This window comes from Lysinibacillus sp. fkY74-1 (assembly GCF_053165895.1).
The window spans coordinates 3,861,839-3,977,181 of sequence record NZ_CP170173.1 but is presented as its reverse complement, the minus strand read 5'-3'; the positions used below and the strand labels follow the sequence as shown (position 1 = coordinate 3,977,181).

The window sequence follows — 115,343 nt, the reverse complement described above, 5'->3', positions numbered from 1 at the left end:
CTTGCTATTAGATAGCACTGGTGAGGTGATTGGAAAGTGGGGTCCACGTGCACCTGAATTACAAGAGCTTGTTGTAACGAAGCGTGCAAGCTTACCAGATAAAGAAGATCCCACATTTGAAGAAGCTCAAAAAGCTCTTTATGCGGAAATTCGCGAGGAAAATATAACGAACCCAACATATTGGACGTATGTTTATGACGACTTTAAAAAACAGGTGTCAAACGCGTTACAAAAATAACAAACGTAATGCAACATTTTAGCGAGTAAATCGTTGAATGAAATAGAATCTTATGAAGCAGGAAGGTATGTTATGAAACGAGCAAGAATCATTTATAATCCTACATCTGGACGCGAAGCGTTTAAGAAACATCTACCAGAGGTGTTGGAAAAATTAGAAGTAGCAGGCTATGAAACATCCTGTCACGCAACAACCGGTGAAGGCGATGCAACACTTGCAGCAAAAGATGCAGTCGACCGTGGCTTTGATATAATCATCGCAGTTGGTGGAGATGGCACTTTAAATGAAGTTGTTTCAGGTGTAAGTCCATTTGAAAACCGTCCAAAAGTTGGTCTAATTCCAATGGGCACTACAAATGATTTTGCCCGTGCTGTGCATATCCCACGAAATATTGATGAGGCGGTAGACATTATTATACAGGGCGATACATTGCCAGTGGATGTCGGTCTATTAAATGGCGAACGCTACTTCATCAATATTGCTGCTGGCGGACGCATTACGGAGCTAACATATGAAGTACCAAGTAAAATGAAAACAATGCTTGGGCAGTTAGCCTATTATTTAAAAGCAGTAGAGATGATTCCATCCATCAAAGCTTCCCATATGCGCATAGAATACGATGGAGAAGTGTTTGACGGTGATGCCATGATGTTCTTATGTGGTTTAACCAACTCTGTAGGCGGCTTTGAAAAACTTGCACCAGATGCAAGTATTAATGATGGATACTTTACATTATTAGTGTTAAAGAAAGTAAGTCTACCTGAGTTTATTCAATTGGCGGCTATGGCATTAAGAGGCGAACATTTAAATGATGATCGGGTCATTTACAAAAAAGCGAGTGTTGTCAAAGTCACGACTGAAAACGAAGTCCATCTTAATCTAGATGGAGAATATGGTGGAGACGCTCCAGCTACCTTTGAAAATTTAAAGCGTCATATCGAAATTTTTGTCCCTCTTGCAGATATTCGCGAGGAAGACCGTATTTAAAATAGGAAATGCTCATCTTTGTTTTAGCAAGGGTGAGCTTTTTTGTGTATAGGAAACGAAGTTAAAAACTCCTTGATAGGCAACTAAAATTTCGTATGAAACGATTAAAAAGATAATAGACTAAATCAAATAACCAGCAGCGAAAAATTTAATATGTAGTAAGTCCAACCTTTAGAATTAGGGATTGTGAATGAAATAAGAAAAATGTTTGGCAAATGTGCGTATATTACTTGAACAAAATTTGAAACCTTAATAATAGGCTGAAATTCCGGTCCATTATAAAGGTTTTTTTCGTTGTAATAGTGGAAAATGGGGTATGGATAAGGGAAAGGAAGTGTTGCTTTTGTATAAGTCACAGGAGAAGAAGCTTATTTGGCTAAGCTTTGGTGTTGCAATCATTATGCTACTTTCCATTCTTGGAAGAATATTTGGAAGCTAGGGGGCAATGAGATGATAAACGAATCAGCAGTCTATTGGAGTCGCGCATTAACGGAATTAACATTATCGTTCCATATTATTTATGCAACGATAGGTGTCGGTGTCCCGTTAATGATCATGATTGCTCAATGGACTGGGTATAAAAAGAATGATGAGCATTATATTTTAATGGCAAGACGTTGGGCACGTGGTTTCGTCATAACGGTTGCAGTGGGTGTTGTGACTGGTACCGCAATTGGCTTACAATTATCATTATTATGGCCCAACTTTATGCAACTAGCTGGTCAAACCATTGCTTTACCGCTTTTTTTGGAAACGTTTGCATTTTTCTTTGAAGCTATATTTTTGGGTATTTATTTATATACTTGGGACCGCTTCGATAGTCAGAAAAAGCATATGCTATTGTTAATTCCAGTTGCAGTAGGCGCATCGATGTCAGCTGTATTTATTACAATCGTGAATGCTTTTATGAATGCTCCGAGAGGCTTCGATATTGTCGACGGGGAACTTGTTAATATTCAACCCTTCTTAGCGATGTTTAACCCTGCTATGCCGACAAAGGTGGCGCATGTACTGGTAACAGCATATATGACATCTGCATTTGTATTAGCAGCTATTGCAGGATACCGAATGCTGAAAGGATCGAAACATGTATACCATAAAAAATCATTATTATTGCTGATGAAAATTGGTTTAATTTTCTCTATTGCAGCAGCTGTGATTGGAGATTTCTCGGGAAAATACTTAGCGGAATATCAACCAGAAAAATTAGCCGCAGCAGAATGGCATTTTGAAACAGAAGGTAAGGCTTCTCTTGTCTTATTTGGCGTACTAGATGGAGAAGAAGTGAAATATGCCATTAAAATTCCGTATGCTTTGAGCGTTCTTGCACATTTTAATCCTAATGAAGAGGTAATTGGATTAGATCAATTCGAGGAAGAGGATTTACCACCTCTCTATATTCATTATCTCTTTGATATCATGGTTTCTATAGGTATGTTTATGGTGCTAGTTTCATTACTGTATGTTGTAGGGAAAGCACGGGGCTGGCAGTTTATACATTCACGGTGGTATCGATGGATCATTGTGGCGGGTGGCCCACTCTCTATCATTGCCATTGAAGCAGGCTGGTGGCTTGCAGAGGTTGGACGTCAACCATGGATTCTTTATGGTTTGATGCGAACACCAGAAGGAGCCACAACGAGTGATCATGTGGATTTAATGCTGTTGTTGTTTGCAGGTGTATATGCAGTATTAGCGGTAGGAAGTATTGTCGTCTTGGTGCGAATGTTTAAAAAGAATCCAATTGAGCGTGAGATTGAAGATCGCCACTCTGAAAAAGGTGGTGACATCCTATGACATTAGAGATTCTAGGTATTTCAGTATTGTGGATATTCCTATTTGGCTATGTCATTGTCGCATCGATTGATTTTGGTGCTGGTTTCTTTAACGCCTATAGCTTACTGATAGGGAAGAATCATATTTTAACGAATATTATTAAACGGTATTTATCGCCTGTTTGGGAAGTAACCAATGTCTTTTTGGTATTCTTCTTTGTAGGGATTGTAGGATTTTTCCCGCAAACTGCTTTTTACTACGGAACTATTTTACTGATACCAGTCAGCATTTCTCTTGTCCTATTGGCTATTCGGGGTTCCTATTATGCCTTTGAATCGTATGGTACGAGAGGACATATTGGTTACACGCTGACATATGGTGTCGCAGGTTTATTAATTCCCGCATCTTTGTCTGTTGTCTTTGCTATTGCTGGTGGAGGTTATGTGGACCTCGTTAATGGGCAGCCTGTTTTAAACTACTGGACTTTATATACGAGTCCATTTGCTTGGAGCATTGTGGTACTGAGTATTGCCGCTGTACTTTACATTTCGGCAGTATTCTTAACTTGGTATGCACATAAAGCGAATGACAAGGAAGCTACGAAGCTAATGAGAAAATATGCACTTTTATGGGCAGCCCCTTTGATGGTTAGCGCGTTAGGCATCATGTATGAGATGAAGTCCATTAACCCTGAAAGTTATGGGCACATGGTGAATCTATGGTGGATGTTTGCGATATCAGCCATATTATTTATGATTACAGTGCTCCTCATTGCGCTGCGTAAAAAATACGGGCTTGCAGTTGCGCTTCTTATTGCTCAATTTGCAGTAGCATTCTTCGCTTATGGTATTGCGCAATATCCGTATTTGCTGTATCCATATTTAACAATTTATGATGGCTTCACAAGTACACAAATGGCAATTGCTTTAATTATTGCCTTTATTTTAGGACTTTGTCTCCTGCTCCCTTCACTTTATTTATTGATGAAATTATTCTTGTTCAATAAAAACTATGTGACTGGAAAAGAAGACAATCACGCATAGGAGGAAATGAGTGTATGCAAAGTTTTTTAATTTTTTATGCGCCTTTTATTGTCGTCATTCTTGGAATCTTGTGTGCATTTTGGTGGGCACCAAGGGATTATCATATAACAAAAGAGCAAGGAAAGAGTCGCGAATAGCGGCTCTTTTTTCAAGTTAGTTAGGAGAACGACATAACAGGTAAGTCTTGTTCTTTTTTCATTCGCCAACACATGCTACAATAAGGAGATTGAAATGGAGGATGTACGAATGTCAGCACCCGTGAAAAAGAATGAACGACTTTCAGTTTATATAGAAGACTTAACACATGATGGCAATGGTGTTGCTAAGGTAGATGGCTATCCATTATTTATACAAGGCGCACTTCCGAACGAAACAGCCGAAATCCATGTGATGAAAACCTTAAAAAATTATGGCTTTGCAAAAGTTGTAGATATTATTAAGCCATCACCCGATCGAGTAGAAGCTCCATGCGATTACTTTAAGCAATGCGGAGGCTGTCAATTACAGCATTTATCGTATGAGGGGCAGCTCAAATGGAAAGAAAATATGGTACGCAATGTGATGCAACGCATTGGCAAAATAGATGCACCTGTTCTGCCTGTAAAAGGAATGAAAGAGCCTTGGCATTATCGGAATAAAGCGCAAATTCCTTTCTCTGAAAATGAAGCAGGACAAGCTATTGCTGGTTTTTATAAAACGAAGACGCATAGCATTGTGGATATGGAGCGTTGCTTGATTCAAACGGGAGAAGCAGATGCAATTTTAGCAGGCTTGAAAAAAGAATTAGTGGCGATAGGCATGCGCCCCTACAATGAACTTTCCCACGAAGGAATGTTGCGCCATGTTGTCATTCGTAAAGCACGGGCAACAGGTGAGGTCATGGTTGTTCTCGTGACGAAAAAGAAAAAATTTCCACAAAAAGAAGCAGCCATTGCAGTAATTCAAAAGCTTGTTCCGAACGTCACTTCAATTATGCAAAATGTTAATCATGAGAAAACGAATGTGATTTTTGGTGACGACACATTGAACCTTTGGGGCAAGGACGTTATTATTGACACAATTGGCGACGTACGCTTTGAAATTTCTGCTCGCTCCTTCTATCAAGTCAACCCAGAGCAAACTGAGGTCCTTTATAAACAAGCACTTGATTATGCTAACTTACAAGGAGATGAACGAGTGATTGATGCCTATTGTGGAATCGGAACGATCTCCTTGTTCCTGGCACAAAAGGCAAGGGCAGTTATGGGCGTAGAAATTGTCCCACAAGCGATTGAAGATGCCAAACGCAATGCTGTACTCAATGGTTTTACAAATACTTATTTTGAGGCAGGACCAGCTGAGGAAGTTATACCTAGATGGTATAAGGAAGGAAAGGAAGCAGACGTACTGGTGGTAGATCCACCACGTAAAGGCTGTGATGAGGCACTTTTAACTACTATTTTAGAGCAGCGTCCAAAACGAGTGGTCTATGTCTCCTGTAATCCAGCTACACTAGCACGCGATCTTCGTATTTTGGAGAATGGCGGCTATCAAACACAAGAAATTCAGCCAGTAGATATGTTCCCGCATTCCACTCATTGTGAAGCGGTTGCGTGGTTAGAGTTGGTATAATAGAAAAGCAGTTGATATAGAAAAAATCTATACCATCTGCTTTTTATAATTTTTCATCCACTTGTTTTTGAGTCAGAATTAGAGTTATACAGATAGTGAGAGGATTTGGAATGAACATGATAGATAATTTTTGGCGTGATTTGCCACGTCCATTTTTTGTACTGGCACCGATGGAGGATGTAACAGATGTTGTTTTTCGTCAAGTAGTCAGCGAAGCCGGAAGACCGGATGTATTTTTCACAGAGTTTACAAATTCAGATAGCTACTGTCATCCAGAGGGGCAGAAAAGTGTGCGTGGCCGTTTGATTTTTACAGAAGATGAACAGCCGATGGTGGCACATATTTGGGGGGATAATCCTGAGTATTTCCGTCAAATGAGTAGAGGCATGGCAGAGCTAGGCTTTAAAGGTATTGATATTAATATGGGCTGTCCTGTGCCAAATGTGGCATCGAGGGGAAAAGGGAGTGGCCTTATTTTACGTCCTGATGTGGCGGCAGAATTGATTCAGGCTGCCAAAGCGGGTGGACTGCCTGTTAGTGTAAAAACACGACTTGGCTATAAGGATGTAGAGGAATGGGAGGAATGGTTAACGCATATTTTCAAACAAGATATTGCGAACCTATCGATTCATTTGCGCACAAGAAAGGAAATGAGCCAAGTTGATGCACATTGGGAGCTCATTCCTGAAATCAAAAAATTACGCGATCGTATCGCACCTAATACGCTATTAACGATCAATGGAGACATCCCTGATCGACAAACCGGGCTAGAGCTCGCCGAAAAATATGGGATTGATGGCGTAATGATTGGACGAGGTATTTTTAAAAATCCCTTTGCTTTTGAAAAAGAACCAAAGGAGCATAGCAGTAAAGAGTATCTTGACCTTTTAAGACTGCAGCTCGATCTTCAAGATCAATATGAGGAAGTACTCCCACGCTCTATCACAGGACTTCATCGCTTTTTCAAAATATATGTCAAAGGATTCCGAGGTGCCAGTGAGTTAAGAAGCCAATTGATGAACACGAAATCAACAGATGAGGTGCGTGCATTGCTTGATCGCTTTGAAGCAAATCATGTTGAATAACCTTTATTAGGGTGAGGTAAGCAGTATTCTGTCACTAAACAGAAACTTGCCTTTTTGGAATGTGCATATTACAATAAAAAGTAAGTTAATAGCAGGTTTGAGTAACTGAGAGACCATTGAAAACATATGTGCCTAGCGTACATATGCTTTTGATGGTCTTTTTTTATCGTTAAAATGATGAAGGAGGAAATCAAGTATGAGCACAGCTTCTGCATTACAAAGACAACAAACAATAGAGGAACTTCAAGGCAGGGAGTACGATTTATTAGTAATTGGTGGCGGTATTACAGGGTGTGGTATTGCACTGGATGCTATTACTCGCGGTCTGTCTGTAGCATTAGTGGAAATGCAGGATTTTGCAGCAGGGACTTCTAGCCGTTCGACAAAATTAGTACATGGCGGTTTACGTTATTTAAAGCAATTTGAAATAAAAGAGGTGGCAGAGTTAGGGAAGGAACGTGCCATTGTTTATGAAAATGGTCCACATGTGACAACACCTGTTTGGATGTTATTACCTTTTCATAAGGGAGGGACATTTGGAAAATACTCTACAAATCTCGGCTTGCGTGTCTATGATTTTTTAGCAGGAGTTAAACGAGCAGAGCGCCGTTATATGTTAAGTACAGGTCAAACCATTGAGAAGGAGCCATTAGTGAAAACTGAGGGATTACTTGGCGGTGGAATGTATGTAGAGTATCGTACGGATGATGCTCGTTTAACCATTGAAGTAGCAAAGGCAGCCATTGAAAGAGGGGCAACATTATTGAATTATATAAAGGCCGAAAACTTTTTATATAATGAACAGCAAAAAATAAGTGGTATTGTTGCAACGGATTTATTAACAAATCATCCAATCGAAATTCGTGCAAAGGCTGTCGTTAATGCTGCTGGTCCATGGGTGGACGATGTGCGCACAATTGAAGGGAAGCAAGCAGGGAAGCATTTAATTTTATCGAAAGGTGTGCATATTGTTTTTGATGAATCCAAATTCCCATTAAAGCAAGCTGTTTATTTTGATACACCTGATGGCCGCATGGTATTTGCCATCCCTCGACAAGGAAAAACCTATGTAGGTACAACAGATACATTTTATGAGGGCGATGCTCGCAATATGGATATTTATCAAGAAGATCGCAATTATATAATGAAGGCGATTCATTATATGTTCCCAAATGTGAAGGTGGAAGATGCGGATATTGAATCAAGCTGGGCAGGTGTTCGTCCATTAATTCATGAGGACGGAAAAAATCCATCTGAAATTTCTCGTAAGGATGAAGTGTGGATTTCACCATCGGGCCTTGTAACAATTGCAGGTGGGAAATTAACAGGTTATCGTAAAATGGCCGAAACAGTTTTAAATACGATTGCACAAGAGCTAGATCAACAATTTGGCATTAAATCTTCACCGTGTACCACAAAAAATATTCCGATTTCTGGTGGCCATATGGGCGGCTCAAATAAATTTTATGCCTTCTTATATGACCATACAAGATTAGGTAAGAAAATAGGTTTATCGGAGGAGGAGGCGAAATTCTTATCGCAGCATTATGGTAGCAACGTAGAGATTGTTTTTAATTATGTAAAGGAAGGGCATTCCATCTTACCATCATGGCTATATGCACAATTAATGTATGGGATTCATCATGAAATGGTCGTTCATCCAAATGATTTTTTGGTTCGCCGGACAGGATATATGTTCTTTCAAATGGCCACTGTTCAACAGTATGAAGAGGCTATTTTAGATGAAATGGCTAAGCAACTCAACTGGACAACACAGCAACGGACACAATATGAAGAAGATGTAAAGAAAGAAATAAAACGAGCGACAACTGCGCTATAATGAGGTAGTTATTCTCAACATAATATAAGGGTGAGCATTCACACTGTATTATAAGGGAAGGAGAGAATGGAATGCATTTTGATAATCAACAGGTGATTCCTGCTGCGCGTACCGTCAAGCAGTTTGACGAGATAATAGCAAGTCCATTCGATTATATTGTGCTATTGGAGGTGCACATTAGCTTATTGATGTCTTTAAAGCGTGAGGCATATCGACATGGAAAAAAATTAATTATTCATGCGGATTTAATTCATGGTTTAAAAACAGATAATTTTGCAGCAGACTTTTTATGTAATGATATTCGTCCAGCTGGCATTATTTCAACTCGTTCCAATATGCTAATGAAAGCCAAAGCTCGTGGAATTATGGCTATTCAACGTGTGTTTTTGATTGATACGATTGCTCTTGAGAAAAGTTATTCGATGATTGAAACAGCGCAGCCTGATTATATTGAGCTATTACCAGGCATTATTCCATCGATGATTCAGGAAATCTATGAGCGTACACAAATCCCTGTTATTACAGGTGGCTTAGTGCGTACAGTGGACAATATTGAAGAAGCATTAGCTGGTGGTGCTATCGCCGTTACAACATCCAATAGACAATTATGGGAAAATTTCAAAAAATAGTTGACTCTGTATGTTTTTTTCTCTAAAATGGACATAAGTTCATACGCACGTGGTTAGGAAAAGGAACCCACATTTGTTCAACTACATGTAGTAATGTAGTTTGATTGGATGTGGGTTCCTTTTTGTTTTCTATGGGCTATTATCACAAAGGGGGATTAAACTATGTCTACGTTTACAGCTGAGCTTGTCGGCACAATGATTCTTATTTTATTTGGTGGCGGCGTAGTAGCAGGTGCCGTGTTAAACAAATCAAAGGGCTTTGGTGGTGGATGGATTGTTATTACCTTTGCATGGGGGCTTGGGGTTGCAATGGCAGCTTATGCAGTAGGTGGAATCAGTGGTGCTCACCTAAATCCGGCACTAACCATTGCCCTTGCCACGATTGGAAATTTTCCTTGGGCAGATGTGCCATCCTATATTGCCGCACAAATGATTGGTGCATTTTTAGGGGCTACGCTTGTTTACTTTATGTATTTACCACATTGGCAGGCAACAGCAGATGCTGATGTTAAATTAGCACCATTTTCCACAATGCCAGCTATTAAGCATCCTTTATCAAATCTATTATCAGAAATGATAGGAACATTTATTTTAGTTTTAGGGATTTTAGCGTTAGGTACAAATACTATTACAGATGGTTTAAATCCATTTTTAGTTGGTTTGTTAATTATTGTAATTGGGATGGCTTTAGGGGGCCCTACCGGCTATGCAATAAATCCAGCACGTGATTTAGGTCCGCGTATTGCGCATTTTATTTTACCGATTGCAGGCAAAGGTGATTCTGGTTGGAGTTATGCTTGGATACCAGTTGTAGGTCCCATTATTGGTGGTACATTTGGTGCATTGTTTTTCCAACAAATATTCGAAGGGAAAAATAGTTTAGCATTTTGGATTGTTGCAGTGATTGTGATTGCTATTTTCATAGGAGCACAATTAACGGTTAAAAATGTTCAAGTAGAAGACTAATTTATTTGGAGGGATTTCTATGTCAGAAAAAAAATATATTTTAGCGTTAGACCAAGGAACTACAAGCTCAAGGGCTATTCTTTTTGATGAAACGGGTAAAATCGTACACACAGCACAACAAGAATTCCAACAACATTTTCCACAAGCAGGCTGGGTAGAGCATCATGCAGAGGAAATTTGGTCATCTATTCTATCTTGTATTGCAACAGTGTTATCAGAAAAAGGTGTGAGTTCAAGTCAAATTGCAGGGATTGGGATTACCAATCAACGTGAAACAACAGTAGTTTGGGATAAACATACTGGCAAGCCTGTTTATAACGCAATTGTTTGGCAATCACGTCAAACGAATGATATTTGTGAGCGATTAAAGGAAAGCGGTTACAATGATTTATTCCGAGAAAAAACAGGTCTATTAATAGACGCTTACTTCTCTGGTACAAAAGTGAAGTGGATTTTAGATCATGTTGAGGGTGCTCGTGAAAAAGCGGAGGCCGGAGAATTGCTATTCGGTACAATTGATACTTGGCTAATTTGGAAGCTATCCGGTGGAAAAGTACATGTAACAGATTATTCAAATGCCTCTCGTACATTGATGTATAATATCCATGATTTAAAGTGGGATGAAGAACTATTAGAAATTTTAACTGTTCCAGCCTCAATGCTACCAGAAGTACGTCCTTCTTCTGAAGTTTACGGGTATACAGAGGAGGCATTATTCTTTGGCTCTGCTGTCCCAATTGCGGGTGCTGCAGGTGACCAACAAGCAGCACTATTTGGTCAGGCATGCTTTGAGGAAGGTATGGTCAAGAACACATATGGCACAGGTTGCTTTATGTTAATGAACACTGGAGAAAAGGCTGTGAAGTCAAATAATGGCCTATTGACTACATTAGCTTGGGGCTTAGATGGCAAAGTAACGTATGCTTTAGAGGGCAGTATTTTTGTAGCAGGTTCTGCGATTCAATGGTTACGTGATGGCTTGCGTATGTTCCGCAGTGCAAGTGAATCAGAGCAATATGCAACACGTGTAGAGTCAACAGATGGTGTGTATGTTGTCCCAGCATTTGTTGGCTTAGGAACACCATATTGGGATTCTGATGTGCGAGGAGCTATCTTTGGCTTAACACGAGGAACAGCGAAGGAGCATTTTGTACGTGCGACACTAGAATCATTAGCTTATCAAACAAAGGATGTATTAGCGGCAATGGAGGCTGATGCGAATATTCCATTAGCAAAATTACGTGTAGATGGCGGAGCTGTGGCCAATGATTTCTTAATGCAATTCCAAGCAGATTTATTGGATGTTCCTGTTGATCGCCCCATTATTAATGAAACAACAGCTTTAGGTGCAGCGTATTTAGCTGGCTTAGCAGTTGACTATTGGCATTCGACAGAGGAAATCAGCAAGTATTGGAATTTAGATCGTCAATTTACACCAAATATGAGTAATGACCATCGTGATAAAATTTATGGAGGATGGAAAAAGGCAGTTGCTGCAGCACAAGTATTTAAGTAAGTGAATCGTTTGAGAGACTGGGACATAACTATTCAATTAATGAGAAATCTGAATTCGAGGCATTCAAATTTGGATTTCTCTATTTTTATGTTGTCTCCAGATAGCTAGCTCTTAGCTAATGTCCAATGAGTCCTCAATTTTTCGATTATTTGAGCGAGGCCTTCCACTGTTCATTCCTTTTTATTTGATTCTGGCATGATTTCTTCTCAAACAGCTCACCGTATAGCTGGTTTGACTTTTCAATCAGTCTGTATGGCCATTTGCATTAGCTATTGGTGCTCTCAAGCTACAGATGCTGGTGCTGGGGTTCTTGTTTTTATGCATGGCTTTTTATTTATACAAAGCCCTACCATTAGTCATACTTGTGATATGTATCATATTTTTATTGGAGAAAGGTGAAGTAAACGTCTAATTCTTTATAGAGTTGAGCATTTTTGTTTGTTAGGAATAGAGGATTTAGAGAGATGTCAGAGAATTGTATATAAGTACCATTATATGTAATGACGTGCTTATAGGAGTTGTATGAAGATGGTTGTGACAATGAGACCGTTAAAAATTAAGTATAAAAAGTTAGCTAATCCTTTTCAGGAGTTTATGCAGATCAGTCCTAACAATAATGCCCTTACGAAGGAAGTAGTCTTTCTACGATATATTGGTATACCTGATTCTGTAGATCTTTATAAAGAAGATATTTTAAAAATGGATGAGTATTTCACAAAGCAAAGCGTATTTTATTTACGACTACATAGGCTTGAGGTCATCAATAATAAGAAAGATGCAGATAGACTGTCGGAGCTTTGGGGAGAATGGCAGGCTGCTGCTGATAGTATACAGTTACTGTATGAGACATCTTTATGCGGTAAATTAGCGAATAATCAAATCGAATGGACAAAAAAGCTTAGCTTTAAAAATATTCTCCATCTTTTTAAAGAACAACAGCCGCATGCGAATGACACTTTACTAAAAAACTTTGCAGTTAAATTTTTATATTGGATGGATTATTATTTACCACAAATTTTTTCTAAGGAAAATCAAGCATCCCCTAAAATTGTTTTTATAGGTGACATTACGCAGCATGAATCATTATTTTTATATTTCTTATCGACACTTGGTTGCGATATATGCTATATGAATCCTAAAGGGGATATCACTAATTTGTATCCTATCATAGCAGCCACATCTAATTTGCAGAGTTGTTCGGATTGCTATGAAAAAGAATTCATAATTCCTGAAATGCTCTCAATGAAAAGCATACCACCACAACAACCGACGATTCTCCCAACCCCTAGTTCTAGAATGGTTACAAGAGAAGAGTGTAGTTATGAACAGTTAGCTTCTTTAGCCACATCAGTTGTCATGATTAAAACCTTTGGAGTAGATCACAAAGTGATATGTTTTGGTTCTGGTGTTGTTCTTCATCAAGAGGGTTATATTTTAACGAACCTGCATGTTGTAAGTGGTGGGGAATATTATTCTGTGCTATATGAAAATGATTCAAACGAATATACTACGCATCAATTTGTGAAATATCATGATATACATGATTTGGCTATTTTGAAAGTGGACAGAACAAGCCAACCTTTACCTGTTAAAATGGATGGTCATTTAGTCAGAGGACAAAAGATTGTAGCGATTGGCAGTCCTCTAGGTTTATTTAATTCGATCTCTGATGGAATTGTTGCTGGATTTAGGGATATACGAAAAATGTCTATGGTTCAATTTACAGCTGCTATTTCAAACGGAAGTTCCGGTGGTGCTTTATTGGATATGCAAGGGAGGTTGGTCGGTTTAATTACAGCTGGATTTGATGATGGTCAGAATCTTAATTTGGCTGTACCAGCTCATGTTATCTATCAATTTGCTCAAAACTTTATTGAGTTACCTAGTTAGTTTCCACTATTCAACCATTGCTTTTTTATGCATAATCTTATAGAATGTAGAACGGTATAAATGAACGAAATAAATTACCTTTAATACGGTCCAGAGAGGCTGAAAAGGGCTACATGATATTCTTAGGCTTATAATATCTTTAATTTAGCATGCCCTTTTGTCTTCTCTGACTAAAGGGCTTTTATTTTTGTTCAAATACACCTCTTTTAAAGGAAGTCCTGTGAGGCTTCAAAAGAGAATGGACAAGACAGCTATAATCCATTCACCTGAACTCTAAAAGAGAAAGACAATAAACATCTGGAGGTTAGAAAGAATGGATTATCGTAAAAAAACCGTGGTCGCTTCAGTGGCCGGGTTAACGCTAGAAGGAATGGACATTATGTTTATTTCTTTTGCGATGACAATGATTATTGCAGAATTTAACATCGATCTTGCAACAGGTGGATTGATTTCATCCATCACAAATATAGGCATGCTCTTAGGTGGGATTATTTTCGGTGTGCTCGCAGATAAGTATGGTCGAGTAAAAGTGTTCACATATACGATCATTTTGTTTGCAATCGGTACAGCCCTGACAGGAGTAGCAACCAGTATTGAACAAGTTTATGTATATAGATTTATCGCTGGACTAGGTGCTGGTGGAGAATACGGTATTGGAATGGCGCTTGTTGCTGAGGCTTGGCCAAAAAATAAACAAGGAAGAGCATCTTCCTATGTGAGTGTAGGTGCACAGTATGGGGTAATATTAGCAGCTTTATTAAGCGCCGTTATTTTACCGACATTAGGATGGAGAGCACTATTCTTTATTGGTGTATTGCCAGTGATCTTTGCCTTTATTGTACGAAAAAATCTTCATGAATCACCAGAATGGCTGGCATCGCAAAAAAATGAAAGCAACATGCAAAAAAAGGGGAAGTTGGCACAGCTATTTGTAACACCTCGTGTCACTATGACAACCCTTTCCCTAATATTAATGGCTACTGTTCAAATTGCAGGCTATAATGGTCTGATGATCTGGCTACCATCAATGCTCCAAAAATCGCAAGGCTTATCTGTTTCAAGCTCTGCATTGTGGACAATTAGTACGGCAGTCGGTATGATTATTGGCATGCTCACTTTCGGAAGATTTATGGATCGTTTTGGTGCGAAACGTGCATTTGGTATCTTTTTATTGGCTTCTGCATGTGCAGTCTTTCTCTACTCCTTTGCGACAGGAGCTGTGGCTATATTAATGGGCGGTGCCATTGTAGGATTTTTCTCTAATGGTATGTTTGCTGGCTACGGTGCATTAATTAGTAGCTTCTATCCTGTGCAAATTCGTAGTACAGCAACAAATACAATTTTTAACTTTGGCCGAGCAATAGGAGGATTTTCACCAATCTTTGTCGGCTATATTTTACAAAGTTATGATATGACAGTCGTCATGATTTACTTAGCAGCACTATATGGCATTTCCTTTATGGTCATGCTAACGCTTAAAGGCTCAACTGAAGCCTTGCAAACAGCTTAATTCTATTAATTACAAAAGAACGAATTCCACTTCACTTCTTCAAAAGGAGAGGGATTCGTTCTTTTTTATTAGTTTTTAATTATAATAAACCCTTTGAACGCTTCTCAGCGATTTCTACGAGGCGTTTTGTAATTTCTCCTCCAACGGAACCATTAGCGCGAGAAGATGCTTCTGGCCCAAGCTGAACGCCAAACTCTTGTGCAATTTCATATTTCATTTGATTCACAGCTTCTTGTACACCAGGTACTAGAAGTTTATTTGAGCTACGATTATTATTAGCCATTATTCTCACCTCCTTGCATTTAGAATGGTTGCCTACAAACTTTTCATACATTTAAAAAGAAGGAAACGCACACGCTAATTGCTAACAGCAACAACTTGTGGAAATCAAGCTAAAATGAGCAAACTGTCTGTTATAATAAAGCCTGGCTCTTTGCTAAAGAAGGTTGATTAAAAGGAGGAATTTATTAATGACGAATAATGATATTCTAATTCGTTTACGCTATGCGTTAGATATAAAAAATGTAGATATGGTGGAAATATTTAAGCTTGGTGGCATGGATTATACGAAGGAAGAAATATTAAACATGCTTCTAAAGGTTAATGATGAGGAAGATGCACCAGAACAATACATCAAATGTAATAACAAAATGTTAGAAGCCTTTTTGAATGGATTGATTACATTTAAACGTGGTCCTCAAAAGACTAAAGAAGGACAGCCAGAAGGTCCATTACCTGTCTCGGGGAAAGAAAGCCCAAATAATATGCTATTAAAAAAAGTGAAAATTGCCTTAGCTTTAACAACTGAGGACATGCTTGAAATATTATATGATGGTGGGATAAAAGTTACTAAAGGTGAATTAGGTGCGATTTTAAGAAACCCAAGTCATCGTAATTATAAAGAATGTGGCGATTCATTTGTTCGTAATTTTTTAAGAGGTTTAACATATAAATATAGAGAATAATGCGCTAATGTAGCGAGAATAAATCATAAAGTACCATTTTTTTCTTTTAAATGAGTTGACATTTTGTGACGGAATTGTGTACAATCTAGTTATCACAAAATGTTCACAAAAAAGATGAAAAATGTTCACAAATAAAGGGGTGCTTGTATGATTTATTTTGACATCTTATTAGTAGCTATTGCATGTGTTACAATGCCTTTTATTGTTGCAGTTATGTTAGATATTTTTTATGCAGAACGAAAAAAAGTTCGTTTTTCTTTACGACGTACTTCATTATGGTATATGGCTATGTTTGCTCTATCATTTATACCATCTGTATTACTGATGACACAAAACGTATAAATTATTCAAACACTTAGGGGTAAGTGGAAAAATATGCAGCTACAATATGTATTCATGTTGTAGCTGTTTTTATTTTGCTCTATAAATGAATAACTAGTAATGAAGTAGTATAAGATTATACATTTTAAAATTGGTAGCATTGACTACTTTTTCCCATTGTGTTAATTTTGGGAGGGAAAAGATAGGCAAATTTACTAAAAAGTAAAGATGCAAAGCTACAGGTCTAAGGGAATATTTACTTAGATAGCTAGGTTGCAAAAGAGTGCTAGTTGTTCCGTTAAATTCTAGTTTAAGTTCTTTTATGCCTATTTCTTTCGGAATAGGCTTTTTATTTGCAAAAACGTATAAGGAGGAAGAAAGTCATGAAGTTATGGAAAAACATCTCATTAAAAAACAAACTTTTACTGACGGTTTCCATTGTTGTGTTATTGCTTATAGCCGTCATTACTACACAAAGTATTAAAGAATTAAACAATCGTATGACAGTTGATTTGGAACAAGAATTAACAAGTGTTGGTTTGTTAACAGCTATGAATTTAGATAGTGATGAAGTGAAAGATTTATTGTCTGAAAAAGGAGAAACAAACGCGAAATTTACGAAGGTACAAAAGCAACTCGATTTGATTCAAGAACAACAGGGTATTATGAGTTGGAGTTATATTTGGGATGTGCAGGATGAAGGTGGGGTCAATCCGATTGGCTATACATCTAATTTGAATGAGGTCTATGAAGCAGGTGAAATTTTTACCGATTTAGCGAATGAGCATGTAGAAACAGCAAAATTAGCTATTCAAAATAATAGTACAGAAGTAACAGATATATTCGAGGATCCCTTTGGTTCCTGGAGAACAGTTTTCAGCCCCATTCACGATGATAAGGGACAATTGATAGCGCTCTTAGGAATTGATTACTCTGCGGACTATATCAATACCATTATTAAAGCAAGTGTTATTAAGCAAATCGTCATTGCAATTATAGGAATTTTAATTTTATTAGTTTTAGTTTACATAATTATAGATCGTTTATTAAAGCCACTTCAGAAAGTGGTAAATGTAGCAAACCAAGTAGCAAATGGAGAGCTAATAAATGTGGATTTAGATATTACTAAAGATGAAATCGGCAATTTATCAGCATCTATTCAAACAATGGTTGCCAATTTACAACATATTATTTTAAACATTAGAAATACTTCGAATCACGTTTCTTCAGCAGCGACTCAATTAACTGTCAATGCTGGTGAGACCTATAACAGCTCTACCAATATTGCGAATGATGTAAAGCAAATTACTCAAAATGCAGAAGCTTCTATGACAATGACCGAGGAAACGGCAGCTGCTATGGAGGAGACTGCAACTGGTATCCAACAAATTGCTGACTCGGCTAATACAGCAGCGGAATCTTCTATTTCAGCATCACAAGCGTCTGAACGAGGCAATCAAGTTGTGCATCAGGTTATTGCACAAATGGAATTAATTAATGAATCAGTCGAGCAAATTGGCACAACAATTAACGGCTTACATGTCAATACTAAAAAAATTAGTGACATTGTTAGCTTAATTACAGCTATTGCGGACCAAACAAATCTTTTAGCACTGAACGCAGCCATTGAAGCGGCACGAGCAGGTGAACATGGTAAGGGCTTCGCTGTTGTCGCTGATGAGGTAAGACGATTGGCTGAGCAATCCTCGCAGTCAGCAACTGAAATTTATAATTTAATTAGTTCGATTCAGGCAGATTCCAATGCATCTCTTACTGTTATGGAAAAAGGAAAAGAGGATGTAAAAGTAGGGATGACATTTACTAATGAGGTGGGAGAAATCTTTAAGGAAATTCTTACTTCCTCAGAAGAAGTAGCAAATCAAATACGTGAAATTTCTGCAGCGTCTCAGCAAATATCTGCCTCCTCGGAGGAAGTGGCTGCATCCGTTAATAACATTAAACAATCTGCAGAATTATCGGCTGATTTCTCTTCTAATGTTTCCAAATCTACACAAGAGCAGTTAACGACAATGCAAGAAGTGAAAGATGCATCCTCAGCGCTTGGACAAACAGCAGAAGAGCTTCAAGCGCTTGTGACAAAATTTAAATTGGAGAATGATCAAGATGAACATTGATTTTACAGGGAAAAATGTTTTAATAACAGGCTCTAGTAAAGGGATCGGCAAAGCCATTGCATTAGGCTTTGCTCAGCATGGGGCTAATATATTAATCAATTATATTGGAGATAAGCCTGAAGCTGAGGCAGTGCGAATGGAGGCTGAAAAGTTTGGTATTAAAGCTTTGACGTTTCATGCAGATGTTTCTAAATCTGAGGAAGTGCAAGACATGTATCAATATATGGATAAGCATTTAGGCAAAATTGATATTCTTGTGAATAATGCTGGGTTTGCACAGGCATCCAGCATTACCGATTTAACAGATGAGCAATGGGACAGAATGATTAAGGTTCATTTATATGGATGCTTCTATAATTGCCGTGAAGCTGCTAAAAGAATGAAAGAACGAGACACAGGGAAAATCATTAATATTTCTTCTGATATTGGGAGCTTAGGATGTGAAGAATTTACACATTATTCCGCCGCCAAAGGTGCTATAAATGCCTTTACAAAAGCATTAGCTAGAGAATTAGCACCAACAATTCTTGTTAATGCAGTAGCGCCAAGTGGTACGTTTACAGACATTTTAAAAGAGTTTGGGGACAACTATGTTGAGGAAGAATCTGCAAAATACCCATTAAAACGTTTAGCGCAGCCAGAGGAAATTGCCAAAAGTGTATTATTTTTAGCCTCTCAGCATGCTGATTTCTATACAGGTCAAATATTAACACCTAATGGTGGCGTTGTAATGAATGGATAATGGAAACTAAGGAGTACGAGCATGTTAAATATAATCATCTTTAGCTTATACTTAGTATTTATTTATTATATTGGCTATAAAGGGTACAAGCGTGTCAATACCGCAGAGGATTTAATTGTTGCTGGTTGGAGTATGCCTCTTTCTGTGGTCACTGGAAGTTTAGTCGCGGCTTTATTAGCTGCTCCATTCTTTTTTGCAGCAGTAGGATCAGGCTATACGAGCGGAGGCTTTGAAGGTTCAGCAACAATGGGTGGCTTAGGTACTTGTATGATACTTGGCGCACTCATTTGGACAAAGCCACTACGTCGTTTAAAGGGCTGGACATTAGCAGATTACTATGGCTTACGCTATGGTAGTAAAAAGTTAGGAGCCTATACAGGTGTCGTAATGGCCATTGCCTTTGGTGTGTTTAATGCGGCGGCATTAACAGTCGGTGGTACATATATTATTCAGCAACTATTACAAATTGACTTCATTCCTGCAGCACTTCTATTTGTATCATTAACAGCTATCTATTCAGTTATAGGTGGTTTATGGGCAGTCGCTTATACAGAAATCGTACAAGGTGCGCTTGCCATAGCAGGGATTTTAGGAATTACTATCTTTATTTTATTTTATTATCCTGATGTGACTTTTAACCCTGAGTGGTGGAATATTCATACATTGTTTGACAAGGCAGGAGCCGAGTTTTGGACGCTATATCTTGTCTTAGCACTTGGGGACATTCCAGCAGTTGATCTTGGTCAAAGGGTCGCAGCGGCGAAAAGTCCAAAAGTAGCTCAGCGCAGTATGATCATTGCGGGGACTATAGTTATTGCGATCAGCTGGATTCCAGGAATGTTGGGTGAAGCTTTCAAATCTATTTACCCTAATAGTACTAACCCAGAAACATTGATGCTTACCTTTGCACAAGGTTATTTCCCTCCGCTTTTGGCAGCTATTTTTTTAACGGCCATGGCAGCTATGGGGATGTCAACGGTAGCCGCATGCTATGTAGCGACTTCGGGAATTGTCACAAAGAACATTTATTTAGATTTTATTAATCGAAATCCTGATCCTAAAAAGCTTCTAAGATTCTCACGCTCTGTCATACTTTCAAGTGCATTGCTAGGGTTAGTGTTAGCGATAAGCTTTCAAAAGGTTATTGATTTAGCGTATTTAGCTTGGGATGTCATTTTTGTAACGATATTCTGGCCAATCGTTTTAGGACCATTTTGGAAACGTGTGAGTACACCTGCTGTTTGGGCAAGTATATCAGTTGGCTTAATCTATTACATTGTTACTTCATTGACATTTGTCCCTAGTTTAACCATCCAATCAGAAGGATTTCTTGGTCTATTAAATGAATTGTGGCAGGCACCAGTATTTTCAGGTGTTGTAATAACAGGAATTACGATTGTAGTAGTAAGCCTACTAGTGCCACCATCACAGCATGTCCTTGAGATGCACAAAATAGAAAAAGATAAAACACTAGATGACGTAGGCAGTAAAGAAGAATTAGTCGGTCGTTAATAGAGAACATGAGATCATTGAACTTTTACTGATCTCATGTTTTTTTATGTGAGAGAAATAAGTATGAAAAGATAGATTCATGAATAGATTGCTAGTATATTCAACTATTTCTCTAGCGGATTATCTTCATAAAGGCGGGATATGAATGAACATTATTTTCTTCATTTTATTAGGGATCATCTATTTTTTTCTAGCAAATGCAATTGAAGTAGCCATTATTAAGCAGCTATTTTTTTTAATCGGGCTAACGTTAGTGAGTATAGGCATTATTCGGTATATAAAAGAGCGTTATATCGAATCACAAAATTATGCAGAAATGAAGGAAGCTAGTGAAGAGGAGATGAAGGCGATTCCTCATACGCAATGCCTATTATCACAGGATGCTTTAAAGGGGTTATTGTTAAATGAACATACAAATATGCTCATCTTCGCTCAAAGGGAAGAGTTAGAGGAAGAACTTAAAATTATAGAAATTCCGTTTAGTAAAATTTATGAAGTAGCTATGATGGAGGATGAAATGTTTGTCCTCAGAACTAAAAATTACTTAATGAGTGGCTCGTTGTTAGGGGAGGAGGAGAATGTAGCAGAAGAAGAAGAGGAAGTTGAAGAGGATGATACCGTTTCACAACTATCATTAAAGTTTGTAGTCGATCATTTATCAGAGCCTATTTTAGAATATATGTTTATGGATCAGGGTGAACATCCTATTGCGAGAGATGAGGAAGAATACGAAGAAGCCATGGAATTATGTGAGAAATGGTTTCAAAAGATAAGTGTCATTATAAAACGTCATGAGCTGGAAAGAGTGCCAATTAGACATTGGCAATAAAGAAAAGATAAAAAACTATCCCAAATCCGAAAAATTGAGATAGCTTTTAACATCGTTTTTAAATTTTAAACTGTTTTAATTGGCCATTTAATTCCTCGGCTAATCCAGCGAGCTGATTAGCACTTCGAGCTATTTCATCCATAGTAGCGGCTGTTTCCTCCACAGTCGCTGTCGTTTGTTCAACCCCTGCTGCAGATTCCTGTGAAATGGAAGCCATTTCATCAATAGAAGCATTGATCGTTTCGGAACCATCCGCAAGTTGATTTAAATTATTAGAGATAGTCGTAATATTATCTATCATATCCTCTACAGCACTAGATATTTGTTCAAATGTTTCACTTGTTTGATCAAGCTGTGCTGTCCCTCTTTTGACTTCCTCATAGCCTGTCTGTAAGGCAGTAGTGACAGTACCTGTCTCACCTTGAATCCGATTGACGATTGTTGAAATATCAGTAACTGAGAATTGCACTTGTTCGGCAAGTTTGCGTACCTCATCTGCGACAACAGCGAAGCCCTTACCATGTTCACCTGCTCTCGCCGCTTCAATAGCTGCATTTAAAGCTAGTAAATTAGTTTGGTTTGAAATATCGTCTATTACAGAAACTAATTTTGAGATTTCAGCAGACTGATCATTCAAATTTTCAACCTTTTTCACGGAATCTAACATGATTTCATTAATAGCGGCCATTTGTTGTGTAGATTGAATCATTAAATTTTTGCCACTAATCGTTAAATCTTGAACTTGGCTAGAATGATCTTTTAGCTCGGTACCTTCCTGTGTTGTTTCTTGAATACTACGTTTGAACGCTGTCATTGTTTCTGCTAAATCACCCGTTGTAGAGGCTTGCGTTTCTGTGCCTGAAGCAAGCTCCTGCATAGTCACTGTAATTTGTTCAGTACCAGCCTGTACTTCATTGGAAGATTGCGCTAGCTCCTCGCTACTTGCTGCAACAGTTTCAGAAACTGTATAGATGGATTGAATGGTTTGCTTTAATTGATCATTCATATCGTTTGCTGCAGACATTAACGTTCCAATTTCATCGCGCGTTTTTACAGTTAATGGGTCAAGCTGTAAATTACCATCTGCTAGTTCCTTCATACGATTTGCCACTACCTTAATGGGCTTCGAAATCGTACTAGCTGTAACAATAGCAATTAAAATACCAATAATTGTTAGGATAGAGCTGACAATAATACCAATCGTACGATTGTTAGAGCTCGTTGTTACAACATCATTACCAACAGCTGTAATAGCTTCTTCACGGTCATTAGCGAGCTGTTCATAGCCATTACGTACGCTTGACACGAGATTTTGTGTATCCATTAAATTTTCTAAGGCTAGTTCCTTATTGCCCTGTTGATAGACATCGAATACCTCTGTCTTCACAATTTGGCTCCAATCACGTGCAAGTTCTACAGTTTTAGTGCGTTCCTCGGATGTATCATATTTGTCCAGAAGCGCGTTATTATCCTCAGCTATTTGACGATACTCATTAAACGTTTCCTTATATTTTTCATCACCAGTTAACACATAGTTTAAGGCTGCTGACAATCGGACACTCATAGAGAGTGCTAAATTGTTACTTGCATTGAGTACTACTAAATCTTCCTTTACTAAAGCCTTTGCTTGTTTCTCCATAGCTGTATTGGAAGTGTAAGTGTAAGCTGTAAAGCTAACGACTAAAACTAACAAAAGTATAAATGCACTTAAAATTTTTGCTTTAAGTGTTTTAAACTGAAAAATGCCTTTCATTTCCCCATCCCTTTACCTAACTCCATATAGAGTATTTTGATCAATAACAACTTTTATTTTATAACTATTTTGATAGATTAATAAGCCATTTGGTAATAATAATTAAAAATAGTTTTTTAGTTCAACAGTATAATTATTTTTCTTTTACGAGTAGTAAAATATGTACAGCGGCCAGAGATATGAAAAAAATTTTTATGTGAAATTTACTAATGGCAAAGAAAAAACACCTGAAGCAAAATGCCTCAAGTGTCTTGAATCATATATTTATTGTTTTTTACTCTTTGCCTGTCGCTCCCACTGAAGTAAGGAAGGATAAGGATCAAATGCCCATTCAGTTCTACCATTAAATTTGTATATGCCATAATGAAGATGGGGTGGGAATTTTCCAGATGTACCTTCTTTTCCGTAGCCAGAGCTTCCAACATAGCCGAGCACCGTGCCGGGCTCCACAATTGTACCTACTTCAATGTCCTTATGATAGCTGCCGAGGTGGGCATAATAGTGATAGGAGTTATGATTATCACGAATACCAATACGCCAGCCGCCAAATTGGTTCCAGCCTTTGACCTCAACAACCCCATAGGAGGTAGATAATACAGGTGTTCCATAATTGGCAAAAATATCGGTTCCCTCATGGATACGACGTCCGCCCCAGCCTCTATTGGCGCCCCATGTTCCTTTATAGCTGTAAGTAGAGCTGATATTAAGTGGGAAGGTATGTGCATCAAGCTCGATGGTTTTATAATGTCTGTATAAAGTGGAAATGGTAAAAATTTGATTGACCGCTTCTTCGCTGCCGTAGTACTCCCATAAGGCTAATTTAAAATCCTCATCAGTTGTTCCATATTTGGCTAAGTAACTTGCCATTGAGAAGATGACATCCTCATCGTCCTTAGGGCTAGCAATTCCATCGTTATTTCCGTCTAAGCCCATTCCTCCAAAATAGCTAATTGTTTCGGGTTTGCTGTCTTCCTTTATAGGATTTAATGCACCAGACCAATATTCATCAGAAAATTGAATGGACAAATAGCCATCTCGCTTAGGGATATCTTTTCGAACGGATTGTAGATTTCTCTCATATTGATCTATAGCAGCCAAAAAGTGCCAAGGGATGAGCAATTCATCAAATTGTACATAATAAGACATACGCTGCTGCACAATTTCTTCTTCCGTTGCCTCCTCCTTTGCAAATGAGTCGGCTGGGCAGAGTGTAATTCCTAAAAGTATGAATGTTAAAAGAAATATAAAATGACGATGCAATGATGGACCTCCTTTCTAAAGATTAGAATAACCGAAATTTTTATCTTCATTCCAGAAAGCTTTTTCCTTACGATTTAGGCCATGTTTTCACGGTTTTTTTTGCCATAAAAAAAACCATAATAAGAAGAAACTTCACTAAAGAAAAAGTAATCGGTATCATCATGTCATTTACTTCATACTATGTTATAAATCAAGCCCTGAATGGAGGGAAGGCTATTAACATTTTAGATAAAGTGAAAAGCTATCGCGAAGAAGAAAATAGGCTGAAGTGGGAAGGCACATTTGCAGATTATTTAAACATCGTTAGGGAAAGACCTGAAGTTGCACAAACAGCCCATTCACGCGTCTACAATATGATAAAAAGTGCTGGTGTAGAGGAACGCGATGGGCAAAAAATGTACAAATTTTTCGGACATGAAATTTTTGGGCTTGAAACAGCAATTGAAAGGCTGGTGGAGGAATATTTCCATCCAGCAGCACGCAGGTTAGATGTTAGAAAGCGTATTTTATTATTAATGGGACCAGTTAGTGGTGGTAAATCAACAATTGTTACTTTATTGAAACGCGGGTTAGAGCAATATTCTCGAACAGATGAGGGTGCGGTCTACGCAATTAAGGGATGTCCAATGCATGAGGACCCATTGCACTTAATTCCACATCATTTACGTAATGATTTCTTTGAGGAGTATGGCATAAGAATTGAAGGAAGTTTATCGCCTTTAAATACGATGCGTCTTGAAAAAGAATACGATGGACGTATTGAAAACGTGATGATTGAACGAATTTCTTTTTCGGAAGATAAACGCGTAGGAATAGGAACATTTACACCTTCTGATCCGAAATCGCAGGATATTGCCGATTTAACGGGAAGTATTGATTTCTCCACAATCGGTGAATTTGGTTCTGAATCCGATCCCCGTGCCTATCGCTTTGATGGGGAGCTCAATAAAGCCAATCGAGGAATGATGGAGTTCCAAGAGATGCTGAAGTTGGATGAAAAATTCTTGTGGAATTTATTATCGTTAACGCAAGAGGGAAATTTCAAAGCAGGAAGATTTGCATTAATTAGTGCGGATGAGTTAATTGTAGCTCATACAAACGAAACCGAATATCGATCCTTTATTTCTAATAAAAAGAATGAGGCATTACATTCCCGTATTATTGTTATGCCGATTCCGTATAACCTAAAGGTGAGTCAGGAAGAGCATATTTATGAAAAAATGATTAAAGAGAGTGATATGTCCCATGTTCATATTGCGCCGCATGCTTTAAAGGCCGCAGCAATCTTTTCGGTTCTTACGAGATTGGAGGTTCCGAAAAAACAAGGTGTGGATCTGATTAAGAAAATGCGCTTGTACGACGGAGAAAATGTGGAGGGATTTAATTCCGTTGACTTAGAGGAACTGAAAAAGGAGTTTCCTAATGAAGGCATGAACGGTATTGATCCGCGCTATATTATTAATCGTATTTCATCAGCAATTATCCGCAAAGAGGTGCCATCTATTAATGCATTAGATGTTTTACGAGCTTTGAAGGATGGATTGGATCAGCATGCTTCCATTTCTCAGGAGGATCGTGAGAAATACATGAACTACATTGCGGTTGCCCGCAAAGAGTACGATGAAATTGCAAAGAATGAAGTACAGAAGGCTTTTGTATACTCCTATGAAGAATCAGCGAAAACATTGATGAACAATTACCTCGATAATGTAGAGGCGTTTTGTAATAAAAATAAATTATTTGATCCGCTCACTGGGGAAGAAATGAACCCAGACGAAAAATTAATGCGTTCGATTGAGGAGCAAATTGGCATTTCGGAAAATGCTAAAAAGGCATTTCGTGAGGAGATTCTCATTCGTATTTCTGCCTATGCACGAAAAGGCAAACGTTTTGACTATAATTCTCACGAAAGATTACGAGAGGCCATTCAAAAAAAATTATTTGCCGATTTGAAAGATGTAGTGAAAATTACAACTTCATCAAAAATGCCGGATGAATCGCAGCTCAAGAAAATTAATGAGGTAGTCGCGAGACTTGTGGATGAGCATGGTTATAATACAACATCTGCAAACGAGTTGCTGCAATATGTAGGAAGCCTGTTGAATCGATAAATAACTTTTATTGTTCCAAGTCAGATAGGAGTGTCCCAATTCAGGGCACTCCTTTTACTATCAAAATGAGGGATTTTTACGCAATGCACTATGGAATTTATAAAAAACGTGCAAGAAAGTGTTTCTCAAGCATAGTATAGAAAAAGCGAATTTGAGATAGATGGGTGAGGATAAAAATGACTGAACACGAAAATAAAGGATTTGTTATCTCTCAGGAAAATTGGTCCCTCCATCGTAAAGGACATCAGGACCAACAACGACATATGGAAAAAGTGAAAGATGCCATTAAGAACAATTTACCTGATTTAGTTAGTGAAGAAAGTATTGTCATGTCTAATGGTCGAGAGGTTATTAAAATACCTATACGCTCACTGGATGAATTTAAAATTCGATATAACTATGATAATTCTAAGCATGTAGGGCAAGGGCAAGGAGATAGTAATATTGGTGATGTAGTGGCACGAGATGGTAGTAAGGCCAATCAAGCTCAAGGAAAAGGAAAAGAGGCAGGTGACAAGCCTGGCCAAGATTATTATGAAGCGGAAGTCAGTATTGAAGAAATTCAAAATGTCTTATTCCGCGAGTTGGAGCTACCTAATTTGCAGCAGAAGGAAAAGGCAGAAATCGTCACTGAAAAAATAGATTTCAATGATATTCGCAAAAAAGGGCTAATGGGCAATGTGGATAAAAAGCGCACCATTTTAAATGCATTAAAACGCAATGCAATGCAAGGAAAAGCTGAAATTACACCTATTCATAATGATGATTTACGTTTCAAAACTTGGGATGAAGTGGTAAAACCAGAATCAAAAGCGGTAGTGCTTGCCATGATGGATACGAGTGGCTCGATGGGAGCATTTGAAAAGTATTGTGCTCGCAGTTTCTTCTTTTGGATGACAAAGTTTTTACGTTCCAAATATGGAACGGTTGAAATTGAATTCATTGCCCATCATACAGAAGCAAAGGTAGTGACAGAAGAGGAGTTTTTCACAAAGGGAGAAAGTGGAGGAACTATTTGTTCTTCGGCTTACAAAAAAGCACTGGAATTGATTGAGGAAAAATACTCTCCATCCCGTTACAATATTTATCCTGTTCATTTTTCAGATGGTGAAAATATTTCAATGGATAATGAAAAGTGCTTGAAGTTAGTGGCAGAATTGATGAACGTATCCAGTATGTTTGGATATGGAGAAGTCAATCAGCATAATCGTTTCTCGACACTTATGTATACCTATAAAAAAATTGATGATCCGAAATTTAGACATCATATTTTGAGAAAAAAAGGCGATGTCTATGATGCTTTAAAGAGCTTTTTTAAGAAAAATGAGGAGTAATATGGAAGTTTGATTAGTATCAACGTTCAAGGGAGGGGGCGTAAAATGGACACAAAAGAGCTTCATCGAGCAATAGATGAAATTACCGAAATTGCCTCAGGCTTTGGCTTAGATTTTTATCCGATGCGCTATGAAATTTGTCCAGCGGATATTATTTATACATTTGGCGCTTATGGAATGCCTACTCGTTTTTCCCATTGGAGCTTTGGAAAGCAATTTCATAAAATGAAGCTTCAATATGATTTAGGGCTTAGTCAAATTTATGAGCTCGTTATTAATTCTAATCCATGCTATGCATTTTTACTTGATACGAATACGTTAACACAAAATAAATTGATTATCGCCCATGTTTTAGCACACTGCGATTTCTTTAAAAATAATGTACGCTTTTCCAACACAAGAAGAGATATGGTAGAGAGCATGACAGCTACGGCTGAACGAATTGCCGGCTATGAAAGAGAATATGGTAAGGATGAGGTGGAACAGTTTTTGGATGCCGTTTTAGCGATTCAGGAACATATTGATCCATCTATATTGAGACCAAAGCTATCTTGGAGTGAGGAAGATGAGCTAGAGGAAGAAAAAGCCCCGATAAAATCACCGTACGATGATTTATGGAGCTTAGAGGAAAAAGATAAAGTGTATAAACCAATCAGACGGAGATTAAAGCAGTTCCCACCAAAACCCGAAAAAGATCTTTTATTATTTTTAGAAGAACATAGTCGAGAGTTGGAAGATTGGCAACGAGATATATTAACAATGATGCGTGAAGAAATGCTCTATTTTTGGCCGCAGTTAGAAACGAAAATAATGAATGAGGGCTGGGCATCTTTTTGGCATCAACGAATTATGCGGGAGTTGAATCTAACAACTCCAGAAACCATTGAATATGCCAAGTTAAATGCTGGAGTTGTGCAACCCTCTAAAACGTCGATTAATCCATATTACCTTGGCATTAAAATTTTTGAGGATATTGAAAATCGTTATAACAATCCGACTGAGGAGATGAAGCGGTTAGGTGTACAGCCGAACACGGGACGGGAAAAAATATTTGAAGTAAGAGAGGTTGAGTCAGATATTTCCTTTATCCGTAATTATTTATCAAAAGACTTAGCGAAACGTGAGGATTTATATTTATTTCAAAAGAAAGGTAATGAGTATCGGATTACCGACAAAGATTATGAGATGGTTCGAGATCAGCTTGTTTCCATGCGAGTAAATGGTGGATTCCCTTATATTTTAGTAAAAAACGGAGATTATTTACGGAACGGAGAACTCTATTTAATGCATGGCTATGAAGGAATGGAGCTAGATCCGCACTATTTAGAAAATGTTTTACCCTATATATATCAGCTGTGGGGCCGTCCTGTGCATTTAGAGACCTATGTGGATGGTAAACCAATGTTATATTCTTATGATGGTACTAAAAACTATAAACGTAATGTTTAATAAAAAACTTCTATCTGTTGAGTGTGACAATGAACAGATAGAAGTTTTTAATTCTATTCCTCTGTTTCTTCTGTTAAATCATTGTCCTCTTCATGGCTTTCACTATGATTAGAGGAGGAATGAATATCGCTATCAATGACTAAGCTATCCCTTACCTTAATACCTTGCTGTCCACCAGCTTCGTCGTTATTATTACCCGCTATACCGCTACGGCCATTACCATCTGCGAACTGAGAATTTACATTCCGTGTGTGACTGCCATCACTAGCATTTTGACCACCTTGATTGGCATTAGTCCCCACATCCTCATTGATTTGACCTCCGCCTTCAGCGCGTTGCTCAAAATGGAAGTCCGTATTTCCTATATTGAAAGTAAAATTGAATGTAATATGGTTTCTAGCATGTTTTTCAGTAGAATTGTTTTCAGGTTCCTCAGGGTCATTAAATTTTCTAGAATTGAAACTTTGCATCGTTTGACCTCCTTTCATCTATTAATACTAATACTAATAAGATATTACAGTTTTTAAAGTCCGTTTGTACGTGTAGCCATATCAACTAGAGAGAAGCACATGAATTTTGCTATCTATCCTATAAATTTGTTAAAATGAATGGGATTTGAATATCTAGGGAACTGGAACGGTGAAGGAAAGTTGAAAACATTTAAAAAGGTTTATATAGAAATAACGAGTGTTTGTAATTTAGCATGTAGTTTTTGTCCACCTACTGCACGAGCAAAGGGACTCATAAAAGTAGAGCAATTTAATAAAATATTAGACGAAATCCGACCCCACACTAAATATATTTATTTGCATGTAAAGGGAGAGCCTCTTTTACATCCACGAATAGATCAATTGTTGGATGCGGCTCATGCGAAAGGGTTTAAGGTTAATATTACAACGAATGGTACGCTAATTAAGAAAAACCGTGAAAAAATATTAGGAAAACCAGCATTACGTCAAATAAACTTTTCTCTACATAGCTTTGATGGGCATGAGGGTTCTGAAAACAGAGAAAAATATTTAGGCGATATTTTAGATTTTGTACGGGAGTCTAGAGAATACAAAACGATTATTTCCTACCGTTTATGGAATTTGCAAAAAGACCATGTTTCAGATGTTGCAGCACGTCGCAACCGTGAAACATTAGAAATACTAGAAAATGAGTATAATCTTGATTTTCGCATCGAAGAAAAAGTAGAGCCTGGTAAGGGTGTGAAAATTGGCCCCAATATTTATTTGAATCAGGATCATGAATTTAGATGGCCAAGCTTACTGGAGCCAGAAGATGAAGGTAAAGGCTTTTGTCACGCACTTCGGAGTCAGGCTGCAATTCTTGTAGATGGTACCGTGGTACCTTGCTGTTTAGATGGCGAAGGGGTCATTAATTTAGGTAATGTTCATGAAAAATCCTTCGCAGAAATAGTGGATGGGGAACGTGCAACTAATATAATCGATGGCTTTTCAAGAAGAGAGGCTGTTGAAGAGCTTTGTAGAAAATGTGGCTATCGTCAAAAGTTTGGTATGTAATTATGTATATGAAAAGAAACAGCTCCAATGTCATTGACCATTGGGGCTGTTTTTCTTTGACTGTGAATCAATCGTATCTAAAAAATCCTTTGTAATCCGAACGACATATTTAACCTCATCTAAATTGCGTTCTCTTAATAATGATCGATGAATGTCTAGCATAAGGTTCTTTTCCTCAATATCAGTAACGCCAGATAATTTTTGAAAATTAAAAAGCTCCTCAGGAGGGATGTCTAGTGCCTTCATAAGTGTTTCTAATGTACTCAAGGTTATATTAGATTGTCCGTGTTCAATATTGGAAACTCTCCCTTTACTGAACCCCAATTTCCCTGTTCTTTCGGCCACTTCTTCCTGGCTTAGCCCCTTAGATAATCTAATAATACGGAGTTGTTCACCTACTAGCTTTAAAAAATCTGACATATGATTCACCTCTATGTTAAAAGCTAGTGAAAAATAGTGGAATTGACTATACTATTATAGTGGTATAATAGAGAAAATGTTACATTAAAATGGTACAATTTTAGAGTATCAACTTTCCTTAACCAAATGGCCTAATGGAAGCTATAAGGATTATATTGAAAGTGAACTTTATAGGGCGGTTTACAAAGTAGGATGTAGGATTGGAGGATGAAAGCAAGGTGAAATATTTGTTAGAAGAGATAGCAAAAATAAAAATTGGGAAGGTGGTCACGAGTAAAAAACGTTTTGCTATGGATGGTATTCCTTATATAACAGAAGAAGCGCTAAGGAAATTATCGTTGGAAGATAATACTAGTCTTTTACCAAAGGTTGATAGTACTTTGAAAGAACCATTTTCTTTTTCACTGGTGCCCGCTCAAAGTATCCTTCTAAATAAAATGAATTTAAAGGAAGCGTATATATATCAATGTAAAACTGATGTATGTATTAGCCATGATATCATGGCAATCATACCGAAAGAATCGATACTAATCGGTGACTATTTATTTCATTTTATGAAATGGTATCAGAACAATAAAGAGAGATGTAATGTCTATAGTTTAATGATTGATTTACCTTCTATAGCCATTCAGCATAATGTCGTTCAATTAATAAATGCTGTTGAACAATTATTAAAAAATAAGGGTTCACTAGTCACTGCGGTGAATGAACTACCCAAATATTTTGATAATATTTCTAGACAAGTAAAACAGCATTCCGACAGCTTACACGAAGGATTTGAGCAATTGAATGATCAATATATCGCTATGCTAGACCATATTTTTAATGGTGATTTTTTGAATGATTTTCAAGAGTATCATGTTTTTCAGAGTATATGTAGCGAATAATATAAAGCAGTCGGTGCGTAATGGATTTGAAAGTCCATGCACCGACTGCTTAAATTTCAATAATAATGGGTAAAATCATAGGTTTCCGTTTTGTTTGTGTAAATAAATATTGACCTACAGCTTTTTTTATTTCTCGTCTTAAGACATGTATTTGCCTACTTTCTTGCTGCAATTCCATGATGATTTCTTTGGTCAGGACATTCACTTTATTTAATAGCTCCTCAAAATCTTTTGCATACACAAAGCCACGAGAAATAGTATCAGGCTCTGAAATGATAGCACCGTCTGCTTTGCTAAGGGTTAAGACAATAACCAACATCCCATCCTCAGAAAGTTGCTTGCGATCACGCAGGACAATGCCTTCTACTTCACCTATGCCGATTCCATCCACATACGTATCCCCTGATGGGACTTTGCGTGTTTGTCGCGCCACCGCATTTTCAATATCAACAACATCTCCATTTTTCATAATAAACGTATGGCCCTTTTGAACACCAACAGCCTCAGCTAATAAACGGTGCTGATGCAACATACGGAATTCGCCATGAATAGGAATAAAAAATTGTGGTTTCATAAACGTCAGCATAAGCTTTAAGTCTTCCTGATAGCCATGTCCTGAAACATGCATTCCCGTATGACTGGAAGAACCATATATGACTTTTGCGCCAAGCTGAAATAAATGATCCACGATGCGAGAAACTCCTTTTTCATTGCCTGGAATAGGAGACGCTGCAAGAATAACCATATCATCAGGTAAAACCTTTACTTCCCGATGATTACCATTTGCTAAACGAGCGAGTGCTGCTAACGGCTCTCCTTGACTGCCTGTGCATAGTACTACAACCTCTTCAGGGGGAAGGTATTTGACTTCACGCGCATCTATTAACAGATCATCTGGAACAAATAAATACCCTCGTTCAATAGCGACATCTACAACATTTACCATGCTACGACCTAATAAAGCTAGCTTTCGATTAGCGGCAATGGTTGCATGCACAATTTGTTGAATACGATTAACATTTGAGGCAAAGGTTGAGATGATAATTTTACGCTCAGCATGGAAAAAGGCCTCCTCAATATGATGCCCAACAAGTTGCTCAGAGGGGGTTAAGCCTGGACGTTCGGCATTTGTACTTTCTGATATTAGAACGAGCACTCCATTTGATCCGATTTTCGCCATTTTATGAATGTCTGCGAATTGGTTATTCACAGGTGTTAAGTCGAATTTGAAATCGCCAGTATGCACTACATTTCCTTCAGGAGTGGCAAGGACGATTCCTAAGCAATCGGGTATGCTATGGTTAGTTCTAAAGAAGCTTACATCAATTTCTCCTAAATGAAGTGCTGAATCAGCATGAATTTCAATTAAATCAGTCTCTCTGAGCAGCTTATGTTCTTTTAGCTTCAATTCGATCAGCCCTAAAGTAAAGCGAGTAGCATAAACAGGAACGTTTAATTTTTTTAATAGATATGGAATACCACCAATGTGATCTTCATGTCCATGTGTCACAATTAAAGCCTTAACTTTTTCTTTATTTTCAAGCAAGTAGGTAATATCAGGAATTATCAAATCAATACCGAGCAAGGTCTCATCTGGAAATTTCGCTCCGCAATCAATAAGAATCATATCATCTGCATATTGAACTACATACATATTCTTGCCAATTTCATTAATGCCACCTAAGGCAAAAATTGATAATAACTGTTTCTTTGTGGACAAAATACTCCCTCCTAAAGTTGTAACTCCATCTAATAATTACTTTAGCCATTGGTAGTATAGCTATTAGTGTTTCATCCTATACAACAAGGATTATGATGAATCCAAGACTACTATTTGTATTTCATGATGAATAGAATGGAGGAGACATAAACTGGGTGCGTTAGTGTCAAGCTTCTTCCAAAGTTCAGAAAAATAAAGGAGGTTTAACTTTGTCTGATTTTGTGCAACATGCAATTTTCGAGCATAGGTTTTGGCTAGAAATCATGCAAAATCATGCGCAATTTATTCATGATGCATTATATCCCTCTGAACAGGATGACATTCAAAGGGCAAATAGTTTTATCCAGCAATTCTCTCGGCTCCTCACCTATGTGTCGTCTATTGATGCTACCAATGCCGTCGCTTTCACGATAACTGTCGATGACAATGTCGAGCAGTTTAAACAATTTAAACTCCATCTACTGAGACATCAATTGTCAGGAGATATTGGTATTCATTTAACACCAACATTTGTCAATCATATGGTGAATGAGCTTGAGGAATATCAAAATGTACTTAGTTATTTGAGAAAAGGCGAGGTGCCACCCATATTTCATGAGCTTCATCACCATTTAATTTGGTTATTGGATGCCTCAGGACATGCAGGTATTATTCAGGATAATTTAGATGGGGTCGAAAAAAGATTGAAGCAAAAGAGTCATGAGTTTGCCAAACACTTTGAACAATTTTATTTAAAAGCAGTAGAATTAACAGGTTATTTACGAACTAATATGCATTCCTTTCCTGCTTTAAGCCGATTTAATAAAGATGTTGAGCTGGAAATGACATTATTCAAAACATTTTTAAAGGAGTTAGAAGAGATGGAATTGAGTGCAGAGGTTTTAGGTACATTTACTGCACCTATGGCGGATCATATGTGGCGTGAAGAGCAATACTATTTAATGAAGCTTGTACAGTCAAGAGGGGAAGGATAAATGAATCGAGAGGCTATCCCAATAGATAGCCTTATTTATTATGGATGAATCACTACTTCAGTCCCTATTGGAACAATACTGGCCAGTTCTTCAACATCTGGATTTTGCATTCGGATACATCCATGAGAAACAGCATGCCCAATGGAGCTAGGATCATTCGTGCCATGAATGCCATAGTGTTCCTTTGATAAACTCATCCACATAGTTCCAAATGGGCCGCCTGGATTTGGGTCTTTGTTAATAATAATAAAGCTGCCGACAGGTGTTTCGTGGAGCATACGTCCAACTGCTATTGGATATTGTTTTTGTAGGATACTATTTCTATAGAGACGTAGCCAACGATTTTCTGTAGAAATCTCAATACGGTAGGGGATCGTTTCGGGGTCCGGAAAGCCAGGTATTATTATTGGTTGACCAACGTAAAGAGTACCTGATTGAATGCCTGGATTGGCAGCAATAATGGAAGCCACTGGAGTACGATAATCACGGGAAATTTGAATTAACGTTTCCCCAGGTTTAACGGTATGAATCAACGTCAATCCCTCCTTTAATACAGGTGATGATTATACTATATGCTACAAATGAATGATGTTATGGATTGTTCAGGTCTTTGGATAGAATAAGCAGTAACATCGTATGGTTAAGGAGCATATAGCATGAAGGAATTTAAAATTACTTATTTTTTTGATGAAATACATTATGTCAGAAGATTTATCTTTATCGAGTCTCAGCAAGAAGCAGAAAAACTGGTAAAGAGTGAACGAGATCAATATATCTCCTTTACAGATAGCAGAGGTATTTATCATGAATTGCATACTAGGCATGTACGAGTCATTCAAATTTCTGAATACCATCGTATCGATAAAAGTGCTAAAAGGAATGACACATAATCTGTTCATCATTACACACATTAAAGAAGAAAGGAGTGTGGCATGATGGACAAAGAACAAATACCACATGAAAAGAAAATATTTATGAATTTAAATAGTAAAGACAAACCTGACATGGTTGAATCTGATACAATAAGTCTTTTCGATTTGCATGAGGATATGCAAACCGTGGATGCTATTCCTGTGGAGGAGCTTAATAAGAGAGTAGAAAGAGAAGGCGATGAATTGATTGAATTACAGCCGGATGAATTGTAGGGGGAGCGAGCAATGAATAGAGAAAATGGAGATGCCCAATTCTCAGTTTCGGGTACGAATATTGATGAAGTGAAGCAAAAAAATGCCGAATCAGGATTATCCTACAATGAGGTAAAAGCATTATTGGCTAAACAGGGAGGACATGGGACGGCTGTCTTTAGTGACACAAATGTTGATGAAGTAAAACAAGAAATACACAAGCATCAATAAGTGACTGAGGAGGAGTGAGGTGTTGAGTGCTCTTCCTTTTTTCCTTTACAATGATGAGATAAGAAAGGGAGGTCTTAGACTATGTTGGAAAATAGATGCTCACGTTGTGGGAGAGAAAATCATTGTGGAGTCGCCAAAGGTGAAAAAGAATGTTGGTGTATGACAGAGAATTTTCCAGAGCAATTGTTAAGTACTACAAAGACGAATACATGTATTTGTCAAGCATGCTTAAATACATATAAAGAAGAGTCAGTATAACTTATAACTATTTGATGTTGCAGTAAAAATTGCACAATTGGTACAATTGTCTATCGCACAACAACCTAGGGGGCATACATTACTCTGAAAGGAGTGTGTCTAATGGCTAGACCAATTGAACTTAGTAATGTCACACAGATATATTTAGAGGAATATCAACGCATCCTCAAAAAGATGATGCAGGGCATGACCTATGTAACCATTACTTGTAGTATTTCAGAAAACTTTATAAAGCAAATCATTCCTTATCAAATAGCAGCAATTCAAATGTCAGAAAATGTTTTACGCTTCACAACAAATATTCCTGTACAAAATCTTGCATTAGAAATCATCCGAACACATACAGAAATGCTTGAAAGTATTGAAGCGCTACAAAATAGATGTTGTGTTGTGCAAAATTCAGAGTATGAATTATACGAGTATATGTGTGCTTATAAAGAAATTACGGAAGCTATGTTTAATGCAATGTGTGCACCACCAGTTTCCAATAGCATTAACATCAACTATTTAAGGGAAATGATTGTCCATCATCAGGGAGGAATACGACTAGCGCAAAATGTGCTGAGATTTTGTATTTGCCAAGAATTAATCCCGATTCTGAAGTGCATGATTCAAACGCTTTGTGAGCAACTAGAGGCTATGGAAAAGTTACTGGATAGTTTACAAAATTGCGATTGCGAGTGCTAGTACTAACTAAAGGTTTATATAGGAAAAAGGCGCTAAGATCAATCATGGTTTTAGCGCTTTTTCTGCATGAGAATAGTTTATCAAAGAACAATGAGGAAATGTCAATAAAGGCTCGCCTAAAGATTCACGTCTTGGTGAGTGGTATTATGGCACTGGCAAAAAGCTATTAGGTCAGGAACGTGTCTATATAGAATTAGAACAGCCATTCATTCATTACATTAAATTGCTAAAAAAGCCGTGTGGGAATATTACACAGGTCGTAAAAATGAGGCGGAAAAATACTTGCAGGAAATTTCAGAGAAATTCTTTGTAGTCATTGAAAAGCTAAAAGCGTTAAAGGAAATTCTCTTGGACGGAAAAAAGCAATATATTCATTAAAAACGGGGAGCAAGCAAAGAGAAGATTAGCTTGCTCTTTTTATGTTTAGGACACGGTTCCTTTATCAACACTAGGAACACACATAAAGGTTACGGTCCGCTTTTCACTATCATACAGACACCATTCACGGTGATCTACAACGGAGCCAACATTTACACCGTATTGTTTATCTTGTAATACAATTGGTTGTCCATAGCGAATGCGAATGGGTAGTTTTTTCTGCTGATGATAAAGACCTGATTCATGGCTATGGCCAAAGAAGAACAATGGCTTTTGAAAGGATGGGAATGTTGGCTGCCAGCTTACACTCCATTTAAATTGATGTCCATGCATTAGGGTGGCTCCATCAATTTCCATTATTTCAGGTAATGCTCTAAAGCGCTCAATACCAGTTACCTGTGTAATACGCTCTTCTTGATTGCCCCGTATAGAGGGGAAGGTTAACAGCTCTTCAAACTTACTTTCAACGATTGCTGCTCTTTGTAAAGATAACCCAGACATCGTTTGGGCTTTTTTCTTACTAATAGTGCATTCATATAAATCACCTAATCCAATGATTTTTGCTTCCTTTGCTGTCTGCTGAATATGAGTGAGAACAGCCTTTGTATCTTCTATATTAGAATGTAAATCTCCTAAAAGTGCATAAAGCATGCAAACCCGGCCTTTCCTATAAAATCGTATAAATATCATACACCTAATAGAAATTGCTAGAAAAGTAAAACGTCTAAGAATATTTCGTTAGTTTACCAACATATTTTGGGTGTATGGAAAAATTGCCAGGAAATTAAATGCTTGCTAAAATAAAATCATAATTTTCTGAAATTTAAATCCTTTAGTAGTTTGCCATTAATGATGACTCTATCCCGCAGTAGAAAATGAATTTTGGAGGGCTTATAATGACGATGTACATGACGGATATTCTTGAAAAGTATGCTGTGCAACAGCCTAGTAAAATTGCGACCTTATATAATGGGAATAAGTTAAGTTATTGTGAGTTTTACAAACATGTCGAACGATTTGCAGCTTATTTACAAGAGCAAAATTATAAAAAAGAGGATGTCATTGCACTGTATACACTCAACACAGATTTATTTTTAATTGCATATTTAGGTGTGCAATTAGCTGGCTACGTTGCTATGCCCATTAACACTAAATTAGCAGCTCCGGAGGTTGAGTTTATTTTTAATCATTCCCAAGCAAAGGGACTCATTTATGATGAAAGATTAGCTGAAACCTTAGAAAATGTATCCTATTCATTCCAACATATTATTGGATTTCAAGATATGAATCACATCCTTACTAATACTAATTTAGTAAGGGCTGTAGTACCGTTGGAGGCACATGATACTGCTGTTGTTATGTACACTTCAGGTACAACTGGTAAACCAAAAGGCGTGATGCTAACTCATCAAAATATTGTGGCTACAGCAGATATTTGGTCATCTTCCATGAACATGCTTAACACGGACAAGATGTTTATTTGTACACCATTATTTCACTGTGCGGGACTTCATGTTTTTGCCATGCCCATGTTTTATCAAGGCGGGACTGTCTTGATAGAAGAAGCTTTTTCACCCACTAAAACATTAGAGCAGATTGCAGTAACAGAGGCAACCATCTTCTTTGGTGTTCCATCTATGTATACGATCATTTTAAATACGCCCGGATTTAAGGAACATAGCTTTAACCATTTGCGTTTATTATGTTACGGGGCTGCCCCAATGCCTTATGAGCTTGTTAAACAAGTAAAAGAGGCGTTTTCAAATGTTAAAGTTCAAAATTTATATGGTCAAACGGAGAACACACCTGCAGCCACCTCTTTATTAGATACGGATGCTTTAACGAAAATAGGCTCTGTTGGGAAGCCATTAGAACAGACAGAGGTCCGAGTAGTTGATAGTGAAGGAAAGCTAGTTCCCGCTGGTGAGGTGGGCGAGATATGTGTAAGGGGACCCCAGGTGATGAAGGGCTATTTACGTAATCCCGAAGAAACAGCTAGAACGATTATAGATGGATGGCTTTATTCAGGTGATTTAGGACGTTTTGATGAGGAAGGCTATTTATATATAGTTGATAGGAAAAAAGATATGATTATCCGAGGCGGTGAAAATATTTATCCAATCGAGGTGGAGGAAGTGCTGTATCAATTGCCAGAAATTTTAGAAGCAGCAGTGGTTGGATTACCACATGAAGTGTATGGAGAAGTGCCTAAAGCCTTTGTCGTATTTAAAGAAGGTAAATGTCTCGATGAGGAAATCATTTTATCCTATTGTCAATCAAGGCTTGCTAAATATAAAGTACCATATGAAATAGAATGTTTAACTGAACTGCCGCGCAATGCTTCTGGTAAAGTTTTAAAGCATACATTACGACCAAAAGTAAGAACGATTTGAGAAAAAAGTTTTAGTATTTACAGTTAATTTTATTCGAAGCTTCGTTTTCGATGCAAAAAAAGTTCTCAGAAACAAGATAAAATAGGAACCTCTTTCAAAGTATCGTATAATAGAGTCTACGACAAATTAAAAGAGAGAAGGGTAACCCTTCGATTTAGAATAGGAGCGGAATTTGTCTTGTGGACGGGGTATAAACGCCTATTACTTATTGGCATGTTGATTATTATGTTACTTTCTAGCTGTCAGCCATTTTCACAGCAAGATGCAGAAAATAAAAATCAATTAACAGTATTAACAGTAGAATTTAATAGTGGAGCACCAATTGCTAATCTTTATATTACGGTCACAGATGTTCAGAATGGTAATGTTGTAGAAGAAGCTATTGGTTCTGAAGAGGGAGAAGCGATATTTTCGAAGCTAAAAGAGGGGCGAGAGTATGCTATTGCGGCAACGACTCTTGAAAATAGTGCAACAAATGATGGCTATACAACCATCGAGAATTTTACCTATGATACTACAAAACCTTACTTTAGATTGCAGACCCACTTTACAAGAGACGAGCAAGAGCTAGATGTTCCCGTGGTGATGCAAAATCCTGAGCTTCCACATGGCTGTGAAATAACTTCACTCACAGCCGTATTAAATTACTATGGAATGAATGTGTCAAAGCTTGAAATGGCTGATAACTATTTACCAAAGGAAGAAATACGTACAATAGGCAATCAACGATTTGGACCAAATCCAAATGAGGCTTTTGCAGGTAATCCTCGTGATAAAGCTCGAGGTATGTATGTATTTGCTGCTCCGATTGTCAAGGCGGCGGAGGCAGCTATTGCAGAGAAACAGGCTGATTTACGTGTAACAGATATGAGAAATGCCTCACAGGCTGATATTTTACAGCTTGTTCGTGAGGGAGTTCCTGTCGTGACATGGGTGACGCTGGATTTATCCAAGCCTAAAAAAAATGCAAATAGAGGCTGGATTTATAAAGGAGCGACTACTTCCCAGGATGCTTTTATGAATTTACACGCTGTTGTGCTAACTGGGCATTTAGGCGATAAGGTCGTGGTAATGGACCCGTTAAAGGGCTATGTAACTTATAATGTGGATCAGTTCTTTAAAAGCTATCATGAATTAGGTGAACAGGCAGTAGCTGTACATAAATAAACTAGCCATTAGGAAGTATGTTACACTAATAAAAAAGTAAAAAGTGAGTTGAGTAGAATGGCCATTGAGCACGCTTTTTTACCGGTTTTATTAGGCGATGAAATGAATGCTTATGGCATGGCCAGAGCATTTTACGAAGCCTATGGTGTGAAGCCACTTGCATTGAATCACACGAATATGGAAAAAATTCAACAAAGTGATTTATTAACCTTCCGTGAAGTACCGAGACTTCATATAGAAGAACGATTTGTGACGGCACTAAAGGCAATAGCGCAGGAATTCACAGAAAAAAAATTACTGCTATTAGCCTGTGATGAATTTTATGTCAAAAAAATTGTAGAACATAAAGATGAATTAATAGAGGATTTTTTAGTTCCTTATGTGAATACTACCCTTGCACATCAGCTGCTGACTCGTGAAAGTATGTATGAACTGTGTGCACAATTTGGCTTTCAATACCCTGCTATGCATGTATGTACAGTTAATGATTATGAAGATTACGAAATGTCATTGGATTACCCAATTGTTATTAAACCAATGAATATGACAAAGTATGCCACATGTATTTTTCCTGGAAAGAAAAAAGTATATATTGCACATGATAAAGAAGAAAAGGATAGTATATTTCATGCTATTTATAAGGAATCAGCCTATCGGGATGATCTCATGATTCAACAATATATCCCTGGAGAAGACGCGAATATGCGTGTTGTCAATGCTTATGTAGGACAAGATGGGAAGACGAAGCTTCTTGCTGTAGGAAATCCAATACTAGAAGAGCATTCACCAGAGGGCATTGGTCGTTATGTAGCTATTATGACAGCCTATAACCCTGCTTTAATGGAAAATGTGAAGTTGTTTCTAGAAGCTATTCAATTCCAGGGATTTGCTACATTTGATATGAAATATGATGAGCGTGATGGACACTATAAATTGTTAAGTATCGAATTACATAATGAGCTTTCCAATTATTATGTGACTGCTAGTGGCTATAACCTTATGCAATATGTAGCGGACGATTATGTTCGTGGAAGTAAACAGCCACTTACATACGTGCAAAATAAACATCTTTGGACAATTGTACCCAATGGTGTCCTTTTCAAATATGTACAAAATGAACAACTGATTATTGAAGCGAAAAGTCTCATTCGACAAGGAATGGCAACGGATTCTATTTTTAATTATAAGGATATGAATGCTAAACGCTGGTTGAATGTTACTGTCGATAATTTAAATTTTTACCGTAAATATAAGAAATATTTTAATAACAAAGGTCTGTCTAACTCATGAAAAAACAAACTTTAGGTATAATAGGTGGAGTTGGTCCACTAGCAACCATGTTTATTGGTGAAATGATTGTAAGACGTACAAAGGCGCAAAAAGATCAGGAGCATTTACATACCATTATTGATAATGATACAAATATTCCTGACCGTACGGCTTTTATTTTAGATAATACGAAAGAAAACCCTGTGCCTGTTATAATGGAGGATGCAAAAAAGTTAGCTTCTGTAGGAGCTGATATGATTGCTATTCCGTGTAATACCGCTCATACTTTTTATGACGAGATTCAGGCAGGCTCTCCGATTCCCGTTTTGCATATGATTCGTGAAACAGCAAAGCGAGCATCCGAATTGGGAGCAGAGCGTGTTGGAATTTTAGCGACAACAGGTACATTGACTTCACGGATGTATCAAGAGGCGTTGGAAGAATATGGTATTACACCTGTGGTACCAGATAATGAGATGAGGGCGCATGTGATGACCATCATTTACGATTTTGTCAAAGCTGGTAAAGATGTCACACAGGATGATTGGCAACCAATTGAAGATGCCATGCTTGCCCTAAACTGTGACCGTATCGTGTTGGGTTGTACGGAGTTATCTATAGTTAATCGAGATTTAAAATTAAGTAATGTATATATCGATTCATTAATCGTTTTAGCGGAGTGTGCTATTTTAGCATGTGGTTATGAGCTAATCGATTAGGAATGTATAGAAAAAATCTGCTTGCTTTACATGGGTAGGCTGCAAGTCTTCAAAGAGTTGTGGACGGGCTTTCATTTCCATGTGTGGAGTTAGGCAGATTTTTTATGGATGAAAGATTCATTTGGTGAAACGATTAGACCAAGGTTTGCGTACATATAAAGTAGGAAGCTGCCGAGTGTGTTAAACTAGTGTCAAGCAGATAGAAGGTGGGAAATAACATGTCAGTAATCAGTTTATTAAAAGAAGAATTACAAGCAAAATGGAACTTTGAAGCAACCATGAAAATTCAAGAGGAAATGATACCAGCCATGCTTGAAGGGAAGGATATCGTAGCTGAATCACCTACAGGTTCTGGTAAAACATTAGCGTATGTTTTACCATTGCTGAATAAAGTTAATGGAGCGAAAAAACAAACACAAGGTCTTATCGTAGCTCCATCACAAGAGCTAGCGATGCAAATTGTGGAAGTTATCCGTGAGTGGACGGCAGGTACGGATATTACAGTTCAGCAGCTTATTGGTGGTGCCAATTCCGCTCGTCAAATTGAAAAATTAAAGAAAAAGCCAACGATTGTTGTAGGAACACCTGGTCGTTTAAATGAATTAGCACGTGCAGGGAAATTAAAACTCAAAGAAATTGAAACAGTTGTTTTAGATGAATGTGATCAATTACTAAGTCGTGAATACCGTGTTGTCATTAAATCCTTTATTGAAGGTTCAGCGTTTGGACGACAAGTGGTAGTTGTTTCGGCTACTATTACAGAGGAAATTGAATTAGTGGCAAGTCGAATGATGTTCGAACCAGTTCGTTTTAAAATTAAGCCAGAGGATATGCTAAAGGTTGGCAAAGTAACCCACTCTTTTGTGAAGGTCGAAGAACGTGATAAAACGGAGTTTCTTCGCCACCTATCGCATACAGAAGGCCTGAGAGCATTAGCTTTCGTCAATAATATTGATCAATTATTAATGAAAGAAACGAAGCTCCAGTATCGCTCTGCACCCATCGTTACACTTCATTCTGACATGAAAAAGGAAGAACGTAAAAAGGCTTTAGATGCTTTCCGCAAAGGGGACGCACGTATTTTAATAGCAACAGATATTGCTGCACGTGGTTTAGATATTGCCGGTTTAACACATGTTATTCATGTCGATGTACCACGAACAATTGAGCAGTATTTACACCGTTCTGGTCGTACTGGTCGTGCCGGTGCAGATGGTGAGGTATTAACATTACTATCTTATCGTGACGAAAAAACCTATAAAAAATGGACAAGAGAAATTCCTGGTAAGCCAGTGCAGAAGATTTGGCATGATGGTAAGTTGAAAGAAGGTAATTCTAAAACAATTGGACAAAAGGGAGGGAAATAATATGACGTTTGAAGAAAAATTACAGGCATACGCGGAACTTGCAGTAAAAGTTGGGGTAAACATTCAACCAGGTCAATATTTGTTAGTCAACACATCAGTTGAGGCTTTAGATTTTGCTCGTTTAGTCGTTAAAGAGGCGTATAAGGCTGGGGCAGGGCGTGTCCATGTTAATTTTTCTGACGATGAAATGGATCGTGCCTATTTTGAACATGCCTCTGATGAAGAATTTAACCGTTTCCCCGAATGGGTCGTACAAATGCGTGATGAACTCATTGAACGTAAAGGGGCATTATTATGGATAGATGCCGCAGATCCTGATAAATTAACAGGAATCTCGGCTGATCGATTAGCTACTCATCAAAAGGTATCAGGAGCTGCGTTGAAAAACTATCGTAATGCAGTTATGAAGGATTTGATTGCGTGGTCCATTATTGCAGTACCTTCGCCAAAGTGGGCGGCAAAGGTATTCCCTCAATTGACAGCAGACGAGCAAGTACCTGCTTTATGGGAAGCTATCTTTAAAACAGTTCATATCGGAGAAGGTAACGCAGTTGAAAATTGGCATCAGCATGTAACGAATTTAGAATCTCGGGCAGAACTTTTAAATAATAAAAAGTATGCGAAGCTACACTATACTGCACCTGGAACAGATTTAACGATTGCTTTAGCTCCACAGCATAAATGGGTAACTGGTGGCAGTAAAACGCCTGAAGGCCATGTTTTTATCGCCAATATGCCAACAGAAGAAGTCTATACACTTCCTATGAAGCAAGGTGTAGACGGTTATGTTAGTAATTCAAAGCCTTTAGTATATCAGGGCAATATCATTGATGGCTTTAAATTAACATTTAAAGAAGGAAAAATCATTAAAGCAGAAGCTGAAGTAGGTCAAGATTTACTACAGGAGCTTATTCAAGTAGATGAGGGTTCTAGTTATTTAGGTGAAGTAGCACTTGTCCCGCATGAGTCACCAATTTCAGCATCAGGGATTTTATACTTTAATACACTATTCGATGAGAATGCTTCGAACCATTTAGCGATTGGAGAAGCATACCCGACATGCTTAGAGGGTGGTAGAGACTTGGAAAACGGTCAACTAGAAGCATTAGGTGCGAATATTTCTGTAACCCATGAAGACTTTATGGTTGGTAACGGTGAAATGGACATTGATGGTATATTACCAGATGGAACTATAGAGCCTATATTCCGTAAAGGTAGCTGGGCTTTCTAAACTTAGTTTGAATGGAGAATGGGGGAGAGCAGATGAAGCACATAGGTAGTTTGATTGGGATGATTATATTATTACTGACAGGCTGGAGTTCATCTGCTTTTGCTCAAACTGAAAACTATATAGCAATTGGGGATTCACTAGCTGCTGGTCAAACCCCCTTTCAACAAATTGATGCTGGGTATAGTGATCTAATTGCTATGAGATTACAGTCAATGAATCAATTAAAATTCTATACAAAGGAACTTGCTTTTCCAGGTTACACAACAGCCCATGTATTAGAAAAAATTAAGACTGAGGAAGCAAGGGATTTATTAGCCAATGCCACTTTAGTTACTGTTTCAGCAGGTGCCAATGATTTATTAAGCCTTATACGGCTAAATCCAATGGCTGGAACATTAACTTTTTCTCAACTTCAAACAGATTACGCCTTAAATACGGTGAGAAAAAATATAATAGCTATTTTAAATGAATTGGCGGAACGAGCTCCAAAGGCTCAGGTATATGTTGTAGGCTATTATTTTGCCTATCCAGCTGTTCATCTAACTCAAAAAGAAGGCACAAATGCACAGCTTGTGAAATTAAATAAAATTTTACAGCAACAGGCGGAGCTAGCTGGAGCGGGTTACGTAAATGTGTATGACAGCTTCGGGTTAAATGCCACAAACTACTTACCAAACTATACAGATGTCCATCCGAATATGGAAGGCTATCGCCAAATGGCCAATGCATTTTTAAAGGCTTATAGTGGTAGTGATGCCCTATCTATAGCTCCATCACAATTACCGAAACCGAATCCTGTATCATTTGAGGAAATTTTACAAGAACGAGCTTCTGCACAGCCTAAACAACAAAAGGTAACATCCTCCCAGTCTGTACGAAGTGTACGTTCCATTCAGGGATTTCACGGCTATACCGCTTTTATGGCAAAATTAGAAAAGAGATAAGTGAAGGCATCTGATAGGATGCTTTTTTTTCGTTCTTAATTCCCCAAACAAAGGAAAAACAATCCTTTACTAGCCATGATAAAATAGTAAGAGGACAGGAGGTACAGGAATGAAAATATTTCATACAGCAGATTGGCATTTAGGGAAGCTCGTTCAGGGTGTCTATATGACAGAAGATCAACAATATATCCTACAACAATTTATACAAGCTATCGATGAAGAAAAGCCAGATGTAATTATTATAGCAGGTGATCTATACGATCGTTCCATGCCCCCTATTGAGGCAGTGAATTTACTAAATGACACTTTAGCAAAAATAGTTTTAGAAAAGAAGATTCCTATTTTAGCCGTTGCAGGAAATCACGATAGTGCAGGCAGATTAAACTTTGGTAGTCGATTAATGCGTGATAGTGGTTTATATATTAAGGGCCAATTTACGAAAGATCATGCCCCTATTATTATAAATGATCAATTTGGAGAGGTGCATTTTCATCTTGTACCATTTGCAGACCCTGCCTCTATTCGCAGTATTTTTGAAGAGGAAGCCATTCGCTCTCACCAAGATGCTATGCAGAAAATAATTGAACATATAACAGCAGGTATGGATACAAGTAAACGTAATATATTTGTTGGACATGCCTTTGTGACCAAATACGGTGAGGAGGAAGCCAACACTAGTGATTCAGAGCGTCCGCTTTCTATAGGAGGCTCAGACTGTGTGAATGCTGCTTTATTTAAACCATTTCATTATACAGCACTTGGACATTTACATAAGGCACATTTTGTCTTAAATGAAACGATTCGCTATGCCGGTTCACCATTAAAATATTCATTATCTGAGCATCTACATGAAAAGGGCTTTTTAATTATCGATCTAGATGAGCACGGAAATAGTACTGTAACGAAAAGAAAATTGATGCCGAGAAGAGATTTGCGTGTAGTAGAAGGTCAGTTGGAGGAGTTATTAATGCTTCCACCAAGTGATGATTATGTATTTGTTAGATTGACAGATGCTACGTCCGTATCTTCGCCAATGGAACGTATTCGTACTGTTTTTCCTCATGCCCTGCATGTTGAACGTAAGATTTTACGACAAGAGAAACCAAGTGAGCTTCAAGTAGTAGAGGCAGAAAAGCTAGAAGATATAGATCTATTCCGCTCTTTCTTTACAGATATAATTGGGATTCAACCAGATGAAGATACCGAGCGCCTGTTTACAGAGATGTTACAGGAATTATTAGATAAGGAGCGAGAAACAGTAAAATGAAGCCATTAAAGTTAACGATTACGGCATTCGGTCCTTATAAAAATACGGAAATAATTGATTTTCAACAGTTAGGGGAACATCGATTGTTCGCCATCTCTGGCAAAACTGGAGCAGGGAAGACGACGATTTTTGATGCGATTTGTTATGCACTTTATGGGGCAGGTAGTGGTGAAGATCGCCAGGATACAGCTTTACTACGAAGTGGCTTTGCTGACGATGATGTGTATACAGCAGTAGAACTTATTTTTGAAATGCATGGAAGGGTCTATCAGATTTTACGTCAGCCCGGACATATAAAGGGAAAAAATAAAACAGCTACTGGTAAAAAAGTGGAGCTAGCGGAAGTTAGGGAGGGAATGCTCGATTATAACATTGTGGAAAAGCAGCAAACACTTGAGGTCGATAAAAAGATTCAGGAAATTATAGGTCTGACAAAGGATCAATTTAGCCAAATTGTGATGCTACCTCAAGGTGAATTTCGCAAATTATTAACGTCTGATTCAACAAACAAAGAGGTAATCTTACGAAAAATTTTCAAAACAGATCGCTTTGGTGCTATGACAAAGCTGCTTGATGCTAAACGAAAAGAAGCAGAGAGTGATCTTGAACGTGCCAAACAATTAAAAGAACATCTACTTGGTCAAATTGTTGGTGCACTTCCACAACGTTCATCTCCTCTGTTCAAACAAATTGCGGATAATACGGAAAATATGTTTCAGCTCAAGCAAGCACTTGAAGAGGAGCTTACCTATTATAAAAAATGTTTTGAAGATATACAGCGACAATATGAGGAAGCTTATAATCATCATCAAAAAGAACAGGAATTTTACCGTTTAGCTAAAACGCTTAATGAACAATTTGAGGAGCAGTCCAAACGACAAGAACGACTACAAATGCTGTTAGATGAGCAAGATAAATACCATGCGAAGGAACGGGAAATAGCTTTAGCAGAACAAGCGGAGCGTTTACTATTACTCGAACAACAATGTATGGATTTACGAGCTGAACAAAATTTAAAAGAACAAGCCTATCAACAAGCCCAAAGTAGTCAGCTACAAACCAAGGAACTCTTACAACGAGCACAAGAAAAATATGAAGCGGAAGAGGCAAAAGAGTCTGAGCGGCAACTGCTTTTACAGCAAGAAATGCAACTCCAAGCATTGCTTCCTAAGTTTGAAGCGTATGACAGCCATGTACAGCAGCTGCAAATTGCTGAGCAATATGTGAAAACCGCCAAACAAGGTGCAGCGGATAATATAGTACTAATCGAAAAAGAAAGCGCACAATTAGAGCAGCTTTCACAATCAATTGAGCACTATGAAAAACAAATGGAACCATATGAAGGTTACTTAGAAAAACTTCCAAAGTTGCAGGAGCAAGTAACTTTGCTCATGCAGATGGAGAACTATACAAAAACGGTAGAGATAGCGAAACAGGATGTTATCGCAACTAAAGCTCGCTATCAGGACAGTAGACTGGAGCTTCAACAATTAGAGCAACGCTGGCTGACAAGTCAAGCAAGTGTTTTAGCTCAGCAGCTTAAAGAAGGGCAGCCTTGTCCTGTATGCGGGAGTACGGCTCATCAGCAAACTCATAATGAGAAATTGGAAATTGTTGAACTTGCTCAGGTGGAAACATTAAGGGTAAAAGTTTCTTCCGATGAACGTTTGTATTTGGAAAAAGAGGCAATGTTAAGATCCGCACAACAGCTTCAGCAAGAGACACTGAAACAATTATATGCACACTCTATCAAGCAACAGGATCAAGCACAGATAATAGCTTCCTTAGAAAAAATGGAGAAAGAGATTACTAGCTTAAGGGTTATCAATCAACAGTTAGCTCAAACAAGAAAAAACCAGAAGGAACAGCGTTTAACAATAGAGCAATTGCAAAACAAACAATTAAAACTTGAGGAATATTTAAGCGAGCAGATGAAGAGCTGGACAAGACTTCAGGCAATTGTAGAGGAACAGCATAAGCAAATGCCAACAAATATTCCAACTTTACCGCAATTAAAACAAACGCTTACAGATGTTAGCCAACAGAAAATGGATTTTCAAAAATTATGGCAGGAAAGCCAACATCATTTACATGCCATGAAGGAAGCTGACAGTAATGCAAAACTAGCTGTGGAGATCGCCAAACAGAATTTTGAAGAATTAAAGCTCAAAATGAATGACAAGCGTGAACAGTTTTCAACAAGCATGCAGGAAGCGGGCTTTGTAAGCTATGAAGACTACGCAGCTGCGAAAAGAAGTGCCACTCAATTAGAGGAACTCCGGAGAGCATGCAGTGACTACACCCTTCAGGTTCATACGTTAAAAATTCAAATTTCAGAAGGAGAAAAACATCTTCAAGGAAAAGAGGAACAAGATTTAGCCTTGATGGAGGCGACTGTGAAAAGCCTCCGAATCGCCTATGAGGATGCCTTTAAACAACTTCAGCAAATAGATGGATTTGTGAAATCATGTCAAAGCTTTATGAACAAAGTCGAGGAAACAGAAAGAGAGCTACGTTTACTTGAGAGTGAGGCTGGACGTGTAAAGGAGCTATATGGCTTATTAAATGGGCAAAATTCGAAAAAGCTGTCCTTTGAACGATATATTCAAATAAATTATTTAGATCAAATTACAGAGGCAGCCAATATTCGCCTTAATCATTTATCGAATGGTCAATTTGAGCTTAGACGCTCAGACAGACTTGAAAAGCATGCAAAGCAAAGTGGACTTGGGCTTGATGTATATGATGCTTACACAGATCAATTACGAGATGTCAAAACGTTATCTGGTGGTGAAAAGTTCAATGCGTCATTAAGTCTTGCTCTGGGAATGGCGGATGTTATTCAAAGCTTCCAAGGCAATATTCATATTGAAACTATGTTTATTGATGAGGGCTTTGGCTCGCTCGATGAGGAATCATTAAATAAAGCAATAGACACCTTAATCGATTTACAAGATTCTGGCCGAATGATTGGCGTCATCTCCCATGTGCCTGAATTAAAATCCGCGATGCCAGCAGTTTTACATGTCGAAAAAACATTAAACGGACATAGTCAAACACACTTTGAAATAAAATAAAGGAAGGTGTATTTCCGGCTTAAGGAAATACACCTTCCTTTCATTTTTTCCGAGGACTGACTGTAGAAGTTGTCCCTTTTTTTGCTGCCATCACTTTTTTTACAATCGGTATAACAATCGGCGCTAATTTAACAGCGGTTTTTACTACCTTTGATACTTTCATTAAAAACACAGCCCCTTTTTTAATTACTTCTACCTGTTTATTCTAAAAGTAAAACATTAGCGGATAACTCGAACGGCTTGAATAATATTCCATATTACGATTCCGAGCGAGACAATTCCGTAAATGGCGAACGAAATGAACCAAACGATCATTACTGTACTATTACTTGAAGTGGGATCTAAACTAAAGGTAGAAAACACAAAGACAATGAAAAATAATATACCAAATACAAAAGGAATTAAATGAGACACTAGTGCGCGAATGGAATGTCTTTTGATATCAGCATCTTTCGAAACGAAATAAACAATCAATGGTACGATGAAAGGAGCAAAGAAAATACTGAGATAGCTGAAGGCAGATAAAATTTTTTGGTTCTCCATAGTTGTACCTCCTTTTTTAATATTTACGCATGGAAATCAGCAAAGTTTCAAAAATTAAGTATGGAAGAGGTTGTAATCATTCCATGCTTTGCGTACAATGTAATTATTCAAAGTAAATTCAGATGTAACGACCACAAGGGGAGCTGATGATGTCAGCTGAGACTGGGCACGTAATGCCTTTACTCTTTGAACCTGTAAGCTAGCACTTACGTAGGGATGTGGATAGAAACCGACACTTGTACGATGTGAGGCTCTGTCCTGGCATCGTTTTTTCATTCTTGAAAATAATAAGATGTCAGAGAGAATCAAATCAGCGCTTTTCTATTCCTGCTCTTGTATCCTACATCGGAACAAAGGAGAGAATATGTATGGACAAAAAAAGACTATTAATGTTAGTGGAGATTGCAATATTTGCAGCAATTGGCCTTGTGCTGGATCAGGTCTCGTTTAAAGTATGGGCACAAGGTGGCTCTGTTAGTCTTGTCATGGTACCAATTATGTTAATTGCTATTCGCTGGGGCTTAGTAGCTGGCCTAACAACAGGCTTACTTGTAGGTGTTATGCAAACCATGTTTGGCGCTTATATTGTACACTGGCTTCAAGGGTTACTAGATTATGGCGTCGCTTTCACAGTTGTAGGATTAGCAGCCATTGTGCGCAGACCTTTACTAGAGGCAGCAAGTCAACTAAACAAAACAAAAATGGCACTTTATATTATTTTAGGTACTGTGTTTGCAGGCTTCTTGCGTTATGTAGCACATACTACTGCTGGGGCTGTATTTTTTGCGGAGTATGCCGGCGATCAAAATGCATGGATTTATTCGATTATTTATAATGGTACATATATGCTTCCTGCTACAGTATTAACAGCCATTGTGGGAGTGTTATTATTCACAGCGGCTCCACAACTTATGCAACGTAAAGCATAATGCCATCCCCCTTCATGTTGGTGAAGGGGTTTTTTATATAGTTATAAGAGAATAGCGCTTTTTGCACTTTGCCAAGGAGGCACGCATACAATATTTAAAGCGTTTAGCGTTATACGTATAAAAAGTTATGTTATATTAAAGAGTAGATATTAGATGAAAGGGACGTTATACATGATTGTAAAAACGCAAGAAGAGATTGAAGCTTTTAAAAAAATTGGACGCATTTGTGCGGAGATCCGTGAAACAATGAAGGCTGCTACAAAACCAGGTGTCACAACACTTGAACTAGATGAAATTGCCGGTCGAATGTTTGCTGAGGCAGGTGCAATTTCTGGACCAAAAGGAGAATATGACTTCCCAGGATATACTTGTATTAGTGTCAACGAGGAAGTAGCGCACGGTATCCCAGGTAAACGTGTTATTCAGGAGGGAGATATCGTTAATATCGATGTTTCAGGCTCTTTAGATGGCTACTTTGCCGACACAGGTATTTCTTTTGTAGTCGGTGATGGCTATGAAGATAAAGAAAAACTATGTCGTGTTGCCAAAGATGCTTTTGATCGTGCAATGACAAAGGTAAAGGCTGGCTCTAAATTAAATCAAATTGGCAAGGCGGTAGAGCGCGAGGCGAATGCTAATGGCTTAACAGTTATCATGAATTTAACAGGCCATGGTTTAGGTCGTTCTTTACATGATGAGCCAAATCACATTTTAAATTATTATGATGCATGGGACTCTACGATTATGAAAGAAGGTATGGTTCTTGCAGTTGAGCCATTTATCTCTGCAAAAGCAGAGCATATAGTAGAAGCTGGTGATGGTTGGACATTCATAACACCCGATAAGTCTCTTGTTGCTCAAATTGAGCATTCAGTGATTGTTACAAAAGATAAACCAATTATCCTCACTTCATTAGACGAAGACTAGGATGACACAAAAAATCCTGCTCACCAAATTACTTTTGGTAGGCAGGATTTTTTTTAATGAATAAAATGCCAACAAAGAGTACACCACATAAAAATAACGCAGCGGTTGTTACGAGTAGCTCATCAAAACCATTATGTAAAGCGATTCCTATATAAGCCCATATAAAAACACTTGGATACATGATATCAAAGTGATGAAAGCGGATATGTAGCGCAATGACTCCACCTAATGTCAGTAAAATAACTGCCCAAAGAGGAGTACTTAGACCAAAACCGTTCCAACCATAAGCTGTTAACGTAAAGCTAATATTTGTGATGAAAATAAATGTCATCCATGCTAAATAAATGGCGAAAGGAATACGACCCGACAGTGATTTGTCATGAAGTGGATACGTATTGTACAACATAAATAGATACAAGACTAAGAGTAGGGTAATGCCGAGAGAAACAATAAATAATTCATGATGCCATACGTATATCATTAATGCTTGTAAAATATTTATGCAACTAAAGAGCGCAGACTGTTTCATAGATGTCTTTTTGATGTTCATCACTAACCAATAACCGATGAATAAATAAATGACAATCCAAATTAAATGACTTCCATCAACAGGTGCAAATACCACCGAAAAACGATTAGAAATTTCTAAAGAAGACTGACCGTTAAGTTTCATGAAAAAGGATGAAAAGGTTAGGATGAGTGAGACAATATACGAAATTGTCATCAATAAAAACCGAGGCATGCTTTCCTCTCCCTTCGTGTTAAATTGTATAGGGAAAAGACAAATAAGTATAGTACTGTCACTCATTTTATTATAACGGAAACTTCCATCAATGTATCGTGTTGTTTGCTAATACTATCTACAATTTACCATCTCAATAGGCATCCATTTATTTCTTTAGTACAATAAGAATATATACAAAATAAAGGAGTGAAGCTTTATGACACAAAACTTAAAAAATCTAGACCTATCTATTGAACTAGATAAAAAGATGTATAAAAAGAAATTAAAAGTACTCCAATATGAAATGTTAAATGCCCAACAATTTTTATTAAAAAACAAAATTGGTTTAATTTTAGTGTTTGAAGGTATGGATGCCGCTGGGAAAGGTGGAGCGATAAAACGTTTAATTGAACGTGTCGATCCACGTGGCTATATCGTACACCCAATTTCAGCTCCACAGCCACATGAGCTACGCTATAACTATTTACAACGGTTCTGGAGAAAGCTACCTCAGCATGGGCAAATCGCTGTTTTCGATCGTTCATGGTATGGGCGTGTATTAGTAGAACGTATTGAAGGGTTCGCAACGAAGGAAGAATGGTCTCGTGCCTATGAGGAGATTAATAATTTTGAAAAGATTTTAACTGCGGGGGACTACATAATAATTAAGTTCTGGCTTCATGTTTCAGATGAGGAGCAATTAAAGCGTTTTAAGGAACGAGAACAAAATCCATATAAATCTTGGAAGCTAACAGAAGAGGATTGGCGCAATCGAGAAAAGTCACCACAATATATTGAGGCTGCCAATGAAATGTTTGACAAGACCGATAAGAAAAATGCTCCATGGATTTTAGTAGCTGGAAACGATAAAAAATATGCACGTGTGCAGGTGCTACAAGAAACGCTTGCACATATTGAACGAGAGGCACTGAAACGTGGACTTCATTTAACAAATGTATTAGACAATCCGCTTTTAGAAGATGCTGACTCATCCAGCCTGAACACCTTGAATGAGAAGAAGAAGTAAAAAATAAAATGTAAAATGATGGTGCTATGACATGAAGACATGAGCTGTTTTAGTTGTAGCAGCATCTTTTTTTACATACAATAAGGTAAAACTAGGGATTACTCCTTTAAATTCTATTAGTTAAGAAGGTAGTGAAAATTTCTACCGATATTGATTGGAAGGCTAGTGTGGAGAAATGGTGCTTAAAATTTGGAATTTATTAAGAAAAAAGGGTGGGAATGTGGTAACTATAAAGGGGGAAAAATGCTACATCCGAACATTCCAAGAAAATGATGCACGAAGTTTAACAGGTCTCGTAAGCCGCAATAAATACTTTTGGTCAACATATGAGCCTTTACAAAGACCTGAATACTATACGATCGACGCGCAATATAAAAAAATTCAAGAAAGCTTATATTTAATGGATTCAAAGCGAGAATTTACTTTTGGCATTTTTGAGCATGGTACTAATAACCTAATAGGACATATTGCACTATATGCTGTAAAACGTTTACCCTACTCAAGTGCATTTGTGGGATATGCTATGGATGAAATTTACGTAGGTAAAGGAATTGTTACTGAGGCAGTGAATATGGTAGTCCGCTTTGCATTCGATCAAATTGGGCTACATCGAGTAGAGGCATATGTATCAACCCAAAATAATCCCTCGATGCGTGTTTTAGAGAAGGCGGGCTTTCAACAGGAAGGTCTTTTAAGGAAGCTCCTGTATATTAATGGTCATTGGGTGGATCATTATATGTATGCTCGTTTAGAGGATGAATAAATAAACAAGTGCCTTTCTTTTCAAAGGAAAGCACTTGTTTATTGATTAGCTATAAATCAAGTTAGGATAACTATTGATGGTTACCATCTTCAATTAAATCTAGATGACCTGTATTTGGGTCAATAATTAAACCATGTACAGGAACGTCTTTTACCATTAATGGGTGATTTCGAATCGTGTCGACACTTTTTTTGACACTTGTCGCTACATCACCAAAACCACGTAAAAATTCTTTTAAATCAAAACCAGAATACTCCAGCATTTTGATGGTTTCTGGATTGATACCTCTTTTAACCATTTCACTTAGCATGGCATCAGGATCAACTGCACTCATACCACAGTCATAATGTCCAACCACATAAACTTCATCTGCTTGTAGGCCATAGACAGCAACTAATAAACTACGCATTACAGCACCGAAAGGATGGCTCACTAATGCACCGGCACTTTTCACAATTTTTACATCGCCATTACGGAGATTCATCGCTTTTGGTAAAAGCTCTACAAGACGAGTATCCATACAAGATAAAACAACAATACGTTTATCAGGATATTTTGTAGTGATGAATGGTTCATATTTTTTCTCTTGTACAAACTCTTTGTTAAACCCTAAAATATCTTGTAACATTGTCATGAAAATTGCTCCCTTCCTTACAAAAAATATTTTAGAGCAAAACTTTAATTATGCAAACAATAAAGACTTTTTTCAGACAATTTTTACAATAAAGAAGCAAACTTCGTACACTTTAGCAGCTTAATAACGTTGAAACTATAAAAAAACAGCTACTTTTACAGTAGCTGTTTTTTTACTTAAAATTTTTCGTTTGGCTTTGGATCTACAGTTACTGAAGACTTGCTATCTAAACCTACTTGTAGGTAGTGGATGAAGAATCCAGTTGAAATTAATAAAACTGCTGAAAAGCCAAGAACAGTTGTAATGAACATTTTTAGAGCTCCTCTCTACTTAAATGATCTACTAATTACCCTAAACTAATTATACAATAGGATACTAGGAAAATCTAAGGATAATTTATGACATCCATAACATACTAGACTAGAATACTATTAGTAAGAATGGATTATTTAAAATGCCCAATTTCCATCACGGAATATTGGTTCTTTTTGATTATCGTGGGTAATGCCATCAATATTCATTTTATTCGATCCAATCATAAAGTCTACATGTGTTAAGCTTTGGTTTATGCCATGAGCAGCTAACTCATCAGAAGACATGTCTTTACCACCTTCAATACAAAAAGCATAAGCACTACCAATGGCTAAATGATTTGAGGCATTTTCATCAAATAACGTATTGTAGAATAACAAATTCGATTGGGAAATAGGGGAATGATGAGGCACTAATGCTATTTCACCAAGATAATGCGCCCCCTCGTCTGTTTCAATAAGAGAAGCTAAAATTTCTTGACCTTCCTCAGCTTTTACATCGATAATACGGCCATCTTTAAACGTTAATGTGAAATTGTTAATAATATTGCCACCATAGCTTAACGGTTTAGTGCTGGATACAAACCCATTTATGCCTGTTTTTAAAGGTGCAGTAAAAATTTCTTCAGTAGGTATATTCGCCATAAATGTTTGACCTTGTTCGTTGACACTACTACCGCCTGTCCAGATGTGATGTGCAGGTAACTCGATGGTTAAATCTGTACCTGGAGCCGTGTAGTGAAGCGACTTATACTGTTTGCTGTTTAAATATTCCGCTTTGTCGTGTAATTCTTTGTCGTGAGCTAACCAAGCTTCCACTGAATGTTCAAGATCAATACGCGTCGCTGCAAAGATAGCTTCCCATAGGGCATCCATTTGTTGATCCTCTGGTAAATCAGGAAAAACCTTTGCTGCCCATGCTTTAGATGGAGCAGCGATAACTGACCAACTAAATTTATCAGACTGTAGCAACTGATAATAGTTCGCTAATGCTTGGCCTGATGCTTTTTGGAACGCCATAATTCTGTCACGCTCAATACCTTTTAGTAAATCTGGGTTTTGTGAACTAATGCTTAGGAAAGCAGCACCATTTTCAGCCAGCCACTCACGTTCTTGAACTTTCCATGGTGGGAAGAAATCAAATGAGTCTTTCGGTGCTCCTTCATAGCGAGCACGAACAAGTTCATCGTCAGATAAATCGACAAATACTTGTTTTGCACCATTTTTATAGGCTAATTTAGTAATAATTTGAGCTAATTTTAAGTTATCAGTCGAACAGCTTATATAAAGATATTGATCTTTTTGGATATTTACTCCTACTTTTATTGCTAATTCGGCATATTTTAGTAATTTTGTGTTAAATGATAATAACAAATTCATATCCCCCTTTGAAATAAGACAGTTTAGTGTAAGATTCTTAATTCAATATAATCAAAAATGGTCGAAATGTGAATAAAAAGCATTAATTACATCGAAAAATAATTAAAATACATTTATACTAGCATTATATATTTAAAATATGGAAAATTAGACGAAATTAACAGTAGATAGTAGATTTGGAGGTTCTAGAATGGATAAGTCGTCGATCATAGGGTTAATAATTGCGTTTATAGCGCTGTTAACAGGGATGGTAATGAAGGGTGTAAGTTTAACAGCATTTTATAACCCAGCAGCTATCCTAATTATCATCTTTGGTACTATTTCTGCAGTAACAATTGCCTTTCCAATGCAAGAGTTAAAGCGTGTACCAAAGCTATTTAAGATTCTTTTTAAAGAAACTAAATTAGCAAATGATATTGAAATTATTAAGATGTTTTCGCAATGGGCTGACTTAGCTCGTCGTGAAGGGCTATTAGCACTTGAAAGTAAAGCATCAGAAATTGAAGATCCATTTTTGAAAAATGGTCTTACATTAGCAATTGATGGACAAAATGCAGACTACATCCGTGATGTATTAACAGAGGAAGTAGAGGCTATGGAAGAACGTCATGCAAGTGGCTCTGCCATTTTTACACAAGCAGGTACATATGCACCAACTCTTGGGGTTCTTGGTGCAGTAGTAGGTTTAATCGCCGCATTGGCTGATATGAATGATATTGAAAAGCTTGGACACGCTATTTCAGCAGCTTTCATGGCTACATTACTCGGTATCTTTACTGGTTATGTTTTATGGCACCCATTTGCGAACAAATTAAAACGTAAGTCTGCTTTAGAAGTGAAACAAAAGAGAATGATGATTGAGGGTATCCTTTCAGTATTAGAAGGGGAGGCTCCACGTGTTATTGAACAAAAACTATCATCATACTTAACGATGGAAGAACGTCGTCAAATTTCTGGTGAAAGCGGGGCGGGTGGCCTTGGCAAAGAAAGCTAAGAAAAAAAAGCATGATGAGCATATAGATGAGTCTTGGCTAGTGCCATATGCCGACATCTTAACATTGCTCTTAGCTGTGTTTATTATACTATTTGCTTCAAGTTCAGTAGACCAAGAAAAGCTAGAGAGAATGTCAGCCGTTTTTAGTCAGGTTTTTGATGGTGGAACAAGCTTTTTAGAGCAGCCTGCACCAGTACCTAGTCCAAATGCGGATAGCGACCAAACACCACAGCAAAATTCAGCCTACTTAAAGGATCAGCAGGAGTTGGCTGAAATTAAAGATAGTGTCGATAATTTTATCGCTGTCAATGAAATGGAAGGTCAATTCGCTACAGAAATGACGGATGAAGGTTTACTTGTGACAATTCGTGATAGTATTTTATTTGATCCTGGGCAAGCAACGATTAAACCAGAGTATATTCCTATTGCGAAGGAGCTTGCGGATGTATTAGTATCCAATCCACCACGTAATATTGTTATTACTGGTCATACGGATAACGTTCCAGCTGGTCCTAATTTTTCATCAAATTTAGAGCTATCATTAATGCGTGCATCTAATTTCTATATGGTTTTATTAGACAGTAATTCGCAATTGAAATCTGAGAACTTTAGTGCAAAAGGCTATGGCGAAAACCGTGCGATTGCACCAAATGATACAGCAGAAGGTCGTGCAAAGAACCGACGTGTTGAAGTACTTATTCAACCACTAGTGACTGAGGACGGCTCGGAAGCGAAGAATACACAATAAATAAAAAGCTATTAGCAAGGACTATTTGTCTCCTGCTAATAGCTTTTTTATTTGCTTATTTACGTAAAGCGCCCAATTCTGCAACAATTGCCTGCATTTCACTTGGACTAAATGATTCTCTTTTCATAACCATTTCGTATAAATACGTTAAGTCTTCGTAGTTTGCTTCATCGAAGTGTTCCGATTTCATTGCATCGACATTTACCATGCGAAGCTTGTCCTTCATTTGATCAATCATATAAATAACGTTTTCCTTTGACGGGACTGACAAATCCATTTTTTAGCCTACCTTTCGTACTCCTCGCACATATCATTTCATTGAATAAAAAAAATGTCAACTCCGTATTTGGGCATTGCTTTAAAAATAGACTGTTATTGGGTAGAATAAGGGCAGTAGACTAGTTTATTTATGAAATATTAGGGAATATGCAATTACACAAGCAGGGGGTTTTAATATGGGTCAAAGTAAATTATTAGTATCAATCGTAGCAGGAGCAGCAATTGGAGCAGCGTTAAGCATGCTCGATCGCACTACTCGTGAGAAAACAATTGACACTACAAAAAAAATGAAAGAAGCTGTCACGTATTATGCAACAAATCGTGAAGAATTACAGGTCCTCGTGGAGGAAAAAGTACTGGCTGCGAAGGTGCTTTGTGAAAATGTGTCAGATAATGTCAACACTATTGCAGAGAAGGTGGAGGAGTTTAAAGAATTGCCAACTACGATTCAAAGTATGATTGATGACACAAAGTCAGCTTTTACTTTACCTCATAAAGAATAATTGTAGTTTTAGGAGGAGTTGTATGGAAAAGAAAAAGGCAACAATGCAAAATGCCTTTGGATTCGTCAAATCATTTGTGTCTCCTGAAGGGGAAGTGATTGATGTCATGACATCCAAGGGCTTTGTCCAAGATTTGATAGGTCGGGTAAAGCGAGTGGAAATTTCAGCGCTTTCCGCACAGCTCGCTTATTTCTTTTTACTATCATTCTTCCCATTACTTATCTTCCTCGTGACATTGCTACCATATCTTAACTTAGAAACAACGCAGGTTTATTCATTTTTAGTAAATGTATTGCCAGATGAAGTGTATAAGCTTATTGAAAATACGTTGAATGAAATTTTAACAAACCGCAACAGTAGTTTATTGTCCATCGGTGTACTAGGTACGATATGGTCGGCATCTAAAGGTATTAATGCGCTGATTCGAGCTTTAAATAAAGCATACGATACAGAAGGAAGAGCAGGTATATTAGATAGAGGGCTATCTCTTGTTTTTACAGTGGCTCTTGTAGTTGTCATGGCAGTCGCTCTTCTATTGCCGGTATTTGGCCAGCAAATAGGACATTTCTTATTTTCAATCGTCGGAATAGAGGAACAATTTGAATCGGTCTGGCATAATTTAAGATGGTCGATACCACCAATACTTATTTTTATTGTTTTAATGGGTATTTACTGGTTCGTACCTAATACAAGCCCTCGGTTGAAAATATTAGGTGTTTGGCCAGGGGCAATGTTTGCTACGCTTGCCTGGTTAGTGGTCACATATGCTTTCTCTTTCTATATTAATAACTTTGCGAATTATTCTGCTACATATGGTAGTATTGGTGGCGTTATTATTTTAATGCTCTGGTTATATTTTACAGGAATTATTTTAATCTTTGGTGGAGTATTAAATGCTACAATGCAGAAAAGGGCATTACAAAAGGAAATTAATAGATAAGAAAATGACATAATTAAAAAAGGCCTCGCTTCTATTATGAAAGAAGCGAGGCATCTTTGTGATTAAACATTTTTATTCAGCATGCGTAAGCCGTTTAAAATAACGAGGATGGTACTACCCTCATGTCCAATAACACCTAGAGGTAAATCGACTACTTGTAAAAAGTTTGAGGCAATTAGCAAAATAATTACCCCGATAGAGAAGATGATATTTTGCTTTACAATTCGTTGCATTTTACGAGAGAGGCGAACAGCATAAGCAATTTTAGATAGATCGTTTTTCATTAATACAACATCAGCGGTTTCTAATGCAACGTCTGTACCCTCACCCATCGCAATGCCGGTAGTTGCTGTAGCTAGTGCGGGGGCGTCATTGATGCCGTCACCCACCATTCCTACAAATTGATATTGGGAAAGCAAACGTTTCATTTCTGTTACCTTCGTTTCAGGTAGACACTCCGCTACATACTCAGTGACACCAGCTTCTTTAGCAATTACTTTTGCCGTTTTTTCGTTGTCTCCAGTAAGCATGACGACTTGAATACCAAGCTCTTTTAATAATGACACAGCTTTTTTGGCTTCGTTACGTACAGTATCCTTTAAAGCTGTTAACGCTACAATTCCATTTTGGTCACGGATGAAAATAACCGTTTTACCTTGTGCAGCAAGTTTTGCCGCAGCTCCATTTGCAAAATCATTGGCATGTTGAGCATTCACAAAATCAGGTTTACCAACTTGATATTCCTTGTTGTGAACGGTCCCCTTAATACCCCATCCTGGGATATCCTCAATTGTTGCTGATGGTAAGGCAGTAATTCCTTCCGCTTTCGCATAGGAAGTAATGGCTTGAGCAAGAGGATGGTTGGATTGTGTTTCTATTCCCGCAAGAATAGCTAAAGCCATATTACGATCGAATCCATCACGGACAATAAAATCTGTTACGACTGGTTTACCTTGTGTTAATGTTCCAGTTTTATCAACAGCTAATGCACCTAAAACACTTAGATGCTCTAAATGTAAGCCGCCCTTAAATAGCACACCATTTTTAGCACCATTTGAAATAGCTGCAAGTGTCGCTGGCATGATGGCTGCGACAAGGGCACATGGAGAAGCAACAACCAATAAAACCATGGCACGATAAAAAGTTGTTGTCCAATCCCAACCAAGTACGAAATGGGGAAGGAACATCATGATGGCTACACCAAGTAAAACAAATTTTACATAAGTTCCCTCGAATTTTTCGATAAATTGTTGAGACGGAGATTTTTCACTTTGAGCACTTTGGACAAGCTGAATAATTTTTTGAAAGAGTGTTTCTGAATTGGCCTTCGTCATTTCCATTGTAATAGCGCCATTCAAGTTTACCGTACCTGCAAATATTTCATCACCCTCACGTTTTAAAACGGGTAATGGTTCACCACTTATAGCTGACTCATCAATGGAAGACTGTCCTTTAAAAATAATGCCGTCGGCTGGAATACGCTCCCCGGGTTTAATCAATAAATGATCACCAATTTGTAATGTCGAAACAGATACCTTCATTGGCTCAAAGCTGCCTCGAACTAACCAGGCTTCTTCTGGCTGAAGATTCATTAACGCAGATATTTCACGATGACTTTTATTCATAGCATATGTTTCAAGTGCACCACTTACTGCAAAGATGAAAATAAGAATGGCACCTTCTGTCCAATAACCAATAGCAGCAGAACCAATAGCTGCTAATACCATTAGGAGTTCAACATTCAATTTCCTTTCTTCTATGGTTTCTTCTATACCTTCCTTTGCTTTGGCAAAACCACCTACACAAAATGCAATGACATAAAGAAGAACAGAAGCGGTTGTTTGTCCGCTTATATCTAAACGCCATGCAAGTAAGATGAATACACCAGCCATTAACGCAGCGATTAATTCTGCATGTTCTTTGATTTTCTCAATTAAATTTATATTTTCTCGATTAGAGTGTTCCATTCCTATCCCTCCTGATAATGAAAATCAATATCAAAACCCTTAAATATAAGCATTTATTTATGGCCTTTAATTGAAAATGGATTTCAATTACCACATCTTTTATTTAGAATAATTATAACAAAGTAATTTATAGAAATAAAGAGGGAGTTAAAAAAAGGAGGAATTTTATTAACAGAAAAAGGCACAGTCTATTCACTAGGAATATTCTGTGCCTTACAAAAGTGTGCAGTAAAAAGGGCTACTACTTACTTATATTTAATTAGAAAACTCTTTCTGCGTGCAGTGCAAGTTTTTCTAAAGATGATTTATCGACATCTGCGTGTAATGAGTTGCCGTGTGAATCCATTGTTACAACTGCTGTAAATTTTTCAACATTTAAGTGCCACATCGCTTCTGGAATACCAAATTCCATTAAATCAACACCATCTACACCTTTAATGCAGTCTGCGTAATATTGTGCTGCTCCACCGATAGCATTTAGGTAAACGCCACCATGTTCATTAAGAGCTTTTAATGTTTTTGGTCCCATACCACCTTTACCGATGACAGCACGAATACCGAATTTTTTCATGATATCGCCTTGATAAGGCTCCTCACGAATAGAAGTAGTTGGGCCAGCTGCTTTTACTGTCCAATTGCCTTCCTCATCTTTTGCCATAACTGGTCCACAGTGATAGATAACTTGTCCATTTAGATCGACTGGTGCATCATGGCTCATTAAATGATGGTGGATAGCGTCACGACCAGTATACATACGTCCTGTAATAGAAACTACATCTCCAACTTTTAGTGAACGAATTTGTTCTTCTGTAATTGGTGCAGTAAGCTCTACTACATTTGTTGTGTTGTCTTCTGTTGTAGCTGCCACTTCATCCTCTTTGAAAGTAATTTTTTCACCTTCTTGGTAGTGCCATTTAATAATTTCACCAGTTTGAGGATCGATATCCACAGCCATACGACGGTAAGCCCAGCAGTTATATGCTACAGACACATAGAATGAAGCTGGGATACGGTGCATAACCCCAATTTTGCAGCCTAGTAATGTTGCTTCACCACCGAACCCCATTGTACCGATACCAAATGTATTAGAAGTTTTCACCACATACTCTTCTAATTTGGCAAGATCAGGATTTGGATTTGTATCTTCAACATGACGGAATAATTGTTCCTTTGCTAAATCGTAGCCGGAAGAACGATCTCCACCAATACCTACGCCGATGAAACCAGCTGAACAGCCTTGGCCTTGTGCTTGGTATACAGAGTGTAAAATACACTTACGGATACCATCTAAGTCACGACCTGCACGACCTAGACCATCTATTTCACATGGAAGACTGTATTGAATGTTTTTGTTCTCACAGCCGCCACCTTTTAGAATTAATTTAATCGTAATGTAATCATTTTCCCATTGTTCAAACTTCATAACTGGTAAACCATCGCCAAGGTTATTACCACTATTGGCGCCAGTTAATGAATCCACTGCATTTGGACGTAGTTTTGCATCAGCTGTAGTATCATTGATTGCCTTTTTAATCGCAGCTTTAATTTCTAATTGGTTTACGCCCACAGGTGTATAAATTTTAAAAGTTGGAAGACCAGTATCTTGACAAATAGGTGATACATTATCTTCAGCCATAATAATATTATTTGAGATTGTGTCTAAGCTCATTGCCGCACGTGTTCCAGCATTCTCCGCTTCTTTTGCTTTTTTAATCGCACGACGTACATCCTTAGGTAAATTTGTGGATGTTTCAGTAATTAAATCATAAAGACTTTTCTCCAAAGTTTGTAGATTCATTCGTGTATTGCCCCCCATAGAAAATTTGATTATTTCCACGTAACATTATACTCTTTTCAACTAATGAAAAAAAGAGTCCTTACCTATGAGGGCTAAATTTACGCATAGTTTAATAGTATTTGGGGAGGGAGTTGATTTTATAGAACGTTTGTTCTATAATGATAGTAACCCACATTTAGGAGGAATTTGTATGTCTGCTAAAACTTTACTTGAATTACCTGAAGAATTTGATCAATACAGACCGCTAATAGAGGAAACAATGAAGCCCGTTGTTCTGATTGATGCATATGCTGGGAAAACAACCTTGTTTCAAAGTAAGTTTGCAGGGGACCCTTATTTCCCACTAGCGATGGAATATCCTAAAAATGCAAGTGGACAACCACTAAAGCTTTTAGCCCAAGTTAATTTTGCAGAATTGCCTAAGCATTTGCCTCATTTCCCAGAAGAAGGGATAGTGCAGTTTTATATTGATGGCTATGACGATGTATTAGGAATGGACTTTGATAATGGAAAAAATCAAGAAGGCTTTCGTGTCATTTTTCATGATACCGTTATACATGATGAAGCACAGCTTATTCAAGATTTTTCATTTGTAGAAAAAGAAGATGAGGAAATGTATTTTCCGGTAGAGCGTGAAATGACCTTATCCTTTAAAACAGGTTTCGAACCCTTAACGATTGATGATTACAGAGCCAATGAAATCTACAGTAGCATCTTGAAGGCTATTGAAGATAACGAAACAGTAGAAGATGCCTTTTATGATGCTTTAACTGGGGATGGACTTAAAATAGGGGGGTATCCATTCTTTACACAAGAAGATCCACGAGCATACGGTAATTATACAGACTCTACCATTTTGCTCTTGCAAATAGATAGTGTGGGGGATGATATATTATGGGGCGATTGTGGAGTTGGAAATTTCTTTATTACTGAGGAAGAGTTAAAAAATAAAGACTTTAGCAATGTTCTTTATAATTGGGACTGTCATTAAAAAACAAGCGAGCATACTTTGTGCTCGCTTGTTTTTTCATCTTTATTGTTCACGAGCATTAAATTGCTCCATTTTGTCTTCTAGGTCATCCATCATTTGAATTAAACGATCAATATCATCTAATTCAGCTGTTTCTGGATCTAGGGCATCTAATACTTCTAAAAACATTTCAAGACGCTCTCTTAAATAGGTTACTTGCTGTTTTTTATCAGTGATTGGCTTGGACATTCGTACACCTCGTTTCATCCCTTTCATCGTAGCTGATTTAAGCTGAAATTTCAATGTTTAGGTAGATGCCTAGGACTAAGAGATTAATTTCAAAAATAAGTAGACGGAATATTTACAATATTGAATATGTATGTTAAAGTTGTTTTAAGATAAAGTAAAGGAGCTGATTGAAAACATCTTTAAAACTCTAACTCGAAAAGGAGGGAGTTTAAACAAGTACTCGGTAATAATCAAAAGCCGAATTTCGTGTTTATACAATTAAATGACTATAAGTATTCGTTAAGCCTTAGCGTAAAATCACATGTGGTGAGCGCTAAGGCTTTTTGGTATGCTGTTCTTTGGGAGAATGATTGGAGGAAAAGATGACATATTTCTCAGATTACAGCAAAAAAAGATTTACCATATTAGTAATAATTGTATCCATATCGGGCTTTTCACAAGGGATGTTATTACCGCTCATTTCTATAATTTTTGAACGTGATGGCGTTTCCTCAGCATTAAATGGCTTGAATGCAACGGGCTTATACATAGGGACATTATTAATTTCACCATTCATTGAGCAACCATTACGAAAATGGGGCTATAAACCGATTATTTTAATGGGTGGCGCGTTTGTTTTTATCTCCTTATTGGCATTTCCTTTATGGAAAAGCGTCACATTTTGGTTTGTGCTTCGCTTACTGATTGGTGTTGGGGATCATGCCCTGCATTATGCCACACAAACATGGATTACTAGTACCGCTGATCATAAAAGCTTGGGAAAAGGGATGGCTATCTATGGCTTGTCCTTTAGTATAGGCTTTGCCGTTGGGCCACTAATGGTAAAGTTGATTGAAATAGCTGAAGCTTTACCGTTTATTGTTTCGTCAATCATGTGTTTAATTGCATGGTCTTTTGTATTCTTCTTACAAAATGAAAAACCTGAGCGATTAACAGGTGACTTACATGCAAGAGGATGGAAGCGTTACAAAATGGCTATATTATTTGGGTGGATTGCCTTTTTAGGACCTTTTGTATACGGGTTCCTTGAATCTTCATTGAATGCATTATTCCCCGTATATGCACTACGTAAAGGGTTTGAGGTTGGCATGATTCCAATTATTTTATCAGTCTTTACATTTGGTGGTATTTTAACTCAAGTCCCATTAGGTGCACTGGGAGATAAAGTGGGGAGAAGGAATATTTTGATGGTAGGGTCATTTGGTGGCGCTATTATTTTCGCAATTGCCAGCTTTTTAGAACAATCACAAATGGCTGTCGCTATAGCATTTTTCTTAACGGGTACGCTAGTTGGCTCGATGTTTTCTTTGGGGATTACTTTTATGGCAGATTTAACGCCAAAGGAGCTACTGCCCACTGGGAATTTACTCTGCGGAATTGCCCTAAGTATAGGTAGTTTAACCGGACCGTTCTTAGGTGGAGTTTATTTAGAATATGTTAAAAATTATAGCTTCCTTTTACTTGTAGCTATACTGCTCCTAATTGTGGCTTTCATATTACTCATATTTGGACGTCTTAAGAACAAACAGACATTGATGGCAAAATAAAAAGAGCGGGGCTCATCTCCCGCTCAAAAACAAAAAAACGCCCAGCAAATCCGTGCTGTTATGGCGTTTTTTGCGTAACAAGGATGTTCCGTCCAAGTTACATAGGTTTGGCACCTAAAAAAGAATTATACAGACAAATTATTATGAAATCAATAAAAATAAAAAGGTATATTTTGGACATTGCTAAAATTTTTAAATATAATGAAAGAATACTTGCTTAAGAAGGAGGTTTTATCATGACCGAAATGAAAAAACTATCTATTCATCGCGCCTTAACAGAATTGAAAATGCTACAACAACGTATAGAAGGGGCAACCAATGAGGTTAGCTCTGTAGTAGCCAATCGTAAAAGTAATCAGAAAATAAATGGAATAGAAATAGTTGAATACGAAAAACAAATGCAAGCATCCTATGATAAAGTAATGGGCTTAATTAGCTATAGAAATAAAATAAAAGCGTTAGTTGTACAATCGAATGCCAGCACAAAGGTAATCGTTGGCAAGGAAGAAATGACTGTCGCGGAGGCCATTGAGCGTAAACAATCGATTCAATATGAAAAGAACTTGCTAGAAGTCATGCAACATCAATACCGTTCTGCTATCCATACAGTTGCCAAAGAAAATGATGCATTACCGGCCAAACTGGAAACCTATTTAATTAATATATTAGGCAATAAAGATAAACAATCTCCGGAAGAAGTGAAATTACATACGGAAACATTTATGAAAAGGAATGAGTTTGAAATCATTGATCCACTAAATGTTAGACAGAGAATAGAGACATTAAGTAGTCGGATTGAAGAGTTCGAATCAGAGGTCGATGCAGTCTTATCTGAATCGAATGCCACAACATTTATTGAAGTGCAAGCATAAAAGGATATGCATGGCCTTGCGAAAACGGAAAACGAAGAGTCGCTCGCGCTTTAAGGCATGTGTGCGAGTTTAAACATAAAACATGCCTTACTCAAATGAAACTTACAACGAAAATAACCTAAAGGCTTAAAGGTTAAAGGTAAAAGTACAAAGTTTACGTGTCAAAAATCTTTCTATAAAAGTTCAACTCTTAGCATTTAAAAATCTTCTAAATCCTGGGGTAATGGTTGAGGTATTGACTTTTCTGGACCGTCCGTCATCCACCAGGCAGCTCGTGCTGTGCATAACAAAAAAGGACGTCTCAAATTTTTTTGAGACGCCTTTTATTTTTATTTATTTTTCAATACCAGCTTTGCTACACATTCTACCTGTGCCGTCTGTGAAAACATATCGACAGGTTGAATATACTCGACATGATAATGCTTCGATAATTGCTGTAAATCCTTCGCTAATGTAGATGGATTACATGATGTATAAACAAAACGCTTAGGTCTAAGCTTAAGCACGGTTTGAATAAACTCTGATGCAAGACCTGTACGCGGTGGGTCTACTGTTATAACATCTGGTGTAAAGCCTTCTTTGCGCCATTTTGATAGGACACTTTCGGCCGTACCTACAGCATATTTAGTATGCTTGAAGCCATGGTTGCGCGCATTTTTGCGAGCATCTTGAATGCTTTCAGGAATGACATCCATCCCGCGAACTTCTGCTGCTTGATCTGCTAGCCAAAGTCCCACGGTACCAACTCCACAATATGCATCAACTACTGATTCTTTTCCTGTTAAAGCAGCTGCCTTTTTTATTTCATTATAGAGATGAACTGTTTGAGTTGGATTAAGCTGGAAGAAAGCACGAGCCGATAAGTCAAAGGCCAATTCGCCAAGCTCTTCATGTATTGTTTCTTTACCATCAAGAACTATTGTTTCATCACCAAAAATTAAAGAGGTTTTCTCACGATTAATATTTTGTGCAATGGAAACAATGCTAGGATCAATTTTTTTTATACGTGTAATCAATTCAGCAAGATGGGGAATTTCTTTACGGGTAGTTACAAGTACAACTTGTGTTTCACCTGTACGTATCCCTGTACGTACTACAATCGTACGCACTAAGCCATCTAGTGTACGTCCATCATAAATCGTGATATTTAATTTTTGTAAAATCTTACGTGTTGCGACAGTAATTTTTGATGTAACAGGGTGTTGTACAAGGCAGTCGTTAATATTTAGTAGCTTATTGCTGCCTTCAGCAAATAAGCCTGCATATACTCGCTTGCCCTCTTTACGTACTTGGAATTGACTTTTATTACGATAATGCCAAGGATTATCCATTCCAAGTGTTTTTCGTACTTCCACTGTTTCAGCTAGAGGTTTCGCATAACGCTCTAAAGCTTGGATGACAATATCACGTTTTTCCAATAGCTGTTTTTCATATGTCATATGTTGAAGTTGACAGCCACCACATTCATTGTAGACTGGACAAGGTGCTTCCTGGCGGTGCTTAGAGGCTTTATGAATGGATAAAATCTCAGCTTCAGCAAAATTACGTTGAGTTTTCGTAACCTGAGCGGTAATTTCTTCACCAGGAATAGCTCCTTTTACAAATATTACATTTCTTTTATAAAAACCCACACCTTCTCCATTAATGCCAAGTCTTTTTATTATGAGTGGGAATTTTTGCCCCACGGTCATTGTTGTTTGCTGCGTCAAACGTTCCACGTCCCTGCTTTATAATGTCATCTCCCCATTATAACGAAGGAGCAGACGATTGCAAAGCAACAGGAAAATCTTCATATTCTAATACTAAATCGTCAAGTGATAAGAAGGTATAGCCTTGCTTTTTGGCCTCTGCAATAAACATTGGCAAAGCTTCGGCATTGTCTTGTGCAACCGTATGCATTAAAATAACGGCGCCTGGATGCAATTGCTCCATGAGCGCATTATAGGCATAATCAGCACCACGTCGCTCATCTTTCATCCAATCCTTAAAGGCAACAGACCAAAATATATGTCGATACCCTTCCGCATTACCTACTTCTAGCAGTTTTGCATTAAAGGTTCCTTCTGGCGGACGTGCATAGGTTGTACGATCGATGCCAGTCATTTCACGTAATTTCCCATCAAATTTTCGCCATTCTGCACGCATGCCCTCTGGAGTAAGTCGAGCCATATTAGGGTGCCCATATGAATGGTTGCCAATAGTATGACCATCCTTCACCATACGTTTTACTAGGTCGCTCGCGCTGTCTAAATAATGGCCAGTTAAAAAGAAAGTTGCAGGTACATCTTCTTTTTTCAATGTATCCAAAATACTTTCGGTAAAGCCGTTCTCATAGCCATTATCAAATGTTAGGTAGGCAATTTTTTTATCTGCCTTCCCTTTATAAATAGCCCCATATTTATCAAGTAGTTGATCAAGCTGCGCACCAGCCTCTGCCTGTTCACCATTTTTAGCACGCTTAAAGCCCCAATGATGTTCATCAGAACCTGCAGCAAAATATGGATTAATGCTAATACCTGCGGCAATAATAAAAGTAGCGATTACCGCACCAACAATATGCTGTTTCCACATAAAAAACGCATCCTTTCTTTTTCAATAGGATGCGTAAAATAGCTATAAATTATCCACTAATTCTGAGCAATTAATAAGTCTTCAAGTGCTTCTGTTAAATGGGGAAATTTAAATGTAAAATGATGCTTTTCTAACAAAGCTGGTTGGACATGTTGACCCTCTAAAACAAGAGTGCTCTGTTCTCCAAGGGCAAAGCGGATGGCAAAGCTAGGGACAGGCATCCAATGTCGTCGATTCATGACCATAGCGATTGTTTGTCCAAATTCTTTCATGCGTGTGGCATGAGGTGCAGTTACATTGAATGGACCATGAATTTCTTCATGAAGGATTGCAAAATATAAAGCACGTGCTACATCTTCAATATGTACCCACGAAAGCCATTGCTTACCAGAACCGATTGTTCCGCCAATATGCATTTGATATGGCAATAGCATGGGTGGTAAGGCACCGCTCTTTCTACCTAAAATGACACCAAAGCGTGCAAGGGCCACACGGATTCCCAAATGTTCTGCTCGTTTTGCATGTCGTTCCCAATCATCAACGGTCGAGCCTAAAAAATTGGTCGCTGCATCAGAAAAATTCTCATTATAAATAACCTCTGTAGAATGGGGGTAAAAACCCACGGCACTTGCATTAACAAGTACTTTCGGTTTTTTCCTGAGCTTTTCTATTATGCGCACTATTTCAAGTGTTGCATGCATCCGACTCCAATAAATATCCTTCTTTTGTTTTTTCGTCCATCGACCATTATTTAAAGAAACTCCTGCTAAATTCACAAAGGCATCTGCTCCTTCTAATGCCTCTATTGGTAGGGACTCATCCTGCAACCATTGTACATATTGAATACCATTTTTTTCGGAGGAAGGACTTCGAGTTAAAACAAATATACTGTGACCATTTTCCTGAGCTAGCTTGATAAAAGCTTTTCCCACAAAACCAGTTCCACCCGCAATCACGATTTTCATAAGAAGCACCCCTTTTTCAAAAATATACTTTACTAGTAATTTTATCATTTAACACGAATGCAAGCACCTTAAGTGAATCCCTAGAAGAAGGTGATAAGTATCGAATAACGGATACCGTAAAAAGAAATGTTATAATGGACAGGTGAGGTGTTGGCTATGCGTATGATTACGAAAATTGCACGTCAAAAAAACAATCCTGAGCGTTATAATATCTATTTAAATGAAGAATATGCATTTCCTGTTGATGAGGCTATTCTTCTTCAATTTTCTTTAACAAAGGGGAAAGTTCTCGATGAATTTGAAATTCAGGAAATTGCCTATGAGGATGAGATACGCAAGGCGTTTAATAAAGGATTAAACTTTCTTTCTTATCAAATGCGAAGTGAGCACGAGGTTAAGAAAAAACTTCTTACCTTAGAATTTGGAGAAGCAGTAGTTTTAGAAGCAATCCAGAAATTAAAATCGTATGGCTTTATAAACGATGAAAATTATTCCAAAGCTTTACTTGATACAAAAAAGGCTACAATGAAAAAGGGACCGAGAGCTATTAGACAAGATCTCATGAAAAAAGGAATTAATAAAAACCTACAAGATGAGGTACTTGCCACTTATAGTTTTGAAGAACAAATAAAATTGGCCTTACAGTTGGCGGAAAAAATTATACGTTCAGAGAAAAGAAAGACGCCAGCACAAGTAAAGGCTAAAATTCAAGATTATCTGTTAAGAAAAGGCTATGCATTTCCTATTGTGGAAGAGGTGCTTAATCAAATAGAACTTGAGCAAGATGAAGACAACTGGCAGCCATTACTCGATGCACAGGGCGAAAAAGTTTGGAAAAAGTACGTATCGAAGTATACTGGTTATGAGCTAAAAATGAAGGTGAAGCAGACGCTTTACCAAAAGGGTTTTCCTATAGAAGTAATAGACCGTTTTATAGAAGAGAAGGAGAATGAGGAATGAACGAAAAGAATTATGCTGCTATGTCTGAGCATGAACTGCGTGAGGAAATTGCATTTTTAAAAGAGAAGGCAAGAAAGGCAGAACAGCTTGGCATCATTAATGAATTTGCTGTTTATGAACGTAAAGCATTAATGGCAGCAGCTTATTTAGTAGATTTGAATACAATTGTTCCGGGTGAAATGTATCGTATTGATCGTTCAGATAATGAATTTTTCCAAGTTGATTATTTGAAGGGACGATTTGCATGGGGACATCGTTTAGGTGGTGACAAATACCAAGAGGCACTACCTGTATCCATGCTGTCTCCTGTAAAGGTGGGTAAATAAATGGAGGAAAAAATTGAAAAATTGACAGCAGAATTGCTTGCGAAAAATCCACAAATGTCAGTTGGACGTGCCCGTGTCTGGGTTGAATTATTATGGAGTGATTTTGAATCAACTTCAGCTAAAGCAGGGCATGATTATCGTGGGCCAGATTATACAGAAAATCTTGTTCGCCAATTAATTACAAGCTATGGTGATAAACTTCATGCCTTTGCAGGGCGCAATCCTAAATATGCCCATCTCCTAGATGCTAGTGATGATATGATACAATAATAAAACCCTGACCATTATTGGTCAGGGTTTACTGCTTAATTACTTGCGCCAATTTGTAGTTTTTTCTGAAGCTTATCTTCTGTAAAAATCCAACCCGTGTAAGATGTGACGATTTCATTATCGTCATTTAAATGTGCTACTGCCACAAAGGGATAGCGATTGTCACTACGATAACGCAAGTCGATTAAACGTACCTCTAATAAGCCATTTTCAAGCTCAGAAATCTCCCATCGGTACATCGGGGAGAATGATACGAAGGCAGCTAAGTTGGGGTCTTTCATTGCTGCATGAATGAGGGCAGTTTTAGGTAAAGGCTTAATCTCAAATTTATCATAAATATTAACAGTCCTTCCATAAGCACGGCCAACATAATAATGTGTTTTAGACTTGGCAGCAATACGCCAATGGAAGAAGCGCATAGTGGGTGCTACGATAACATATTCTTCATCTTGTATCGTACTGTGGACAGCATTTTTTACTGCTTTTTGAACAGCAAATCGTAACAGATAATAAATCACGATGATGATATACATGATGCTAAATGTCCAAACAGGGTTGGCTCCGAAAGCCCATAATACAATACCTAAACAGTGTAAGGAAAAAATAATCGGATCAAATGTATTGATGACACCTAATGCAACCCATTTTCTGGAAAATGGCCGTATTGCTTGGGTACCGTATGCATTAAAAATATCTACAAAGACGTGAAGAGCAACAGCTAAAAATGTCCAAAGCCATAAATGAAACACATTTACGTCTTGCAAAATAAGGGATATAACTGCTGTTATTAAGATTGGCCATATAGCTACTGCCGGTAGAGAATGTGTAATTCCGCGATGATGTCTAATATAAATGGCATTATTGCGTAGTTTTAACACAGTATCAACATCTGGAGCTTGTGAGCCAATTATCGTACCTGCCATGACAGCAGTAAAGGTCATTGAGTGATTTGCTACTATAGGGTCGGCTAATGCGAGACCGCCAAGGGCAATACCCATAACGAAATGTGTACCTGAATCCAAAAATATCCACTCCTAGTATGCAGTAAAATCGAGTACAATTTGCATACATCTTTATTTCAATTATAAATTAACTGTATTCAATTTTTGTATGGTGACATTCGATAATGACGAATTTTGTCAGTTATGGACGAATGTTCATTCTTTATTAATTGTATACCCTTTTCAACATAAATTAAATCGTAAAAATATTGGAGGTCACTGTGAATTACCCATATGTAACAGAATTTCGACATTCTTTAGTCGAATGGTTTAACGCTGAGAAACGCGACTTACCGTGGAGACATACTACAGATCCATATAAAATTTGGGTTTCTGAAGTGATGCTACAGCAGACACGTGTCGACACAGTTATTCCTTATTACAATCGTTTTATGGAAAGTTTTCCAACATTAGATTTGCTTGCAGAAGCTCCACAAGATTATTTATTAAAGCATTGGGAAGGACTTGGCTATTATTCTCGAGTGCGCAATTTACAGGCAGGTGCACGTGAGGTTTTAGAAAATTATGGAGGCGTGGTCCCTGATAATCGCCATGAAATATCAAAATTAAAAGGTGTAGGACCTTATACCGCTGGTGCTATTTTAAGTATTGCCTATAACAAGCCCGAACATGCAGTAGATGGCAATGTTATGCGAGTATTAAGCAGAGTGCTTAATATAAATGAGGACATAGCCGTACCCAAAACTAAAAAGATTTTTGAAGCGGCAGTTGAGGAGCTTATTGATCCTACTAATGCATCTTCCTTTAACCAAGGCTTAATGGAGCTAGGGGCACTTATTTGTACGCCTACGTCACCGAAATGTTTATTGTGCCCTGTGCGAGAATATTGTACAGCGTTTAATGAGGGTGAACCGGAAAAACTGCCAGTTAAATCGAAAAAAATGAAGATGAAGCATTTGAGTTACAATATTTTAGTCTGTCAAGATGAACAAGGACGTTTTTTAATGGAGCAACGGCCCGAAGAAGGATTATTAGCTAAACTATGGCAATTCCCAATGATTGATACTACTAGTCAGATAACAGAGGAAAGCTTCTTAAAGGAATGTTCCATTAATGTACAAGCTAGGCATGAACTGCTTTCATTTAAGCACGTGTTTTCACATTTAACATGGCATATAAATAGCTATTATATGAAGTGTAAATCCTCTTCAACGGGCGATTGGTTCACTCAAGAACAAATAGAACAATTGCCGATGCCTGTTCCTATGTTAAAAATATGGGAAGAGGTAAAAAATAATAAATAGGAAAATAAATCCTGCTTAAAACAATTATTTAATGAGCATAAATTTCTTCACCTCGGTACACAATAATTAGCGTGGAGGTGAATGAATAATGAAAAAGCAAAACAACCAAAATTTCCAACCGAATAAAAACATGCAACGTCAAAGTGAAGAATTTGGTTATGAAACGGACGTAAATGAAGTGCAAAAGCAAAATGCGAAAGCAGAGCAAAAGAAAGCTCCAGCTTCAGGTCGTTTCTCTAAAACTAACCAAGATTTAGGTGAGTAACACTTTGTAATTGCATAATTGCATTTACCTCTAAGGGGCTGTCTAAAAATCCGAAAAGATGAAAAAGACAGCTCCTTTCTATATTCTTTTGGTAAACCAATAAATTCCAATATTGCAGGGCTTTTAATAAATTTCGCTTAAAGTTAACGAAATTTTATACAAATTCAAAATAGCGTAGTGAAATTTGTGGTTTTCTAACTACACCTTTCGCGTACACATTGCTATAATATACTAGAGACTGCTAGATAAAGGTAGCATAGACGAAAAGGTGGGCTTCAAAATGGCATTACCGGTAGAAGGAGAAACGATACAAATACATAGCTATAAGCACAATGGCCGCATCCACCGTGTTTGGCAAGAAACGATGGTTTTAAAAGGAACGAAAAATATTGTGATTGGTGCGAATGAACGGACACTTGTGACAGAATCCGATGGTCGTACATGGCTAACGAGAGAGCCTTCTATTTGCTATTTCCATGCGGAACACTGGTTTAACATCATCTGTATGCTACGTGAAGACGGTGTGTATTATTATTGCAATCTAAGCTCACCATTTGTGTTCGATAATAATGCCATTAAATATATCGACTATGATCTAGACATTAAAGTTTTTCCTGACATGTCTTATACGCTCTTAGATGAGGATGAATATGAGCTTCATCGTAAGGAAATGTCTTATCCTGATGTGATTGATAAAATTTTAAAGCGCAATGTCGATAAGCTAATAAGCTGGATTCAACAAAAAAGAGGACCTTTTGCACCCGATTTCATCGACGTCTGGACAAATCGTTATAAGTTCCAGCTAGATATGCAGTCAGATGATTGTTAGTGACACCTATTAGTTAACTAATAGGTGTTTTATATTGCCTCTTGTAGCCATTTCTAGGAAAGGCATATGCAAAATAGTTAGCGGTAAAGTCATCATAACTGTATTTTAATCAAAATATTGCTATAATACATAGGGCATTCATCATTGGATGCCTGTTTCTTTTTGTAAGGATGTGATGAAAATTTGGGAAGCATCAAGCGGTATATGCGCTTTGTAAAACCTTATTCTTGGGAGATCGTTTTAACGATTGTTATCGGTATAGTTAAATTTGCTATTCCTTTATTTATTCCATTACTCATTAAAATTGTGTTGGATGATATTATTGCTGCGGATGACTTAACAGATGGAGAAAAAACAAAAGAGCTATTATATTGGCTGGGAGGAACGATTATTGTGTTCTTTATTATTCGTCCACCCATCGAATACTACCGTCAATATTTTGCACAACATGTTAGTAATAAGGTGCTGTTTGATATTCGGAAAGAAATCTACGCACATTTACAACGATTAAGCTTAAAATATTATGCCAATACACGTGCCGGTGATGTTATTTCAAGGGTCATCAACGATGTTGAGCAAACGAAGAACTTTGTAATGACGGGTTTAATGAATGTGTGGCTAGACCTTGCAACCATTGTCATTGCAGTCATTATTATGCTAACAATGGATATTAAGCTAACATTAGTGGCCTTATTAGCGTTCCCATTTTATGCATTGAGTGTGAAGTACTTTTTTGGAAAACTGAGAGATTTGACACGTAAACGTTCACAAGCACTTGCAGGTGTGCAAAGCTATTTACATGAACGAGTAGCTGGTATGAGTATTGTTAAAAGCTTTACATTAGAAAAACATGAACAAACACTATTTGATCAAGCAAATGGTGAATTTTTAGAGAAGGCCCTTGATCAAACAAAGTGGAATGCTAAATCCTTTGCTGTGGTAAATACCATTACAGATGTAGCGCCTTTACTTGTTATTGCTTATGCAGGTTATCAAGTCATAAATGGTACATTATCTGTTGGAACAATGGTTGCCTTTATCGCGTATATTGAACGATTGTATGGCCCACTTCGCCGCCTTGTTAGTTCTTCAACAACGTTGACACAATCCATTGCATCAATGGATCGAATGTTTGATTTAATGGATGAACCGTATGAAGTGAAAAATAAAGTGGGTGCGCGAGAATTACCAGCCGCGACAGGAGAAGTTCGTTTTGATAATGTTTCTTTCCAATATGAAAAAGATGGGGTATCTATTTTAAAAAATATTAATTTTACTATTAATCCTGGTGAGACTGTCGCCTTCGTCGGCATGAGTGGTGGTGGTAAATCCACAATTATTAGCTTAATACCTCGGTTTTATGATGCAACGGATGGTTTCGTAACAATTGATGGACAGGATGTAAGAGATGTCACATTGCACTCACTACGTTCTCAAATTGGAATTGTCCTACAAGATAATATACTCTTCAGTGACTCTGTTAAAGAAAATATTTTAATGGGAAAACCTGATGCGACAGATGAGCAAGTGATTGAGGCTGCCAAAGCAGCAAATGCTCATGATTTTATTATGACTCTGCCAAATGGATATGACACTAAAGTAGGTGAACGTGGAGTAAAACTATCAGGTGGGCAAAAACAACGAGTTGCCATTGCTCGAGTATTTTTAAAAAATCCTCCGATTTTAATCCTTGACGAAGCAACTTCAGCGCTGGATTTAGAGAGTGAAGCATTGATTCAGGAGTCATTAGAGGAGCTGGCTCATGAACGAACAACCATAATTATTGCTCATCGTCTTTCGACTATCACACATGCTGACAAGATTTTTGTTATAGACCATGGTCAATTAATCGAAAGCGGTACTCATGAGCAATTAATGATGGAACAAGGGACATATTATGATTTATTCCAAGTGCAACATTTGGAGTAATAATGAAATTATACGAAAATCAACAAATGTGAAATTTTGAAAAAAAGTCTTTCATTTATTTTTAAATGGAAGGCTATTTTTTTTTGATAAATGTAAAAAATTATCTCTTTATAAGATTTAATTATTATTAAAGACGATTATTGTAGAAATTCTATGTAATTTGCAGAATATTAATGATTGAAAGAGTGATGTTTTTTAGTTAGAATTATCTGAAAATAGGGAATTTAACAAAAGTTATAGTATTCTGTTAATATAATTTATACAATTAAGTAAAATATAGGTAGGGTGGGACGTTGCGCATGAGGAAAAAGCTACTAGAAATAAAAGGTTTAAAAACAACCTTTTTCACAGATAATGGACAAATTCCTGCTGTAGATGATATCGATTTTTCTGTCCAAGAAGGAGAAATATTAGGGATTGTCGGTGAATCGGGAAGTGGTAAAAGTGTTACGTCACTGTCCATCATGGGATTAATTCCATCACCCCCTGGCAAAATAACCGGTGGTGAAATATTGCTAGATGGTAAAAATCTAGTGAATTATACAGAAAAACAAATGCAGAAAATACGTGGAAAAGACATAGCTATGATTTTTCAGGAGCCTATGACTTCACTAAATCCCTTGTTTACAATTGGTGATCAATTAAAGGAGGCCATTTTAATACATAATCCAAAATGGTCGAAAAAGAAAGCGTTTGCCAGAGCAGTTGAAATTGTGAAACTTGTAGGTTTACCACGTGCTGAAGAATTACTAAAGGATTACCCGCATCAGCTATCGGGAGGGATGCGTCAACGGGTCATGATTGCAATGGCACTTGTCTGTGATCCACAGGTTTTAATTGCGGACGAACCGACAACTGCTTTAGACGTTACGATTCAAGCTCAAATTTTACAACTTATGAAAGATTTAAATAAACGATTGAATACAGCAGTACTATTAATTACACATGATTTAGGCGTTGTAGCAGAAACCTGTGAGCGTGTGATTGTCATGTATGCTGGACAAGTTGTAGAGGAGGCACCGATTCAAGAAATATTCGCTAATCCGAAGCATCCTTATACACAAGGTCTTATTCAATCAGTGCCTGATATGCGATTTAAAAAGGAGAATTTATATTCAATCCCTGGAAGTGTACCAAAACCAGGGAGTATTCAAGTAGGGTGTCGTTTTGCGGCACGCTGTGAATACGCAATGGAACGTTGTTTACAGGAAACACCACCTTTATTTGAGGCAGCAGAGCAGCATAAATCGAGATGTTTTTTACTAGAGAAGCAGGAGGTGGAGCAACGTGTCGAAAGTGTTATTAAAGGTTGATGGCTTAAAGAAATATTTCCCCATACGCAAAGGGGTTCTAAATACACAAACCGGGGATGTAAAAGCAGTGGATGATGTTTCATTTGAGGTTTTTGAAGGTGAAACATTGGGGATTGTTGGTGAGTCGGGCTGTGGTAAATCAACAACAGGTCGTTTACTCATGCGATTACTAGAGCCTACTGAAGGAAACATTGAATTCGCAGGTAAAATGATTTCTGAATTATCCAATAATGAAATGAGGAAGGCACGTAGAGATATTCAAATGATTTTTCAGGACCCGTATGCCTCTCTAAATCCAAGACATAACATTGGCAAAATTTTAGAAGAGCCTCTTATCGTTCACGGAATAGGTAGTGCCAAGGAGCGGAAGCAAAAGGTATTGGAGCTGCTTGAGATTGTTGGATTGAATGAATATCATGTCAAACGTTACCCACATCAGTTTAGTGGTGGTCAAAGGCAACGAATCGGTATCGCACGTGCTTTAATGACAAATCCTCGTTTGATCATTGCGGATGAACCAGTATCGGCATTGGATGTGTCTATACAGGCACAAGTGTTAAATCTATTGCAAAAGCTGCAAAAGGATTTAAAGCTAACCTATATATTTATTTCTCATGATTTAGGGGTTGTGCGCCATATTAGCAATCGTGTTGGCGTCATGTATTTAGGCAAATTAGTAGAGTTGACTGCGAGTGAAGGCTTATATGCTGAACCGCTTCATCCATATACACAGGCACTCTTATCTTCGGTCCCAGTGCCAGATCCAACGTTTGAACGTGAACAAATCATTATTACTGGGGATATTCCGAGTGCATCCAATCCGCCAAGTGGCTGTACATTCCATACGAGATGTCCTTTTAAAATGGAACAATGCTCACAGGTAGTACCTAGCATGCAAGAAGTGAAAACAGGTCATTATGTTGCGTGTCATCTATATGAGGCACTTCAACATTAAATGATATAAAAACCACATAGGGGGAAATTGAATGAAGAAAAAGAAGCTTTGGACTTTAGGTGTAATGCTGCTCCTTATTCTCTCGACGATCTTAGCAGCTTGTGGCGGCTCTGATACAAAGGATACGGGTAGTAAAGATACTTCAACTGGTGGCGATACAGCTAGCAGTGGAGAACCGAAAATTTTAGTGTATGGTCGTGGAGGAGATTCTGTAGCACTAGACCCTGCTGTTGTAACAGACGGTGAATCCTTTACGGTTACAGCTAATATTTATGAAACATTGGTGAATTTTGGTGAACAAGATGTAACGATTCAGCCAGGTTTAGCAAAATCATGGGAGGCATCAGAGGATGGTTTAACGTATACTTTCCAGCTACAAGAAGGTGTGAAATTCCATGATGGCACAGATTTCAATGCTGAGGCAGTTGTTAAGAATATTGAACGTTGGAAATCAGGTGCTGATAAACACCCTTATTTTAGTTCGCAATTTCTCGTTGGTGACAAACAAGTAATTGAGTCAGTAAATGCAGAGGGTGACTATACAGTTGTCTTTAAGCTAAGCCAACCACAAGCACCGTTCCTGAAAAACTTAGCAATGTCTCCATTTGCGATTGCTTCACCCACTGCATTTGAAGCAGATGAAGAGGGATTGTCAGCAAATCCTGTAGGTACTGGCCCTTTCAAATTTGTCAGCTGGGTACGTAATGATTCAATCACAATTGAGAAAAATCCTGATTACTATATTGATGGCTATCCTAAATTAGATAAAGTAATTTATCGTTCTATTCCAGAGAACTCTGCACGCTTAAATGATTTATTAGCAGGCAATATTGATGTAGCTGATGGCATTAGTCCATCCGATAAAGGAACAATTGAGGGGGATGCTAATTTACAATTAATTGAGCGTCCATCTATGAACGTTGGCTATCTAGGGTTAACAGTGACACGCCCTCCATTTGATAATGTAAAAGTGCGTCAGGCAGTTAACTATGCAATTGATAAGCAAGCATTAGTGGATGCATTTTATGAAGGGCTAGCAGAGCCAGCGAAAAACCCAATGCCACCAGTAATTTCTGGCTATAATGATGAAGTTACAGGCTATACGTATGATCCAGAAAAGGCGAAAGCATTACTTGCTGAAGCAGGTTACGATGGCAAGGAAATTGAGCTTTGGGCAATGCCAGTACCTCGTCCATACATGCCTGACGGTCAAAAAGTGGCAGAAGCGATTCAAAAGAACCTAGAGGATGTAGGCATTAAATCTAAAATTGTGTCATTTGAATGGGCTACTTATCTAGAGAAAGCACAAAATGGTGAGGCGGATGCATTCTTACTTGGCTGGACAGGTGATAATGGGGATGCGGATAACTTCTTATATACTTTATTAGATGGAGATAATATAGGCTCGAACAACTATACATTCTATGATAATCAAGAATTACACAAGTTGTTAACAGCCGCTCAAACTGAGGTCGATGAGGACAAGCGTAATGAGCTTTATAAGCAAGCTCAAGTCATTATTTCTGAGGATGCACCATGGGTTCCGCTTGCTCACTCTACTCCAATTTTAGCTGCTAACAAGAAAGTTACAAATTATATTGCGCATCCTACTGGCTCTGACCGTTTAGGTGCGGTAGATATTCAATAGTCATTTTATGAGTTGAATAAAAGAATTAGAGAATCTGCTTGCTTTTCTGCGGGTAAGCCGTGGAATTCTAGCAGATTCTTTTCTAGTAAAAGAAAACCATATCATTTTCTCCTGTATGAAAGATCACTCATCTAAACATTCAAAACCGTTTGGTGAAGGCTCAACCTTTCAACAGTATATAAAGACTTCAAAGTAGATTATGAAAATCATAGAGAGGTGATGAACATGCTTCACTATATGGGGAGACGTTTACTTCAACTAATCCCAGTTTTGCTTGGAATGACTTTTATTGTCTTTATGTTAATACGAGCAATACCTGGTAATCCCGCTCAAGTTATTTTGGGACAACAGGCGACAAAAGAGGCAGTCGAGGCATTAAACGCAAGTTTAGGATTAGACAAACCCTGGTATACACAATATTTTAGTTATTTGGCAGGCATTTTTCAGGGAGATTTAGGGGTTTCCTTACGTACAAAATTACCTGTATCAGATGAAATTTTTCCATACTTAGCTGCAACAGCTGAGCTCGCCTTTTTTGCGATGATTATTGCGATAGTTATCGGTGTGAATGCTGGTATTATTTCTGCTTGGTTTCAAAATTCTTGGTTTGATTATACAGCGATGATTGTTGCATTAATCGGTGTTTCTGTACCGGTGTTCTGGCTTGGGTTGATGGAGCAATGGACATTTAGTAGTAAGCTTGGTTGGTTGCCTACCTCTGGCCGAGAAGATGTCCGAAATCCTATAACCGCCATAACCCATTTTTATTTATTGGATACGCTCATTCAAGGTCGCTTCGATCAATTCGTCGAAGTCTTAAAGCGACTCATATTACCAGGTGTCGCACTGGCAACTATTCCGATGGCTATCATTGCAAGAATTACAAGATCTTCTATGCTAGAGGTTATGCGCTCAGATTATGTTCGCACTGCAAAAGCAAAAGGCCAAAAAATGTTTATTGTGGTTTATAAGCATGCTTTAAAGAATGCCGTTATTCCTGTGTTAACAGTAATTGGTTTACAAACAGGATTACTGCTTGGTGGGGCCATTTTAACAGAGACTATTTTTAGTTGGCCAGGAATTGGTCGCTATATTTATGATGCGATTGGCTTCAGGGATTATCCTGTGATTCAATCAGGAATTTTAATCGTTGCATTTATTTTCATCATGATTAACTTAATCGTGGATTTACTGTATACAGTTGTCGATCCGCGTATTAAATACAAGTAGAAGGGAGTTGCAATGATGACTGGAGCAATCGATATAAAAAAAGAAGCAGCACCAGTGCGAGAAAGGGCAGTAGGTCCATGGCTCGAAGGCTGGCGTAGCTTTAAAAAGAGCAAAGTTTCACTCGTAGGAGCAGGAATCGTTATATTCTTCGTTTTACTGGCTGTCATTGGTCCTTTCATTGCACCACAGGGCATCAATGAACAAGATTTAACGAAGCGTTTACTGGCACCATCCGCTGATCATTGGTTTGGAACGGATGATTTTGGACGGGATATCTTTTCGAGAATCATACATGGTGCAAGGATTTCACTATGGGTAGGCTTTTTTTCCGTTATTTTATCCGTTATAATTGGTAGTTTACTTGGCATTATCGCAGGCTATTATGGGAAATGGATTGATACGATTATTTCACGTATTTTTGATATTATGCTAGCTTTCCCTAGTATGCTGCTGGCGATTGCGGTCGTATCAGTGCTAGGTCCATCTTTACAAAATGCATTAATTGCCATTGCTATTATTAACATACCGAACTTTGGGCGCTTAATCCGCTCTAAAGTATTAAGTGTTAAAGAAGAAGAATATATTGTAGCGGCAAAGGCTATTGGCATGCGTGATTCACGAATTCTGTTTTCTCACATTTTGCCAAATTCTATCACTCCGATTATTGTACAGGGGACGCTTGCTATTGCAACTGCCATTATTGAAGCGGCGGCATTAGGTTTCCTTGGTCTAGGCGCGCAAGCACCAGCACCTGAATGGGGAAAAATGCTTGCGGATGCTAGGAAGTTTTTATTAAACGCACCATGGACAATGATTTTTCCAGGATTAGCGATTATGTTAACGGTTCTTGGCTTTAACTTAATGGGTGATGGTTTACGTGATGCACTAGATCCGAAAATGAAAAATTAGTAATTAGATTCATGAGCCTTCTACAAGTTAGAAGGTTTTTTTCGGCTCTTTCGAAAAGGAACTCTTTTACAGGTGAAGCGTCCTTTATAGAAATATTCCTATAACAATAAATAAAAAAAGAGAACCTTTCGGAGCCATTTATTGAATTTTTTGTCACGTTATTTTAGACTGAAAGTATGGTTAATAAAGGCCATCTTACTGGGTAGATGATGACTTTACATATAATCTTTTAATTAGAATACATATTTTAGGAGGGTGATCAAATTGGCAATTAATTTACAAAAAGGACAACGTGTTGATTTAACAAAAGGGAACGCAGGATTAAACAAGATTAAAGTAGGTTTAGGATGGGACCCTGTCGGCCAAGAAAAAAGTGGTGGCTTCCTTGGCGGTTTATTTTCTAGTAGAAATAGCGGCAGTGGTAGAAGCGTTGACTGTGACGCCTCTGTATTAATGCTGCAAGACGATAAAGTTTTAGCTGGGGACGATGTCATTTACTTTGGCAAATTAACAAGTAACTGTGGCTCTGTTCGACATTCAGGTGATAACTTAACGGGAGATGGCGATGGGGATGATGAAGTAATCACAATTGAGCTATCGTCTGTTCCGACACAATTTAATAAGCTAGTGTTTGTCGTAAACATCTATGATGCGGCAGGCAGAAACCAACACTTTGGTATGATTCGAAATGCATATATCCGTGTGTATGATGACAGGACAGGAAGCGAACTAATTCGCTATAATTTAAGTGATGATTATTCGAATTTAACGACGTTAATCTGTGGTGAAATTTACCGCCATCAAACTGAATGGAAATTCGCAGCAGTTGGTTCAGGAACGAACGATCTCAAACTTGGCGACGTTGTTCGAAGATATCAATAAAATAAAACGACTATTTAGGAGGAAGAAAAAGCATGGGTATTTCACTACAAAAAGGTCAAAAGGTAGATTTAACGAAAACAAATCCGGGATTAACAAATGTAATTGTTGGTTTAGGTTGGGATACAAATAAATATGATGGTGGAAATGATTTTGATTTAGATTCCTCTGTATTTTTACTTGCCGATACAGGAAAAGTAGCAGATCAAAATGACTTTATTTTCTACAACAATACAACAGGCGGTAACGGATCAGTTGAACATTCAGGTGACAATTTAACAGGTATTGGTGAAGGTGACGATGAAGTGGTGAAAGTTGCATTAGCTCAAGTTCCTGCCCATGTTCAACGACTTGCATTCACTGTAACTATTCATGATGCAGAGTCACGCAATCAAAACTTCGGTATGGTATCGAATGCATACATTCGCATTGTAAATGCTGCATCCAACCAAGAACTAATTCGCTATGATTTAGGTGAGGACTTCAGTATTGAAACAGCTATTGTAGTTGGTGAATTATATCGTCATAACGGAGAATGGAAATTTAACGCAGTAGGTGCTGGCTATCAAGGTGGCTTAGCTGCTTTATGTAATGACTACGGCTTGAACGTAAACTAAATTTTCATCTTTGGACGGAAAGGGAGATTTTGAATGGCTATCCAATTAAGTAAAGGGCAAAGAATTGATTTAACGAAGCAAGACCCTGGTTTAAACAACATCGGCATTGGCTTAGGCTGGGATGTCAAACAGTTTGATGGTGGGCAAGATTTTGACCTTGATGCATCTGTATTTTTACTAGATGCATCGGGCAAGTGTCGTAATGAACAAGATTTTATCTTTTACAATAATTTAGCGAGTCCAGACCAATCAGTTGTTCATGCGGGTGATAACCGCACAGGGGAAGGGGATGGGGATGATGAAAAAATCCTTGTCAACTTAAAGCAAGTATCTCCTCAAATTGACAAGATTGTTGTAACGGTCACTATCTATGATGCAGAGGGACGTCATCAAAACTTTGGACAAGTCCTAAATGCTTATGTTCGTTTGACAAATGAAGAGTCAGGAGCAGAGGTATTGCGTTATGATTTAGGCGAGGATTTCAGTATTGAAACAGCCGTAGTATTTTGTGAGCTGTATCGTCATAATGGCGAGTGGAAGTTTGCCGCAATAGGCTCAGGCTATCAAGGTGGCTTAGCAGCATTAATCAACGCATATGGCCTACAATAACTAGGTATATGACGAGGTTTTTGTGTGGATGTAATTAATGAGATATTAAGTACATATGCACAGTTTTTAAAGTATAGGTTCTATTAGTAGGCGGGATGTAGGAATACTCATGATGCATACGATTGCTCTTGTATTCCTATGCTTAATTGAACGAGTGTCAGAGCTTGAAACGAGTGCTTATATACTAATTCCGACTATTGTATGGAATATGTTTGCGCATATTTTTGGATTCCATCTATTACATGAAGCATTTTTCATTATTCTAATTGCTGCGTTCTTATTGAGTTCTTATTGACATTTGTTGTACACAGGATGAATTAGAAAACAGCAGTGTAACATGGCACTGTATTGGTCTGTATAAACAGGCTGATACAGTGCTTTTTTTACAAAAGGCATAATTATAGGGGAGTGGATTAGATGCAACACTTTGCAACAGAAGCAGAGACAATTTTTTATAAGAAGCCGCAGCCTTTTACGAAATGGGCAACGCCAGATATTTTATCCTATGCACTAGGGGCTACTTTGTATATGCCCGCTTCCATGCCTAATATTGTAGGTTTGATTCAATCACAAAAATATAAAGAACTCACGTCACTTGTCATTGATTTAGAGGATGCAGTGGGGGATTCAGAATTAGGTGATTGTGAGGCAAAATTGCTTGAAGACATTAGCGAATTATACAAACTCTATCACCAAAAACAATTGCTACTCCAAGATATTCCCTTACTTTTTATTCGTGTGCGTCATGTTGAACAATTTAATTATTTAACTTCTAGTTTAAAAGAGAAGCAGGAAGTTTTAACTGGGTATGTCTTTCCGAAATTTACAGCAACACAAGGGGCACAATATTTTGAGCTTCTTGAGAAAACAATTCTAGAGAATAATCTTACCTTATACGGGATGCCAATTTTAGAAAGTAGGGAGGTACTCTATAAAGAATCTCGTATGGAGGCATTATTAGCCATTAAATCGGTTTTAGAGCAGTACCAATCAAGGGTGTTGAATATACGAATTGGCGCTACTGATTTTTGTGGAATTTATGGAATTCGCCGCCGTATGGACTCGACCATATATGACATTAGCTTAATAAGGGATTGTATAGCGGATATAGTGAATGTTTTAGGGCGTGAGGAAGATGGCTTTGTGATATCTGGGCCAGTATGGGAGTATTTTAGTAATCACCGTGTGTTAAAACCAGCCTTACGCATGACGCCATTTAGTGAGAAGGGTGCGCTTGAAACGAGGAAAGCGTTATTAGACGATTGCTTAGATGGACTAATAAAGGAAGTTTTAATGGACAAACAAAATGGAATTGTGGGTAAAACGGTGATTCATCCAAGTCATATCCGTGTTGTGCATGCACTATACGCTATTTCATATGAGGAGTATTTAGATGCACTTAGTATTGTGGAACATAATGATGGTAGTAAAGGTGTGATGAAAAGTCATTATGCTAATAAAATGAATGAAATCAAACCACATATGCGGTGGGCACAACGTATTTTAAAACAGGCACATGTCTATGGCGTTTATCATGAAACTGTGGATTTCGCCTCCCTATTATTAAATTCAGAACTAGGTGGTCATATGTATGCAACAACAAATGAGTAAACTTACTATTTTACCAAACTATTCAATTGACATTGAAATCACCCATAACCCACACGATTTTGCGCTAACAGATTTATTTCAAATGGCTGCTCGTATTAATAAGAAGCGACAATTTTTATTTATAAGCACTGTGCTTGGCAAGCATTTGGCTGTTCGACCGCAAATCCCTTTACTAACAGGAGCTCTTTTAGCTATGATGTACGACCAGCAAGGTAATAATCAAAAAGTCAATACGATTACGCCTGTTGTTCAAGCTTTAAAAGAAGGCATAAATTTAGAGGAGCTACAAAATTCTGTGAAAGGAAGCGTAGAGTTAGCACATAAGACATTGTTTATTGGATTTGCGGAGACGGCCACTGCACTTGGGCATGCCGTATTTAATGCATTTCAATCAAATGCTATGTATATCCATACTACTCGTGAAGTTATTCCTCATATTGAACCATTTGTCACATTCGAGGAAGAACATTCCCATGCGACAAGCCATAGAATTTATACAGAGGAACCTAATGTTTTACAGCAAGCTAAGCGTATCGTATTAATAGATGATGAAATTACGACTGGGAATACGGTCATCAACATAATTGAAACATTAAAAAAGAAGTTTCCTGATGTTAAACAGTACGTCGTCCTATCTATTTTAGATTGGCGATCAGAGCAGCAACGAATAGTCTTTCAGCAATTAGAAGAGCAATGGGAAATTTCTATTAAATTTATCTCCATAATGTGTGGGACATTCAATTGTACAGGAGTACCTAGTTTAACAAGTGTACAGCCGAAGGTAACGACTATTGCTACTAGGGATATCACTCTACTGCCCATTAAAGACTCCATTGATCGTCTTTTCTATTATTCTGTTGCAGAGAATGGCAAAATAAACAATCAGCCGTACCTAAAAGCAACAGGAAGATTTATGCTAACATCGAAACAGCATTTTGAACAAATGAACATGTTACAAGCCATCGCCAAGCAATTAAAGGAACTACGAACGGATGGACCAGCTTTGGTGATTGGAACAGGTGAGTTTATGTATGTACCTATGCAAATTGCATCCTATTTAGGGGAAGGTGTTTATTTCCAATCATCAACTCGCAGTCCTATTTATTGTACAGACGATGTAGATTATACAATTACAGAAAAAATTGTATTTGAGAGTCCCGAAAATAACGGGGTTGAAAATTATTTATATAATGTGCAGAGCCAACTATATACGGAACTTTTTCTAATATTAGAACGTATATCCAATAAAGAGGTAGTAGATCGAATGGTGGCAGCTCTTCAGTCGGTTAGTGGGGCGAAGGTATATGTGATTTGTATGCATGAGTTGGAGGGAGTATGATGACATCGACTTTACAGCCAGATAACATGGGTAGCTATGCACGAGAGGACGTAATTTTTTTATTGCGTGATATTGGAAATGTTTTTCTAGAGATGGGTAATGAAAAACGGGAACAGCTTATTCAAGCAGGTACGCATTACTCTGAAATGTTACCAATGGAATATCAACCATCTAAAACATATATGAAGCTATTTTATAAAACCTTGGATGCTTTCGCGGATAGAATTGCTATCGCTGTTGGGGTAGTAGCAGAACGTATCGTCAAAAGTAGAGGGTTAGAAAATTTAATACTTGTAAGTTTAGCCAGAGCAGGTACGCCAATCGGTATTTTAATTAAACGTTACATATCAATGAACTATAAGGTGGATGTACCACATTATTCTATTTCTATTTTGCGTGGTCGTGGATTTGATGAGGCGGCGATACGTTACATTCTTTCAGAACATCCTCAAGGCTGTCTTCAATTTATTGATGGTTGGACGGGAAAAGGCGCTATAACCAAAGAATTGATTCAATCTTGTCAAACGTTTAATGAACAATATCAAACGCAGTTAAAAGCGGATCTAGCTGTATTAGCAGATCCAGGGCATTGTGCTACGATATTTGGAACTCGCGAAGATTTTTTAATTCCTTCTGCTTGTTTAAATTCAACTGTCTCTGGCTTGGTAAGCAGAACCGTTTTAAATTTGCAGTTTATGGATAAGGACGACTTCCATGGAGCAAAATACTATAAAGAATTAGAAGATATGGATGTCTCGAACTTGTACATAAATCGTATAGTCGCATGCTTCAAGCAAGTACGGAATGAAATTACCAGTCAACTTCAGGATGAAGCTACCTCTCTTATTACGTGGGCAGGTATGAAATCGGTCCAAAATATTCAATTGGATTTTGACATGGAAAACATTAACCTTATTAAACCAGGTGTTGGAGAAACGACCCGAGTTTTATTGCGACGAATACCTTGGAAAATCTTAATTAATCCACAGTATAAGGATGAGCTAGAGCATATTTTATTATTAGCTCATGAAAAAAATGTAGTATTAGAAGAATATTCTCATATGTCCTACGCATGTTGCGGCTTAATAAAAGAATTATAGAGGAGTTCAAAATGATATTATTCACATCAGATTTAGATAGAACACTGATTTATTCTAAACGCATGATGGAGATGTTTCCGCCTATTTCAGATAAAGTGGTCGTTGAACATAAGGCTAATGAAAAGATGAGCATGATGACAAAAGAAACAGCTATTTTATTGCAACAGGTTCATCAGCAAACACTATTTGTCCCTGTTACAACTAGAGCGTTGCATCAATATAAAAGAATCCATTTTATAAATGACCTGAACCCTTCTTTTGCAATTACGAGCAATGGGGGTACAATATTAGAAAAGGGTCAGCCATGCGACAAATGGACCAAAACATTAGGTAGACGTATTGAAGATTCTTCAATTCCACGTGAGGATATGTTACAACTATTTCACACCATCAAATCTGATACATGGCTACAACGTTCTTTCTATATAGATGACCTTTTTTATGTCCATCATGTAAATCTGGATGTTTTACAACAGGATGATTTACGCGCCATGACTCAAGAATTCGATACCCATGGTTGGTACGTTTTTCTGCAAGGGAAAAAACTATATTTCATGCCAAAGGTTTTGACCAAGGAAGCTGCCATACAATATATGATGGAGTTTTGTACATACGATGTGCATATAGCAGCAGGCGATTCTATGATGGATTATGGCATGTTGAAGATGGCTGATGTGGCTTTTACACCAAACCATGGTGATTTAAAGGATAAACAGCCAGAAACACTACTTAATACAACATACTCGCCGTATGAGGGTGAAGCATTTACCAAGCATTTGCTTCAGGCTGTTTTACAGCATACTACACAACAAACAGTAGTATAGTTTTTTCGCTACCGCTAAATCATCAGTATCTTCACAGATGCAAATGTGATGTAATAATTTTTCATCAAGTACTTCCTCGTTAGCATACAACCAAGTTGTTGTGCCGAAGGTGGATTGAACATGAGGTTTTTCGAAGTAATGGCGGCAAGCATCTTAGGTTTTTACAGGAGTTTTACTTATGTGATAGTGGAATAAAACTTCTTATTTTACTTGATTGCCTTTTTGGGATGTTAGTTTTGATTTTATTTACGTTTAACGTTTTCAAAAATTACTAGAGAATATGAAGAAAATAATATTGATTAAATTTATATATCCGTTGAATTAAGCTTAAGGATGATTTTTTTAGGGGGTGCGTTTGTATGCAAACAATCACAATAAAAACAATAGTCGAGCGTAATCAAGATGATTGGCTACAGGCGTTTCAAGATTCACCAAAGAATCGTGCATTTTATGAGGAAACACCACAACAAATATGTTTTAGCCGTATGGCTCTACGCGTTTTAGGCGTACCAATCGAGGAAGATGAATATTTTAATTCATTATATACCTTATCTCAAAACCAAAATATTCATATTTTAAGTGAAGAATTAAATAAGCACATTGAACAAAAAGACTTTCAAGCCATACAAAATATTTTATCGCAGCATCAGCAAACACCTAAAGGACTTACCATTAATCGTTTAGTGGCGATGATGTATGGGTATCAACTGATTCCAAAACATGATGACAGCATTATGAATCGACATTTACAGCTAACGACTATTAAGGTTATAGAATTATTTCAACATCAACAATCGCTAGGTTTACTTTCCAATGAATTTCGTCGTTTCTTAATTGATCTGGTGAAGTGGTTAAAAAACCATTGGATTCAATGGGCTAAAGCTTTGAAGCCAACCGATGATTTCCCTAAAGTTGTTTGGTATGGAGAGGCCACTGTTAGTCAGCGATATTTTTTGTTACTCCTAATGGAACTTGGCTGTGATGTATTAATATTTCATCCAGCAAAAGTAGATGAATTTGCTGAGGTGGATCCTAATGATGATTTTTCCATCAGCTATTCATATACAAGCCAAACATCATTACAGCCATTTCCTGACAAGCTCCGTGATCGTCAGGCAACTGTAGGCTATCGTTCTAGTCAGCATTTTGAACAATTAATGCATGACCAGCAATCAGGAGTCTATAGACCGTGGCAATTCAAAGATTTTATGCCACGCTCACTAACTTTGCGTATGACCTATGATGATATTTTTATTTATGCGAAGGAAAAGGCATTGGTACGACCCCAATTTGATGTCAATGGAAATGAAGTAGTGATTCCTGTCATCTTTGCAAAAATCAGCGGAGTCTCAAGCCAGCGTGAGGAATACTGGCATTTCATGCATCAGTTATTAATAAACCCACAAACTATCTTCGTGCAGGAATTTCCTTTTACAAAAACAAGCAAGGCCAACTTTCATTTTCACTATAAACATTGCTTAGTAAATGGTGAACTTTCAGCAGAACGTATTATACAAAGTGATTGGTGGCAGTATGGTGAATTATCATTGGAGCTGCAACAAGCCATTGCGCATACGATCAAAACATCTTGTGAGCAACCAATGTTAAAACAGCAACCAAATGAGACTTTATATGATTTACAGTTATTTGTATTTAAGCAGCTGACAATGATTCCTCAAGAAATACTGCGATTATTGCAAAGCTTCGACTATTCACAAGAGATACCGAAGATTATTATGTATCAAGCGCCGCAGCAACCTGCATTATCGCGCGAAGATATTGCCTTATTAGCATTTTTAAATCGTTTCGGTATGGATATCATTTTTTATAATCCGACTGGACAATTAGATTTAGAAAAGCATCTGCTGGAGGACACATATGATGTGCATCGTTTAGAGCATATGTTATTTGATTTGCCTTATGAAGAACCATCGCAGCAAAAAGCGGCACCGGATAAAATTATTAAAAAGCTCTTTAATCGCTTTTTCTGATGATAGGAAGGAGGCGGCGACCATGTCAAACATCCCAATGACGCTTGAGCAACTGACACTAGAAACAGCAGATGCCGTCAAACAACAATTACGAGAACATGAAGAGGTTCAACAAATTGCTCATCAGATTGATATAAAAAATCAGCTAGAGCTAATAGAGTTGGGAAAAGAACCAGCTACCAAATTATCAAAATTTGCAGATCAAGTTCTAGCTATAGTGACCCAATCAGCTACTTTTGAATCCAATGAATTATTTAAACAGCTTGAATCCTTAATGCTGACATTCGATAAAAAAGATTTTGCTGAACAAAAGGGTTTCTTTAAGAAGCTATTTACACGTAAATCAAAAAATGAAGATGATGTATATGCGAAATACAATGTGCTCGGTAGAGATATAGAAAAAATTCATTACCAATTTGTGCTTATGGAAGAGGAATTAGCGAAGGATAATCGATTACTCGCTCGGTTATACAAAGAAGATTTGATGTTTTACCTTGATATAGAAAAATATATCGTAGCTACTGATATGAAATTACATGAGGTGCAAACAACATTAATCCCATTATATGAGGAACAGGGTGAGGCAGGTAATCAGGTAGCCAAAATGGAGCTTAATCGTTTACAGACAATTGCTGAAATGCTTCAACAAAAAATAGATGAGTTGGAGAAATCACGAATGGTTGCCATCTTAACAGCTCCACAAATTGAGATGCTACGTCATGGGAATAATGAGCTGATTGAACAGATTCATGGCGCATTTGTTAAAACCATTCCTGTTTTTAAAATGGGGCTGATGAATGCTGTGAATGAAAGACGTCAACAATTACAAAATCAATCAGCATCTGCCTTTGAAAATCGAGTGAAGCAATTTGGGGAAGCTAGCAACGAAGCGGTTCACCTAAGCACAGCTCTTGCTCAGCAGACGGATAAAACACAGACGCTAGAAGAAATGTGGGATACAATTGTTACAGGTATTGCTAATTACCAGCATTTGCGGAGTGAGCAGACAAGTAAACGTAAGCTAGCAGAGCAACAGCTGCTTGCGTTACGTCCTTAATTTTACCTTTAAGTAGAATTCTACTTGGAGGTTTTTTTTTTGTAGTAAAAAGCGACAGATCCGCTGTATGTGGATCTGTCGCTTACGTGGTTGCTAGATGAATTCTTCTTCAAATTCTACATTAATTTCATGGCCATGGTAGCTTTGGTATGAAACAATCAGTGTATCTAGATGCTCTAAATTTTCCTCATAATCTAGAATCCTCGATAAAATATAGAGTAAGTGATAGCTAGAAAATTCCGTATCGCCTTCCTCGCGAGCAAAGTTTACTTGCTTAATGAAAATTTCCATTAGTTCATTGCGTTGAACATAGTCGATGCTTTTACTCCACTCAGAATGTTCAGGCTTTAATTTCCCAGTATATTTTAAGAGCAATTGTTCGTGATACGTTAATAAGGAATCAAGCCGTTCCTGAATCATTAAGTGAAATTGCGTAGGTAGCTTAGCTAATTCGTTTTCGTGGTTATGCAATCGTTGTAGCAATTCTAAACTTTTTTTGGAAGTTAAGATCATTTGACGATAGACGACCAATTTACGTGCTTTTACATACTTTTTATTTTTGAAATAATTACGCTCCTCTTTATATAAATCATACAGCGTATCGACTCGTAACATACGGCTTTTAAATTTACTTAATGCGCCCTTTGTAGATGTATGCTCAGAAGCCTGCCGTACTGCAAGTCGCGTCCAACGAATAATATCATCCTGCAAAATATAAATTTTGCGGAATAGTTTAATCTCATATTTGGGTGGTAAGAAAACAAGATTAACGACAAATGCTGCTAACACCCCGACTAATATAGTAACAAAGCGTATTAAACCAAACGTTAAAAAGTCTTCTCCTTGGAATTCCATAATGGCCACGACTGATACCAACGCCAACGAAAGAGATTTTTCTAGTTTAAATTTCAACATTAAACCAATAGCTATTATGACAGCTATGCCAATGGCAACCACATGATGGCCAAAAAGTAAGCCGAAAAAGACGGCAATGGTTGCACCTATAATATTTGCTTGAACTTGCTCTACAATGGTTTGATAAGAGCGATAAATAGAAGGCTGTATCGCAAAAATAGCTGCAATTCCAGCAAAAACAGGTGAAGGTAGTTTTAACAGCTCTGCAATAAACAGGGCAAATACGATAGCGACACCAGTTTTAAATACACGGGCACCTAATTTCATAAAGATGTCCTTTCTGTCTCATATTTTTTAGCTTCTTTACATTATAGAAGGAAGTGCACATAAAATACATAGATTTGTATGCAAGAATAAGAAAAAGGCGACTTATGATAGAAAGTCGCCTTTGCATACCCATTATGATAATTGAGAAAATGCGTAATTCACAGCTTTAATTGTTTCAAGAATATCTGCTTCAGTATGCTCTGTAGTTAAGAACCATGCTTCATATTTAGAAGGAGCTAGATTAACGCCTTGCTCAAGCATTAGTTTAAAGAAGCGACCAAAAATTTCACCGTTAGAGTTTTCGGCTTGCTCATAGTTTTCTACTTTCACATCTGTAAAGTAAATTGTCAGCGCCCCTTTAAGACGATTTAATGTGATGGTTACTCCATGCTCTTTAGCAGCAGCTAAAATCCCTTCTTCTAAAATCCCGCCTAGTCGATCCATTTCATCGTAAATGCCTGGTGTTTGTAGCACTTCTAAGCACGCAATACCTGCTTGCATAGATGCTGGATTTCCGGCCATCGTTCCGGCTTGGTAAGCTGGACCTAGTGGTGCGACTGTATCCATAATTTCTTTACGACCACCATATGCACCAATTGGTAAACCGCCACCAATAACTTTACCAAGTGCTGTTAGATCAGGTGTTAGGCCAAGTAAGTTTTGGGCACCACCGTAGTGGAAGCGGAAAGCCGTGATAACTTCATCGTAAATTGTTAAGGCTCCTTTTTCTTTGGCCGTAGCGTGTACTAATTCAAGGAAGCCAGGATTCGGTTCAACAATACCAAAGTTTCCTACGATAGGTTCAATTAAAATAGCTGCAATTTCATCGCCCCATGTATTCATTGCTTCTGTAAAAGCTTCAGGGTTATTGAAAGGTACCGTAATAACTTCTTCAGCTGTAGAAGTCGTTACACCTGCTGAGTCTGGTGTTCCTAATGTAGCAGGACCTGAACCAGCAGCTACTAAAACTAAATCGAAATGACCATGGTAGCATCCGGCAAATTTCATTATTTTTGTACGTCCTGTATAGGCACGTGCAACACGAATAGTTGTCATAACAGCTTCTGTACCAGAGTTGTTAAAGCGTACTTTATCCATAGACGGAATGGCTTCTTTTAGCATTTTTGCAAAAGTAACCTCATATTCAGTCGGCGTTCCAAACAATGTGCCATTTTCAGCAGCATGTGTAATAGCCTTAGCAATGTGAGGGTGCCCATGACCTGTAACGATAGGACCGTATGCTGCAAGATAATCTATATAACGATTGCCATCTACATCCCAAAAATATGCGCCTTTTCCTCGAACCATTGCCACAGGAGAACCACCGCCTACTGCTTTATATGAACGAGAAGGGCTATTTACACCACCAACGATATGTTGTAACGCCTCTGCGTGTACTGCTTCAGATTTTGCGTGATTCATAGTATTGCCTCCTAACTTTTTATACGTAATCTATTGTAGACCTATCAGTGTCAGAAATCCAAAGAAAATAAGGAATATGACTTGATTTGTTACTTGGAGTAAAATGAATATACAGAGGAGGAGATTATTATGACTTTGCAAGAAGGACAGAAGGTACCCGATTTTTCTCTTATGAATGAAAAGGGAGAGACGGTACAGCTAACTGATTTTAAAGGACAGAATGTAATTTTATACTTTTACCCAAAAGATATGACACCAGGTTGCACAACTGAAGCATGTGATTTTCGAGATAGGTTTGAGGACTTTAGTCATTTAAACGCTGTTGTTCTAGGCGTTAGTCCAGATGATGCAAACAAACATACAAAATTTATTGATAAGCATGGCTTGCCTTTTTCTTTATTAGTAGATGAAGATCATGCTGTAGCGGAGGCGTATGGTGTATGGGTCTTAAAGAAAATGTATGGACGTGAATTTATGGGGATTGAGCGTTCCACATTTTTAATTGATTCGGAGGGTAAGTTAATGAAAGCTTGGCGTAAAGTACGTGTGAAAAATCATATTGAAGAAGTTTATGCCTATTTAGCAGAACAGGAGGCGACAACATGAGAATCTATTTTACTTTTGAACCAAGACCAGATTTACGGGAACCATTATTAGCAGAATTCCCACAAGTCGATTTTATATTTGAAAGTGGAATAACAAATGAAGAGCTTCAAAAAGCGGATGTTTTAGTTACATATGGTGAGGATTTAACAACAGAGAGCATCCAACAGGCGACGAAGTTAAAATGGATTTTTGTTGCATCAGCAGGCATTGAAAAAATGCCTGCTCAAGCTATTATGGAGCGTGGTATTTTAGTTTCTAATGTACGAGGTATCCATAAAACACCTATGGCAGAATCAATGCTAGCCCATATTTTAGCCATTAAACGTGCTTTACCTTGGATGTATGAGCAACAAAAGAAAGGTGAATGGTCAAAAAAAGCCAAACAAACTGAATTACGAGATAGTACAGCGCTTATTTTAGGTCCAGGCGCTATTGGCTCGGAAGTGGGGCGCTTATTACAAGCCTTTGGTGTGACGACTATTGGCTGCAATCGCTCTGGAAATGAAGCGTCAAACATGGATAAGATGATTAGCTTTGAGCAATTAATAGAAGTTTTGCCGAGTGCTGATATTGTCATTTCTGTGTTGCCAAAAACACAAGAAACAACGCATTTATTAAATGAAGAACATTTTATAGCTATGAAGAGCAGTGCAATTTTCATGAATTTTGGCCGAGGGAATTTAGTTGATGAAAAGGTACTCATTCAGGCGCTCGAAGATGGAGAAATAGGATATGCCGTTTTGGATGTATTTGAAGAAGAACCTCTGTCATCAGACAATCCACTATGGGCATTGCCAAATGTCATAGTATCACCACATGTCTCAAGCCATTCATCTCGTTATATGGAACGAAGCTTAGAAATTTTTAAGCCCAGCTTAACAAAATGGCTAAGAGGTGACAGAGATTTAGAAAATGTCATGGAGCTATCGAGAGGATATTAAGAAAAAAACGATGAAATTAGAGGATTAGTATGTGTGATTGTTGACGAAGTAGCGCTAATTGGATACACTATTTATAACAATTATAAATTAATAATACTTATGGAAGAGGTGCATGACGATGTCTACAACGCATTTACAGGATGCACTGGACACGTTAAAAACAACTGGTGTACGTATTACTCCTCAGCGTCATGCTATTTTGGAATATCTAATTCAATCTATGGCACATCCTACTGCCGATGAAATTTATAAAGCACTTGAAGGGAAATTTCCTAATATGAGTGTAGCGACTGTTTATAATAACCTGCGAGTATTTCGTGAGGTAGGTCTTGTGAAAGAGCTTACTTATGGAGATGCTTCAAGCCGCTTTGATTTCGTGACAAATGATCATTACCATATGATTTGTGAATGCTGTGGCAAGATCGTCGATTTCCATTATCCTGGGCTCGATGAAATAGAGCATTTTGCATCACAGGTAACTGACTTTGATGTGCATTCGCATCGTTTAGAGATATACGGCACATGTCCATCATGTAAAGGTGTTACTGCTAAAGTACAATAAAAATCCTAGCTCGTTAACGGGCTAGGATTTTTTCGTTTTATGATTATAGGATTGGTCGAACTCTTTACCTTCAAGAGTAGGATCAAGCGTTAATGGCTCATTGCAATACATGCACATATCGACTCTGCCTAAAACTTTTGTATGTTTATGGCAATTAGGACACTCAACTTGAATGGCTCGTGTTGATAATAAACCTATCCAGGCATAGACAACTGTACTACCAATAATACATAAAACACCTAATGTCATGAAAATTAAAACTAATATTGGGCTATTTTTAAAGAATATACCTCCGTACATTACAATAAAACCAATAAAGATTAGTGCTAAAGCGAATGAACGAATTTTATTAATTTTACTTTTATAAGGTTTCATTTATCTTGCCTCCCAATCTAAAATCTACTATAACATATAAGGGCAAAGTATTTTAGCTTTGAGGTAAATCAAAGAAGGAATACTTTTAGAGTATGTCGAATTTTTAACGGAACAAGGGAAGCTATATGAATAAAGGGGGGCTGAACATGGAGCAAGTATTGCGTCCTATATACCAAGAACGTGCGAGTCAGTCAAATACATTAGGCGTTATTTTAGTGGAAAAACGTGAGGAGCAAAGTAACGTTACAGATACATTTGATACTGTTTTATTAATTATTGTAAAAGAAGCAGAGCAGCCAGTCTTTTCAAAACATTACTTATATGAAGGAAATAAAGTCGCTCTACATACGGTTACGGAGAAACTAATACGAAAATGGCTTCTAATCGGATCTAATAAGAAGGTAGTCGATTGGATTTTCTTTGGCAGAGTACTATTTGATCGGAATGAATTCCTGCATAAACTAAAAATAGAATTACAGGAATTTCCGTATAGTGGCCGTAAGATTAAGACAGGCATTCAATTTTCCAAGTTAATACGTCGTTATTTGGAGGGGAAGGAATACTTTGATAAGGGCAGTTATTTGGATGCATATAATCATGTAGTTGATTCCTTACACCATTTGGGGCGTTTATCAATCATTGATAGTGGTCTATACCCTGAAGTAACTGTATGGGGGCAAGTGAAAAAAATTGAACCAGCGATTTATAAGCTGTACGAAGAACTGGTGACGAGTAATGAGCCAATTGAAAAACGCTTAGAACTTTTATTCTTAGCAAGTGAGTTTTTAATACATTCTCGAACACGAGATGGAGCACAACATATATTAGAAGTGATGCAAACAAAAGAAACATGGTCGATTCAAGAGCTACATGACCATCATGAACTCATGAATTACTCTGTGGATTTAGAAGTATTTGTCGAATACTTAGTGGATAAGGGGTATATTCATATAGAGCCAGTTACTGCGAAAAACGAGATGATCTTTCACCGTCATTACAAGGTCGATAAAGAAGCTCTAGAAATTGGTCAATGACTGTAGTATGCTTGTAATCGAGGTATCTAAAAAATACCTCGATATTTTTTTAAAAAAGTAGTTGACGAATATTATAATGATATTGTATTATATTAATTGTCGCTAAGACATAACAAGTAACTCGATGAAAAACATAAAAAACTTTTTCAAAAATAGTTGACATGTTTTGAGTGAGATGTTAATATAAAGAAGTCGCTGAAAAAACGACTTAAATAATGAACCTTGAAAACTGAACAAGCAAAACGTAATCAATAAAGTTTTAAGTAGCTAGCCTAGCTAGTGAACGAAATAAAATTTTGGACATCAAAATGATGCCAGCAAAACAATTTGAGCTAATCAAATTTCTTTTATGGAGAGTTTGATCCTGGCTCAGGACGAACGCTGGCGGCGTGCCTAATACATGCAAGTCGAGCGAACAGAGAAGGAGCTTGCTCCTTTGACGTTAGCGGCGGACGGGTGAGTAACACGTGGGCAACCTACCTTATAGTTTGGGATAACTCCGGGAAACCGGGGCTAATACCGAATGATCTGTTTCACCTCATGGTGAAATATTGAAAGACGGTTTCGGCTGTCGCTATAGGATGGGCCCGCGGCGCATTAGCTAGTTGGTGAGGTAACGGCTCACCAAGGCGACGATGCGTAGCCGACCTGAGAGGGTGATCGGCCACACTGGGACTGAGACACGGCCCAGACTCCTACGGGAGGCAGCAGTAGGGAATCTTCCACAATGGGCGAAAGCCTGATGGAGCAACGCCGCGTGAGTGAAGAAGGATTTCGGTTCGTAAAACTCTGTTGTAAGGGAAGAACAAGTACAGTAGTAACTGGCTGTACCTTGACGGTACCTTATTAGAAAGCCACGGCTAACTACGTGCCAGCAGCCGCGGTAATACGTAGGTGGCAAGCGTTGTCCGGAATTATTGGGCGTAAAGCGCGCGCAGGTGGTTTCTTAAGTCTGATGTGAAAGCCCACGGCTCAACCGTGGAGGGTCATTGGAAACTGGGAGACTTGAGTGCAGAAGAGGATAGTGGAATTCCAAGTGTAGCGGTGAAATGCGTAGAGATTTGGAGGAACACCAGTGGCGAAGGCGACTATCTGGTCTGTAACTGACACTGAGGCGCGAAAGCGTGGGGAGCAAACAGGATTAGATACCCTGGTAGTCCACGCCGTAAACGATGAGTGCTAAGTGTTAGGGGGTTTCCGCCCCTTAGTGCTGCAGCTAACGCATTAAGCACTCCGCCTGGGGAGTACGGTCGCAAGACTGAAACTCAAAGGAATTGACGGGGGCCCGCACAAGCGGTGGAGCATGTGGTTTAATTCGAAGCAACGCGAAGAACCTTACCAGGTCTTGACATCCCGTTGACCACTGTAGAGATATGGTTTCCCCTTCGGGGGCAATGGTGACAGGTGGTGCATGGTTGTCGTCAGCTCGTGTCGTGAGATGTTGGGTTAAGTCCCGCAACGAGCGCAACCCTTGATCTTAGTTGCCATCATTTAGTTGGGCACTCTAAGGTGACTGCCGGTGACAAACCGGAGGAAGGTGGGGATGACGTCAAATCATCATGCCCCTTATGACCTGGGCTACACACGTGCTACAATGGACGATACAAACGGTTGCCAACTCGCGAGAGGGAGCTAATCCGATAAAGTCGTTCTCAGTTCGGATTGTAGGCTGCAACTCGCCTACATGAAGCCGGAATCGCTAGTAATCGCGGATCAGCATGCCGCGGTGAATACGTTCCCGGGCCTTGTACACACCGCCCGTCACACCACGAGAGTTTGTAACACCCGAAGTCGGTGAGGTAACCTTTTGGAGCCAGCCGCCGAAGGTGGGATAGATGATTGGGGTGAAGTCGTAACAAGGTAGCCGTATCGGAAGGTGCGGCTGGATCACCTCCTTTCTAAGGATATTTTCGGAATACAAACCTTGGGTTTGTAAGATTACGTTTTGCGTTCAGTTTTGAAGGTTCATTCTTTCTGAATGAAATACTTCAAAACTTGTTCTTTGAAAACTGGATAAAACGACATTGAAATTGTAACAAACACATTTATTTTTTTAAGTTTTTTATAGGCTTAATAACATGATAAGGTTTTCAGACACGAGCAGTTCTAGGAAGCAATCGAGTAAATGAAGGAGCGTACTTCAGTACGTGACTGATTGAACGAGTGAGGCTGACAACGAAATGTGATGTGTATGGAAAGCTGATAGGTTAAGTTATTAAGGGCGCACGGCGAATGCCTTGGCACTAGGAGCCGAAGAAGGACGGCACTAACACCGATATGCTTCGGGGAGCTGTAAGTGAGCTTTGATCCGGAGATTTCCGAATGGGGGAACCCACTACGTTTAATCGCGTAGTATCTTGACGTGAATACATAGCGTCTTGAAGGCAGACCCAGGGAACTGAAACATCTAAGTACCTGGAGGAAGAGAAAGAAAAATCGATTCCCTGAGTAGCGGCGAGCGAAACGGGAAGAGCCCAAACCAAGAGGCTTGCCTCTTGGGGTTGTAGGACACTCAATACGGAGTTACAAAAGAGCGAGTTAGATGAAGCGACTTGGAAAGGTCCGCCAGAGCAGGTAAAAGCCCTGTAGTCGAAAGTTCGTTCTCTCCTGAGTGGATCCTGAGTACGGCGGAACACGTGAAATTCCGTCGGAATCCGGGAGGACCATCTCCCAAGGCTAAATACTACCTAGTGACCGATAGTGAACCAGTACCGTGAGGGAAAGGTGAAAAGCACCCCGGAAGGGGAGTGAAAGAGATCCTGAAACCGTGTGCCTACAAGTAGTTAGAGCCCGTTAATGGGTGATAGCGTGCCTTTTGTAGAATGAACCGGCGAGTTACGATTACGTGCGAGGTTAAGTTTTAGAAGGCGGAGCCGCAGCGAAAGCGAGTCTGAATAGGGCGAAGTAGTACGTGGTCGTAGACCCGAAACCAGGTGATCTACCCATGTCCAGGGTGAAGGTAAGGTAACACTTACTGGAGGCCCGAACCCACGCACGTTGAAAAGTGCGGGGATGAGGTGTGGGTAGCGGAGAAATTCCAATCGAACTTGGAGATAGCTGGTTCTCTCCGAAATAGCTTTAGGGCTAGCCTCGTGATGAGAATACTGGAGGTAGAGCACTGTTTGGACTAGGGGGCCATCCCGGTTTACCGAATTCAGACAAACTCCGAATGCCAGATATTTATACACGGGAGTCAGACTGCGAGTGATAAGATCCGTAGTCAAAAGGGAAACAGCCCAGACCACCAGCTAAGGTCCCAAAGTAATCGTTAAGTGGAAAAGGATGTGGCGTTGCACAGACAACCAGGATGTTGGCTTAGAAGCAGCCATCATTTAAAGAGTGCGTAATAGCTCACTGGTCGAGTGACGCTGCGCCGAAAATGTATCGGGGCTAAACGATTCACCGAAGCTGTGGATTGACATCTACGATGTCAGTGGTAGGAGAGCGTTCTAAGTGCGTTGAAGTCAGACCGGAAGGACTGGTGGAGCGCTTAGAAGTGAGAATGCCGGTATGAGTAGCGAAAGACGGGTGAGAATCCCGTCCACCGTATGACTAAGGTTTCCTGAGGAAGGCTCGTCCGCTCAGGGTTAGTCGGGACCTAAGCCGAGGCCGATAGGCGTAGGCGATGGACAACAGGTTGATATTCCTGTACCACCTCCTCACCGTTTGAGAAATGGGGGGACGCAGTAGGATAGGGTAAGCGCGCTGTTGGTTATGCGCGTCCAAGCAGTAAGGCGTGTGTGTAGGCAAATCCGCACACTGTAACGTTGAGCTGTGATGGCGAGTCCGTATGGACGAAGTTCCTGATTTCACACTGCCAAGAAAAGCCTCTATCGAGGTGAGAGGTGCCCGTACCGCAAACCGACACAGGTAGTCGAGGAGAGAATCCTAAGGTGTGCGAGAGAACTCTCGTTAAGGAACTCGGCAAAATGACCCCGTAACTTCGGGAGAAGGGGTGCTCTTGAGCGTGCAAGCGCATGAGAGCCGCAGTGAATAGGCCCAGGCGACTGTTTAGCAAAAACACAGGTCTCTGCAAAACCGTAAGGTGACGTATAGGGGCTGACGCCTGCCCGGTGCTGGAAGGTTAAGAGGAGTGGTTAGCGCAAGCGAAGCTGCGAATTGAAGCCCCAGTAAACGGCGGCCGTAACTATAACGGTCCTAAGGTAGCGAAATTCCTTGTCGGGTAAGTTCCGACCCGCACGAAAGGCGTAACGATCTGGGCACTGTCTCAACGAGAGACTCGGTGAAATTATAGTACCTGTGAAGATGCAGGTTACCCGCGACAGGACGGAAAGACCCCGTGGAGCTTTACTGTAGCCTGATATTGAATTTTGGTACAACTTGTACAGGATAGGTAGGAGCCAGAGATCTCGGAGCGCCAGCTTCGAAAGAGGCGTCGGTGGGATACTACCCTGGTTGTATTGAAATTCTAACCCATGCCCCTTAGCGGGGCAGGAGACAGTGTCAGGCGGACAGTTTGACTGGGGCGGTCGCCTCCTAAAAGGTAACGGAGGCGCCCAAAGGTTCCCTCAGAATGGTTGGAAATCATTCGTAGAGTGTAAAGGCACAAGGGAGCTTGACTGCGAGACCTACAAGTCGAGCAGGGTCGAAAGACGGGCTTAGTGATCCGGTGGTTCCGCATGGAAGGGCCATCGCTCAACGGATAAAAGCTACCCCGGGGATAACAGGCTTATCTCCCCCAAGAGTCCACATCGACGGGGAGGTTTGGCACCTCGATGTCGGCTCATCGCATCCTGGGGCTGTAGTCGGTCCCAAGGGTTGGGCTGTTCGCCCATTAAAGCGGTACGCGAGCTGGGTTCAGAACGTCGTGAGACAGTTCGGTCCCTATCCGTCGTGGGCGTAGGAAATTTGAGAGGAGCTGTCCTTAGTACGAGAGGACCGGGATGGACACACCGCTGGTGTACCAGTTGTCTTGCCAAAGGCATCGCTGGGTAGCTATGTGTGGACGGGATAAGTGCTGAAAGCATCTAAGCATGAAGCCCCCCTCAAGATGAGATTTCCCATTACGCAAGTAAGTAAGATCCCTCAAAGACGATGAGGTAGATAGGTTCGAGGTGGAAGTGTGGTGACACATGGAGCTGACGAATACTAATCGATCGAGGACTTAACCAAAAAGTTTGAAGCATTCAATGAACCGTTTATCCAGTTTTGAAAGAATAAAATTATTATAATATACTTGTAATTTTGATAAAATATGTTATAATAAGTAATGTCTTTCAAATAGTCTAGTGATGATGGCAAAGAGGTCACACCCGTTCCCATACCGAACACGGAAGTTAAGCTCTTTAGCGCCGATGGTAGTTGGGGGCTTCCCCCTGTGAGAGTAGGACGTCGCTAGGCTGTATACTAAAATTATTCCGAAGTAGCTCAGTTGGTAGTAGCACCTGACTGTTAATCAGGTTGTCGCAGGTTCGAGTCCTGCCTTCGGAGCCATTCTTGGAGAGTTGTCCGAGTGGCCGAAGGAGCACGATTGGAAATCGTGTAGGCGGTTAACACTGTCTCAAGGGTTCAAATCCCTTACTCTCCGCCAGCACTTTTAATTATTCCAAACGAAGGCCCCTTGGTCAAGTGGTTAAGACACCGCCCTTTCACGGCGGTAACACGGGTTCGAATCCCGTAGGGGTCACCATTCATTTTTATACCCAGATGGAGGATTAGCTCAGCTGGGAGAGCATCTGCCTTACAAGCAGAGGGTCGGCGGTTCGAGCCCGTCATCCTCCACCATTTTAAAAACAACATATATCATTAACGCGGGGTGGAGCAGCCTGGTAGCTCGTCGGGCTCATAACCCGAAGGTCGTTGGTTCAAATCCGGCCCCCGCAACCAAATGGTCCCGTGGTGTAGCGGTTAACATGCCTGCCTGTCACGCAGGAGATCGCCGGTTCGATCCCGGTCGGGACCGCCATTTTTTTATAATATATGGGTCAGTAGCTCAGTTGGTAGAGCATTAGATTGAAGCTCTAAGTGTCGGCGGTTCGATTCCGTCCTGACCCATCATTTTTTTGCCGGTGTAGCTCAGTTGGTAGAGCAACTGACTTGTAATCAGTAGGTCGTGGGTTCGACTCCTATCGCCGGCACCATGAATTCCCGGAGGGGTAGCGAAGTGGCTAAACGCGGCGGACTGTAAATCCGCTCCTTAGGGTTCGGCGGTTCGAATCCGTCCCCCTCCACCAGTTTTATTTTTTTGTTTTTAAATAGGGGCATAGTTCAACGGTAGAATAGAGGTCTCCAAAACCTTTGGTGTGGGTTCGATTCCTACTGCCCCTGCCAATTTATTTTATGGCGATTGTGGCGAAGTGGTTAACGCACCGGATTGTGGTTCCGGCATTCGTGGGTTCGATTCCCATCAGTCGCCCCATTCAAGAATAAAGTAAATTTCATAATAATAACTATAATATAATGGCGATTGTGGCGAAGTGGTTAACGCACCGGATTGTGGTTCCGGCATTCGTGGGTTCGATTCCCATCAGTCGCCCCATAGTTGGGGTATAGCCAAGCGGTAAGGCAACGGATTTTGATTCCGTCATGCCTAGGTTCGAATCCTAGTACCCCAGCCATTTTTTGCGGAAGTAGTTCAGTGGTAGAACACCACCTTGCCAAGGTGGGGGTCGCGAGTTCGAACCTCGTCTTCCGCTCCAAGTATGATGGCGGCATAGCCAAGTGGTAAGGCACAGGTCTGCAACACCTTTATCACCGGTTCAAATCCGGTTGCCGCCTCCATATTTTTACTGCTAATCGGTTTATCCGATTTTTTTTATCTCCATTATGCCGGTGTGGCGGAATTGGCAGACGCGCACGACTCAAAATCGTGTTCCTTTGGAGTGTCGGTTCGACCCCGACCACCGGTATCATTACGTACATATACGTTACATTTAGTAAGTTTAGAAAGCTCACAAACCTTGATAATACAGGGTTTGTGAGCTTTTTTCATTTTTGGGGATACGATAAGAATTGAAATCATTTTACACACTTCAGGTAGAAGACATTGATATATAAGGCTTTTTACTACATTCCCTATCCTTATCACCGGTAACGAGGTTAGCGTAATAATATAGCAATAGTTGTGTAGGAAGATTAGTTAAAGAAGGTAGTTTTTAAGTGAATGGTGCATTGTCAAAAAAATAATATATTACACAATAAGTAAGTTTCAATGGAAAGGTTGGAGGTGATTTTTATGAAGAAGGTATTAGTGGACAACAAGATGAATTTAAAGGGAACGATACTGCAAATGGTATTGATAAAATGTTTTCTGGTCAACCTGTTCACCCTACATGTAGAAATATGTTTGAAGCTGATATCGTATAACAAGCGAAGCTATAATACTACTTGGGGGTAATAGGGGTACTGGTGAATACGTTTAGAACCCAAAAAATAGCAATACAAACCAAAGCTTTGGTTTGTATTACTATTGTTAGTATGCTTCACCTTTTGAAATTATTGAACGCGAGCAAATCCAAATCCTGAAGCGTAGTCATCACCTATAGCAGCTCCATAACCACCTTTAATATCTACTGATTTTGCTCTCTCTTGTAAGTTAGAACGTAGTTGCGTGTTAGATAATGACGGATTTTCAGCCCAAATTTTTGCTGCTAAACCAGAGACATGAGGGGTAGCCATTGATGTGCCGCTAATTGTATTATAACCGCCATTATACCATGTAGAATAAACGGATGAGCCAGGAGCTGAGATTTCAATATCACCTTCCTGGATGACATAATCTCCAGCTGTAGATATATAACCACGTGAAGAGTAGTCAGCTACACGATAAGTCCCATTTTGTTGTACATTTTCTAAAGCTGCAACGGCGATTGCATTTGGTAATGCCCCCGGATAACCAATTGTTCCTTGCGCATAGCCAGAATTACCAGCTGCAGCTACTATTAGAATTCCTTTACTGTATGCGTAATTGACAGCACTCGAAATGAGGCTATTATTCGCTGAAGAACCTAGAGACATACTAATAATTGTTTTGGTACCAGTAGCTGTTGCTTGATCTGCTGCATGTCGAATAGCAGCAGCAATATCATCTGAGTATCCAGAACCGCTATCTAATAACACTTTGTAAGCCCAAAGATCAGCATCTGGAGCTACACCGTAAATGCCTGCTTGATCGCTTCCACCATCAGCTAAGGCCGTACCAGCAACATGTGTACCATGTCCGTTTCTATCAGTACAGCTGTTATTAATGGGTGTTGTCGCACCTGTAAAGTCTTTACATTGCTCTACGTTATTGACAAGGTCAGGATGAGAAATATTTACACCCGTATCGAGTACGGCAATATTAATGCCACTTCCTCCAGTTGTAGATGTTAAAGTATCATTGTTATAAATTGCTTTAATGCCCCAAGGTATTTGTTGAGAAGCTCTTAAAGAAGTTACCAAATCCAGAGTTTCATTTTCTACCATACTATCGTCTTCCAAACCTATCGTATCTAATGTAACGATAGGCACTTTTGTAACTGTGAAATTTTTATTCTTCTGTAATGCTTCGAATTGTTTTTCATTCATATCAGTTGAAAATCCGTTCTCTGTTAATTCCCAACGAGCAGAATATTGAGTTTTTAATGTTGATTTTTCTGTTTTTTTGTTTGCCTCAACATAAACACGGAATTTCTCCTGACCACCGTCGTTTCCTAAGCTATCTTCGCTATCCATCGCTGTTGCGTACACCGGGTTTATTACTGATCCTGCAATCAAAAGACTTAGCAACGTACTTTTCATTTTTTTCATTCTTTCCAACTCCTTTTCAAATTAAGTTATAGTACTACAATTTGAATCTACCATAATTTAGGTTTTTTGATTATTGGGAAAATTATGATTATAATAAATGTAAAATACAGTCATTCGATACGGGAGGTTATGAAAATGAAGATTGGTTCATTAATTAAGTACTATCGTACAAAGCTAGGAATGACACAGAATTCAGTGGCGATGGGGATTTGCTCGATTCCTCATTTAAGTAAAATTGAGAATAATAATAAAGAAGCAAATAGCGAGACAATACGTCTACTGCTAGAACGATTAAATATTAGTATTCACGATGTAGAGAATAACGAACAAAATATTATTTGCCTATTAAATGATTTACAAAAACATATAAATTACCTAGAGATTGATAAAGTAAAAGAGACAATGAGCAGATTAAAAGAATATGAAGAAATAATAGGTTTTACAGAATCTATTTATTTATATGAACTTTATAAGTTACGTTATTATGTGTTTGTTAAAGAGCATAAATTAGCAGACAATCAATTAAAATGGCTAAATGCCCACCGACCAAATTTTTCCCAACATGAAAGGTATTTACATTCATATTATTATGCATTAGTTTTAATTACAAAAGGTAAATATGAGGAAGCAGCTAAAGAACTAACTCAAATACTTCAAATACATCCAGAACTAGGGTCACTAGAAGGAGAGTTTTACTATCATTTCGCTTTAATAAAAGGGCGGTTAGAAGAACCAAGCCAAGCAATTATTTATGGGAAAAAAGCTCTTCAATTCTATAAGGACCAATTTAATTTTAAAAGAATTGTTTATACATTAATGTCTCTGGCACTCAATTACTCTCGAGGAAAAGTGTTTCACGAAGCAATCGAAATCTATGAACATTTAGTGAGAAATGTGGAGCTATTACAGCAACAGCAGCTATTACCTGCTATATATCACAATTTGGGGGATTTGTACCAAATGAGATGGGAATATGAAAATGCATTAATTTACTTTGAAAAAAGCGCTTCTTTAATGTCAAAGAACTGTGATCATTATCTGCTTTGCTTATATAATTTAGGTGTTACGCAATTTCGCTTAGAACAAACGGAAAAAAGTATAAAAACCTTTACTATTCTAAAGGAAGAAGCAAAAAATAAGAAAAAATTAAGTTTTAATTTATTTGCTACTTTTTATTTATATTTGCTAGGAGAAGAAAAAAAGAAAGCGATGGATTTTTTAGAAGGGAGGTTAATTCCATTTATAGCAGATAATGAAGAATTAAAAGAAATGCACCAACAATTTTCTAATTTATTGGGAGAGTATTATCGACAAGAAAAGCAGTTCGAGAAAGCTATGCAATTTATTGAAATTTAAAGGAGAGTGTGAATATGAAGAAAAATGTTGGATTATCAATTTTAATACTGAGTGCTGCAGTAATAATTATATCTGTTCCAATTCATCCACCGGTTTTATAAAAGGCAAGAGTGGGAGAAGGTAGTGGCTCTATCTAATGATTGAGGAACAGTGTTTTTCAAAACTCGAAATGTGAGGTACTTCGCAACTGAAAAATTGCCCATAAGTTAGACGTAGCCACCGAGATTAAACGCCAATTGCCTTAGGGCAAAGGCAGTACTGGTAGGTCTCCTATATGTATGGATTGCCTTTGGTTGATGAAGAAGGAGTCAAGCAGGTGTTAAGAAACCTGATAGCTGATTTTGACCTGACACTCGCACTTTCAGGGAAGCGTTCTGTAAATGAAAAACCATGAGTTGTTGAAAAGAGCGGAGAAGTAACATGAAGGACAATGTAAGATATCAATTGATGAACACGAAATCAACAGATGAAGTACATGCATTGCTCAATAACTTTCAATCAAATCATGTTGATTGACGATGGTATAGAATGATGTAGCCGCAAAAAAGCTAGAGCTTATCAAGTAGTAAATTGGCAGAAATGAATGAGGTATTGAACCCAGTAGCACCCCCCACACTCTACGTATGTAGAGTGTGGGGGGGGTATTTAATTGTTACTTTTCCGTTACTGGGTAATTAATTTCTGCTAAAAGTGCGCCTGCAAAGAGCTAACACTTTGTTACCGCAATTCAATGAGAAAGGATAATTTCTCGTTAAAGATGTTACAAACAGAATTTGAAAAAAACTTTGATATACCAAACTATCTTCATATACGGTTAAAGAGAAGATAATACCTTTCACCTTACGGGCGGCAAGATGTAATTAGTGAAAAAACTTATCTTGAGGCATAACACTTTTAAAGAAAAGTATGTACTTTTGAGATTTACATTGCCAAATTACTTTACACCAATTTTACACACATCAGATAGAATACCTTGAAATATAAGGCTTTTTAATGCATTCTCTGTCTCGACCACCGGTATCCTATACGAGCAACAGAGCAATGCTACATATTAAAGCTTCACACTTAATTGTGTGGAGTCTTTTTTGTTTTCCTTGCTACTACAACATCACTTCCACCATGTAGGACAGTACTTCCAACATAATTATGTGAAATTATGTGCTGCACAAACGTTTAAGGGTAGCAATTGATATAGTAGTGACAATATATATTCCTTTCTTCTATATGTTAAATGGAAATAATAGTTAGTATGAAGAGAGTTATAAATCTTTTTTGAAGGGGTTGCTCATAATTAAAACGATTTATATTTATCCGAAATTAGCAATGGGTTTTAGGGGATTTGCCACTGGTTTAGATAGAGAAGGATTCTTCTTGAAGAAAAGGTCAACGAGATTAAAAAAAAGCATAGAAAACGCATTGAAAGAGAATCATTTGAGTTCTTTTAACGTAGAAGTTACTCATGGATTTGAATCTCCAGAGGAATTATTAGAAAATAATGCCGTTTTGGTTTTAATTTCTCCATACTTAAAAAGTTTACTGGGTCACATTGATTTTTCGCAAAGTGGATACTATCTTTTATCAGAGACGGAATATAATTCTGAAAATATCACCAACATCATAAAGTATATAAAAACACTATAAATGTATAAAACGGATAAGATTAAAAGAAAACTATAGCATGCTAAAGTTATTTAGGTTAGCAATTGGAAATACAAAGGTAACTAAAAAATTTTGAAAAAAACAAGAATGTTTCTATTATTATTCTTGTTTTTTTATTACAATATTTGTTCTAACTTTTTAACTAGGTGGTGATCAGGCTGAAGCCAATACATCTTACAGAAATACCTAAAGAAATAGTCGATTATGTTGGTGGAGTTACCCATATTTCTTTTCCAAGACAGGGGCATACATCAGGCGTTGGAATCCTTTTTTCTGAAAGAGGCACTTTCGTTTTAAAGAGAACAAAAGGAAAGCAATACGGCTCATGGTTAAAGAAAGAAGCGACTGTTCTAAAATGTCTATCTAATTCTACATTACCTGTCCCTCGTTTATATTGTTTTGTTGAACAACCTTTAGACAATCAGGCATGGGCATTGATGGAATATATAGAAGGTAGCACGATTAGACAGGCGTTAGAGAATGAAACCAAAGAGGAAAACAGGCATGCAATCATCTTTCATTATGGAAAGGTCCTTTCAGCCATTCATTCAATGCCATGCCCACAGGAAGTAAAAAAGAGTACTGCCTCAGTTTGGATTGATGATATGTTAGGTCTGGCCGAGTTTAATCTGAAAAATTTTGAGGTGGATGGTACTTCAGAGTTGTTAGATGATTTAAAAAGGAATAAACCAGAACCTATTCAGCAAACATTTATACACGGTGATTTCACAATCGATAATGTTCTCGTTCATAATCAAAAAATATCGGGTATTATTGATTGGAGTGGTGGGGCATTCGGTGATCCGCGATACGATTTTGCGCTAGCTGTACGACCTAAACCACAAGCCTTTGAAACTGAGAGAGATAGGCAGATTTTTTATGAAGGGTATGGGAGAAAGTTAATTAATCAAAACGAGTACAATTACTTTAAAAATGGATTATATGAGTTTTTTTAGATGAAGATCTAAACCGTTCTGTAGGATAAATGACTTTCCTTCAGAGCGGTTTATTTGTTTTCGTTTCTTTTTTTTCTTTTCCATTCTTAATGATTAGTTCATGCTCTGTTCATGAAACAATTTTAAGCTAAGGATAATTAAAGAAATGGAGGGATAAAGGATGAATCTTGCCTGGAAAGAAATGAAGAAAAATAAAGTACGATTTTTAATCTTGGGCTCCATCATCTTCCTAGTTAGTTTTTTAACGTTTATTATTTCAGGTTTGGCGAATGGCTTGTCACAGGATAATGCAGCTTTAATAAAAGACTTACCGCAGGGGCAATTCTACATGACAGAGGATGCTGATGGGACGTTTAATCTTTCAAGAATCTCTAACAATCTACAACAGGAAGTCATGTCTGAAGAGAAGGAAGCAGTTGCCTTTTCTATTCAAATGGGCTTTTTAAGTGATGAGGATGATAAACAGCAAAGTGTGGCCTTTGTCACATCGACAGAGTCATCACTATTTAGAAATGTGCGTCAAGGTGAGGTCCTGTTAGACAGCTCGCTACAGGAAAAGGGAATAAAAGTGGGAGATATATTAGCGAACAATCAATATAGTGGAGAGTTCAAGGTGAAAGGCTTTGTGGAGCAAAAGAAATATAGCCATGCCCCTGTTGCTTATATCAGTAAAGAGGCTTACCAGGAAATGTATCGGATACAGGATATGCAGTTAATTTTTGTTCCACACAATGCTGCCAAGGATTTTGAGGGGCTACAGTCTTATAGCAATAAAGAATTTCTGAATGCT

General features: G+C 38.2%; 106 protein-coding genes, 16 tRNA genes, 3 rRNA genes and 2 riboswitches (2 of these 127 running past the window's edge). Of the genes, 99 read left to right on the top strand and 26 right to left on the bottom strand.

The features are described 5' to 3' along the window. The 13 genes from ACE1MS_RS19725 to ACE1MS_RS19665 all read left to right on the top strand — a co-directional run. Nucleotides 1–238 carry the 3' portion of a thioredoxin family protein gene (locus tag ACE1MS_RS19725; RefSeq protein ID WP_447402577.1) on the top strand. The gene continues 326 nt to the left of window position 1, outside the view, so the window shows 238 of its 564 coding nt (coding positions 327–564); its start codon lies off the left edge, out of view; it ends in the stop codon at nt 236–238. A 72-nt stretch (nt 239–310) separates the two neighbouring features. Then, a complete protein-coding gene (locus ACE1MS_RS19720) occupies nt 311–1,225 on the top strand; it encodes a diacylglycerol kinase (RefSeq protein ID WP_025115774.1) in 915 nt (304 codons plus the stop codon). Between the two features lie 450 nt (nt 1,226–1,675). Next, nucleotides 1,676–3,022 carry a cytochrome ubiquinol oxidase subunit I gene (locus ACE1MS_RS19715; RefSeq protein ID WP_012292031.1) on the top strand — a complete coding sequence of 449 codons (1,347 nt, stop codon included), beginning with the start codon at nt 1,676–1,678 and terminating at the stop codon, nt 3,020–3,022. Next, the gene (locus tag ACE1MS_RS19710; protein WP_031416799.1) at nt 3,019–4,044 is read left to right on the top strand and encodes a cytochrome d ubiquinol oxidase subunit II; all 1,026 of its coding nucleotides are present in this window, start codon (nt 3,019–3,021) and stop codon (nt 4,042–4,044) included. Before ACE1MS_RS19715 ends, ACE1MS_RS19710 begins: the two co-directional genes overlap by 4 nt. Nucleotides 4,045–4,058: 14 nt before the next feature. Further along, a complete protein-coding gene (gene cydS / locus ACE1MS_RS19705) occupies nt 4,059–4,181 on the top strand; it encodes a cytochrome bd oxidase small subunit CydS (RefSeq protein ID WP_012292033.1) in 123 nt (40 codons plus the stop codon). 109 nt (nt 4,182–4,290) lie between these two features. Next, the gene (gene rlmD, locus ACE1MS_RS19700) at nt 4,291–5,655 is read left to right on the top strand and encodes a 23S rRNA (uracil(1939)-C(5))-methyltransferase RlmD (RefSeq protein WP_036165189.1); all 1,365 of its coding nucleotides are present in this window, start codon (nt 4,291–4,293) and stop codon (nt 5,653–5,655) included. Between the two features lie 116 nt (nt 5,656–5,771). Next, on the top strand, nt 5,772–6,740 hold the full coding sequence (locus tag ACE1MS_RS19695; protein WP_031416805.1) for a tRNA dihydrouridine synthase: 969 nt from the start codon (nt 5,772–5,774) through the stop codon (nt 6,738–6,740). A 196-nt stretch (nt 6,741–6,936) separates the two neighbouring features. Beyond that, complete coding sequence (locus tag ACE1MS_RS19690; protein ID WP_447402576.1) at nt 6,937–8,580, top strand: glycerol-3-phosphate dehydrogenase/oxidase; 1,644 nt, start codon at nt 6,937–6,939, stop codon at nt 8,578–8,580. A gap of 71 nt (nt 8,581–8,651) precedes the next feature. After that, nucleotides 8,652–9,209, top strand: coding sequence for a glycerol-3-phosphate responsive antiterminator (locus ACE1MS_RS19685; protein WP_012292037.1), 558 nt, complete (start codon nt 8,652–8,654; stop codon nt 9,207–9,209). A 162-nt stretch (nt 9,210–9,371) separates the two neighbouring features. Further along, complete coding sequence (locus ACE1MS_RS19680; RefSeq protein ID WP_012292038.1) at nt 9,372–10,175, top strand: MIP/aquaporin family protein; 804 nt, start codon at nt 9,372–9,374, stop codon at nt 10,173–10,175. 19 nt (nt 10,176–10,194) lie between these two features. Beyond that, nucleotides 10,195–11,691, top strand: coding sequence for a glycerol kinase GlpK (gene glpK, locus ACE1MS_RS19675; RefSeq protein WP_012292039.1), 1,497 nt, complete (start codon nt 10,195–10,197; stop codon nt 11,689–11,691). Nucleotides 11,692–12,219: 528 nt separating this feature from the next. Next, nucleotides 12,220–13,581: a trypsin-like peptidase domain-containing protein gene (locus ACE1MS_RS19670; RefSeq protein WP_447402575.1), complete on the top strand. Its 1,362-nt coding sequence runs from the start codon at nt 12,220–12,222 to the stop codon at nt 13,579–13,581. Between the two features lie 313 nt (nt 13,582–13,894). After that, entirely contained in the window at nt 13,895–15,091 is a 1,197-nt protein-coding gene (locus ACE1MS_RS19665) for an MFS transporter (RefSeq protein WP_012292042.1), read from the top strand. Nucleotides 15,092–15,170: 79 nt separating this feature from the next. On the opposite strand, the gene ACE1MS_RS19660 is transcribed toward ACE1MS_RS19665, so the two are convergent. Further along, the gene (locus tag ACE1MS_RS19660) at nt 15,171–15,374 is read right to left on the bottom strand and encodes an alpha/beta-type small acid-soluble spore protein (RefSeq protein WP_008173624.1); all 204 of its coding nucleotides are present in this window, start codon (nt 15,372–15,374) and stop codon (nt 15,171–15,173) included. A 187-nt stretch (nt 15,375–15,561) separates the two neighbouring features. Between ACE1MS_RS19660 and ACE1MS_RS19655 the strand changes: the two genes are divergently transcribed. The 6 genes from ACE1MS_RS19655 (at nt 15,562) to ACE1MS_RS19630 (ending at nt 21,595) form a co-directional block, all read left to right on the top strand. Then, complete coding sequence (locus ACE1MS_RS19655) at nt 15,562–16,056, top strand: YehS family protein (RefSeq protein WP_031416827.1); 495 nt, start codon at nt 15,562–15,564, stop codon at nt 16,054–16,056. Between the two features lie 147 nt (nt 16,057–16,203). Beyond that, nucleotides 16,204–16,398 (top strand): hypothetical protein, encoded by a 195-nt coding sequence (locus ACE1MS_RS19650; protein WP_012292043.1) that lies wholly within the window; start codon nt 16,204–16,206, stop codon nt 16,396–16,398. A 174-nt stretch (nt 16,399–16,572) separates the two neighbouring features. Beyond that, nucleotides 16,573–16,658: riboswitch (cyclic di-GMP riboswitch) on the top strand. A 102-nt stretch (nt 16,659–16,760) separates the two neighbouring features. After that, a complete protein-coding gene (locus ACE1MS_RS19645) occupies nt 16,761–18,512 on the top strand; it encodes a methyl-accepting chemotaxis protein (protein ID WP_036216600.1) in 1,752 nt (583 codons plus the stop codon). Continuing rightward, on the top strand, nt 18,502–19,254 hold the full coding sequence (locus tag ACE1MS_RS19640; protein ID WP_031416830.1) for an SDR family NAD(P)-dependent oxidoreductase: 753 nt from the start codon (nt 18,502–18,504) through the stop codon (nt 19,252–19,254). Before ACE1MS_RS19645 ends, ACE1MS_RS19640 begins: the two co-directional genes overlap by 11 nt. A 21-nt stretch (nt 19,255–19,275) precedes the next feature. Beyond that, nucleotides 19,276–20,766, top strand: a complete 1,491-nt coding sequence (locus tag ACE1MS_RS19635) for a sodium:solute symporter family protein (protein ID WP_012292047.1) — start codon at nt 19,276–19,278, stop codon at nt 20,764–20,766. A gap of 145 nt (nt 20,767–20,911) precedes the next feature. After that, on the top strand, nt 20,912–21,595 hold the full coding sequence (locus ACE1MS_RS19630; RefSeq protein WP_036165342.1) for a hypothetical protein: 684 nt from the start codon (nt 20,912–20,914) through the stop codon (nt 21,593–21,595). Nucleotides 21,596–21,653: 58 nt separating this feature from the next. On the opposite strand, the gene ACE1MS_RS19625 is transcribed toward ACE1MS_RS19630, so the two are convergent. Further along, entirely contained in the window at nt 21,654–23,348 is a 1,695-nt protein-coding gene (locus ACE1MS_RS19625; protein WP_036216548.1) for a methyl-accepting chemotaxis protein, read from the bottom strand. Nucleotides 23,349–23,612: 264 nt separating this feature from the next. Continuing rightward, complete coding sequence (locus tag ACE1MS_RS19620) at nt 23,613–24,608, bottom strand: M23 family metallopeptidase (RefSeq protein ID WP_012292050.1); 996 nt, start codon at nt 24,606–24,608, stop codon at nt 23,613–23,615. 215 nt (nt 24,609–24,823) lie between these two features. Here ACE1MS_RS19620 and ACE1MS_RS19615 point away from each other — a divergent pair, with 215 nt between their 5' ends. The 3 genes from ACE1MS_RS19615 (at nt 24,824) to ACE1MS_RS19605 (ending at nt 29,502) form a co-directional block, all read left to right on the top strand. Then, entirely contained in the window at nt 24,824–26,719 is a 1,896-nt protein-coding gene (locus ACE1MS_RS19615) for a PrkA family serine protein kinase (RefSeq protein ID WP_031416834.1), read from the top strand. Between the two features lie 176 nt (nt 26,720–26,895). After that, nucleotides 26,896–28,053 (top strand): sporulation protein YhbH, encoded by a 1,158-nt coding sequence (gene yhbH, locus ACE1MS_RS19610; protein WP_012292052.1) that lies wholly within the window; start codon nt 26,896–26,898, stop codon nt 28,051–28,053. Nucleotides 28,054–28,098: 45 nt separating this feature from the next. Next, entirely contained in the window at nt 28,099–29,502 is a 1,404-nt protein-coding gene (locus ACE1MS_RS19605) for a SpoVR family protein (protein WP_012292053.1), read from the top strand. A gap of 53 nt (nt 29,503–29,555) precedes the next feature. On the opposite strand, the gene ACE1MS_RS19600 is transcribed toward ACE1MS_RS19605, so the two are convergent. Continuing rightward, a complete protein-coding gene (locus ACE1MS_RS19600) occupies nt 29,556–29,972 on the bottom strand; it encodes a hypothetical protein (protein WP_031416835.1) in 417 nt (138 codons plus the stop codon). Between the two features lie 180 nt (nt 29,973–30,152). Between ACE1MS_RS19600 and ACE1MS_RS19595 the strand changes: the two genes are divergently transcribed. Further along, complete coding sequence (locus ACE1MS_RS19595; protein WP_031416837.1) at nt 30,153–31,028, top strand: radical SAM/SPASM domain-containing protein; 876 nt, start codon at nt 30,153–30,155, stop codon at nt 31,026–31,028. A gap of 30 nt (nt 31,029–31,058) precedes the next feature. Here ACE1MS_RS19595 and ACE1MS_RS19590 read toward each other — a convergent pair whose 3' ends face one another. Beyond that, nucleotides 31,059–31,448, bottom strand: a complete 390-nt coding sequence (locus ACE1MS_RS19590) for a helix-turn-helix domain-containing protein (RefSeq protein WP_031416838.1) — start codon at nt 31,446–31,448, stop codon at nt 31,059–31,061. A gap of 200 nt (nt 31,449–31,648) precedes the next feature. Here ACE1MS_RS19590 and ACE1MS_RS19585 point away from each other — a divergent pair, with 200 nt between their 5' ends. After that, nucleotides 31,649–32,335: a hypothetical protein gene (locus tag ACE1MS_RS19585; RefSeq protein ID WP_036216554.1), complete on the top strand. Its 687-nt coding sequence runs from the start codon at nt 31,649–31,651 to the stop codon at nt 32,333–32,335. Between the two features lie 49 nt (nt 32,336–32,384). Here ACE1MS_RS19585 and ACE1MS_RS19580 read toward each other — a convergent pair whose 3' ends face one another. Next, nucleotides 32,385–34,055 carry a ribonuclease J gene (locus ACE1MS_RS19580; RefSeq protein WP_447402574.1) on the bottom strand — a complete coding sequence of 557 codons (1,671 nt, stop codon included), beginning with the start codon at nt 34,053–34,055 and terminating at the stop codon, nt 32,385–32,387. Between the two features lie 209 nt (nt 34,056–34,264). Between ACE1MS_RS19580 and ACE1MS_RS19575 the strand changes: the two genes are divergently transcribed. Further along, nucleotides 34,265–35,029 carry a DUF2935 domain-containing protein gene (locus ACE1MS_RS19575; RefSeq protein WP_012292059.1) on the top strand — a complete coding sequence of 255 codons (765 nt, stop codon included), beginning with the start codon at nt 34,265–34,267 and terminating at the stop codon, nt 35,027–35,029. Between the two features lie 38 nt (nt 35,030–35,067). Here ACE1MS_RS19575 and ACE1MS_RS19570 read toward each other — a convergent pair whose 3' ends face one another. Beyond that, complete coding sequence (locus ACE1MS_RS19570; protein WP_036165352.1) at nt 35,068–35,562, bottom strand: L,D-transpeptidase family protein; 495 nt, start codon at nt 35,560–35,562, stop codon at nt 35,068–35,070. A gap of 123 nt (nt 35,563–35,685) precedes the next feature. On the opposite strand from ACE1MS_RS19570, the gene ACE1MS_RS19565 reads away from it, so the two are divergent. The 5 genes from ACE1MS_RS19565 (at nt 35,686) to ACE1MS_RS19545 (ending at nt 37,329) form a co-directional block, all read left to right on the top strand. After that, a complete protein-coding gene (locus ACE1MS_RS19565; protein ID WP_012292061.1) occupies nt 35,686–35,919 on the top strand; it encodes a hypothetical protein in 234 nt (77 codons plus the stop codon). 45 nt (nt 35,920–35,964) lie between these two features. Next, complete coding sequence (locus ACE1MS_RS19560; RefSeq protein ID WP_031416844.1) at nt 35,965–36,174, top strand: hypothetical protein; 210 nt, start codon at nt 35,965–35,967, stop codon at nt 36,172–36,174. A 12-nt stretch (nt 36,175–36,186) separates the two neighbouring features. Continuing rightward, nucleotides 36,187–36,384 carry a gamma-type small acid-soluble spore protein gene (locus tag ACE1MS_RS19555; RefSeq protein ID WP_012292063.1) on the top strand — a complete coding sequence of 66 codons (198 nt, stop codon included), beginning with the start codon at nt 36,187–36,189 and terminating at the stop codon, nt 36,382–36,384. A gap of 81 nt (nt 36,385–36,465) precedes the next feature. Further along, on the top strand, nt 36,466–36,642 hold the full coding sequence (locus tag ACE1MS_RS19550; RefSeq protein WP_447402573.1) for a cysteine-rich CWC family protein: 177 nt from the start codon (nt 36,466–36,468) through the stop codon (nt 36,640–36,642). Between the two features lie 102 nt (nt 36,643–36,744). Next, entirely contained in the window at nt 36,745–37,329 is a 585-nt protein-coding gene (locus ACE1MS_RS19545; RefSeq protein ID WP_012292064.1) for a DUF305 domain-containing protein, read from the top strand. 423 nt (nt 37,330–37,752) lie between these two features. Here the strand turns inward: ACE1MS_RS19545 and ACE1MS_RS19540 are convergent, their stop codons facing one another. Then, nucleotides 37,753–38,358, bottom strand: coding sequence for a metallophosphoesterase family protein (locus ACE1MS_RS19540; RefSeq protein ID WP_031416846.1), 606 nt, complete (start codon nt 38,356–38,358; stop codon nt 37,753–37,755). 245 nt (nt 38,359–38,603) lie between these two features. Here ACE1MS_RS19540 and ACE1MS_RS19535 point away from each other — a divergent pair, with 245 nt between their 5' ends. The 9 genes from ACE1MS_RS19535 to ACE1MS_RS19495 all read left to right on the top strand — a co-directional run bounded on the left by ACE1MS_RS19535 (nt 38,604) and on the right by ACE1MS_RS19495 (nt 51,141). Then, nucleotides 38,604–40,100, top strand: coding sequence for a class I adenylate-forming enzyme family protein (locus ACE1MS_RS19535; protein ID WP_447402572.1), 1,497 nt, complete (start codon nt 38,604–38,606; stop codon nt 40,098–40,100). A 177-nt stretch (nt 40,101–40,277) separates the two neighbouring features. After that, nucleotides 40,278–41,267, top strand: coding sequence for a C39 family peptidase (locus tag ACE1MS_RS19530; protein ID WP_036160430.1), 990 nt, complete (start codon nt 40,278–40,280; stop codon nt 41,265–41,267). Nucleotides 41,268–41,324: 57 nt separating this feature from the next. Next, complete coding sequence (locus ACE1MS_RS19525) at nt 41,325–42,557, top strand: carboxylate--amine ligase (protein WP_036165355.1); 1,233 nt, start codon at nt 41,325–41,327, stop codon at nt 42,555–42,557. Then, nucleotides 42,554–43,255 (top strand): aspartate/glutamate racemase family protein, encoded by a 702-nt coding sequence (locus tag ACE1MS_RS19520; protein WP_012292071.1) that lies wholly within the window; start codon nt 42,554–42,556, stop codon nt 43,253–43,255. The genes ACE1MS_RS19525 and ACE1MS_RS19520 overlap by 4 nt, the downstream gene beginning before the upstream one ends. Before the next feature lie 218 nt (nt 43,256–43,473). Continuing rightward, the gene (locus ACE1MS_RS19515; RefSeq protein WP_447402571.1) at nt 43,474–44,622 is read left to right on the top strand and encodes a DEAD/DEAH box helicase; all 1,149 of its coding nucleotides are present in this window, start codon (nt 43,474–43,476) and stop codon (nt 44,620–44,622) included. Between the two features lies 1 nt (nt 44,623). Further along, nucleotides 44,624–45,853 (top strand): aminopeptidase, encoded by a 1,230-nt coding sequence (locus ACE1MS_RS19510; protein ID WP_012292073.1) that lies wholly within the window; start codon nt 44,624–44,626, stop codon nt 45,851–45,853. Between the two features lie 32 nt (nt 45,854–45,885). After that, nucleotides 45,886–46,797: an SGNH/GDSL hydrolase family protein gene (locus ACE1MS_RS19505; RefSeq protein ID WP_198695464.1), complete on the top strand. Its 912-nt coding sequence runs from the start codon at nt 45,886–45,888 to the stop codon at nt 46,795–46,797. Between the two features lie 109 nt (nt 46,798–46,906). Then, a complete protein-coding gene (locus ACE1MS_RS19500; protein WP_198695462.1) occupies nt 46,907–48,064 on the top strand; it encodes an exonuclease SbcCD subunit D in 1,158 nt (385 codons plus the stop codon). Further along, nucleotides 48,061–51,141 carry an SbcC/MukB-like Walker B domain-containing protein gene (locus tag ACE1MS_RS19495; RefSeq protein ID WP_447402570.1) on the top strand — a complete coding sequence of 1,027 codons (3,081 nt, stop codon included), beginning with the start codon at nt 48,061–48,063 and terminating at the stop codon, nt 51,139–51,141. The genes ACE1MS_RS19500 and ACE1MS_RS19495 overlap by 4 nt, the downstream gene beginning before the upstream one ends. A gap of 40 nt (nt 51,142–51,181) precedes the next feature. On the opposite strand, the gene ACE1MS_RS19490 is transcribed toward ACE1MS_RS19495, so the two are convergent. Next, nucleotides 51,182–51,304 carry a hypothetical protein gene (locus ACE1MS_RS19490; RefSeq protein ID WP_257216288.1) on the bottom strand — a complete coding sequence of 41 codons (123 nt, stop codon included), beginning with the start codon at nt 51,302–51,304 and terminating at the stop codon, nt 51,182–51,184. Between the two features lie 56 nt (nt 51,305–51,360). Beyond that, complete coding sequence (locus ACE1MS_RS19485; protein WP_031416856.1) at nt 51,361–51,684, bottom strand: DUF4870 domain-containing protein; 324 nt, start codon at nt 51,682–51,684, stop codon at nt 51,361–51,363. A 126-nt stretch (nt 51,685–51,810) separates the two neighbouring features. Beyond that, nucleotides 51,811–51,918, top strand: a riboswitch (TPP riboswitch). A gap of 134 nt (nt 51,919–52,052) precedes the next feature. On the opposite strand from ACE1MS_RS19485, the gene thiT reads away from it, so the two are divergent. Both thiT and map read left to right on the top strand, forming a co-directional pair. Further along, the gene (gene thiT, locus ACE1MS_RS19480; protein WP_031416858.1) at nt 52,053–52,613 is read left to right on the top strand and encodes an energy-coupled thiamine transporter ThiT; all 561 of its coding nucleotides are present in this window, start codon (nt 52,053–52,055) and stop codon (nt 52,611–52,613) included. Nucleotides 52,614–52,784: 171 nt separating this feature from the next. Next, nucleotides 52,785–53,540, top strand: a complete 756-nt coding sequence (gene map / locus ACE1MS_RS19475) for a type I methionyl aminopeptidase (protein WP_036216602.1) — start codon at nt 52,785–52,787, stop codon at nt 53,538–53,540. A gap of 28 nt (nt 53,541–53,568) precedes the next feature. On the opposite strand, the gene ACE1MS_RS19470 is transcribed toward map, so the two are convergent. Continuing rightward, nucleotides 53,569–54,282 carry a hypothetical protein gene (locus ACE1MS_RS19470; RefSeq protein WP_031416860.1) on the bottom strand — a complete coding sequence of 238 codons (714 nt, stop codon included), beginning with the start codon at nt 54,280–54,282 and terminating at the stop codon, nt 53,569–53,571. Between the two features lie 199 nt (nt 54,283–54,481). Between ACE1MS_RS19470 and ACE1MS_RS19465 the strand changes: the two genes are divergently transcribed. Both ACE1MS_RS19465 and ACE1MS_RS19460 read left to right on the top strand, forming a co-directional pair. Next, nucleotides 54,482–55,291: a polyphosphate kinase 2 family protein gene (locus tag ACE1MS_RS19465; protein ID WP_198695458.1), complete on the top strand. Its 810-nt coding sequence runs from the start codon at nt 54,482–54,484 to the stop codon at nt 55,289–55,291. A 175-nt stretch (nt 55,292–55,466) separates the two neighbouring features. Continuing rightward, nucleotides 55,467–56,054 carry a GNAT family N-acetyltransferase gene (locus tag ACE1MS_RS19460; protein ID WP_012292083.1) on the top strand — a complete coding sequence of 196 codons (588 nt, stop codon included), beginning with the start codon at nt 55,467–55,469 and terminating at the stop codon, nt 56,052–56,054. Between the two features lie 70 nt (nt 56,055–56,124). Here ACE1MS_RS19460 and ACE1MS_RS19455 read toward each other — a convergent pair whose 3' ends face one another. The 3 genes from ACE1MS_RS19455 to ACE1MS_RS19445 form a co-directional block, all read right to left on the bottom strand. Then, complete coding sequence (locus ACE1MS_RS19455; RefSeq protein ID WP_012292084.1) at nt 56,125–56,688, bottom strand: beta-class carbonic anhydrase; 564 nt, start codon at nt 56,686–56,688, stop codon at nt 56,125–56,127. Between the two features lie 176 nt (nt 56,689–56,864). Then, nucleotides 56,865–56,999, bottom strand: coding sequence for a hypothetical protein (locus ACE1MS_RS19450; RefSeq protein WP_004225590.1), 135 nt, complete (start codon nt 56,997–56,999; stop codon nt 56,865–56,867). A 138-nt stretch (nt 57,000–57,137) separates the two neighbouring features. Beyond that, nucleotides 57,138–58,379 carry an aminopeptidase gene (locus tag ACE1MS_RS19445; protein WP_012292086.1) on the bottom strand — a complete coding sequence of 414 codons (1,242 nt, stop codon included), beginning with the start codon at nt 58,377–58,379 and terminating at the stop codon, nt 57,138–57,140. 190 nt (nt 58,380–58,569) lie between these two features. Here ACE1MS_RS19445 and motA point away from each other — a divergent pair, with 190 nt between their 5' ends. Both motA and motB read left to right on the top strand, forming a co-directional pair. Then, on the top strand, nt 58,570–59,373 hold the full coding sequence (gene motA / locus ACE1MS_RS19440; protein ID WP_031416865.1) for a flagellar motor stator protein MotA: 804 nt from the start codon (nt 58,570–58,572) through the stop codon (nt 59,371–59,373). Continuing rightward, the gene (motB, locus tag ACE1MS_RS19435) at nt 59,357–60,121 is read left to right on the top strand and encodes a flagellar motor protein MotB (protein ID WP_025115820.1); all 765 of its coding nucleotides are present in this window, start codon (nt 59,357–59,359) and stop codon (nt 60,119–60,121) included. The genes motA and motB overlap by 17 nt, the downstream gene beginning before the upstream one ends. 55 nt (nt 60,122–60,176) lie before the next feature. Here motB and ACE1MS_RS19430 read toward each other — a convergent pair whose 3' ends face one another. After that, nucleotides 60,177–60,398 (bottom strand): DUF1128 domain-containing protein, encoded by a 222-nt coding sequence (locus tag ACE1MS_RS19430; protein WP_031416866.1) that lies wholly within the window; start codon nt 60,396–60,398, stop codon nt 60,177–60,179. Nucleotides 60,399–60,576: 178 nt separating this feature from the next. Between ACE1MS_RS19430 and ACE1MS_RS19425 the strand changes: the two genes are divergently transcribed. Both ACE1MS_RS19425 and ACE1MS_RS19420 read left to right on the top strand, forming a co-directional pair. Further along, complete coding sequence (locus tag ACE1MS_RS19425; RefSeq protein WP_012292090.1) at nt 60,577–60,903, top strand: hypothetical protein; 327 nt, start codon at nt 60,577–60,579, stop codon at nt 60,901–60,903. A gap of 22 nt (nt 60,904–60,925) precedes the next feature. Further along, nucleotides 60,926–61,843, top strand: coding sequence for a YihY/virulence factor BrkB family protein (locus tag ACE1MS_RS19420; protein WP_012292091.1), 918 nt, complete (start codon nt 60,926–60,928; stop codon nt 61,841–61,843). 62 nt (nt 61,844–61,905) lie between these two features. Here ACE1MS_RS19420 and ACE1MS_RS19415 read toward each other — a convergent pair whose 3' ends face one another. Both ACE1MS_RS19415 and ACE1MS_RS19410 read right to left on the bottom strand, forming a co-directional pair. Continuing rightward, entirely contained in the window at nt 61,906–63,810 is a 1,905-nt protein-coding gene (locus ACE1MS_RS19415; protein WP_012292092.1) for a heavy metal translocating P-type ATPase, read from the bottom strand. Between the two features lie 259 nt (nt 63,811–64,069). Then, nucleotides 64,070–65,608 (bottom strand): fumarate hydratase, encoded by a 1,539-nt coding sequence (locus ACE1MS_RS19410; protein ID WP_031416868.1) that lies wholly within the window; start codon nt 65,606–65,608, stop codon nt 64,070–64,072. Between the two features lie 190 nt (nt 65,609–65,798). Between ACE1MS_RS19410 and ACE1MS_RS19405 the strand changes: the two genes are divergently transcribed. Then, nucleotides 65,799–66,599, top strand: coding sequence for a YwqG family protein (locus ACE1MS_RS19405; RefSeq protein ID WP_031416870.1), 801 nt, complete (start codon nt 65,799–65,801; stop codon nt 66,597–66,599). Between the two features lie 42 nt (nt 66,600–66,641). Here the strand turns inward: ACE1MS_RS19405 and ACE1MS_RS19400 are convergent, their stop codons facing one another. Beyond that, nucleotides 66,642–66,827 (bottom strand): SE1561 family protein, encoded by a 186-nt coding sequence (locus ACE1MS_RS19400; protein ID WP_008173529.1) that lies wholly within the window; start codon nt 66,825–66,827, stop codon nt 66,642–66,644. A gap of 362 nt (nt 66,828–67,189) precedes the next feature. Here ACE1MS_RS19400 and ACE1MS_RS19395 point away from each other — a divergent pair, with 362 nt between their 5' ends. Both ACE1MS_RS19395 and ACE1MS_RS19390 read left to right on the top strand, forming a co-directional pair. Continuing rightward, nucleotides 67,190–68,374, top strand: a complete 1,185-nt coding sequence (locus ACE1MS_RS19395; protein ID WP_036160447.1) for an MFS transporter — start codon at nt 67,190–67,192, stop codon at nt 68,372–68,374. Nucleotides 68,375–68,610: 236 nt separating this feature from the next. Continuing rightward, a complete protein-coding gene (locus ACE1MS_RS19390; RefSeq protein ID WP_031416872.1) occupies nt 68,611–69,246 on the top strand; it encodes a hypothetical protein in 636 nt (211 codons plus the stop codon). 329 nt (nt 69,247–69,575) lie between these two features. Here ACE1MS_RS19390 and rlmD (ACE1MS_RS19385) read toward each other — a convergent pair whose 3' ends face one another. Genes rlmD (ACE1MS_RS19385) through ACE1MS_RS19375 form a run of 3 tightly spaced genes read right to left on the bottom strand, consistent with a single transcriptional unit; the run spans nt 69,576 to nt 72,782 of the window. Next, on the bottom strand, nt 69,576–70,955 hold the full coding sequence (rlmD, locus tag ACE1MS_RS19385; RefSeq protein WP_031416874.1) for a 23S rRNA (uracil(1939)-C(5))-methyltransferase RlmD: 1,380 nt from the start codon (nt 70,953–70,955) through the stop codon (nt 69,576–69,578). Nucleotides 70,956–70,992: 37 nt separating this feature from the next. Continuing rightward, nucleotides 70,993–71,817 (bottom strand): polysaccharide deacetylase family protein, encoded by an 825-nt coding sequence (locus ACE1MS_RS19380; protein ID WP_012292098.1) that lies wholly within the window; start codon nt 71,815–71,817, stop codon nt 70,993–70,995. 56 nt (nt 71,818–71,873) lie between these two features. Continuing rightward, on the bottom strand, nt 71,874–72,782 hold the full coding sequence (locus ACE1MS_RS19375) for a TIGR01777 family oxidoreductase (RefSeq protein WP_036160449.1): 909 nt from the start codon (nt 72,780–72,782) through the stop codon (nt 71,874–71,876). Nucleotides 72,783–72,938: 156 nt separating this feature from the next. Here ACE1MS_RS19375 and recX point away from each other — a divergent pair, with 156 nt between their 5' ends. From recX to ACE1MS_RS19360, 3 genes are read left to right on the top strand one after another with little or no spacing between them, the layout of a single operon-like run. Continuing rightward, nucleotides 72,939–73,742 (top strand): recombination regulator RecX, encoded by an 804-nt coding sequence (recX, locus tag ACE1MS_RS19370; RefSeq protein WP_080695156.1) that lies wholly within the window; start codon nt 72,939–72,941, stop codon nt 73,740–73,742. Then, nucleotides 73,739–74,068: a YfhH family protein gene (locus ACE1MS_RS19365; protein WP_012292101.1), complete on the top strand. Its 330-nt coding sequence runs from the start codon at nt 73,739–73,741 to the stop codon at nt 74,066–74,068. The genes recX and ACE1MS_RS19365 overlap by 4 nt, the downstream gene beginning before the upstream one ends. After that, on the top strand, nt 74,069–74,338 hold the full coding sequence (locus ACE1MS_RS19360) for a YfhJ family protein (RefSeq protein WP_012292102.1): 270 nt from the start codon (nt 74,069–74,071) through the stop codon (nt 74,336–74,338). It begins immediately after the preceding gene. 35 nt (nt 74,339–74,373) lie between these two features. Here ACE1MS_RS19360 and ACE1MS_RS19355 read toward each other — a convergent pair whose 3' ends face one another. Then, complete coding sequence (locus ACE1MS_RS19355) at nt 74,374–75,360, bottom strand: metal-dependent hydrolase (RefSeq protein ID WP_031416879.1); 987 nt, start codon at nt 75,358–75,360, stop codon at nt 74,374–74,376. A gap of 200 nt (nt 75,361–75,560) precedes the next feature. On the opposite strand from ACE1MS_RS19355, the gene mutY reads away from it, so the two are divergent. The 19 genes from mutY to ACE1MS_RS19260 all read left to right on the top strand — a co-directional run bounded on the left by mutY (nt 75,561) and on the right by ACE1MS_RS19260 (nt 95,709). Further along, nucleotides 75,561–76,604 (top strand): A/G-specific adenine glycosylase, encoded by a 1,044-nt coding sequence (gene mutY / locus ACE1MS_RS19350; protein ID WP_031416881.1) that lies wholly within the window; start codon nt 75,561–75,563, stop codon nt 76,602–76,604. Between the two features lie 88 nt (nt 76,605–76,692). Continuing rightward, nucleotides 76,693–76,869: a gamma-type small acid-soluble spore protein gene (locus tag ACE1MS_RS19345; protein ID WP_008173504.1), complete on the top strand. Its 177-nt coding sequence runs from the start codon at nt 76,693–76,695 to the stop codon at nt 76,867–76,869. A 280-nt stretch (nt 76,870–77,149) separates the two neighbouring features. Next, the gene (gene ntdP, locus ACE1MS_RS19340) at nt 77,150–77,698 is read left to right on the top strand and encodes a nucleoside tri-diphosphate phosphatase (protein WP_025115837.1); all 549 of its coding nucleotides are present in this window, start codon (nt 77,150–77,152) and stop codon (nt 77,696–77,698) included. A 204-nt stretch (nt 77,699–77,902) separates the two neighbouring features. Then, nucleotides 77,903–79,627, top strand: coding sequence for an ABC transporter ATP-binding protein (locus tag ACE1MS_RS19335; RefSeq protein WP_012292106.1), 1,725 nt, complete (start codon nt 77,903–77,905; stop codon nt 79,625–79,627). 299 nt (nt 79,628–79,926) lie between these two features. Then, nucleotides 79,927–80,940, top strand: coding sequence for an ABC transporter ATP-binding protein (locus ACE1MS_RS19330; RefSeq protein WP_031416884.1), 1,014 nt, complete (start codon nt 79,927–79,929; stop codon nt 80,938–80,940). Further along, on the top strand, nt 80,915–81,895 hold the full coding sequence (locus ACE1MS_RS19325) for an ABC transporter ATP-binding protein (RefSeq protein ID WP_031416885.1): 981 nt from the start codon (nt 80,915–80,917) through the stop codon (nt 81,893–81,895). The genes ACE1MS_RS19330 and ACE1MS_RS19325 overlap by 26 nt, the downstream gene beginning before the upstream one ends. Before the next feature lie 31 nt (nt 81,896–81,926). Then, the gene (locus tag ACE1MS_RS19320; RefSeq protein ID WP_036165367.1) at nt 81,927–83,543 is read left to right on the top strand and encodes an ABC transporter substrate-binding protein; all 1,617 of its coding nucleotides are present in this window, start codon (nt 81,927–81,929) and stop codon (nt 83,541–83,543) included. A gap of 225 nt (nt 83,544–83,768) precedes the next feature. After that, the gene (locus tag ACE1MS_RS19315) at nt 83,769–84,773 is read left to right on the top strand and encodes an ABC transporter permease (protein WP_447402569.1); all 1,005 of its coding nucleotides are present in this window, start codon (nt 83,769–83,771) and stop codon (nt 84,771–84,773) included. 12 nt (nt 84,774–84,785) lie between these two features. After that, a complete protein-coding gene (gene nikC, locus ACE1MS_RS19310) occupies nt 84,786–85,682 on the top strand; it encodes a nickel transporter permease (protein WP_012292111.1) in 897 nt (298 codons plus the stop codon). 264 nt (nt 85,683–85,946) lie between these two features. Further along, nucleotides 85,947–86,564, top strand: coding sequence for a TerD family protein (locus ACE1MS_RS19305; RefSeq protein WP_012292112.1), 618 nt, complete (start codon nt 85,947–85,949; stop codon nt 86,562–86,564). Nucleotides 86,565–86,596: 32 nt separating this feature from the next. Continuing rightward, entirely contained in the window at nt 86,597–87,178 is a 582-nt protein-coding gene (locus ACE1MS_RS19300) for a TerD family protein (protein ID WP_012292113.1), read from the top strand. Between the two features lie 33 nt (nt 87,179–87,211). Beyond that, entirely contained in the window at nt 87,212–87,787 is a 576-nt protein-coding gene (locus ACE1MS_RS19295; protein ID WP_012292114.1) for a TerD family protein, read from the top strand. A 109-nt stretch (nt 87,788–87,896) separates the two neighbouring features. Next, a complete protein-coding gene (locus ACE1MS_RS19290; RefSeq protein WP_012292115.1) occupies nt 87,897–88,082 on the top strand; it encodes a hypothetical protein in 186 nt (61 codons plus the stop codon). A gap of 122 nt (nt 88,083–88,204) precedes the next feature. Next, complete coding sequence (locus ACE1MS_RS19285; protein ID WP_447402568.1) at nt 88,205–89,398, top strand: HpcH/HpaI aldolase/citrate lyase family protein; 1,194 nt, start codon at nt 88,205–88,207, stop codon at nt 89,396–89,398. Continuing rightward, nucleotides 89,379–90,737 (top strand): phosphoribosyltransferase family protein, encoded by a 1,359-nt coding sequence (locus tag ACE1MS_RS19280; protein WP_447402567.1) that lies wholly within the window; start codon nt 89,379–89,381, stop codon nt 90,735–90,737. Before ACE1MS_RS19285 ends, ACE1MS_RS19280 begins: the two co-directional genes overlap by 20 nt. After that, nucleotides 90,737–91,837 carry a cysteine protease StiP family protein gene (locus tag ACE1MS_RS19275; RefSeq protein ID WP_036160459.1) on the top strand — a complete coding sequence of 367 codons (1,101 nt, stop codon included), beginning with the start codon at nt 90,737–90,739 and terminating at the stop codon, nt 91,835–91,837. Before ACE1MS_RS19280 ends, ACE1MS_RS19275 begins: the two co-directional genes overlap by 1 nt. Before the next feature lie 11 nt (nt 91,838–91,848). After that, entirely contained in the window at nt 91,849–92,661 is an 813-nt protein-coding gene (locus ACE1MS_RS19270; protein ID WP_099806185.1) for an HAD family hydrolase, read from the top strand. A gap of 359 nt (nt 92,662–93,020) precedes the next feature. Further along, a complete protein-coding gene (locus tag ACE1MS_RS19265; RefSeq protein WP_332292274.1) occupies nt 93,021–94,652 on the top strand; it encodes a YceG family protein in 1,632 nt (543 codons plus the stop codon). A gap of 22 nt (nt 94,653–94,674) precedes the next feature. Then, a complete protein-coding gene (locus ACE1MS_RS19260) occupies nt 94,675–95,709 on the top strand; it encodes a toxic anion resistance protein (protein ID WP_332292272.1) in 1,035 nt (344 codons plus the stop codon). A 93-nt stretch (nt 95,710–95,802) separates the two neighbouring features. On the opposite strand, the gene ACE1MS_RS19255 is transcribed toward ACE1MS_RS19260, so the two are convergent. Further along, nucleotides 95,803–96,891, bottom strand: a complete 1,089-nt coding sequence (locus ACE1MS_RS19255) for an FUSC family protein (protein WP_008173466.1) — start codon at nt 96,889–96,891, stop codon at nt 95,803–95,805. Between the two features lie 132 nt (nt 96,892–97,023). After that, nucleotides 97,024–98,313, bottom strand: a complete 1,290-nt coding sequence (locus ACE1MS_RS19250) for a glutamate-1-semialdehyde 2,1-aminomutase (RefSeq protein WP_031416899.1) — start codon at nt 98,311–98,313, stop codon at nt 97,024–97,026. Nucleotides 98,314–98,442: 129 nt separating this feature from the next. Here ACE1MS_RS19250 and bcp point away from each other — a divergent pair, with 129 nt between their 5' ends. From bcp to perR, 3 genes are all read left to right on the top strand, one after another. Next, entirely contained in the window at nt 98,443–98,919 is a 477-nt protein-coding gene (gene bcp / locus ACE1MS_RS19245; RefSeq protein ID WP_012292123.1) for a thioredoxin-dependent thiol peroxidase, read from the top strand. Continuing rightward, a complete protein-coding gene (locus ACE1MS_RS19240) occupies nt 98,916–99,860 on the top strand; it encodes a D-2-hydroxyacid dehydrogenase (protein WP_036216596.1) in 945 nt (314 codons plus the stop codon). Before bcp ends, ACE1MS_RS19240 begins: the two co-directional genes overlap by 4 nt. A 118-nt stretch (nt 99,861–99,978) precedes the next feature. After that, nucleotides 99,979–100,422 carry a peroxide-responsive transcriptional repressor PerR gene (gene perR, locus ACE1MS_RS19235; protein ID WP_031416903.1) on the top strand — a complete coding sequence of 148 codons (444 nt, stop codon included), beginning with the start codon at nt 99,979–99,981 and terminating at the stop codon, nt 100,420–100,422. 21 nt (nt 100,423–100,443) lie between these two features. Here perR and ACE1MS_RS19230 read toward each other — a convergent pair whose 3' ends face one another. Continuing rightward, a complete protein-coding gene (locus tag ACE1MS_RS19230; RefSeq protein WP_008173457.1) occupies nt 100,444–100,797 on the bottom strand; it encodes a YgzB family protein in 354 nt (117 codons plus the stop codon). Nucleotides 100,798–100,943: 146 nt separating this feature from the next. Between ACE1MS_RS19230 and ACE1MS_RS19225 the strand changes: the two genes are divergently transcribed. The 20 genes from ACE1MS_RS19225 (at nt 100,944) to ACE1MS_RS19130 (ending at nt 108,700) form a co-directional block, all read left to right on the top strand. Beyond that, entirely contained in the window at nt 100,944–101,831 is an 888-nt protein-coding gene (locus tag ACE1MS_RS19225; protein WP_031416904.1) for a nucleotidyltransferase-like protein, read from the top strand. Nucleotides 101,832–102,177: 346 nt separating this feature from the next. Continuing rightward, nucleotides 102,178–103,729, top strand: a 16S ribosomal RNA gene (locus tag ACE1MS_RS19220). 307 nt (nt 103,730–104,036) lie between these two features. Continuing rightward, nucleotides 104,037–106,964, top strand: a 23S ribosomal RNA gene (locus ACE1MS_RS19215). 112 nt (nt 106,965–107,076) lie between these two features. After that, nucleotides 107,077–107,192 (top strand): 5S ribosomal RNA (gene rrf / locus ACE1MS_RS19210). Together the 16S, 23S and 5S rRNA genes with 16 tRNA genes alongside form the textbook arrangement of a ribosomal RNA operon. Before the next feature lie 16 nt (nt 107,193–107,208). Continuing rightward, nucleotides 107,209–107,285, top strand: a tRNA-Asn gene (locus ACE1MS_RS19205). Between the two features lie 5 nt (nt 107,286–107,290). Further along, nucleotides 107,291–107,382, top strand: a tRNA-Ser gene (locus ACE1MS_RS19200). 24 nt (nt 107,383–107,406) lie between these two features. Further along, nucleotides 107,407–107,481, top strand: a tRNA-Glu gene (locus ACE1MS_RS19195). Nucleotides 107,482–107,500: 19 nt separating this feature from the next. Continuing rightward, nucleotides 107,501–107,576, top strand: a tRNA-Val gene (locus ACE1MS_RS19190). Between the two features lie 25 nt (nt 107,577–107,601). Next, nucleotides 107,602–107,678, top strand: a tRNA-Met gene (locus ACE1MS_RS19185). Between the two features lie 3 nt (nt 107,679–107,681). Then, nucleotides 107,682–107,757: transfer RNA gene (locus ACE1MS_RS19180), tRNA-Asp, on the top strand. Between the two features lie 16 nt (nt 107,758–107,773). After that, nucleotides 107,774–107,846 (top strand) — tRNA-Phe (locus tag ACE1MS_RS19175). Nucleotides 107,847–107,856: 10 nt separating this feature from the next. Then, nucleotides 107,857–107,932 (top strand) — tRNA-Thr (locus ACE1MS_RS19170). 9 nt (nt 107,933–107,941) lie between these two features. Then, nucleotides 107,942–108,025: transfer RNA gene (locus tag ACE1MS_RS19165), tRNA-Tyr, on the top strand. A gap of 23 nt (nt 108,026–108,048) precedes the next feature. Next, nucleotides 108,049–108,122 (top strand) — tRNA-Trp (locus ACE1MS_RS19160). Between the two features lie 12 nt (nt 108,123–108,134). Then, nucleotides 108,135–108,210, top strand: a tRNA-His gene (locus ACE1MS_RS19155). A 44-nt stretch (nt 108,211–108,254) separates the two neighbouring features. Then, nucleotides 108,255–108,330 (top strand) — tRNA-His (locus ACE1MS_RS19150). A 4-nt stretch (nt 108,331–108,334) separates the two neighbouring features. Further along, nucleotides 108,335–108,409, top strand: a tRNA-Gln gene (locus tag ACE1MS_RS19145). Nucleotides 108,410–108,415: 6 nt separating this feature from the next. Further along, a tRNA-Gly gene (locus tag ACE1MS_RS19140) sits at nt 108,416–108,490 on the top strand. Nucleotides 108,491–108,498: 8 nt separating this feature from the next. Continuing rightward, nucleotides 108,499–108,572: transfer RNA gene (locus ACE1MS_RS19135), tRNA-Cys, on the top strand. Between the two features lie 47 nt (nt 108,573–108,619). After that, a tRNA-Leu gene (locus ACE1MS_RS19130) sits at nt 108,620–108,700 on the top strand. Between the two features lie 586 nt (nt 108,701–109,286). Here the strand turns inward: ACE1MS_RS19130 and ACE1MS_RS19125 are convergent. Further along, nucleotides 109,287–110,582, bottom strand: a complete 1,296-nt coding sequence (locus tag ACE1MS_RS19125; RefSeq protein ID WP_447402566.1) for a S8 family peptidase — start codon at nt 110,580–110,582, stop codon at nt 109,287–109,289. A 135-nt stretch (nt 110,583–110,717) separates the two neighbouring features. Between ACE1MS_RS19125 and ACE1MS_RS19120 the strand changes: the two genes are divergently transcribed. The 4 genes from ACE1MS_RS19120 to ACE1MS_RS19105 all read left to right on the top strand — a co-directional run. Beyond that, nucleotides 110,718–111,938, top strand: coding sequence for a helix-turn-helix domain-containing protein (locus ACE1MS_RS19120; RefSeq protein ID WP_227256887.1), 1,221 nt, complete (start codon nt 110,718–110,720; stop codon nt 111,936–111,938). A gap of 1,371 nt (nt 111,939–113,309) precedes the next feature. Then, on the top strand, nt 113,310–113,579 hold the full coding sequence (locus ACE1MS_RS19115) for a hypothetical protein (RefSeq protein WP_325881841.1): 270 nt from the start codon (nt 113,310–113,312) through the stop codon (nt 113,577–113,579). 167 nt (nt 113,580–113,746) lie between these two features. Next, nucleotides 113,747–114,553: a phosphotransferase family protein gene (locus tag ACE1MS_RS19110; protein WP_447402565.1), complete on the top strand. Its 807-nt coding sequence runs from the start codon at nt 113,747–113,749 to the stop codon at nt 114,551–114,553. Nucleotides 114,554–114,713: 160 nt separating this feature from the next. Next, nucleotides 114,714–115,343, top strand: partial view of an ABC transporter permease gene (locus ACE1MS_RS19105; RefSeq protein ID WP_031418223.1) — the 5' portion only. The gene runs 402 nt beyond the window's last position; 630 of the gene's 1,032 nt are visible here — the first part of the coding sequence; its start codon is at nt 114,714–114,716; its stop codon lies beyond the right edge, outside the window.

What these genes read in the sequence shown, in the direction of transcription:
- ACE1MS_RS19720 (WP_025115774.1), top strand. Translation starts at nt 311, where the DNA reads ATGAAACGAGCAAGAATCATTTATAATCCTACATCTGGACGCGAAGCG.
- ACE1MS_RS19715 (WP_012292031.1), top strand. Translation starts at nt 1,676, where the DNA reads ATGATAAACGAATCAGCAGTCTATTGGAGTCGCGCATTAACGGAATTA.
- ACE1MS_RS19710 (WP_031416799.1), top strand. Translation starts at nt 3,019, where the DNA reads ATGACATTAGAGATTCTAGGTATTTCAGTATTGTGGATATTCCTATTT.
- cydS (WP_012292033.1), top strand. Translation starts at nt 4,059, where the DNA reads ATGCAAAGTTTTTTAATTTTTTATGCGCCTTTTATTGTCGTCATTCTT.
- rlmD (WP_036165189.1), top strand. Translation starts at nt 4,291, where the DNA reads ATGTCAGCACCCGTGAAAAAGAATGAACGACTTTCAGTTTATATAGAA.
- ACE1MS_RS19695 (WP_031416805.1), top strand. Translation starts at nt 5,772, where the DNA reads ATGATAGATAATTTTTGGCGTGATTTGCCACGTCCATTTTTTGTACTG.
- ACE1MS_RS19690 (WP_447402576.1), top strand. Translation starts at nt 6,937, where the DNA reads ATGAGCACAGCTTCTGCATTACAAAGACAACAAACAATAGAGGAACTT.
- ACE1MS_RS19685 (WP_012292037.1), top strand. Translation starts at nt 8,652, where the DNA reads ATGCATTTTGATAATCAACAGGTGATTCCTGCTGCGCGTACCGTCAAG.
- ACE1MS_RS19680 (WP_012292038.1), top strand. Translation starts at nt 9,372, where the DNA reads ATGTCTACGTTTACAGCTGAGCTTGTCGGCACAATGATTCTTATTTTA.
- glpK (WP_012292039.1), top strand. Translation starts at nt 10,195, where the DNA reads ATGTCAGAAAAAAAATATATTTTAGCGTTAGACCAAGGAACTACAAGC.
- ACE1MS_RS19670 (WP_447402575.1), top strand. Translation starts at nt 12,220, where the DNA reads ATGGTTGTGACAATGAGACCGTTAAAAATTAAGTATAAAAAGTTAGCT.
- ACE1MS_RS19665 (WP_012292042.1), top strand. Translation starts at nt 13,895, where the DNA reads ATGGATTATCGTAAAAAAACCGTGGTCGCTTCAGTGGCCGGGTTAACG.
- ACE1MS_RS19660 (WP_008173624.1), bottom strand. Translation starts at nt 15,374, where the DNA reads ATGGCTAATAATAATCGTAGCTCAAATAAACTTCTAGTACCTGGTGTA.
- ACE1MS_RS19655 (WP_031416827.1), top strand. Translation starts at nt 15,562, where the DNA reads ATGACGAATAATGATATTCTAATTCGTTTACGCTATGCGTTAGATATA.
- ACE1MS_RS19650 (WP_012292043.1), top strand. Translation starts at nt 16,204, where the DNA reads ATGATTTATTTTGACATCTTATTAGTAGCTATTGCATGTGTTACAATG.
- ACE1MS_RS19645 (WP_036216600.1), top strand. Translation starts at nt 16,761, where the DNA reads ATGAAGTTATGGAAAAACATCTCATTAAAAAACAAACTTTTACTGACG.
- ACE1MS_RS19640 (WP_031416830.1), top strand. Translation starts at nt 18,502, where the DNA reads ATGAACATTGATTTTACAGGGAAAAATGTTTTAATAACAGGCTCTAGT.
- ACE1MS_RS19635 (WP_012292047.1), top strand. Translation starts at nt 19,276, where the DNA reads ATGTTAAATATAATCATCTTTAGCTTATACTTAGTATTTATTTATTAT.
- ACE1MS_RS19630 (WP_036165342.1), top strand. Translation starts at nt 20,912, where the DNA reads ATGAACATTATTTTCTTCATTTTATTAGGGATCATCTATTTTTTTCTA.
- ACE1MS_RS19625 (WP_036216548.1), bottom strand. Translation starts at nt 23,348, where the DNA reads ATGAAAGGCATTTTTCAGTTTAAAACACTTAAAGCAAAAATTTTAAGT.
- yhbH (WP_012292052.1), top strand. Translation starts at nt 26,896, where the DNA reads ATGACTGAACACGAAAATAAAGGATTTGTTATCTCTCAGGAAAATTGG.
- ACE1MS_RS19605 (WP_012292053.1), top strand. Translation starts at nt 28,099, where the DNA reads ATGGACACAAAAGAGCTTCATCGAGCAATAGATGAAATTACCGAAATT.
- ACE1MS_RS19600 (WP_031416835.1), bottom strand. Translation starts at nt 29,972, where the DNA reads ATGCAAAGTTTCAATTCTAGAAAATTTAATGACCCTGAGGAACCTGAA.
- ACE1MS_RS19590 (WP_031416838.1), bottom strand. Translation starts at nt 31,448, where the DNA reads ATGTCAGATTTTTTAAAGCTAGTAGGTGAACAACTCCGTATTATTAGA.
- ACE1MS_RS19565 (WP_012292061.1), top strand. Translation starts at nt 35,686, where the DNA reads ATGAAGGAATTTAAAATTACTTATTTTTTTGATGAAATACATTATGTC.
- ACE1MS_RS19560 (WP_031416844.1), top strand. Translation starts at nt 35,965, where the DNA reads ATGGACAAAGAACAAATACCACATGAAAAGAAAATATTTATGAATTTA.
- ACE1MS_RS19555 (WP_012292063.1), top strand. Translation starts at nt 36,187, where the DNA reads ATGAATAGAGAAAATGGAGATGCCCAATTCTCAGTTTCGGGTACGAAT.
- ACE1MS_RS19550 (WP_447402573.1), top strand. Translation starts at nt 36,466, where the DNA reads ATGTTGGAAAATAGATGCTCACGTTGTGGGAGAGAAAATCATTGTGGA.
- ACE1MS_RS19545 (WP_012292064.1), top strand. Translation starts at nt 36,745, where the DNA reads ATGGCTAGACCAATTGAACTTAGTAATGTCACACAGATATATTTAGAG.
- ACE1MS_RS19540 (WP_031416846.1), bottom strand. Translation starts at nt 38,358, where the DNA reads ATGCTTTATGCACTTTTAGGAGATTTACATTCTAATATAGAAGATACA.
- ACE1MS_RS19535 (WP_447402572.1), top strand. Translation starts at nt 38,604, where the DNA reads ATGACGATGTACATGACGGATATTCTTGAAAAGTATGCTGTGCAACAG.
- ACE1MS_RS19525 (WP_036165355.1), top strand. Translation starts at nt 41,325, where the DNA reads ATGGCCATTGAGCACGCTTTTTTACCGGTTTTATTAGGCGATGAAATG.
- ACE1MS_RS19520 (WP_012292071.1), top strand. Translation starts at nt 42,554, where the DNA reads ATGAAAAAACAAACTTTAGGTATAATAGGTGGAGTTGGTCCACTAGCA.
- ACE1MS_RS19515 (WP_447402571.1), top strand. Translation starts at nt 43,474, where the DNA reads ATGTCAGTAATCAGTTTATTAAAAGAAGAATTACAAGCAAAATGGAAC.
- ACE1MS_RS19510 (WP_012292073.1), top strand. Translation starts at nt 44,624, where the DNA reads ATGACGTTTGAAGAAAAATTACAGGCATACGCGGAACTTGCAGTAAAA.
- ACE1MS_RS19505 (WP_198695464.1), top strand. Translation starts at nt 45,886, where the DNA reads ATGAAGCACATAGGTAGTTTGATTGGGATGATTATATTATTACTGACA.
- ACE1MS_RS19500 (WP_198695462.1), top strand. Translation starts at nt 46,907, where the DNA reads ATGAAAATATTTCATACAGCAGATTGGCATTTAGGGAAGCTCGTTCAG.
- ACE1MS_RS19495 (WP_447402570.1), top strand. Translation starts at nt 48,061, where the DNA reads ATGAAGCCATTAAAGTTAACGATTACGGCATTCGGTCCTTATAAAAAT.
- ACE1MS_RS19490 (WP_257216288.1), bottom strand. Translation starts at nt 51,304, where the DNA reads ATGAAAGTATCAAAGGTAGTAAAAACCGCTGTTAAATTAGCGCCGATT.
- ACE1MS_RS19485 (WP_031416856.1), bottom strand. Translation starts at nt 51,684, where the DNA reads ATGGAGAACCAAAAAATTTTATCTGCCTTCAGCTATCTCAGTATTTTC.
- thiT (WP_031416858.1), top strand. Translation starts at nt 52,053, where the DNA reads ATGGACAAAAAAAGACTATTAATGTTAGTGGAGATTGCAATATTTGCA.
- map (WP_036216602.1), top strand. Translation starts at nt 52,785, where the DNA reads ATGATTGTAAAAACGCAAGAAGAGATTGAAGCTTTTAAAAAAATTGGA.
- ACE1MS_RS19470 (WP_031416860.1), bottom strand. Translation starts at nt 54,282, where the DNA reads ATGCCTCGGTTTTTATTGATGACAATTTCGTATATTGTCTCACTCATC.
- ACE1MS_RS19465 (WP_198695458.1), top strand. Translation starts at nt 54,482, where the DNA reads ATGACACAAAACTTAAAAAATCTAGACCTATCTATTGAACTAGATAAA.
- ACE1MS_RS19460 (WP_012292083.1), top strand. Translation starts at nt 55,467, where the DNA reads ATGGTGCTTAAAATTTGGAATTTATTAAGAAAAAAGGGTGGGAATGTG.
- ACE1MS_RS19455 (WP_012292084.1), bottom strand. Translation starts at nt 56,688, where the DNA reads ATGACAATGTTACAAGATATTTTAGGGTTTAACAAAGAGTTTGTACAA.
- ACE1MS_RS19450 (WP_004225590.1), bottom strand. Translation starts at nt 56,999, where the DNA reads ATGTTCATTACAACTGTTCTTGGCTTTTCAGCAGTTTTATTAATTTCA.
- ACE1MS_RS19445 (WP_012292086.1), bottom strand. Translation starts at nt 58,379, where the DNA reads ATGAATTTGTTATTATCATTTAACACAAAATTACTAAAATATGCCGAA.
- motA (WP_031416865.1), top strand. Translation starts at nt 58,570, where the DNA reads ATGGATAAGTCGTCGATCATAGGGTTAATAATTGCGTTTATAGCGCTG.
- ACE1MS_RS19430 (WP_031416866.1), bottom strand. Translation starts at nt 60,398, where the DNA reads ATGGATTTGTCAGTCCCGTCAAAGGAAAACGTTATTTATATGATTGAT.
- ACE1MS_RS19425 (WP_012292090.1), top strand. Translation starts at nt 60,577, where the DNA reads ATGGGTCAAAGTAAATTATTAGTATCAATCGTAGCAGGAGCAGCAATT.
- ACE1MS_RS19420 (WP_012292091.1), top strand. Translation starts at nt 60,926, where the DNA reads ATGGAAAAGAAAAAGGCAACAATGCAAAATGCCTTTGGATTCGTCAAA.
- ACE1MS_RS19415 (WP_012292092.1), bottom strand. Translation starts at nt 63,810, where the DNA reads ATGGAACACTCTAATCGAGAAAATATAAATTTAATTGAGAAAATCAAA.
- ACE1MS_RS19410 (WP_031416868.1), bottom strand. Translation starts at nt 65,608, where the DNA reads ATGAATCTACAAACTTTGGAGAAAAGTCTTTATGATTTAATTACTGAA.
- ACE1MS_RS19405 (WP_031416870.1), top strand. Translation starts at nt 65,799, where the DNA reads ATGTCTGCTAAAACTTTACTTGAATTACCTGAAGAATTTGATCAATAC.
- ACE1MS_RS19400 (WP_008173529.1), bottom strand. Translation starts at nt 66,827, where the DNA reads ATGTCCAAGCCAATCACTGATAAAAAACAGCAAGTAACCTATTTAAGA.
- ACE1MS_RS19395 (WP_036160447.1), top strand. Translation starts at nt 67,190, where the DNA reads ATGACATATTTCTCAGATTACAGCAAAAAAAGATTTACCATATTAGTA.
- ACE1MS_RS19390 (WP_031416872.1), top strand. Translation starts at nt 68,611, where the DNA reads ATGACCGAAATGAAAAAACTATCTATTCATCGCGCCTTAACAGAATTG.
- ACE1MS_RS19380 (WP_012292098.1), bottom strand. Translation starts at nt 71,817, where the DNA reads ATGTGGAAACAGCATATTGTTGGTGCGGTAATCGCTACTTTTATTATT.
- ACE1MS_RS19375 (WP_036160449.1), bottom strand. Translation starts at nt 72,782, where the DNA reads ATGAAAATCGTGATTGCGGGTGGAACTGGTTTTGTGGGAAAAGCTTTT.
- recX (WP_080695156.1), top strand. Translation starts at nt 72,939, where the DNA reads ATGCGTATGATTACGAAAATTGCACGTCAAAAAAACAATCCTGAGCGT.
- ACE1MS_RS19365 (WP_012292101.1), top strand. Translation starts at nt 73,739, where the DNA reads ATGAACGAAAAGAATTATGCTGCTATGTCTGAGCATGAACTGCGTGAG.
- ACE1MS_RS19360 (WP_012292102.1), top strand. Translation starts at nt 74,069, where the DNA reads ATGGAGGAAAAAATTGAAAAATTGACAGCAGAATTGCTTGCGAAAAAT.
- ACE1MS_RS19345 (WP_008173504.1), top strand. Translation starts at nt 76,693, where the DNA reads ATGAAAAAGCAAAACAACCAAAATTTCCAACCGAATAAAAACATGCAA.
- ntdP (WP_025115837.1), top strand. Translation starts at nt 77,150, where the DNA reads ATGGCATTACCGGTAGAAGGAGAAACGATACAAATACATAGCTATAAG.
- ACE1MS_RS19335 (WP_012292106.1), top strand. Translation starts at nt 77,903, where the DNA reads ATGCGCTTTGTAAAACCTTATTCTTGGGAGATCGTTTTAACGATTGTT.
- ACE1MS_RS19330 (WP_031416884.1), top strand. Translation starts at nt 79,927, where the DNA reads ATGAGGAAAAAGCTACTAGAAATAAAAGGTTTAAAAACAACCTTTTTC.
- ACE1MS_RS19320 (WP_036165367.1), top strand. Translation starts at nt 81,927, where the DNA reads ATGAAGAAAAAGAAGCTTTGGACTTTAGGTGTAATGCTGCTCCTTATT.
- ACE1MS_RS19315 (WP_447402569.1), top strand. Translation starts at nt 83,769, where the DNA reads ATGCTTCACTATATGGGGAGACGTTTACTTCAACTAATCCCAGTTTTG.
- nikC (WP_012292111.1), top strand. Translation starts at nt 84,786, where the DNA reads ATGATGACTGGAGCAATCGATATAAAAAAAGAAGCAGCACCAGTGCGA.
- ACE1MS_RS19300 (WP_012292113.1), top strand. Translation starts at nt 86,597, where the DNA reads ATGGGTATTTCACTACAAAAAGGTCAAAAGGTAGATTTAACGAAAACA.
- ACE1MS_RS19295 (WP_012292114.1), top strand. Translation starts at nt 87,212, where the DNA reads ATGGCTATCCAATTAAGTAAAGGGCAAAGAATTGATTTAACGAAGCAA.
- ACE1MS_RS19290 (WP_012292115.1), top strand. Translation starts at nt 87,897, where the DNA reads ATGATGCATACGATTGCTCTTGTATTCCTATGCTTAATTGAACGAGTG.
- ACE1MS_RS19285 (WP_447402568.1), top strand. Translation starts at nt 88,205, where the DNA reads ATGCAACACTTTGCAACAGAAGCAGAGACAATTTTTTATAAGAAGCCG.
- ACE1MS_RS19280 (WP_447402567.1), top strand. Translation starts at nt 89,379, where the DNA reads ATGCAACAACAAATGAGTAAACTTACTATTTTACCAAACTATTCAATT.
- ACE1MS_RS19275 (WP_036160459.1), top strand. Translation starts at nt 90,737, where the DNA reads ATGACATCGACTTTACAGCCAGATAACATGGGTAGCTATGCACGAGAG.
- ACE1MS_RS19270 (WP_099806185.1), top strand. Translation starts at nt 91,849, where the DNA reads ATGATATTATTCACATCAGATTTAGATAGAACACTGATTTATTCTAAA.
- ACE1MS_RS19265 (WP_332292274.1), top strand. Translation starts at nt 93,021, where the DNA reads ATGCAAACAATCACAATAAAAACAATAGTCGAGCGTAATCAAGATGAT.
- ACE1MS_RS19260 (WP_332292272.1), top strand. Translation starts at nt 94,675, where the DNA reads ATGTCAAACATCCCAATGACGCTTGAGCAACTGACACTAGAAACAGCA.
- ACE1MS_RS19255 (WP_008173466.1), bottom strand. Translation starts at nt 96,891, where the DNA reads ATGAAATTAGGTGCCCGTGTATTTAAAACTGGTGTCGCTATCGTATTT.
- ACE1MS_RS19250 (WP_031416899.1), bottom strand. Translation starts at nt 98,313, where the DNA reads ATGAATCACGCAAAATCTGAAGCAGTACACGCAGAGGCGTTACAACAT.
- bcp (WP_012292123.1), top strand. Translation starts at nt 98,443, where the DNA reads ATGACTTTGCAAGAAGGACAGAAGGTACCCGATTTTTCTCTTATGAAT.
- ACE1MS_RS19240 (WP_036216596.1), top strand. Translation starts at nt 98,916, where the DNA reads ATGAGAATCTATTTTACTTTTGAACCAAGACCAGATTTACGGGAACCA.
- perR (WP_031416903.1), top strand. Translation starts at nt 99,979, where the DNA reads ATGTCTACAACGCATTTACAGGATGCACTGGACACGTTAAAAACAACT.
- ACE1MS_RS19230 (WP_008173457.1), bottom strand. Translation starts at nt 100,797, where the DNA reads ATGAAACCTTATAAAAGTAAAATTAATAAAATTCGTTCATTCGCTTTA.
- ACE1MS_RS19225 (WP_031416904.1), top strand. Translation starts at nt 100,944, where the DNA reads ATGGAGCAAGTATTGCGTCCTATATACCAAGAACGTGCGAGTCAGTCA.
- ACE1MS_RS19125 (WP_447402566.1), bottom strand. Translation starts at nt 110,582, where the DNA reads ATGAAAAAAATGAAAAGTACGTTGCTAAGTCTTTTGATTGCAGGATCA.
- ACE1MS_RS19120 (WP_227256887.1), top strand. Translation starts at nt 110,718, where the DNA reads ATGAAGATTGGTTCATTAATTAAGTACTATCGTACAAAGCTAGGAATG.